The 115,343-nt window shown below is 43.9% G+C and carries 99 protein-coding genes and 1 pseudogene (1 of these 100 running past the window's edge); 65 read left to right on the top strand and 35 right to left on the bottom strand.

All coding sequences use genetic code 11. From position 1 onward, the window contains the following. Together pnuC and nadR are read right to left on the bottom strand one after the other, a co-directional pair. A protein-coding gene (gene pnuC, locus AAEY80_RS03485; RefSeq protein WP_201565483.1) for a nicotinamide riboside transporter PnuC crosses the window boundary here: on the bottom strand, nt 1-579 show its 5' portion. It extends 174 nt beyond the left edge of the window; 579 of the gene's 753 nt are visible here — the first part of the coding sequence; its start codon is at nt 577-579; the stop codon falls past the left edge of the window. Between the two features lie 81 nt (nt 580-660). After that, nucleotides 661-1,701 carry a multifunctional transcriptional regulator/nicotinamide-nucleotide adenylyltransferase/ribosylnicotinamide kinase NadR gene (gene nadR, locus AAEY80_RS03480; protein WP_201615971.1) on the bottom strand — a complete coding sequence of 347 codons (1,041 nt, stop codon included), beginning with the start codon at nt 1,699-1,701 and terminating at the stop codon, nt 661-663. A 569-nt stretch (nt 1,702-2,270) separates the two neighbouring features. Here nadR and AAEY80_RS03475 point away from each other — a divergent pair. From AAEY80_RS03475 to AAEY80_RS03460, 4 genes are all read left to right on the top strand, one after another. Beyond that, on the top strand, nt 2,271-2,483 hold the full coding sequence (locus AAEY80_RS03475) for a PspC domain-containing protein (RefSeq protein WP_101212324.1): 213 nt from the start codon (nt 2,271-2,273) through the stop codon (nt 2,481-2,483). A 539-nt stretch (nt 2,484-3,022) separates the two neighbouring features. Further along, nucleotides 3,023-4,009 (top strand): glycine--tRNA ligase subunit alpha, encoded by a 987-nt coding sequence (glyQ, locus tag AAEY80_RS03470; RefSeq protein ID WP_201565653.1) that lies wholly within the window; start codon nt 3,023-3,025, stop codon nt 4,007-4,009. A 9-nt stretch (nt 4,010-4,018) separates the two neighbouring features. Then, nucleotides 4,019-6,112, top strand: a complete 2,094-nt coding sequence (glyS, locus tag AAEY80_RS03465; protein WP_350587896.1) for a glycine--tRNA ligase subunit beta — start codon at nt 4,019-4,021, stop codon at nt 6,110-6,112. Nucleotides 6,113-6,220: 108 nt separating this feature from the next. Further along, nucleotides 6,221-6,583 (top strand): hypothetical protein, encoded by a 363-nt coding sequence (locus AAEY80_RS03460; protein WP_350587895.1) that lies wholly within the window; start codon nt 6,221-6,223, stop codon nt 6,581-6,583. A 96-nt stretch (nt 6,584-6,679) separates the two neighbouring features. Here AAEY80_RS03460 and AAEY80_RS03455 read toward each other — a convergent pair whose 3' ends face one another. Then, nucleotides 6,680-7,156, bottom strand: coding sequence for a cell division protein ZapA (locus AAEY80_RS03455; RefSeq protein ID WP_101212328.1), 477 nt, complete (start codon nt 7,154-7,156; stop codon nt 6,680-6,682). Nucleotides 7,157-7,411: 255 nt separating this feature from the next. Next, a complete protein-coding gene (locus AAEY80_RS03450; RefSeq protein WP_350587894.1) occupies nt 7,412-7,852 on the bottom strand; it encodes a hypothetical protein in 441 nt (146 codons plus the stop codon). 207 nt (nt 7,853-8,059) lie between these two features. On the opposite strand from AAEY80_RS03450, the gene AAEY80_RS03445 reads away from it, so the two are divergent. From AAEY80_RS03445 to AAEY80_RS03430, 4 genes are all read left to right on the top strand, one after another. Beyond that, nucleotides 8,060-8,725: a UPF0149 family protein gene (locus AAEY80_RS03445; RefSeq protein WP_025652388.1), complete on the top strand. Its 666-nt coding sequence runs from the start codon at nt 8,060-8,062 to the stop codon at nt 8,723-8,725. A 59-nt stretch (nt 8,726-8,784) separates the two neighbouring features. Beyond that, a complete protein-coding gene (locus AAEY80_RS03440) occupies nt 8,785-9,267 on the top strand; it encodes a nucleoside deaminase (RefSeq protein ID WP_025652389.1) in 483 nt (160 codons plus the stop codon). Between the two features lie 33 nt (nt 9,268-9,300). Further along, on the top strand, nt 9,301-10,551 hold the full coding sequence (gene argE, locus AAEY80_RS03435; RefSeq protein WP_025652390.1) for an acetylornithine deacetylase: 1,251 nt from the start codon (nt 9,301-9,303) through the stop codon (nt 10,549-10,551). 141 nt (nt 10,552-10,692) lie between these two features. Further along, the gene (locus AAEY80_RS03430; protein WP_201565474.1) at nt 10,693-11,430 is read left to right on the top strand and encodes a LysE family translocator; all 738 of its coding nucleotides are present in this window, start codon (nt 10,693-10,695) and stop codon (nt 11,428-11,430) included. A gap of 103 nt (nt 11,431-11,533) precedes the next feature. Here the strand turns inward: AAEY80_RS03430 and miaB are convergent, their stop codons facing one another. Continuing rightward, on the bottom strand, nt 11,534-13,027 hold the full coding sequence (miaB, locus tag AAEY80_RS03425; RefSeq protein WP_201606427.1) for a tRNA (N6-isopentenyl adenosine(37)-C2)-methylthiotransferase MiaB: 1,494 nt from the start codon (nt 13,025-13,027) through the stop codon (nt 11,534-11,536). Between the two features lie 667 nt (nt 13,028-13,694). Between miaB and AAEY80_RS03420 the strand changes: the two genes are divergently transcribed. The 4 genes from AAEY80_RS03420 to AAEY80_RS03405 all read left to right on the top strand — a co-directional run bounded on the left by AAEY80_RS03420 (nt 13,695) and on the right by AAEY80_RS03405 (nt 18,842). Further along, nucleotides 13,695-15,719: a lytic transglycosylase domain-containing protein gene (locus AAEY80_RS03420; RefSeq protein WP_264673013.1), complete on the top strand. Its 2,025-nt coding sequence runs from the start codon at nt 13,695-13,697 to the stop codon at nt 15,717-15,719. A 514-nt stretch (nt 15,720-16,233) separates the two neighbouring features. Beyond that, entirely contained in the window at nt 16,234-17,025 is a 792-nt protein-coding gene (locus AAEY80_RS03415) for a T2 family ribonuclease (RefSeq protein WP_227688920.1), read from the top strand. Between the two features lie 373 nt (nt 17,026-17,398). Next, the gene (locus tag AAEY80_RS03410; RefSeq protein WP_173238815.1) at nt 17,399-18,388 is read left to right on the top strand and encodes a malate dehydrogenase; all 990 of its coding nucleotides are present in this window, start codon (nt 17,399-17,401) and stop codon (nt 18,386-18,388) included. Nucleotides 18,389-18,602: 214 nt separating this feature from the next. Further along, the gene (locus AAEY80_RS03405; RefSeq protein ID WP_101212337.1) at nt 18,603-18,842 is read left to right on the top strand and encodes a DUF2789 family protein; all 240 of its coding nucleotides are present in this window, start codon (nt 18,603-18,605) and stop codon (nt 18,840-18,842) included. 149 nt (nt 18,843-18,991) lie between these two features. Here AAEY80_RS03405 and ribF read toward each other — a convergent pair whose 3' ends face one another. Next, the gene (ribF, locus tag AAEY80_RS03400) at nt 18,992-20,032 is read right to left on the bottom strand and encodes a riboflavin biosynthesis protein RibF (protein WP_201565471.1); all 1,041 of its coding nucleotides are present in this window, start codon (nt 20,030-20,032) and stop codon (nt 18,992-18,994) included. A gap of 278 nt (nt 20,033-20,310) precedes the next feature. Between ribF and AAEY80_RS03395 the strand changes: the two genes are divergently transcribed. Next, the gene (locus AAEY80_RS03395) at nt 20,311-20,919 is read left to right on the top strand and encodes a GNAT family N-acetyltransferase (RefSeq protein ID WP_201565470.1); all 609 of its coding nucleotides are present in this window, start codon (nt 20,311-20,313) and stop codon (nt 20,917-20,919) included. 84 nt (nt 20,920-21,003) lie between these two features. On the opposite strand, the gene AAEY80_RS03390 is transcribed toward AAEY80_RS03395, so the two are convergent. The 3 genes from AAEY80_RS03390 to ampD all read right to left on the bottom strand — a co-directional run bounded on the left by AAEY80_RS03390 (nt 21,004) and on the right by ampD (nt 24,208). Continuing rightward, nucleotides 21,004-21,636, bottom strand: a complete 633-nt coding sequence (locus tag AAEY80_RS03390) for a hypothetical protein (RefSeq protein WP_201565469.1) — start codon at nt 21,634-21,636, stop codon at nt 21,004-21,006. Nucleotides 21,637-21,763: 127 nt separating this feature from the next. Further along, nucleotides 21,764-23,314, bottom strand: a complete 1,551-nt coding sequence (gene murJ / locus AAEY80_RS03385) for a murein biosynthesis integral membrane protein MurJ (RefSeq protein WP_201583025.1) — start codon at nt 23,312-23,314, stop codon at nt 21,764-21,766. A 309-nt stretch (nt 23,315-23,623) separates the two neighbouring features. Next, a complete protein-coding gene (gene ampD, locus AAEY80_RS03380; RefSeq protein ID WP_374189998.1) occupies nt 23,624-24,208 on the bottom strand; it encodes a 1,6-anhydro-N-acetylmuramyl-L-alanine amidase AmpD in 585 nt (194 codons plus the stop codon). A gap of 183 nt (nt 24,209-24,391) precedes the next feature. Here ampD and AAEY80_RS03375 point away from each other — a divergent pair, with 183 nt between their 5' ends. From AAEY80_RS03375 to lpxC, 13 genes are all read left to right on the top strand, one after another. Next, a complete protein-coding gene (locus AAEY80_RS03375; RefSeq protein ID WP_201583027.1) occupies nt 24,392-26,587 on the top strand; it encodes an Lnb N-terminal periplasmic domain-containing protein in 2,196 nt (731 codons plus the stop codon). Between the two features lie 108 nt (nt 26,588-26,695). Beyond that, nucleotides 26,696-27,535 carry an SDR family oxidoreductase gene (locus AAEY80_RS03370; RefSeq protein WP_201583028.1) on the top strand — a complete coding sequence of 280 codons (840 nt, stop codon included), beginning with the start codon at nt 26,696-26,698 and terminating at the stop codon, nt 27,533-27,535. A 57-nt stretch (nt 27,536-27,592) separates the two neighbouring features. Beyond that, a complete protein-coding gene (locus AAEY80_RS03365) occupies nt 27,593-28,606 on the top strand; it encodes a hypothetical protein (RefSeq protein WP_025652405.1) in 1,014 nt (337 codons plus the stop codon). A 61-nt stretch (nt 28,607-28,667) separates the two neighbouring features. Continuing rightward, nucleotides 28,668-29,387, top strand: coding sequence for an orotate phosphoribosyltransferase (gene pyrE / locus AAEY80_RS03360; protein ID WP_201565463.1), 720 nt, complete (start codon nt 28,668-28,670; stop codon nt 29,385-29,387). 57 nt (nt 29,388-29,444) lie between these two features. Beyond that, on the top strand, nt 29,445-30,416 hold the full coding sequence (gene gshB, locus AAEY80_RS03355) for a glutathione synthase (protein ID WP_173238823.1): 972 nt from the start codon (nt 29,445-29,447) through the stop codon (nt 30,414-30,416). A gap of 256 nt (nt 30,417-30,672) precedes the next feature. Continuing rightward, a complete protein-coding gene (locus AAEY80_RS03350; RefSeq protein ID WP_201565461.1) occupies nt 30,673-31,116 on the top strand; it encodes a DUF2147 domain-containing protein in 444 nt (147 codons plus the stop codon). A gap of 221 nt (nt 31,117-31,337) precedes the next feature. Further along, entirely contained in the window at nt 31,338-32,423 is a 1,086-nt protein-coding gene (gene murG / locus AAEY80_RS03345) for an undecaprenyldiphospho-muramoylpentapeptide beta-N-acetylglucosaminyltransferase (protein ID WP_173238824.1), read from the top strand. A 79-nt stretch (nt 32,424-32,502) separates the two neighbouring features. Then, on the top strand, nt 32,503-33,939 hold the full coding sequence (gene murC, locus AAEY80_RS03340) for a UDP-N-acetylmuramate--L-alanine ligase (RefSeq protein WP_201565459.1): 1,437 nt from the start codon (nt 32,503-32,505) through the stop codon (nt 33,937-33,939). Between the two features lie 31 nt (nt 33,940-33,970). After that, nucleotides 33,971-35,071, top strand: coding sequence for a D-alanine--D-alanine ligase (locus tag AAEY80_RS03335; protein ID WP_227523271.1), 1,101 nt, complete (start codon nt 33,971-33,973; stop codon nt 35,069-35,071). 523 nt (nt 35,072-35,594) lie between these two features. Further along, on the top strand, nt 35,595-36,389 hold the full coding sequence (locus AAEY80_RS03330) for a cell division protein FtsQ/DivIB (protein ID WP_025652412.1): 795 nt from the start codon (nt 35,595-35,597) through the stop codon (nt 36,387-36,389). A gap of 162 nt (nt 36,390-36,551) precedes the next feature. Further along, nucleotides 36,552-37,844 (top strand): cell division protein FtsA, encoded by a 1,293-nt coding sequence (ftsA, locus tag AAEY80_RS03325; RefSeq protein ID WP_198015442.1) that lies wholly within the window; start codon nt 36,552-36,554, stop codon nt 37,842-37,844. Between the two features lie 218 nt (nt 37,845-38,062). Continuing rightward, nucleotides 38,063-39,262 (top strand): cell division protein FtsZ, encoded by a 1,200-nt coding sequence (gene ftsZ, locus AAEY80_RS03320; RefSeq protein WP_025652414.1) that lies wholly within the window; start codon nt 38,063-38,065, stop codon nt 39,260-39,262. 446 nt (nt 39,263-39,708) lie between these two features. Continuing rightward, nucleotides 39,709-40,626, top strand: coding sequence for a UDP-3-O-acyl-N-acetylglucosamine deacetylase (gene lpxC / locus AAEY80_RS03315; protein ID WP_025652415.1), 918 nt, complete (start codon nt 39,709-39,711; stop codon nt 40,624-40,626). A gap of 298 nt (nt 40,627-40,924) precedes the next feature. Here lpxC and AAEY80_RS03310 read toward each other — a convergent pair whose 3' ends face one another. Continuing rightward, a complete protein-coding gene (locus AAEY80_RS03310) occupies nt 40,925-41,440 on the bottom strand; it encodes a hypothetical protein (protein ID WP_101212361.1) in 516 nt (171 codons plus the stop codon). Nucleotides 41,441-41,693: 253 nt separating this feature from the next. Between AAEY80_RS03310 and AAEY80_RS03305 the strand changes: the two genes are divergently transcribed. After that, nucleotides 41,694-42,419 (top strand): CHAP domain-containing protein, encoded by a 726-nt coding sequence (locus AAEY80_RS03305; RefSeq protein WP_025652418.1) that lies wholly within the window; start codon nt 41,694-41,696, stop codon nt 42,417-42,419. Between the two features lie 385 nt (nt 42,420-42,804). On the opposite strand, the gene AAEY80_RS03300 is transcribed toward AAEY80_RS03305, so the two are convergent. Further along, nucleotides 42,805-43,578: a DOMON domain-containing protein gene (locus tag AAEY80_RS03300; RefSeq protein WP_101212363.1), complete on the bottom strand. Its 774-nt coding sequence runs from the start codon at nt 43,576-43,578 to the stop codon at nt 42,805-42,807. Between the two features lie 246 nt (nt 43,579-43,824). Beyond that, the gene (locus AAEY80_RS03295; protein ID WP_025652420.1) at nt 43,825-44,136 is read right to left on the bottom strand and encodes a YhbY family RNA-binding protein; all 312 of its coding nucleotides are present in this window, start codon (nt 44,134-44,136) and stop codon (nt 43,825-43,827) included. 349 nt (nt 44,137-44,485) lie between these two features. Between AAEY80_RS03295 and AAEY80_RS03290 the strand changes: the two genes are divergently transcribed. The 7 genes from AAEY80_RS03290 (at nt 44,486) to AAEY80_RS03260 (ending at nt 52,165) form a co-directional block, all read left to right on the top strand. Then, entirely contained in the window at nt 44,486-45,118 is a 633-nt protein-coding gene (locus AAEY80_RS03290; protein ID WP_201575618.1) for an RlmE family RNA methyltransferase, read from the top strand. 346 nt (nt 45,119-45,464) lie between these two features. Continuing rightward, nucleotides 45,465-47,360 carry an ATP-dependent zinc metalloprotease FtsH gene (ftsH, locus tag AAEY80_RS03285; protein ID WP_350587893.1) on the top strand — a complete coding sequence of 632 codons (1,896 nt, stop codon included), beginning with the start codon at nt 45,465-45,467 and terminating at the stop codon, nt 47,358-47,360. 166 nt (nt 47,361-47,526) lie between these two features. After that, nucleotides 47,527-48,423: a dihydropteroate synthase gene (gene folP / locus AAEY80_RS03280; protein WP_350587892.1), complete on the top strand. Its 897-nt coding sequence runs from the start codon at nt 47,527-47,529 to the stop codon at nt 48,421-48,423. 136 nt (nt 48,424-48,559) lie between these two features. Further along, nucleotides 48,560-48,841 (top strand): FAD assembly factor SdhE, encoded by a 282-nt coding sequence (locus AAEY80_RS03275; RefSeq protein WP_025652426.1) that lies wholly within the window; start codon nt 48,560-48,562, stop codon nt 48,839-48,841. Nucleotides 48,842-48,982: 141 nt separating this feature from the next. Continuing rightward, the gene (locus AAEY80_RS03270) at nt 48,983-49,441 is read left to right on the top strand and encodes a hypothetical protein (RefSeq protein ID WP_350587891.1); all 459 of its coding nucleotides are present in this window, start codon (nt 48,983-48,985) and stop codon (nt 49,439-49,441) included. A 205-nt stretch (nt 49,442-49,646) separates the two neighbouring features. Beyond that, on the top strand, nt 49,647-50,360 hold the full coding sequence (locus tag AAEY80_RS03265; protein ID WP_350587890.1) for a YidB family protein: 714 nt from the start codon (nt 49,647-49,649) through the stop codon (nt 50,358-50,360). 347 nt (nt 50,361-50,707) lie between these two features. Next, a complete protein-coding gene (locus AAEY80_RS03260) occupies nt 50,708-52,165 on the top strand; it encodes an anion permease (RefSeq protein ID WP_101212374.1) in 1,458 nt (485 codons plus the stop codon). A 22-nt stretch (nt 52,166-52,187) separates the two neighbouring features. On the opposite strand, the gene AAEY80_RS03255 is transcribed toward AAEY80_RS03260, so the two are convergent. The 3 genes from AAEY80_RS03255 to trmB all read right to left on the bottom strand — a co-directional run bounded on the left by AAEY80_RS03255 (nt 52,188) and on the right by trmB (nt 56,175). After that, nucleotides 52,188-53,297, bottom strand: a complete 1,110-nt coding sequence (locus AAEY80_RS03255) for a regulatory protein RecX (RefSeq protein ID WP_201575617.1) — start codon at nt 53,295-53,297, stop codon at nt 52,188-52,190. Between the two features lie 57 nt (nt 53,298-53,354). Beyond that, nucleotides 53,355-54,413, bottom strand: coding sequence for a recombinase RecA (recA, locus tag AAEY80_RS03250; RefSeq protein WP_025652431.1), 1,059 nt, complete (start codon nt 54,411-54,413; stop codon nt 53,355-53,357). A 1,030-nt stretch (nt 54,414-55,443) separates the two neighbouring features. Continuing rightward, complete coding sequence (gene trmB, locus AAEY80_RS03245; protein ID WP_407074181.1) at nt 55,444-56,175, bottom strand: tRNA (guanosine(46)-N7)-methyltransferase TrmB; 732 nt, start codon at nt 56,173-56,175, stop codon at nt 55,444-55,446. Between the two features lie 385 nt (nt 56,176-56,560). Here trmB and AAEY80_RS03240 point away from each other — a divergent pair, with 385 nt between their 5' ends. Then, complete coding sequence (locus AAEY80_RS03240) at nt 56,561-57,490, top strand: DUF2628 domain-containing protein (RefSeq protein ID WP_350587889.1); 930 nt, start codon at nt 56,561-56,563, stop codon at nt 57,488-57,490. Nucleotides 57,491-57,524: 34 nt separating this feature from the next. Here AAEY80_RS03240 and AAEY80_RS03235 read toward each other — a convergent pair whose 3' ends face one another. After that, the gene (locus AAEY80_RS03235) at nt 57,525-59,384 is read right to left on the bottom strand and encodes a monovalent cation:proton antiporter-2 (CPA2) family protein (protein ID WP_350587887.1); all 1,860 of its coding nucleotides are present in this window, start codon (nt 59,382-59,384) and stop codon (nt 57,525-57,527) included. An 89-nt stretch (nt 59,385-59,473) separates the two neighbouring features. Further along, nucleotides 59,474-60,178, bottom strand: coding sequence for a hypothetical protein (locus AAEY80_RS03230; RefSeq protein WP_101212386.1), 705 nt, complete (start codon nt 60,176-60,178; stop codon nt 59,474-59,476). Between the two features lie 201 nt (nt 60,179-60,379). On the opposite strand from AAEY80_RS03230, the gene AAEY80_RS03225 reads away from it, so the two are divergent. Continuing rightward, a complete protein-coding gene (locus tag AAEY80_RS03225; RefSeq protein WP_350587886.1) occupies nt 60,380-60,694 on the top strand; it encodes a hypothetical protein in 315 nt (104 codons plus the stop codon). A 64-nt stretch (nt 60,695-60,758) separates the two neighbouring features. Here the strand turns inward: AAEY80_RS03225 and AAEY80_RS03220 are convergent, their stop codons facing one another. The 6 genes from AAEY80_RS03220 to gmk form a co-directional block, all read right to left on the bottom strand. Further along, nucleotides 60,759-61,952 (bottom strand): cation diffusion facilitator family transporter, encoded by a 1,194-nt coding sequence (locus AAEY80_RS03220; RefSeq protein WP_350587885.1) that lies wholly within the window; start codon nt 61,950-61,952, stop codon nt 60,759-60,761. Nucleotides 61,953-62,320: 368 nt separating this feature from the next. Beyond that, nucleotides 62,321-64,618: a primosomal protein N' gene (locus AAEY80_RS03215; protein WP_350587884.1), complete on the bottom strand. Its 2,298-nt coding sequence runs from the start codon at nt 64,616-64,618 to the stop codon at nt 62,321-62,323. A gap of 144 nt (nt 64,619-64,762) precedes the next feature. Beyond that, nucleotides 64,763-65,143 (bottom strand): RidA family protein, encoded by a 381-nt coding sequence (locus AAEY80_RS03210; protein ID WP_025652439.1) that lies wholly within the window; start codon nt 65,141-65,143, stop codon nt 64,763-64,765. Between the two features lie 176 nt (nt 65,144-65,319). Continuing rightward, nucleotides 65,320-67,506, bottom strand: coding sequence for a RelA/SpoT family protein (locus tag AAEY80_RS03205; protein ID WP_173238841.1), 2,187 nt, complete (start codon nt 67,504-67,506; stop codon nt 65,320-65,322). 474 nt (nt 67,507-67,980) lie between these two features. Next, nucleotides 67,981-68,241 (bottom strand): DNA-directed RNA polymerase subunit omega, encoded by a 261-nt coding sequence (rpoZ, locus tag AAEY80_RS03200; RefSeq protein WP_025652441.1) that lies wholly within the window; start codon nt 68,239-68,241, stop codon nt 67,981-67,983. 220 nt (nt 68,242-68,461) lie between these two features. Beyond that, nucleotides 68,462-69,088, bottom strand: coding sequence for a guanylate kinase (gene gmk, locus AAEY80_RS03195; RefSeq protein WP_025652442.1), 627 nt, complete (start codon nt 69,086-69,088; stop codon nt 68,462-68,464). A gap of 349 nt (nt 69,089-69,437) precedes the next feature. On the opposite strand from gmk, the gene ispH reads away from it, so the two are divergent. From ispH to AAEY80_RS03135, 12 genes are all read left to right on the top strand, one after another. Further along, the gene (gene ispH, locus AAEY80_RS03190) at nt 69,438-70,394 is read left to right on the top strand and encodes a 4-hydroxy-3-methylbut-2-enyl diphosphate reductase (protein WP_025652443.1); all 957 of its coding nucleotides are present in this window, start codon (nt 69,438-69,440) and stop codon (nt 70,392-70,394) included. 1 nt (nt 70,395) lies between these two features. Further along, a complete protein-coding gene (locus tag AAEY80_RS03185) occupies nt 70,396-70,641 on the top strand; it encodes a hypothetical protein (RefSeq protein ID WP_025652444.1) in 246 nt (81 codons plus the stop codon). Between the two features lie 149 nt (nt 70,642-70,790). Beyond that, the gene (locus AAEY80_RS03180; protein WP_201575612.1) at nt 70,791-71,606 is read left to right on the top strand and encodes a thioesterase family protein; all 816 of its coding nucleotides are present in this window, start codon (nt 70,791-70,793) and stop codon (nt 71,604-71,606) included. 474 nt (nt 71,607-72,080) lie between these two features. Beyond that, nucleotides 72,081-73,613 carry a catalase gene (locus AAEY80_RS03175; RefSeq protein ID WP_201575609.1) on the top strand — a complete coding sequence of 511 codons (1,533 nt, stop codon included), beginning with the start codon at nt 72,081-72,083 and terminating at the stop codon, nt 73,611-73,613. 276 nt (nt 73,614-73,889) lie between these two features. Next, nucleotides 73,890-75,899 (top strand): molecular chaperone HtpG, encoded by a 2,010-nt coding sequence (gene htpG, locus AAEY80_RS03170; protein ID WP_025652448.1) that lies wholly within the window; start codon nt 73,890-73,892, stop codon nt 75,897-75,899. A gap of 359 nt (nt 75,900-76,258) precedes the next feature. Further along, nucleotides 76,259-77,740 (top strand): C13 family peptidase, encoded by a 1,482-nt coding sequence (locus AAEY80_RS03165; protein ID WP_350587883.1) that lies wholly within the window; start codon nt 76,259-76,261, stop codon nt 77,738-77,740. A 103-nt stretch (nt 77,741-77,843) separates the two neighbouring features. After that, entirely contained in the window at nt 77,844-78,734 is an 891-nt protein-coding gene (gene fghA / locus AAEY80_RS03160; protein ID WP_025652450.1) for an S-formylglutathione hydrolase, read from the top strand. 145 nt (nt 78,735-78,879) lie between these two features. After that, nucleotides 78,880-79,233 carry a TIGR03643 family protein gene (locus tag AAEY80_RS03155; protein WP_198015446.1) on the top strand — a complete coding sequence of 118 codons (354 nt, stop codon included), beginning with the start codon at nt 78,880-78,882 and terminating at the stop codon, nt 79,231-79,233. 267 nt (nt 79,234-79,500) lie between these two features. Beyond that, the gene (gene rpe, locus AAEY80_RS03150) at nt 79,501-80,190 is read left to right on the top strand and encodes a ribulose-phosphate 3-epimerase (RefSeq protein ID WP_025652452.1); all 690 of its coding nucleotides are present in this window, start codon (nt 79,501-79,503) and stop codon (nt 80,188-80,190) included. Between the two features lie 105 nt (nt 80,191-80,295). After that, nucleotides 80,296-80,631, top strand: a complete 336-nt coding sequence (locus AAEY80_RS03145; protein WP_201575603.1) for a hypothetical protein — start codon at nt 80,296-80,298, stop codon at nt 80,629-80,631. 134 nt (nt 80,632-80,765) lie between these two features. Next, a complete protein-coding gene (locus AAEY80_RS03140; protein WP_010201409.1) occupies nt 80,766-81,077 on the top strand; it encodes a hypothetical protein in 312 nt (103 codons plus the stop codon). A gap of 193 nt (nt 81,078-81,270) precedes the next feature. Then, the gene (locus AAEY80_RS03135; protein WP_010201404.1) at nt 81,271-81,582 is read left to right on the top strand and encodes a hypothetical protein; all 312 of its coding nucleotides are present in this window, start codon (nt 81,271-81,273) and stop codon (nt 81,580-81,582) included. Nucleotides 81,583-81,726: 144 nt separating this feature from the next. Here AAEY80_RS03135 and rpmG read toward each other — a convergent pair whose 3' ends face one another. Together rpmG and rpmB are read right to left on the bottom strand one after the other, a co-directional pair. Further along, entirely contained in the window at nt 81,727-81,882 is a 156-nt protein-coding gene (gene rpmG, locus AAEY80_RS03130) for a 50S ribosomal protein L33 (protein ID WP_010201403.1), read from the bottom strand. A gap of 134 nt (nt 81,883-82,016) precedes the next feature. Further along, entirely contained in the window at nt 82,017-82,253 is a 237-nt protein-coding gene (gene rpmB / locus AAEY80_RS03125; protein WP_010201401.1) for a 50S ribosomal protein L28, read from the bottom strand. Between the two features lie 485 nt (nt 82,254-82,738). Here rpmB and AAEY80_RS03120 point away from each other — a divergent pair, with 485 nt between their 5' ends. Both AAEY80_RS03120 and purU read left to right on the top strand, forming a co-directional pair. Then, entirely contained in the window at nt 82,739-90,571 is a 7,833-nt protein-coding gene (locus AAEY80_RS03120; protein WP_350587882.1) for a beta strand repeat-containing protein, read from the top strand. A gap of 199 nt (nt 90,572-90,770) precedes the next feature. After that, the gene (purU, locus tag AAEY80_RS03115) at nt 90,771-91,694 is read left to right on the top strand and encodes a formyltetrahydrofolate deformylase (RefSeq protein ID WP_350587880.1); all 924 of its coding nucleotides are present in this window, start codon (nt 90,771-90,773) and stop codon (nt 91,692-91,694) included. 129 nt (nt 91,695-91,823) lie between these two features. Here purU and AAEY80_RS03110 read toward each other — a convergent pair whose 3' ends face one another. Further along, on the bottom strand, nt 91,824-92,588 hold the full coding sequence (locus AAEY80_RS03110) for a cytochrome C assembly family protein (protein ID WP_037025430.1): 765 nt from the start codon (nt 92,586-92,588) through the stop codon (nt 91,824-91,826). A 462-nt stretch (nt 92,589-93,050) separates the two neighbouring features. Here AAEY80_RS03110 and ffh point away from each other — a divergent pair, with 462 nt between their 5' ends. From ffh to AAEY80_RS03075, 7 genes are all read left to right on the top strand, one after another. Further along, complete coding sequence (ffh, locus tag AAEY80_RS03105) at nt 93,051-94,595, top strand: signal recognition particle protein (RefSeq protein WP_350587878.1); 1,545 nt, start codon at nt 93,051-93,053, stop codon at nt 94,593-94,595. Between the two features lie 195 nt (nt 94,596-94,790). Beyond that, nucleotides 94,791-95,474 carry a tRNA (adenosine(37)-N6)-threonylcarbamoyltransferase complex dimerization subunit type 1 TsaB gene (gene tsaB / locus AAEY80_RS03100; protein WP_025652460.1) on the top strand — a complete coding sequence of 228 codons (684 nt, stop codon included), beginning with the start codon at nt 94,791-94,793 and terminating at the stop codon, nt 95,472-95,474. A 97-nt stretch (nt 95,475-95,571) separates the two neighbouring features. Then, nucleotides 95,572-96,414 (top strand): undecaprenyl-diphosphate phosphatase, encoded by an 843-nt coding sequence (locus AAEY80_RS03095; protein ID WP_201577526.1) that lies wholly within the window; start codon nt 95,572-95,574, stop codon nt 96,412-96,414. A gap of 67 nt (nt 96,415-96,481) precedes the next feature. Then, the gene (locus AAEY80_RS03090) at nt 96,482-97,405 is read left to right on the top strand and encodes a class I SAM-dependent methyltransferase (protein WP_350587875.1); all 924 of its coding nucleotides are present in this window, start codon (nt 96,482-96,484) and stop codon (nt 97,403-97,405) included. 157 nt (nt 97,406-97,562) lie between these two features. Continuing rightward, nucleotides 97,563-97,802, top strand: coding sequence for a hypothetical protein (locus tag AAEY80_RS03085; RefSeq protein WP_350587873.1), 240 nt, complete (start codon nt 97,563-97,565; stop codon nt 97,800-97,802). 88 nt (nt 97,803-97,890) lie between these two features. Further along, complete coding sequence (ubiA, locus tag AAEY80_RS03080; protein WP_025652464.1) at nt 97,891-98,829, top strand: 4-hydroxybenzoate octaprenyltransferase; 939 nt, start codon at nt 97,891-97,893, stop codon at nt 98,827-98,829. Beyond that, complete coding sequence (locus AAEY80_RS03075) at nt 98,822-99,499, top strand: DUF4112 domain-containing protein (protein WP_201577532.1); 678 nt, start codon at nt 98,822-98,824, stop codon at nt 99,497-99,499. Before ubiA ends, AAEY80_RS03075 begins: the two co-directional genes overlap by 8 nt. Nucleotides 99,500-99,605: 106 nt before the next feature. On the opposite strand, the gene AAEY80_RS03070 is transcribed toward AAEY80_RS03075, so the two are convergent. The 3 genes from AAEY80_RS03070 to AAEY80_RS03060 all read right to left on the bottom strand — a co-directional run bounded on the left by AAEY80_RS03070 (nt 99,606) and on the right by AAEY80_RS03060 (nt 101,374). Then, nucleotides 99,606-100,229: a hypothetical protein gene (locus tag AAEY80_RS03070; RefSeq protein ID WP_350587871.1), complete on the bottom strand. Its 624-nt coding sequence runs from the start codon at nt 100,227-100,229 to the stop codon at nt 99,606-99,608. 80 nt (nt 100,230-100,309) lie between these two features. Then, nucleotides 100,310-100,747: a secondary thiamine-phosphate synthase enzyme YjbQ gene (locus tag AAEY80_RS03065; protein WP_201577536.1), complete on the bottom strand. Its 438-nt coding sequence runs from the start codon at nt 100,745-100,747 to the stop codon at nt 100,310-100,312. A 9-nt stretch (nt 100,748-100,756) separates the two neighbouring features. Then, entirely contained in the window at nt 100,757-101,374 is a 618-nt protein-coding gene (locus tag AAEY80_RS03060; RefSeq protein ID WP_025652468.1) for a hypothetical protein, read from the bottom strand. Between the two features lie 185 nt (nt 101,375-101,559). Between AAEY80_RS03060 and yiaA the strand changes: the two genes are divergently transcribed. Beyond that, complete coding sequence (yiaA, locus tag AAEY80_RS03055) at nt 101,560-102,126, top strand: inner membrane protein YiaA (protein WP_025652469.1); 567 nt, start codon at nt 101,560-101,562, stop codon at nt 102,124-102,126. Between the two features lie 50 nt (nt 102,127-102,176). Here the strand turns inward: yiaA and mnmC2 are convergent, their stop codons facing one another. From mnmC2 to ispZ, 4 genes are all read right to left on the bottom strand, one after another. Next, nucleotides 102,177-104,222 (bottom strand): tRNA (5-methylaminomethyl-2-thiouridine)(34)-methyltransferase MnmC2, encoded by a 2,046-nt coding sequence (gene mnmC2 / locus AAEY80_RS03050; RefSeq protein ID WP_025652470.1) that lies wholly within the window; start codon nt 104,220-104,222, stop codon nt 102,177-102,179. A 335-nt stretch (nt 104,223-104,557) separates the two neighbouring features. Then, on the bottom strand, nt 104,558-104,929 hold the full coding sequence (locus AAEY80_RS03045; RefSeq protein WP_227692001.1) for an SH3 domain-containing protein: 372 nt from the start codon (nt 104,927-104,929) through the stop codon (nt 104,558-104,560). 80 nt (nt 104,930-105,009) lie between these two features. Beyond that, nucleotides 105,010-105,339 carry a YciI family protein gene (locus tag AAEY80_RS03040; RefSeq protein WP_025652472.1) on the bottom strand — a complete coding sequence of 110 codons (330 nt, stop codon included), beginning with the start codon at nt 105,337-105,339 and terminating at the stop codon, nt 105,010-105,012. Between the two features lie 176 nt (nt 105,340-105,515). Beyond that, nucleotides 105,516-106,067 (bottom strand): septation protein IspZ, encoded by a 552-nt coding sequence (ispZ, locus tag AAEY80_RS03035; protein WP_025652473.1) that lies wholly within the window; start codon nt 106,065-106,067, stop codon nt 105,516-105,518. A gap of 171 nt (nt 106,068-106,238) precedes the next feature. Between ispZ and AAEY80_RS03030 the strand changes: the two genes are divergently transcribed. Together AAEY80_RS03030 and AAEY80_RS03025 are read left to right on the top strand one after the other, a co-directional pair. After that, a complete protein-coding gene (locus tag AAEY80_RS03030) occupies nt 106,239-107,120 on the top strand; it encodes a PHP domain-containing protein (protein ID WP_101212426.1) in 882 nt (293 codons plus the stop codon). A gap of 241 nt (nt 107,121-107,361) precedes the next feature. Then, nucleotides 107,362-108,810, top strand: coding sequence for a GGDEF domain-containing protein (locus AAEY80_RS03025; RefSeq protein ID WP_350587869.1), 1,449 nt, complete (start codon nt 107,362-107,364; stop codon nt 108,808-108,810). Nucleotides 108,811-108,828: 18 nt separating this feature from the next. Here the strand turns inward: AAEY80_RS03025 and truD are convergent, their stop codons facing one another. Beyond that, complete coding sequence (gene truD / locus AAEY80_RS03020; protein WP_350587868.1) at nt 108,829-110,055, bottom strand: tRNA pseudouridine(13) synthase TruD; 1,227 nt, start codon at nt 110,053-110,055, stop codon at nt 108,829-108,831. Between the two features lie 452 nt (nt 110,056-110,507). Between truD and AAEY80_RS03015 the strand changes: the two genes are divergently transcribed. Together AAEY80_RS03015 and AAEY80_RS03010 are read left to right on the top strand one after the other, a co-directional pair. After that, complete coding sequence (locus AAEY80_RS03015) at nt 110,508-112,145, top strand: FAD-dependent oxidoreductase (RefSeq protein ID WP_350587867.1); 1,638 nt, start codon at nt 110,508-110,510, stop codon at nt 112,143-112,145. 93 nt (nt 112,146-112,238) lie between these two features. Then, nucleotides 112,239-112,910: a GNAT family N-acetyltransferase gene (locus AAEY80_RS03010; protein ID WP_350587866.1), complete on the top strand. Its 672-nt coding sequence runs from the start codon at nt 112,239-112,241 to the stop codon at nt 112,908-112,910. Nucleotides 112,911-112,939: 29 nt separating this feature from the next. Here the strand turns inward: AAEY80_RS03010 and AAEY80_RS03005 are convergent, their stop codons facing one another. Then, a complete protein-coding gene (locus AAEY80_RS03005; RefSeq protein WP_227502363.1) occupies nt 112,940-113,101 on the bottom strand; it encodes a hypothetical protein in 162 nt (53 codons plus the stop codon). A gap of 427 nt (nt 113,102-113,528) precedes the next feature. On the opposite strand from AAEY80_RS03005, the gene AAEY80_RS03000 reads away from it, so the two are divergent. From AAEY80_RS03000 to AAEY80_RS14975, 3 genes and pseudogenes are all read left to right on the top strand, one after another. Continuing rightward, the gene (locus tag AAEY80_RS03000) at nt 113,529-113,897 is read left to right on the top strand and encodes a hypothetical protein (RefSeq protein ID WP_025652480.1); all 369 of its coding nucleotides are present in this window, start codon (nt 113,529-113,531) and stop codon (nt 113,895-113,897) included. A 143-nt stretch (nt 113,898-114,040) separates the two neighbouring features. Further along, nucleotides 114,041-115,123 (top strand): XAC2610-related protein, encoded by a 1,083-nt coding sequence (locus tag AAEY80_RS02995; RefSeq protein WP_025652481.1) that lies wholly within the window; start codon nt 114,041-114,043, stop codon nt 115,121-115,123. 92 nt (nt 115,124-115,215) lie between these two features. After that, a pseudogene (locus AAEY80_RS14975) lies at nt 115,216-115,343 on the top strand (IS256 family transposase); the annotation flags it as partial.

Genomic DNA, 115,343 nt, shown 5'->3' with positions numbered 1-115,343 from the left:
ATAACGCAAAATCATTGCGGCTTGTGCGGTAATAGACAATACAAATGCAATGACGTTGATCCAAAAGAAAGAGATAAAGCCTAAAAATAGACTGTTATCATCCTCTACGACCGCATAGCCATAATTGGCCAGTAAGTCATTGACGGTGGGGAAGAGTACCAAGCCGATAACAATAACTGCTGCGGTAATCACCCAAACTACTTTACTAGCAGATTTTGGTATCATATCGCCGTCAGGATCAGTGTGCTTTGACCAATAAAAGATACCGTAAACGTGGGTGAAAAAGTTAAAGAGGGGTGCGAGCATCAAGCCGACTGCGCCCGAAGTGGCTTGTACCACGACCTCGCCAGCAGTTGCGCCCATCCCAAAGCCATTGCCCATGACGTTTTTTCGGAATGACAGTGATACCACACAGATCAAACCAATAAATGAGACCGCTAAATAAAACCAATCAAGAGTGCTATGTTCGGTAGTGAGCCAAAACCCTGCTGATAACGCAATAACGCCGCAAATAAACCAGGTTATGATCCATTGCAGCGCCCACTTTCCAGTAATATTGTCTAATAGCTGAATGCGCATAATGCCTTTTTCCTCAAAGTATAAAAACGATAATGATTTTTTTATTGTTTACTATGCCACTTTTACTGCTTTTTGAGACAGCTATTTACCATAAATATGCTGATCGATAAAGCATAGTGCTTGCTGGTAGCGCGCATCGTAATCAGGCTGATCAACTATGTGCGGTTTAATATCATGACGGGCAAAAATATCGACGAGGCGCTGCTCAAAGCGTCCGCGTGCCTCAGGCGTGCCTAATGAGCGCATGCCATCGTCTACCCACGGCGTATTATTATCCAGCATAATCGTATAATCTAAGCGAAACTCATCGACACAGGCGGCGACGAATGGATGGCGGCGACCTTCGTACTCTTCACAAAATGCTTGAGTGGTCACAAAGTCAGTATCGACGATGGTGACAGGGGCGGTGGCCCTAGCAGCCGCTTCTCGTATCGCCTGCGCATGATTGAGGGCAATGGGACCATAATCACTATACTGTAGCCCAATCTCGCTGCCGCCCAAATCTGTACCGACATACAGCCTTCCCATCTCAAGCGCAAAGCTGGCACCATAATAGTTAGCCAATTTGTGCACCAGTGTGGTCTTACCTGAGCTTTCGCCACCAACGATAGCAACGGTCTTGGTATAGTCGCCGCGTGCTTGTGGATGAAGCGCTGACCAGTGCGCCACGGGATTGCGAGCGATAGCATAAGAGTCAAACTCAGGCTGTAGCGAGGTAGTAACGACTGGCATCTGCAGTTGCTCTTGGATGCCGCTTTGCGCCAATGGATGGTTATCCGCCACGAATAATACCGTCTTTTCCGGTAGTGCTAATGCCTCTGCCAAACGTTGCAACTTGGCATTACTAACAGCGACATCAATATGAACATCAGCGACATGCTCGTGCAGTGGTAGCTCAATTTGATCAGTGGTATGAATATGAATAAATGCTAAGTCAGCGCAGGCCATCTGTAGCCAACGCGCTTTGTCCTGTAAGGTAATGGTAAAGTCTGGATGCGGTGATGGATGCGCCATGATGACGATATGCAAGGTCTTCGCTTGTCCTGCTGCTTCCAATATACTGCGCATCTGCCCCAAGTGTAGAGGCTCAAAATGCCCAATCATTAAACCCGTCTCGTACATAGCTGTCCTTATATATGTCTTATTTTGATTTTGTTATATTTTACTGCTTATCTAATATGGGTCTGATGCGGCTTTATTAATTTATCAGCATGGTATAAAGGTTTGAACATAGTTACAGGTAGGTTATTGTAAACAGCCGTTTTATGCTTAGAAAAATACCACAAATCTACCAAATTTATCCTGCATGATTTAATGTTTTTCTGCTTTTATGGTTATGTTTACAATATGTCATAATTGATTGGAATATCAAAAGGTTAGAGTCGCTGTAGTAAAGCCGTAAGGTTATAGAAATAAACCTCACTCTGAAACATTTTGAAATATCTATTTAAAATCAGGGGTTTACGAGGCCTAATGACAGATTAGGGCAAGTTTAAGTAGCATAAACTCACAAAGTACGTCTACATACTCAACAGATAATATTTTAAACATTGCTATAATTATTCATAAGTTGAGAACGCTAAGCATTTTTGAGAATAAGTGTTTTTAAGAAAATAAGTTTTTTTAACAATAAGTTCTCATATGAAACTAAAAATAAGTAAAAGATAAACTATATCAGAGAGGTATTTGATTTGGCTAAGTTAGCAAAATTACATCGCTCACAGAATAATCGCATGATAGCCGGTGTGATGGGCGGCATTGCAGAATATGTCGGCTGGTCACCTACTTGGGTCAGGTTGTTATTCGTCATTGTTTCTTCATTGAGTGCAGCTGTACCCGGTATTTTGATATACATTATCCTATGGATAATTATGCCAAAAGCCTCTAGCGAGTCGTACCAGTAATAGGTCTTTAACAAAGCAATCGTAAAATCATCAATGTAAATGTAATCAGTAATAGCGTTAAGAACAAAAAGGTTAATATCAAAGCTAGAGCCCATTAAAAACAAAAAGCCTGACCAATCAGGATACCAAAGACATACTTTTCCTCCTGCCCAAATGTTCACGCATTTGGGTATTTTTTTGACATTTGAGGTTGGCTTCATCACCTCGTTAGTGATGTTTTTATTGCTCGATGAGCAAATATAGTGAGTGAAAAGTAATATCGATATATCAGCAATACTGTCGCGTTTTTAGTATATTTTGACTAGATGCAATATTTCTAGGTTGTTTCTTCAGTTGCCTGATAAATTTAGTTAATGTAAATATGGATAAAATAGTTATTTTTTAGTAAGGTGAGCAGGCGAATAGAGTCGTTGCCGAATAGGCTATACGAGTACTATCAATATTTTATTTCATAATACAAACTCCACAGTGGCTTTATGACGATGCCCCAAACTATGACAACTCAAACTATGACAACTGAAGCGAAAAACTCTCAACCGATGACTTTTCAAGATTTAATCCTAACCCTACAGAATTATTGGGCCGACAAGGGCTGTGTAATATTACAGCCTTATGATATGGAAGTCGGTGCGGGTACTTTTCACACTGCGACGTTTTTGCGCTCCTTAGGTCCTGAGCGTTGGAATGCTGCCTATGTACAGCCATCTCGCCGTCCTACGGATGGGCGCTATGGTGACAATCCAAATCGCTTGCAGCATTATTATCAATTTCAAGTAGTGCTCAAGCCGAATCCACCTAATATTCAAGAGCTATATTTGGACTCACTAAGAGCCATTGGTATCGATCCGTTGGTACATGATGTGCGTTTTGTCGAGGACAACTGGGAGTCGCCTACGCTAGGTGCGTGGGGACTTGGTTGGGAGATTTGGCTTAACGGTATGGAAGTGACCCAGTTTACCTACTTTCAGCAAGTGGGCGGCATTGAGTGTTTCCCAGTGACTGGCGAAATCACTTATGGTCTTGAACGCTTGGCGATGTATGTGCAAGGCGTTGATAGCGTTTACGATTTGGTTTGGGCAGATGGTGAATTTGGTCGTGTGACTTATGGCGATGTTTTTCATCAAAATGAAGTGGAACAGTCTACCTATAACTTTGAGCACGCTGATGTGCCAATGATGGGTCAGATGTTTGACTTTTATGAGCAGCAAGCAGATAAATTGGTTGCTGAAGGGTTGCCATTACCTGCCTATGAAATGGTATTAAAAGCATCACATGCTTTTAATTTACTGGATGCACGCGGTGCAATTTCGGTGACCGAACGTCAGCGCTTTATTCTGCGTGTACGTACATTGGCGCGTAAAGTTGCCATTGGTTATGTGGAAGCGCGTGCCAAGCTGGGCTTCCCATTAGCCGATGAGGCGCATCGTCAAGCGGCGCTCGATAAGTATTTGCCCAAAGAAGACGCTGCAACTGAAAGTACAGAAAATAATCAAGCTACTGACAACAACCAAACTACTAATAAATAGGAGCATCCCATGAGTACTATTCTATTTGAACTGGGGTGTGAAGAGCTACCTCCAAAAAGCCTAAAACCTTTACGTGATGCGCTACAAGCCAGTGTCACCGAGCAGTTAAATGAAGCTGAAATTGGCTTCGATAATATTAAAGCCTTTGCCGCGCCGCGTCGTTTGGCGCTTCAAATTGAGGGTATCAGCGACAAGCAACCGGATCGTAGCGAGCAAAAACGTGGTCCAGCGATTAAAGCCGCATTTGATGCTGATGGCAATCCAACGCGTGCGGCGATGGGTTTTGCTAAAGGCTTGGGTATTGAGGCCAGTGAGCTGATAACAATCAACACCGATAAAGGTGATTATGTCGGTTATGAGCAAACCATTCAGGGTCAAGCAACGACTGAATTGCTGCCATCCATTTTTCAGACGGCGCTGGATAATCTACCCATTGCTAAGCGTATGCGTTCAGGTGCAAGCCGCAATGAATTCGTGCGTCCCGTACAATGGGCGGTATTGATGCAGGATAGCACTGTCATTGATGCGACCATCCAAGGGCATCAGACCGGCACACAAACCCGTGGTCATCGCTTCCACAGTCCTGATTATCACGATATTGGTCATGCCAATGACTATGAAGAATTACTAAGTGGTTTAAAAGTAGTTGCTGATTTTGATAAGCGTCAAATGCTCATCAAAAACCAAGTCAAAGCCTTGGCTGATGAAGTCAATTCTGATGCTATTGTGCCGCAAGACTTGTTAGATGAAGTGACTGCCTTGGTTGATTTTCCGATTGCCTTACGAGCAAGCTTTGAAGCACGCTTTTTACAAGTACCGCAAGAAGCGCTTATCTCGACCATGCAAGCGGATCAAAAGTATTTTTGCTTAACGGATAAAACAGGCAAACTACAACCGTACTTTATTTTTATTACTAATATCGAGTCAAAAGACCCCAATCAAATTATTGAAGGTAATGAGAAAGTCGTGCGTCCACGCTTGGCCGATGCAGAATTTTTCTTCTTACAAGATCAAAAGCAGCCACTATTTGCGCTGACAGAAAGTCTAAAAACTCGTGTATTCCAAGACAAGCTAGGTACGATTTGGGAGAAGTCTGAGCGTATTGCTAAGCTTGCCGCCTTTATTGCCGCCTTGATGCAACAGCAGGGTCAGCAGATTGATATCGATGAAACGGTACGTGCGGGCATTTTGTCCAAAGCCGATTTGGCAAGCTCATTGGTTGGGGAATATCCCGAATTGCAAGGTATCGCCGGTACCTATTATGCGCGTTTGAATGATGAGCATGAAGCGGTCGCCGCAAGTTTAGAAGAGCAATATCTGCCCAAGTTCAGTGGTGATGTATTACCACAGACGCCAATTGGTATTTGCTTAGCACTAGCCGACCGTTTAGATACGCTCGTTGGTATTTTTGCGATTGACCAAGCACCGACGGGCTCAAAAGATCCGTTTAGCTTACGTCGCTCAGCGATTGGTATCTTGCGTATTTTGATTGAAAAGCAGTTACCGATTAATTTGGTAGCGCTCGTTGAGCAGGCGATTAAAGGTTATAGCACGAGCGATGGCAGCAAGATTGCCAAGATGGGCGATACCTTTACCCAAGTCATGGCGTTTCTAAATTCGCGTTATCGGGCGATGTATACCGAGCAAGGCGTTAGTGTCGATACCATTCAGTCAGTGCAAGCGATTAATCCGCATATGCCGCTTGATTTTGATCAGCGTATTCGGGCGGTACAAGCGTTTAGCGCATTACCACAAGCGTCGATGTTGGCTGATTCAAACAAACGTGTCGCCAATATTTTAGCCAAATCAGAAGTAAGTGTCGCCGACAATGTTGATGAAGCGTTATTGTCCGAGCCTGCCGAGCAAGCTTTGTACACGAGTGTGCTGCAAGCACAAACGGCAGTCACGCCAATGCTGGAGCAGGCTGACTATACGCAAGTATTGCAAACGCTCGTTAGTCTAGATGAGCCGTTGACGCAGTTCTTTGCTGATGTCATGGTCAATAGTGAAGATGCGGCGCTAAAGAACAATCGCTTGGCATTGCTTAAGCAAGTTCGTGCATTGTTCCTAACCGTCGCTGATATTAGTGAGCTGCAGCTATAGTTTGAAGACAATCTGAGTATCTATTCGTTCAGTATCTTCCGTATCTATGCGCTCAGCCTGCAGCGTTAAGTTTATAAAGTCTTAATCCATACTCTAAGGAGCAATGCTGTGTTCGCTGCTATTATGATGATAATTATTATCTGGATTGTGATGTGGGGCTTTTATAAGTTTATGTACCCGCGTGCGCCTAGAAGCATGATGCCAAAAGATGGTGATGTGACCACACCGCGTCACTGCGATTTTTGTGGTAACAGCTTGGCTGAATATCGCGGCGTCTTAGAAACTAAGCCGAACTTGGTGGCAAGTAGCGACAGTGCCAGTCATTTAAGTGACAGTAATTCAAGTGACAGTAATTCAAGTGACAGTAATTCAAGTGACAGCAATCCGCAAGTTAATAAAGAACTGTTCTTTTGCAACTACGAGCATCAAGCGGACTTTCATGCTGGCAAGGTTTATAGCTCTGCAGATTAACGCAGTGTTTACTGGTTATCGTCAAAAAATAAGCGCTTAGCTGTCATCAGCTAAGCGCTTGTCTTTTTAGAATGCTAATTTAATATCAGTACAAACTTACAAGATAGAGTGTGCATCTTTCATGATTTTATTGAGCAATGCTTCAGACTGTTTATCTCCTTGAATACGATCTTCATCGCTTCTTTGATAAGTATGAATTTTCTCGTATAAATTTAAGCAGCACAGTACTAGCAAGCTCTCTTGGCTTAGGCTTGGCGCATCGCGTTTTAGGTCGAGCGCATAATTATTGATATAAGAGACGGCTGAGTGTAGCTCTTCTTGCTCGTGCACTGGGCAATAGATGGGATAGGTCACCCCAGCAATCGCAATATCTACTTTTTTGATTTGTGGCTCAGGAGTGCTGTTTGTTTTAGGCGCAGGTTTAGCAGCGCCGCTCTGTGGAGCTGAAGTATTTGCAGCTGAAGTATTTGGCGCGATTCTTTGGGATTTAAGCCCATTGGTTGGTAGTTGGTTATTTTGTGATGGATTGTTTGGCGCTTGCTTGTTTAAAGGGTTGGTCTGGTCATCAGTCATGATAAATCCTACAATATATGTCATTAAAGTGAGTAATATAAGAGATTATAAGTGTGAGTCTAGTGGCTTAATCAACGCTGTATTTTTAATAATGAAGGTACTTGATAACTAAAGCACTTAATAGCTAAAGCACTTGATAGCTAAGACAGTTGATAATAAAGGCACTTAGTCAACGTGGCTTTTATCGATAATAAAGTTATTTAAGCAAAAAGACTTAAGCCAAACTCACCACTGACTATCTCGTGCCGCTATGTATCAACCTTCTGCTTGATCGATACGGGTTAAGCGTTTTAACACCACTTGCGTCCGTTCAGCGACCAACTGATTCTTCTTTTGTAAGTCGCTGTTTTGCTGTTTGATATCGCTGTACTGCTGCTTTAATTCATTATTATGCTGTAGCAGCTCGCTGTTTTCTTGTTGTAATTGGCTGATTTGCTTTTGCAGTTTATCTTGCTCTTCACCGATCATATGATGGGCCTCTGCCAGATTTTGATAGCGCTTATCGAGATCGTTCAGCTGTTTTTTGGCACCGTCACGTTCTGTATAACTGCTATCCAGCTTGCTCTGCAGTGCGGTAAGTTCTTTGGGATCGGTAACAGGGTGTTGTTTGAGGCTGCTAAGTTCAGCACTGACAAGCTGATACTGTTTTTTGATGTCGAGTATCATTTTTTCTAATATTCTAAGTTGATCATACATAGTCAGTTTTTATCCTTAACAAGTAAGCGTGAATGAATTTTGTTCTCTGCGTTTAATAATGCCATAGGTGACCGCATAATATCTATATCAACAAAGTAATTGTATGCCGCTTTGTTTCGTAACTTCTATCAGCCGCCGCTTTATTAATGATAGTGCGCGGCATCTGTTTCTATTTAACACTACTAATCAATTACTAGGACATCTATTATGAATGATAATATCTCTGGCTGGAATACATGGCTGGCCGCGTTTGACGATTGGACTGACGTGTCTATCAGTGAGGTACACGGCTTAATGACGGGACTGATGACCGCTTGCGATGCACCTGATGAAAAGGTATGGGCCAAGGTGTTTGAGGAGCTGAGTTTTGCGCCATTGCCTGATGAAGCACTAACCTTGTTGACTGAAGAAGCAGAGGACACCGTGTTTCAGTTAAAAGACAAAGACGACGCTTATTCGTATACGCCGCTGGTACCAGATGATGAACATGACTTGTACGAGCGCGTGATGGCACTGAAACAGTGGGCGAATGGCTTTATGACGGGTTTTGGTATTACTGACTGCCGTCTGAGTGGCGAAGAAAACGAGATGCTATCGGATTTGGCTAAAATCGGCGGGATTCGTTTAGAAGATGACGAAGACTTTGAAGGTGGTGAAGAGTCTTATCTGCATATCTATGAGTTTGCGCGTATGGTACCAGTGAGCTTTGCCACCCGCCAGCGTAAGCCTGTCAAAGATATTGCGCTGATTTCGGGACTGGCTATCGATGCCAAAACCACCAAAGAGCTACAAGCTGAAGGTAAGGCTTCTAATACTAAGCCAAAACCAATGCCGCCAGTCGTTGATATTATGAATCAAAATCATCCATCATAAGTGATGTGATTGGCAATACAAATGATGTGTTGCGGTAAAAGAATAAAGAGGAGTCTGAGATGATAACTGACCATGATATGCAGCATTTGCGTCGCTGTGTGGCGCTTGCAGCCGAAGCGCTAGAAGCGGGTGATAAACCTTTTGGTAGCGTATTGGTCGATAGTGATGGTCAGGTATTACGCGAAGATCGTAACCGTGCTAATTCGGTCGACGCGACTTATCATCCTGAAATTGCTGTTGCACAATGGGCCGCGCAAAACATGACAGCGGATGCGCGTGCCAAAGCCGTGGTTTATACCTCAGGTGAGCATTGTGCCATGTGCTCGGCGGCTCATGCATGGGCAGGTCTTGGTCGTATCGTCTACGTTAGCTCCTCAAAGCAGTTAGGAAAATGGATGGAGGAGATGGGCGTGACCTCAACATCGCCCATCAACTCATTGAGTATTCAAGAAATTACGCCAAACGTACCAGTAGAAGGTCCGATTGCAGGCTTGGATGAAGAAGTCAAAGCGTTACAGCGTCGCTCATTGCAAAGAGGGTAGCTCTTTTATTTTATACCGTAATAAGGATGTTTTATGACTATAAAGAACAGCATCGATAATAATAGCACTGATAATAACAGACAAACCTTGGCAACTACTGCTTATCCCACCCAAAGTATTGATTGGCTAACGCGCTTAATTGGCTTTGATACCGTCAGTCGGTATTCAAACTTAGCATTAATTGAAGATGTGCAAGCTTACTATGAGCAATTGGGCTTAACAGTAGACTTGACCTTTAATGAAGCCAAAAATAAAGCCAATCTGTTCGTTACTGTGCCAGCAGGGGCAAACGCTGACGAAGTCAATCACGGTCTCGTGCTATCTGGTCATACTGATGTCGTGCCAGTCGATGGGCAAGAATGGACGTCCGAGCCGTTCACCGCGACGATACGTGGCGACAAGCTATACGGACGCGGCGCTTGTGATATGAAAGGCTTCATCGCCTGTGCATTAACTTTATTGCCACAAGCGGTAAAACTATCTAAAAATGGTCAGCTACGTCGTCCATTACATTTGGCTTTATCATTTGATGAAGAAGTAGGCTGTTTGGGTGCACCATTAATATTGGCAGATTTAAAAGCACGGGGTATCACCCCTGATTATTGTATCGTTGGCGAGCCGACCAAGATGACGATGGTGGTGGCACATAAAGGCATCGCGGTTTATCGTTGCCGTGTGCATGGCAAGTCTGCGCATTCGTCATTGACTGCACAGGGCGTCAACGCTATCAGCTATGCCAGTCGTTTGATCGGTTATGTTGATACCTTAGCGGAAGAGATCAGTCATCGTAGTGATAATGATGCACTGTTTGATGTGCCTTATTCGACACTGTCTGTAGGCACAATAAAAGGTGGCACGGCGACCAATATTGTCCCCAATCTATGCGAGTTTACCTTTGACTATCGCAATCTGCCGCACATGACCCAAGACGATATCCTTGCGCCGATTCAGGCGAAGGTTACAGAGCTCAGCGCACAAATGCAAGCACGCGCGCCGGAGACGGGTATTGAGCTGATGCAAGAAGAAAGCGTACCAGCAATGACCGATAGCGACAGCGCTGAGCTACAAGCGTTAATAGCAGCACTGACAGGAGACGACCAACGTCATAAAGTGGCTTATGCGACTGAGGGTGGTCAGTTTACCAATAGTGGTATCCCAACGATCATCTGTGGTCCTGGTAGTATTGAGCAGGCGCACAAAGCTGATGAATACGTTGAACTGAGTGAAATTGCGCGTTGTGATGGGTTTTTACAGAAGTTATTAGACAGCTGCACAGTCAACTGATGGATTAAATCAGAAACAGCTTTTTTCTATTATCAGTAAGTCGCGAGCTAGCATAAAATACACCGTCTTTATGGCGGTGTTTATTTTTTTAATTTTTTCGCGTATTTAATTTATTCTAAATAAAAGAGTAGGGGTTGGTCGATGTCTTGGCATCTGTTTGCGGTATTTTTTGCAAGTACGTTTTTTATCTCGGCGACCCCTGGTCCCAACATGCTCTTAGCGTTTCAATATGGTATGAACTACGGCGTGAAGCGGACGCTATGGACGCTGGCAGGGTTAAGCCTCGGTTTGTTCATTCTGCTACTTTCTACGTTGCTTGGATTGGATGTGATCAGTCGCCAATCACCTTGGTTGCTGACAGTGATTAAAGCCGTCGGCGCTGTATATTTAATCTACTTGGGTATTAGCTCTTGGCGTGATGCAGGCGAGGGCAGCTTGATGAATGATGCTCGCGAAATGGGCGAAGAAGTGGCGGCTGACTATCCTGATACGATTGAGTCTGTTAATGATAAAAATACGCCGCAGCCACGCTCCCTTTCTAGTGCAGCAGTTAGAGTATCGCCAAGTAATACTACCTTGTTTCGTACGGGTATTTGGGTATCGCTGTCTAACCCTAAAGCTATTTTGTTCTTTGCCGCTTTCTTTCCTAAATTCATTAATTTCAGCGCGCCGCTATGGCCACAATATATTCTATTGACGGTAGGGTTGTTTTTGAGTGAGACAATTTGGCAGATTATTTATACCTTAGGTGGTAAAAAGCTGGCAAGTTGGCTCAATGTGAGTAATCGCTTGGCGTGGTTAAATCGTGCGTGTGGGGTAATCTTTCTCTTAATTGCCGTGGCTTTGTTGGCTGAAGTGTTGAATAGTTTTATGGCTTAAAGGTCTTTGTCAGTAATTTAACAGGCCTTGGGCTTACTCATAAAAAAGCCGTTCACTATTAAATAGAGAACGGCTTTTTCATTCATTCAATTTTTCTAAAAATTTAAGCCAATACCTCGACTAGCTCACCTTTCACCATATGCGGACTCACAAAGTCAGTAATACGTACGCTCACGATTTTACCCAACATTTCATCCATTGTATCAACGTCATAAGGGAACATGACCGTACGTGTATTATCCGCCGTACCGATTAAGCAATCAGGATGACGATTGGCGACTTGCTCAACCAATACGCGAGTAGTAGTGCCAACCATTTCATGGGTTTTGGCGAGCGTTGAGTCGATGATGACTTTTTGGAATTCAGCCAAGCGCTCTTTTTTAGTCTTGAAGCTCACATCATCGGGTAATTCTGCTGCTGGCGTACCCGGACGTTTCGAATAGATAAAGCTGTAAGAGTGATCGAAATTTAACTCTTTTGCTAAGTTCAACGTATCTTGGAAGTCTTGCTCAGTCTCACCGGGGAAACCAATAATAAAGTCACTCGACAAATGGATATCAGGACGAATGGCTTTAAGCTTATTGATCTGATTGATATAAACGTCAATAGTATGGTTACGTTTCATTGCCGCCAAGATAGCGTTTGAGCCACTTTGAACCGGTAGATGCAAGTGCGATACCAGCTCTGGTAATTTGGCATAAGCGTCAATGATGTCATCAGTGAACTCTAGCGGATGACTGGTGGTATAGCGAATGCGCTCGACACCATCGACATGTGAGACATAGTGTAATAATTCAGCGAAACGGCAAATACTGCCATCGTCTTTTTGACCGCGATAGCCGTTGACGTTTTGACCCAATAGATTGATTTCACGCACGCCTTGCTCAGCTAAGCTGTCAATCTCTGCTAATACATCATCCAGTGGACGCGATAACTCTTCACCGCGCGTATAAGGAACAACGCAGAATGAACAATACTTTGAGCAGCCTTCCATAATGGATACAAAGGCCTTATAGCCTTCAACGCGCGGCTCAGGTAAAAAGTCAAACTTCTCGATACTAGGGAAGGATACATCTACCGTACCGATACGATTCTTAGGCGCAATTTCACGTTGCTCGTTTGATTGATCATAGAGTTCAGGCAAACGATGCAAGGTTTGTGGGCCAAAAACCATATCGACATAAGGTGCGCGCTTTTGAATGTTATCGCCTTCTTGCGAGGCCACACAGCCGCCGACACCGATCACGAGGTCAGGACGTTTTTCTTTTAACTTGCGCCAGCGACCTAATTCTGAAAAGACTTTTTCTTGCGCTTTTTCACGAATGGAGCAGGTGTTCATTAGCAGCACATCGGCTTCGTCGATATCGTGCGTCACTTCCATACCGTGTGAATCACCCAGCACGTCGAGCATTTTGCCAGAGTCATAGACATTCATCTGACAGCCCTGCGTGGTGACAAACACCTTTTTAGTCGGCGCTTTATTGACAGGCGTTTGGGCTGAACTTGGCTCGTTGAGTGCAGTGACAGCAGGCGCGGTGACAGTCGTCTCAGCAACGGCAGCGTCATTAATGCGGGGATTAAATACAGTAACACTCATAAGGATAAGTCCATGATTGACTAAAATGTAGCGGGGTAAGCGATTAACAGGTGGCGTATTTTATCACAACCCTGTGCCAATGTGAAAAGTAAGCGTGTGCTTTCGATTATAATCAGGATAAATTATTCATAATAGTATCAATTGCTTATCAATAATAGAGCAGAGATTGAAAATCGCTAACCTTTCATAAAGTATTTAGCTTGTACTGTTGTTGATGCTAAAGGTAGGCATGCATAAATTAGTGCTAAGGCGGATCAATATTACTACCGTAAGTAGTGGATATTGGTAAGGCGCAGCTAATTTGTCTTATTATGGAAAATTTTATTGTTTATCTCTACGAGTTAGCCATACTATTATCATTTTTATGCTTCTATCACTTTTATGTTTCGTGCTGCTGTCCTAATTATTAACAAATGGTAAGGATGCTGGTTGAAAGTTAAACAACTATAGTATGATGAGCCTATTCTAAGAGTGTCCTCGACAAAACATTATTCTTGATAAAACATTTCCTCAACAAAGATAAGCACCGACAAGCCAACGATTAAATACCACTACGATGATAAAGAGAGTAAGTATGACAAAGCGCCGCGCTGCCAAACGTAACCATAGCGACAGTTATGACGTCAATGCCATACCCACAGCCAAGACTAGCGAGCAAGCCAGTCCTATGAATACCAGATCGCTGCGCATTGGAGCGCTGAGTGTCGCCACGGCAATGGGCGCCTTAGGTTTGTCTCAGGTGGCGTGTGCTGAGCCAGTATCTTACGGCACTTATCAGCAAGACAGCAGTATTGACTCATTCACGGCAGCAGCCATCGCCGCCGATCGTGGTGATGTCAGTGCGCTCTATAATTATGAGCAAATGATGAGTGGCGGTTTGTTTGCGATGTATCCGACTTACTGGCGGATGAATTTAGATCTAAATTCCCAAAGCTCGGCAGCAGTGTCGCAGTTTGTGCGTCAATATCCAGATACGGTCATGGCCGAAAAGCTCGTGGCTGATTTTGCGGAAACCAAAGCAGGCTCTAATGATTATGCCTCAGTACGCCAAGTGGCAAATTTGATCACCAATGCCGATGCCAGTGAGAAGTGCGCCGTTGCGCTTGGGTTTAATAATGGTGGCGATACCATGCGCGCCATGGCAGCCAAGCCGGATGTTTGGCTGACGACCAAAAAGCAACCCGCCTTGTGTGATCAGCTGGCGATGGAGATGAACAACAACCCTATGATTAGCAATCAAGATCGAGCGGCACGCCTGAAGCGCATGCTACGTAAGGGTAAAACGGGCGATATCATGGCGTTGTCGTCACGTCTGGGCACGCCTATTCCTTATTCTGCACTCAGTGAGATTCAGCTGAGCCCGTCTTCATTTTTTACCCGTTTTACCCGTGAGCCAAACAGTCAAACCAATCAATACTTGTACTTATATGCGATGGGTCGCCTAGCAGATAAATCTTATCGTGAAGCCGCGTTGCAGCTAGATTTTGATATCAAGCAAGACAATCAGCGTTCAGCGAGATTGTTAAATGATGAGACGCGTCGCTATGCGTATCGTACCCTTGGGGTGCAACGTATGAACCATAATACCGATGATGGCTTTAATGCTGAGGCGGTTGATTGGTTCCGTAGTAGCTTAGACGATGACTTTAACTTTGAAGAAGCCGAAGACTACGCCATGGCGGCCATTCGCTTTGGGCGTTGGGATGATGTGGTCGAGGCCATCGCTCACATGGACAGTGAAACGCAAAAAGGCAATCAATGGCAATATTGGTTGGCACGTGCTTATGAGCAATCAAGCGATGCTAACAAGCGCAATACCGCTAAGAAGATGTATCAGAATTTGGCAAAAAGTAATGAGTATTACGGCTTAATGGCAAAAGACAAAGCCGGTCAACGTTTTGATGCCAGTCGTTTGGGTGGTAGCAACTTGCCAAATGTCAGTACTGCCGATCGTGCACGCGTCATGCAAAACGCTAACTTCGCTCGGGCGTTTGCTTTATACAATGCTGATGCCAGTCGTGCCTATGCCAATCGTGAATGGAATTGGGCTGTCAAGCAAGCACGTGACAATCGTGATGATAATTTGATTATCGCTGCGGCGAGCTTGGCACATGACATGGGCTGGCTCGATCGAGCAATTTATGCTGTGGACAATACTGACAGAGTCGACAGCTTGGCTTTATCGCATCCGATGCCGCACCAAGATGCCGTCGTTCGCTACAGCCAATCAGCGGGGATTGATCCGGCATGGGCTTATGGCATCATGCGTCAAGAGAGTCGATTTGTAGCCTCAGCGCGCTCAGGTGTTGGTGCCAGTGGGTTGATGCAAGTCATGCCTGATACAGCAAAATATATCGCCCGTAATTTAGGTGAGACTTATAGTGCCAGTCGCGCTAACAGTGGCGATACCAATATCCGTTATGGGACTTGGTATATGGGTGATATCTTGGGCAAATTAAACTATCAGCCAGTACTGGCAACAGCCGGCTATAATGCAGGTCCTAATAATGCCAAGCGCTGGCAGCCAGTTTATGGTTCACTCGATGCTGACCAATACGTTGAGTCAATTGCTTTTCCGGAAACGCGCAATTATGTGAAGCATGTCATGGAAAACGCCACTATTTATAGTAGCTTATTGGGTCGTAGTCAGCCTATTAGTCAACGCATGGGAACGATTCCTGCTGCATTCTAAAGTGCTCACTTAGCAAAAAAGAAACCATTAACGATAAACTGTTAATGGTTTCTTTTTTTTACCGATTTATTTTTAAATACAAATTGTATTTGCACCAATCAGTTGTTCTTCTGCAAGGCATAGTCAAAACATCCTAAAAACGCGACGCTATTGCTGATATCAATTTTTTGTCGCCTCCGTCTGCGCAGGCACAGCAAGCAAGAAAAATTGATATCAGCAGTGCGTGATGGTTCGATATTACTTTTCATTCCCCATAGTTGTTTGTCTTCTAAGCAGTTTTCATGCTACTTCTTCTGTTTAAGCGACACTTAAGTGATGTTTACGTTTCTGCTATAGATTAAAAAAAGCATTTTGCTACCATTGCTTTAGTTAGTGTCCGTATTTTTTGTTGGTTTATTTTTAGCTTGGTTTGATGAATATTGCTACTTTAATTACTTTTATCCAAGCTTACCCACTCTTTTATCATTGCTAGATGCCTTAATCCCTTATGATCAAAAAATATTTCAATCTGACTATGTCAGTGCACGCTAGATTATCGCAAACTAATCGTCAGTTACCGGATCAGACGCGGGTGGATGTGCTGTCGACATCAACGCCGATTAAGTCATCTGCATTGTTGAACGACGATGCAGTAAGCAAAAAGCCTGCGATAAGTAGAAAGTGTAAGGATAAAGGGTATACGGCGATGAGCGGTACTGCCTTGCTAGTGCTACAAAGCGCGATGCTGATGCCAGCTCATGCGGCCAGCGCTGTTAAAAGCGGGCAGCGGGTACTGATGATTGAGATGACACCGGCACTGTGTAGCTTGCAGCCAACACGAGCGCGTATGCGTCAATGTTTAGAGGGTTATTCGTTAACCGTATCAGGTCTGGATATGGGTTATGGCGAGCGCTGCGGGCGTGGTGCCGAGCCACGTCTGACCCCATTGCAGCTAAAAGTTGTCAATCGCATCATGCCAGACACCACGGTACGTAGCCAAGTATGGCAACATTATGGTGCCTGTAGTCCATTGAGTGCCAGCAATTATTTTCGCCAAATCACCAACTATGCCAGCGCTCTAAAACTGCCTAACGAGCTGAATACGGGCAACAGTTATACCGTCTCAAAATCACGTTTTATTGGGCAGATGACCCGCCTTAATAGTGGTATGCCAGCTTCTAGCATCGACTTAATTTGCCAAGCGGGCAGTCGACGTCAGACAATATTGACCGATGTCCACGTTTGCTATGAAGGTAGCGAATTTGGTAGCTGTAATGAGGTAGTAGACAATTGCGGCAAAAAGTTCATTATTTCAGGTGGTAAGTAACGTCCTTTGCGACGGCTAATTGATTGATATGTGTTAATTTACAAACAGGATTGCTCTTAAATTATTGTTGCTAACACTGTTTTTTTTATCCCCTTCTCTTTATTCTTAAACCTTTATACCAAAGGCTTTGTTATCAGCTTTGTCTTGCTACCCGTATAAAATGTAACAATATAGTCGTGCATAGCCTTCTTGCTTTCTCTAGACGATTAATAGGCTGAGGTGCTACACTAGCTATCGGTTTATGACTGCTATATACAGTGAGCAGATCGCTATCTCAAACGATATTCATCAATCAGAACCATCCATTAGAATCATTAATCAGAACTATTCATTAGAATCGTGAATTATCTAATCTATAATTAGGGAGTATTCAATGTCAATGAAACAGCCTTTACGTGTTGCCGTCACTGGTGCCGCTGGTAATATCAGCTATGCTATGTTATTTCGTATTGCCTCTGGTGAGATGCTAGGTAAAGATCAGCCAGTTATTTTGCAATTGCTTGAAATCGCCCCAGCACTTGACGCCCTAAAGGGTGTGGTCATGGAATTAGAAGACTGTGCATTTCCATTATTGGCCGGTATCGTTCAAACTGATGATGCGACCGTTGCATTCAAAGATGTTGACTATGCTCTGCTAGTCGGTTCACGTCCGCGTGGCCCAGGTATGGAACGTAAAGATTTGCTAGAAGCCAATGCTGCGATTTTCTCAGCGCAAGGTAAAGCACTGAACGACGTTGCTAGCCGTGATGTAAAAGTATTGGTCGTCGGCAACCCTGCGAACACCAATGCGCTTATCGCTCAGCGTAATGCACCAGATTTAGATCCACGTAATTTTACGGCTATGACTCGCCTAGATCATAACCGTGCGATGGCACAGTTGGCTGGCAAAACGGACAGCACCGTTAATGACGTGAAAAAAATGATCATTTGGGGTAACCATTCATCAACTCAGTATCCAGATCTAACGGCTGCAACTGTAAACGGCAAGCCAGCACTAGATTTAGTCGATCGTGAGTGGTACGAAGGTACTTATATCCCAGAAGTACAACAACGCGGCGCTGCAATCATTAAAGCTCGCGGTGCATCATCTGCTGCTTCTGCGGCCAACGCAGCCATTGCCCATGTACGTACATGGGCGCTAGGTAGCGATGAGAATGATTGGGTCTCTATGGGCGTTTACTCAAACGGCGAATACGGTATTGCTGAAGGCTTGATCTACTCATTCCCAGTGACCTGTGCTAACGGCGACTGGTCTATCGTAGACGGCGTTGACGTGTCATCGGATTTCTCAAAAGAGAAGATGGCAGCCACTGAACAAGAGCTTAGCGAAGAGCGTGATGCAGTATCACATTTGCTACCATAAGCAGATAATCTATTGATACAGTAATATTAAAAGTAGTATAGAGAGAAGCCTTCTGTCATTAGAGGGCTTTTTTATGTCTTGAGTAACCATCAATACAATTGCTAACGTTAGCTAAACGTTGATTAACAGCTATTAGTCTCAAGCTTGCTACAATGAAGTGGTGTATTCTAAATAATAAAGACAATTAAACTGGTAGTATTTAAGGAGAAAAAGTATGCTAGGTGAACCTGAATATAGTATGAATGAGTTATTCGCCCAATTAGGACTAGATAGCTCTGACGAAGCGATTAGTAGTTTTATTGAGAAGCATCAACTGACTAAAAACGAAGAGTTGATAAAATCTGATGTCTGGAATGACAGTCAACGGATGTTTTTACAAGAAGAGTGGACGCAAGATGCTGCATGGGTTGAGACTATTGATGAGCTAAATGTGCGGATGCATCCAGACGCATAAAATCAGCAATACCGTCGCGTTTTTAGGATATTTTGACTATAAGTTTAAAAACAAATAATAAGTCGATTAAAAAACCCACAATTCTATAAATTTAAAATTGTGGGTTTTTGCTGTTCTATATCTCAATTATAATAATTTTAGTTAAGATGCTAACTAGGCTGCTTGGCTCGCCATTCGAGTAACGCTTTTACATCGTTATGGATACCGACTTTTAGCGCCTCTAAGCCATCATAATGACGTTCACCATGTAGGTAATGTAAAAAGCGTACCTGTAGAGTTAGGTCATACAAATCCGCTTGCAACTCTGGAAAGTGCACTTCCAAACGCCAGTTATGCTCTTTATCAATAGAAGGTCTGATACCAATGCTGGCGGTGCCAAATAAGCTATGCGGACGCAAGCCTGCCACGCCTATTTTTCCATCAGTTGCTTGTGCAGTCAAACCATTGGTGATGACTTCGCCATCATCATCTAGACTCACCACATCGACGGCAAATATACCATGTAAGGCTGGCTTTAAGCGTTTTAAGTCAATATTCGCCGTAGGGAAGTCCATAGTGCGACCGATTTTATCACCGCCGACTACCAATCCTGTCATGGCATAATCGCGACCAAGTAGCGCATTAGCAGCGTCAAGGTCGCCAGCCAATAATAAGTCGCGAACGCGAGTGGAGCTAATACGTGCCGCTTTTTCACTACGATCAGTAACCGTATGTAGGTTGGTCACATCTAAGCCATAATCCCGCAAAAACTGACTGTCGCCAGTACGGTCATGACCAAATTTAAAGTCATCACCCAACACCAAGGATTTGACGTTTAAGCGCAGTGCCAAAATATCCGCAAAGGCCTTGGCCGATAGCGATCGAAAATCAGAATCAAAGCCTGCTACAATCAAAGTTTCAACACCATATTCGGCGAGCAATGCTTGTTTTTCTGCCAAATTGGTCAGGCGCGCAGGGGCAGTGTCAGGGGCAAAAAACTCACGAGGTTGTGGCTCAAATATCATGACGGCAGAGCCAAGGTTTTGTGCTTGGGCAATCTCCCGAACTTGGGACAGCATCGCTTGATGACCCAGATGGACGCCATCGAAATTACCGATAGTCAACACGCAAGGTGCTAGGTCTATCGGGCTAGTGTTGGTAGGCAAAGCGCTCGGCGACGCAATCAGTTGCTCAAGAAAGTAGGTATTCATAAGTTTTCAGCTATGATAAGACCAGATAAAAAACGAAAAAACACACCTATACTAAAAATCGATGTGTCTAAAAGCAGCCATTATAAAGTAAAATAGCCCTACTAACATCCTATAGTCCTTCCATAATCGAAGTAAGAGGCGATAAGTATCATTATTTATCACTGCTGTATCAATTAAATAGATAGTTCATTTACCAACATTATTGCAGATGGACAGCACTTAATGGTTGTCACTTACCAGCAGCTATTACCAACCACGCCATTAACGATGGAGATATTATGACTGACGTTGCCCTGACTACTATACCGCCTATTTCATCAAAATATAATCTAAACGATTCGTTCGTTGTCGAGCGTGCAAGTCAGAACGATTTATCAGAGATTTTGGCTATTTATAATCAAAGCATCGCGGGCAAACAAGCAACGGCCAATCTGACACACGTGACTTGTGAAGAGCGCGAGGCTTGGTTTGATGAGCATTTAAATAGTGCTACTCGACCTATTTATGTCGTGAGAGCAGTGGCGACGGCTGGCGAAAGCGCAGAGCAAACAGCGTCAGCGCCGATAGTGGCGTGGGGCAGCTATAGTGATCTGTACGCACGTATGGCCTATCATATCAGCAGCGAAATTAGTATTTATCTGCATCAGGACTATCATGGGCAGGGCTTGGGTAGCTCGCTGATGCGCTGGATGGTGACACAAGCGCCAAGCCTCGGTATTAACAATATCGTCGCCCTTGTGTTCGCCCATAATCAGCCAAGCTTAGGACTGTTCCGTAAGTTTGGTTTTGAGCAGTGGGGCTACATGCCAAAAGTTTGCGATATGGAAGGGTTTATCGCTGATGTCGTGATGCTAGGTAAAGCAGTGACAGCAGATGAATTGTTGTGAGATTGAGATAAAGTATTGCCAAAAAAGCCACTTTAAAAAAGTGGTTTTTTCTAAATTGCTCATGGAAGAATACAGGGTGGCGTCTTAACCCAAAATTTTCCATTGCCCCGCTATTTTTTGCAATTCATAAGTCAAGGGTGCGGGCTCACTCTGACCCTTTAGCATCAGCTCACCAGTGATGGTTGCACGAGTTTTATTAGCATTATATGTCGTATCAAGGATAGTAACGCCATCGACGGTTTGCTGAAAAGCAGATTGCGTCTTAGCAAGCTCTGCTTCAAAGTTTGCCATGTCTACTTTATAGTATCCGGCTGATTTTTTCACGTCACCTTGATATAAGCTATCTAATGCTTGCTTAACCGTGTCTTCTGGCGTACCAGATTGAGTCGGGTTAGTGACTAAGCTTGGCTGCTTGGCGTTTTCTTTATCTGCGCTTATCACAGGGTTAATATTGTCACTGTCAATAGCTGTTTCGTCTTCAGCGCTATCAGTCATTTGCTCGCCTGCAACCGTGCTCTTCGTATCAACGCCTGCCGTTTGATTGGCTGCATCGATTTCAGGGTTGTCAGCGATGGCGGCTGTATCGCTTGCTGTGTTTGCGCCATCTGTTTCTACATTATCGTTGTTGCTACAACCACTGATGAGCAATCCAGTGCTCAATACACTAGCGGTTATTAGCATTGGTAAGCGTTGCAGCATCGAATGCTTGATTGTCATAGTAACCCTCAGATTTTATTTATTTATCAATAAACAATTATGGCAACTATCAGCGGCATTCACTGTCAATTCTCATATTAAGCTTGTTTTGGTTTAGTAAGTCATTTATTCAACATTCACAGATAAATTAGCCATGCTTTAGCTGACGTGGACGGAAGCCTGTTGCTAGTAATACCACCCCATAAACCAAAGCACCTACTGCACACATAATGAGCAGAGCCGCGATACGTCGCCACTGAGCCTCGTCGGCTGGGAAGTAGGGCAACATGATATAAAGGATGGCAACCATAGAGGCGGTAGAGATTGCAAACTGGGCAAACAGCTTTTTCCAATGGTTGCCAAAACGGAAAATATCGCGCTTATGTAAGAAATAATATAATAAGCCCGCGTTTACGAAGGCCGCTCCTGTGGTCGCAAGGGCAAGACCACCATGCAGAGGTATCTCTAAAAAGTAGAATATCCCGATAAAGATCACACTAAAAACCATATTGGCAAAGACCGATATGATACCGATTTTTACTGGCGTTCTAGTGTCTTGACGGGCAAAAAATGCGGGCGCAAATATTTTAATGAGCATAAAGCCTAAAATCCCACCGGCCATACTGCGTAACGCCAGCGAACTCATTTGCGCATCACGCAAGGTAAATTCACCACGCAAGAACAGCGCTTGCATCAGCACATCAGCCAAGATAAATAGGGCGGCTGATGCGGGCACACCCACCAATATGATTAAACGTGCCGCCCAATCAATGGTCTTTTTAAAGCTAACATCATCCTTTTGCGCTTCACTCTTTGATAAGCTTGGCAAAATGACTGTACCAATCGCTACGCCAATCAGTCCTAACGGCAGCTCGCTCATACGTTCTGCCGCATAAAGCCAAGAGACTGATCCGCCAATCATTAATGAGGCAAAAATAGTATTGAGGAGCAGATTGATCTGAGTGACAGAGACACCAAAGATAGCAGGCAGCATCAGCTTCAAGATACGTTTAACGCCTTCGTGCTGAAAATCAATCTTAGGCGCGACCAGCAGCTTTTGTTGCCATAACTGCGGCAGCTGTATGAGAAACTGTAGCAAACCGGCGATTGCAACGGCATAACCAAGCGCCATAATCGGTGTATCGAACATAGGGGCAAAAATTAATGCGCCGCCAATCATACATAAATTCAACAGTACCGGTGCAAAAGCGGGCGCAGCAAAACGCCCGTAGCTTTGCAGAATACCGCTAGCAAAAGCGGTCATAGAAATAAATAATAAATAGGGAAAGGTAAGACGCAGCAGCTCGGCGGTGATGGCAAATTTACCAGGTTGATCAGCAAATCCAGGAGCAAATAAAGTCACTACCCACGGCGCCATCAAAATGACGACCACAGTGAGCATGGATAGAATCAACAACAGGGCGCCTGAGGTACGACTGACTAATATCTGTACCTGTTGTAAGCTATATTTTTCTTTGTATTCGGACAGTACTGGCACGAAAGCTTGGCTAAAGGCGCCTTCAGCAAACAGACGGCGCAAAAAGTTAGGTATCTTAAAGGCGACCAAAAAGGCATCCATCAGACCACCTGCACCAAACACCCCTAATAATACGACATCGCGTACCAGACCTAAGATACGGGACAGCATGGTCATGCTGCTGACGACCATGGTTGAGCGAAATAACCGACTTTTTGCCATGAGACCCTATTTTGCTAAGTTGTTTACTGCTGGTTGTTTACTGATGATTGTTTGCTGAGTTGCTGTTATCAAAAAACTGACGGATTATAGCATTTTCATAATCGAGATAAATGGATTGAATGTGGAATTAGTTCAGGATTCTTATATAAGCTAGGGCGTGTCCTCATTTTAAAAATGGTGATAAAAGTGAGGTAAACTGTAGTTAAACAAGGATAATATCGAAATATTGCCTAGCTATTTAACGATGATTGGCAAGATTTAACCATTTTTAGCCCATTTAGATCGCTATCAGTTGAATTGAGGACACGCCTAGTCCGTAAGGTTTTTTCCTACCAGCGCACGTAACTTTGGCCAGTCAAAGTAATCGCCAGGGTCTGTCTTTCGACCCGGCGCGATATCACTATGACCCGTTAGGTGGCGGCGGGTTTTGGGGTAGGCGTCATATAGTGCAGCGATAACGGCTGCAAGTGTGTCATATTGCACAGAGGTAAAGGACACAAAATCTGACCCTTCCAGCTCGATGCCAATGCTATAATCATTACATTCAGGACGGCCAAGATAGCTAGATCTGCCTGCATGCCATGCGCGCTCGGCAAAGTTTACAAACTGTGTGATAGCACCATCACGTTCTATAAATAGATGTGCTGAGACCTCTGCGCCCTGAATGGTTTGAAAATAAGGATGCGCATCCCAGTCTAATTGATTGGTAAATAATGCTTTTACATAATGAACACCATCACTGCCGCAGACGCCAAACTCATTCGGTGGTAGGCTAATATTGTGAATGATAATGGTGTCAATAGTCAGGTTGTCGGGTCGTTTATTATAGTTCGGCGACATAAGCCAAGTGGCTGAGGATAAGCGCCCGTCTTTGATAGTCATTGGCGGTGTCATGGACATAAGTGCTCTCTTTTATTATGGGGTTAATAAGTGCGTAGCAAATACTCGTGATTACCAATTTTTTATTAATTAATAGCGAAATTTTTTAAAAAACAGCTAATCATAACCTTCTTTTGACGATTAGATAGACCCAATAACGCGATAAGCGTATGGCTCTTACAGTGCGAGATATTACTCATGTCTATATATTCAAACCTTGTGGTGCACTCCAACCTGTTGACGACAGATTATACGCCAACGAAGATGAGCAGGCGCGCGCGTTTACCATTAATGGTTGCAGGTCTGTTGCTGACGGCACAAGCGCAGGCATTTTTGCCAACGCCAGCAGAGCTTGTGACCACAGGCGCGTTAGCGTTGGATAACAACGCTGATGCTGAGCTAGATAATAACATCAAGCCAAATAGCACCTCAAATAAAGATGTCACTGATCAGCCACGCACCAATAAAACTACTAGCGGTGTCGATAATAACGTCAGTAGTATTACCAACATTACTGCCGAGCAGCTGCTAGCATCGTGGCGCGAGAAGGCAAAAACAGAAAACCTAGCTCAGCATACGACATGGCGACGTTTATTGTACTTCTTTGATGATCAAAAAAACTTAATTGGTAAGAAAAAAGACACAAGTCTCGTTGAGGATGCTAGCTTCTTTTTGAGTGAAAAAGGTCAACAAGACTCAGGTGCAGAGCTTGATGCGTTGCTGGTCGCCCTTGCTGAAGAATTAGCGCCGACGCCTAACACGACCGTTAAAAAAAACACAGCGATTAAAAACAATACCGCTAATAACTCGGTGCTCTGTCGTTTCCCAGCGCGCGTTCAATGGCTGACTGATACGCTAAATATTGATAAGACAAACTGGCAAGCTGAGTGTCCAGAGCTGAATGAGTGGATGCAAACACTAGCGCCCGAGCAGCTGTCTATTATGTTTGCCGAAGAGTATTTGGACAATCCTATATCAGCCTTTGCCCATACTTTATTGCGTATTGACTCAAAGGCCAGTGTGGCTGATCCCAGTCAGATTCATCATGCCTACGCGCTGAATTATACGGTCGATGGTGATCCAGACGACAGCTTTTTGATTTATGCTTTCAAATCTATGACAGGTGGCTATGATAACGCCATCGAAATCGATCCTTATCCAGAAAAGCTGGCGAAGTATCTCAAAGACGATGAGCGTGATGCGTGGACGTATCAGTTGAATTTGACCCCAAGCGAGGTGCAGCAAATCATGTTGCATGTTTGGGAGACCAAAGGGTTAGAGTTACCGTATTACTTCACCACCGATAATTGCGCCTCTGAGGTTTTACGTCTTATCGACGTCGTACGCCCACAGCAGCATTTATTAAGCCGACTGCCTTATGCCGTCGTACCTTCTGACGTCATTCAGCTGCTTAATGAAGAAGACTTACTGGCAAACCCTAGTTATACGCCAGCTGATGATACTGTGCGTCAAGCCGCGCTCAATCAAGCCAAGGTCGCCGCTAAGCTAGGTTATCAGCCATTGCCTAAAGAGGCAGCCCAAGAGATCAAATCTGCAGAGCGCAATCCAGCATCCAGTATGTCAGCAGATGGTCAAACCATACGCAACCTGCCTATCGTCGCTTCGAACAATAACCCAATAGATAGACATCCATTGCAAATGGCGCAGATTGGTGTCGGACAACGCGGTGACAATAACTATATCGATGTGGGTGTGCGTGCAGGTTTTCATGACACCCTTGATCGTACCACTGGGTTTTCACAGTTTTTTAATTTAGAAGGGCTGGCAGCGACGCTACGCTTTTATGATAATGATGACAACAGTAACAATAAACAGCTGGACAGCGTGGTCTTGCAGAACATTACACTGCTGCGTGGCCGCTCATTTAACCCGGTAAATAGCGCTAAGCAAGGCAAAACTTGGGGTGTCAGTGTCGAGGCAACCCGAGTAAACGATGGCTCACAGCAAGCTGGCAGCGATCATTTGGTCGGGAGCGTGGGCTATGAGACGGGCTGGTCGTGGGCGTTTGGTACGCCAAGCGCTGGTACTGGCGAGATGCCGCCGCAGCTATGTTACGCATTGCTATCAGGCACGGGGCAAGCAGGGCGCGGTATCAATAAAGGCTTTCGAGTAGGTGCAGGCGTGAATGCTGGTTGCCGTTATCAGATTAACAATCAGTTACGCGCGCAGGCTGAATTGCAATTGCCATATTGGTATCATGGCAGCAGTGATGACTCTAACGCTCGCGGTCACTACTGGCAGCCGGTCTCAACGTTAGGTCTGCAATACGATATCGATAAAAAACAAGCATTACGTATTAATGCTAATTATGAATGGCAAGATCGCATCGATGCTAATGACGACGTGCAGCTGTCATACAGACGCTATTTCTAACCACTATTTCTAGCCGCTGTCTTCATAAGTAGTATTTTTAGATGGTGCGTGAAAGACTGGTAATGAAAAACTTGTGCCAAAAGGCTTTTGTTAAAGAAAGGACGCATTATGAGTACGCAAAATTTACTGATTATTGGACAAGGTGATATCGGTTTGCCCGTTACCAATAAACTTGCTGAGGAAGGCTCATCGGTCACAGGCCTTGCCCGCAATGAACGCGAGCATTATGATTTGAATAGTAATGCAAAGTTTATGCAAGCTGATGCGTTGACGCTTAGCGCTGCCCAACTGCAAGAATTTACTCATATTGCAATTATCGTCACTCCTGATGAGTATTCAACCAGCGGTTATCACGACAGTTATTTGGCGATTAATCAACACTTAGCAGAGTTTGCGGATAAGCTAACCAACCTTGCGCGCGTTGTTTTTATTTCCTCAACGGGTGTTTATGGTCAGGATAGTGGCGAATGGATTGATGCAGATACTGTGCCTGTCAGCCCTGAGCGCGAAGCATCAAAGGTAATCTTGCAAGCAGAACAAGTGCTGCAACAAGGCTTTGGCGATAAAGCCGTTATCATTCGTCCGAGCGGTATTTATGGTCGCGCGCGTCTCATGCGCTTATGCAAGGCCAAAGAGAAACAAAAAGAGCCAGTAGCCGCACAGCACTGGAGTAATCGTATTATGGATCGTGATTTGGTCAATATTATCACCAACGTCCTGACCATTGAGGCACCAAAGCCACTTTATATCGCCACTGACTATGCGCCCGTCACCACTCATGAGCTAGGCGTTTGGTTAAGCGAGCAAATAGGTGAGACACCGCCTACTATTGATCATTCAAAAACAGCAGTTACGGGGAAGCGCTTGCATAGCAACATTCCGTTAGCTTGGCTGGATTATCCTGACTGGCAAGCAGGTTATCGTGATATTTTGAGTTATCAAGAGTAAGATGATAGTTTGATTTAATTAGAATTGTTTTTATGTTTTATAGTTTATGGAGATTTCATGACCCAGCCTTCTACTTCTGATGACCGTTTGTCTCATGCTAATCTGGCAGCAGAAGGCGGTAAGCTGGCAGAAAACCATGTGCAAAAAAAGGCTGAGCAATCATCTATGCTAGCTGATTCACAGCAGCCTGCAATCGTCCATCCCAATTTTGATCCCAGTCAATCGCCCCTTGATCCTGCACGTCCGTTAAGTGATATTCCAGAACCTGCTCGACGCTTAAATGGTCAATTACGACGGCTTTATGGGAATTCTGCGCGCTTTTATCAGCCTAATGAGGCGACACTATCGAAGTGGGCGCTTATTGCCTCAGAGGCGCTGACTGAGCATTTGTCCTTACTCAATGCCGCCCAACTTGTTGAGTTTCCCGACAGCTTTTATCACAATCATAGCGAGCAGCCATTATTATCGCCATTAACCGATATGACTTTGTTGGACATGTCAGATATTCAGCAAGTACTTCGTGCTTATCCAAAACTGCATCGTTACGGTTTTACGCTTGCGGATAGTCCGCTACAGAGCGATCCGAACAAGATTAATAAGAGCACCAAAAGTACTTCAGCGTCGCTGCGTGCATTGACCAAACACTATAATCCTGATGAATTACTCAGCAGCCTCTATGCCGATGATTGGCAAGTGGTTTTGCAGCCGCAGCAGTTTGAGACAGGCGAGGGCAGTTTGGCGACGGATATTATGGCGTGTAGTGTCGCCGTTCATGCCCTAAAGCAATGTAGTACGCGCAAAAGCATCAATCATAGCTATAGCGCTGCGCAAATCTGTCAGCATGTACGCAGCTATCTGCTTAGCCAAATTGTTTGTGAGCCCGCCCAGCGCCATGCTTATCGTCAGATGCGCATATTTGCTGGGCATATCATTGTTGCCGCTTATCATTTAGGCTGGGACATACAAGTGAGCCATGATGGCCAGTGTTATTTTAATTGTTCATCACGTAGTGGGCTACTGACTCGTTACCCCAATATGCAGGATTACGACATCAATGGTTGGTCAAGCTGACCAATAATGCGTACAATAATGCCAGTTTTTTGACCTTCTTTTCGACGATAGGAACGCCATAATGTCTCATGCTCAAAACCCTTCTTTCTCATCCCACCAATTTATTCAACTCGCTTTAGATAATCAAGTTTTAAAGTTTGGTGAGTTTGTGCTTAAATCTGGTCGTATCAGCCCGTATTTTTTTAATGCAGGCTTGCTTGCGACTGGTGAGATGTTATCGTTACTAGCGCGCGGTTATGCAGATGCCTTGGCTGAGCAAATGGCCGAACAGATGGCAGCTAGCAACAACGGTGCAGAGCAGCAAGAGCTGGTTATTTTTGGCGCGGCTTATAAAGGTATTCCATTTGTGGCGGCAACCGCGCAAGCGTTATGGCTGCATCATGGCATTAATGCCGAATGGGGTTATAACCGTAAAGAAGCCAAAACCCACGGTGAAGGGGGTAATTTGGTAGGTGCTGATGTCAGTGGCAAAGCCGTTTGGGTACTTGACGATGTGATTACGGCGGGCACAGCGATGCGCGAAGTGGTCGATATTTTAGAGCAAGCAGGTGCTAGTGTGGCCGGTATTATAGTGGCCCTTGATCGTAAAGAAAAAGGCCAAAGCGATCATTCTGCTATTCAAGAGCTTGCTGCGACCCTAAAAGTACCAGTACGTGCACTCGTCGATATCGACGATTTAATCAGCTATTTAGCGGATGACCATGACGTACAAAGCGGTCAGTATAAAGATGCGACGCAACTGGCAAAAATGCAGCATTACCGCGCGCAGTACGGTGTATAGTTGGGTACTGAAGTTTGAATCTATTCTAATAATAATATAACGTAAGTGAGCCTTATCATGAGCCAAGAAAAGCAAAAAAAATCTTTAAAAATACTCGTCATTATGGATCCTATCGAGCGGGTTAATTATAAAAAAGACACCAGCCTTGCGATGATGTGGGCAGCACAAGATCGAGGACACACACTGGGCTATTGCCAAATACATGATCTATGGTTGGATCGTGGGCAGCTGATGATAGATGCGCAGCCAGTAACCGTTGCACGCAATCCTGAAGATTTTTATACGCTAGGCGACAAGGCGACAGTGTCAGTCAGCGACTATGACGTGATTTTGATGCGTAAAGATCCCCCGTTTGACATGCGCTTTATCTATGCGACTTATATGCTCGATCATGCCAAATCGGCAGGTGTGTTGGTGGTCAATGACCCACAAGCAATTCGCGACTGTAATGAGAAATTGTTTGCGACTTGGTTTAGCGACTATATGAGCCCAACGATTGTGACCAGTAAACAAGCGCATATTCGCAAGTTTATCGCTGAACAGCAAGACGTTATCGTCAAGCCGTTAGATGGTATGGGCGGTACTGGTATTTTTCGTTTGACTGCTGATAGCCCAAACATTGGAGTGACGCTGGAGATATTAACTGAGCTTGAGACCTTGCCAATTATGGCACAGCGTTATTTACCAGAGATCAAACAAGGCGATAAGCGCGTGCTAATCGTCGATGGCGTGGTAATCGATTATAGCTTGGCGCGTATTCCTACCAAAGGCGAGACCCGTGGTAATCTGGCTGCCGGCGGTAGCGGTGTGGCTATGCCGCTGACTGACGTTGAGCGTCAAGTCGCAGAAGTGGTCGCGCCAATCGTCAAAGAAAAAGGACTAATGTTCGTCGGCTTAGACTTAATCGGTGGCCGTATTACGGAGATTAACGTCACTAGTCCAACTTGCGTACGTGAGATTGATGACCAATGTGGCACCGATATTGGTACAGACTTTATCGTAGCGATTGAAAATAAATTGGCTGTCTAAGTTCAATAGCTATTTCAAATAAACAGTTATTTGAGCTAAATAGTCATTAACCTTTATAATTATTAAACTGTAAAGCTATCAAGCTTTAGTAGTAAGAAAAGAGTGATTGAAAAGAAACTTATGTTCATAAAAAACCTAATAATTATGCTAAGATATCTTGATTATTTATCATAATTTTATATGATAGGACAGTATTATCGAGCTATAAGATGATACCAAGCACTGTATCAACTCTTTCATAACACAAGGACGTACTATGAATACATTTGCAAAATCACTCTTACTTACCGCAGGCCTAGCATTGGGTTTTAGTGCCAGTGCAGCAGACCAACTCAACAATACCAAATGGACCACTTACAACGATAGTGGTAAGCCCGATGCGGTGTTAAGGTTTTCTGAAAGCAACGGTAAGCTTTCGGCCAAAATTGTTGAGATTTTGGACCCTCGTGCCAAAAATAAAAAAGTCTGTGATGAATGTAAAGGTAAATTTAAAAACAAGCCTTTGACGGGAGCGACGGTGCTGTGGGATTTAGAGCCAGATGCTAACGATCCTAATAAATATGTCAATGGTAGCGGTATTGAGCCAGAGACTGGCAGAACCTTTTCTGGAAAAGCAGAATTACAAGGCGATACGCTGAAGCTACGTGGCTATAAAGGCATCTCATTACTGGGTAAAACTCGTATTTTAAAACACCGTTAAGCATTGACGTTTTACCCTTCAATCTAAGTCATCAACAAAGCCAAGTCGCGATTGCTCACGGCTTGGATTTTTGTTATTGGTAAACCAGAAATTACTGTATATAAGACATTGATTTCCTCTATACTATGCGGGCTTTTACAGTGTCAGTATTCTCTAACGATCGATATGACTGCAGGCTGACAAACCCTTCATATAAATAAAGAAAAGATAGGCAGACGTTCATGAAAACACCGCATATATTGATGATGGCTGCTGGCACAGGTGGGCACGTATTTCCAGCGCTTGCCGTGGCCGAAGCACTAACCGAGCGCGGTGCTATTATCCATTGGTTAGGGACGCCAAACGGTATGGAGAATGGCTTGGTTGCGCCGACTGGGTATCAGTTTCATGCTATCGATATGCAGGGCCTGCGCGGTAAAGGGCTAGGGCGCTTACTAAAATTGCCGGTTACCTTACTCTCAGCTACCATGGCCGCCATCAAAGTCATTCGCAACAATCAGATTGATATTGTCGTTGGCTTTGGCGGTTATGTGACTGCACCCGGCGGGATTGCGGCGCGTCTGACCAAAACACCGCTGATTATTCACGAGCAAAATGCCATTGCTGGTATGAGTAATCGTTATTTGGCTAAGATGGCCACTAAAGTATTACAAGCATTTGAGAATACCTTTGCGAATAGTCAGCTTGATGCTAAGCTTGAAACGGTTGGCAATCCAGTGCGTAACGCCATTACGGGGGTTGCCGAACCGGCTGAGCGTTATGATGTCACTGATAGCTCACCACTTAAGTTGTTGGTCGTAGGCGGCTCACTTGGTGCGCAAGTTTTAAACGAAATCGTACCAAAAGCGCTGGCATTAATAGACCGTCCTTTTGAAGTGCGTCATCAGTGTGGCCGTAATAACGACGCAGCCACGCAAACGGCTTATGATAGCGAGAATTTAAGTGCGCATCACTTTACCGTACAGCCCTTTATCGATGACATGGCAGCGGCTTATAATTGGGCGGATATGATTGTTTGCCGCGCAGGCGCATTGACCGTTACCGAAATCCAAAACGTCGGTATCGCTGCGATTTTTGTGCCGCTACCGCATGCCGTTGATGACCATCAAACAGCGAATGCGCGTACCTTGACATCACACGAGGCAGCGATTTTATTACCGCAGTCTGAGCTGACAGCGAAGCGTTTAAGTGATGAGCTTGCTGTACTGGATCGACAAACCTGCTTGACGATGGCCAAAAAAGGCCATGCGCTCGCCAATCGCCGCGCCAGCCAGCAAGTCGCTGATATTATCTGGCAAGCATTATAAGCGTCGGTCTTAGCATTAATTTTGTCAGCGATTTTTTACTTTAGCAAATTTCATTAGTCTTATATAAAGAGAAAACCCTATGTCTATTCCTGCGAAAGCCTTACCTAAGCGTTTGATTGAAATACCAGAGATGCGCCGTATTCAGCACTTGCATTTTGTCGGTATTGGCGGCTCGGGGATGTGCGGTATCGCGGAAGTGATGAAGAATCAGGGCTATCAAGTCAGCGGTTCTGATATTGCTGATAGCCTGGTGACTCGCCGTCTACAGCAGATTGGTATTGAGATATCGATAGGTCACGATTCCAAAAATATTGCCAATGCGGATGTCATCGTTGTATCGTCAGCGATTGATCGCAGCAATCCTGAAGTAAAAGCAGCGCTTGAAGCGCGTCTGCCAGTGGTACGCCGCGCCGATATGTTGGGTGAATTAATGCGTTATCGTCATGGCATTGCCGTGGCCGGCGCGCATGGCAAGACCACAACGACCAGTTTGCTCACTACGATGATGGCAGAAGGGCAGCTCGATCCTACCTACGTGATTGGTGGTAAGCTGAACGCTTCTGGCAAAAATGCCGCACTGGGTAGCAGCCGTTTCTTAGTAGCAGAAGCCGATGAGTCTGATGCCTCGTTTTTGTCTTTGCATCCGATGGCTGCAATTGTGACCAACATCGATCAAGACCATATGGAAACGTATGAAAATAGTTTTGACAAATTAAAAGCCGCTTATATTCAGTTTTTACAAAATATGCCGTTTTATGGTTTGGCCGTCGTGTGCGGTGATGACCCAGAATTATATGCGATGATTGATGATATTGGTCGTCCCGTATTGACCTTTGGGCTTGAGCCTTTTAACGATGTACAGGCCGTTGACTTGGTGACAGAGGGCACAAAAACTCACTTTACCGTATTGCGCCGTGACCGCGAGCCTTTACGTTTGACCCTTAATATTCCTGGTACTCATAACGTCTACAATGTGCTTGCCGCTATTACCATGGCGACAGATGAAGGTGTCGATGACGAGGCCATCAAACGCGCCTTGCAAAAATTCGAAGGCGTGGGTCGTCGTTTTGAGCAGCATGCCTCTGTCAGTATCGATGATGGTGACGTGTTGTTGATTGACGATTATGGTCATCATCCAAAAGAAGTCGACGCGACGATTAAAGCGGCGCGTCAAAGCTTCCCTGAGCGTCGTTTGGTAATGATGTTTCAGCCGCACCGTTATAGCCGTACCCGCGATTGTTTTGATGATTTTGTCGAAGTACTCTCCAGCGTAGATGAGCTATTATTATTAGACGTATATTCAGCAGGTGAAAGCCCGATTACTGGTGCTGATACCAAGTCATTGGCACGTAGCATTCGGCTGCGCGGTGAAGTTGAACCGACGATTATTGACAAGGACAATTTAGCACCGGTCATGCAGCGTTTATTAAAAGCCAATGACATGCTGATTACCCAAGGTGCGGGTAATGTGGGCCAGATAGCAGTCGATTTGGCCGCCAATAACCTTTATATCTAATAAGCTAAAAAGAATTCTAGGAACTATCCTTATGACAAGCAATAATCACCAAAAAAATGCAAACGACCTTCATAAAGCCAGCGATAATGTTGAAGGTAAAGCAACGATTACCAACCCAGAGACAGCACTAGCGGCGGCGGCTCAAGCGGAGCAAGACAAGCTTGCAAGTGATAAAGTCGCTAATGATAGGGCAGAACTAAGCAATAACAACAGCGAAGTAAAAGATGCTGGCCAGTTTGGTAAAGTAGCCGTTATTTATGGTGGCAGTAGCAATGAGCGCAGCGTGTCGTTAGACAGTGGCGCCGCTGTCTTGCAAGCGCTACAAAACCAAGGCGTTGATGCCACTCATTTTGATCCTAAGCATCAGGACATTACTGAGCTGCGTGATTATGATCGCGTGTTTAATGTGTTGCATGGTCGCGGCGGTGAAGATGGTTTGCTACAAGGCGTGTTGCAATGGTTTGATATTCCGCAGACAGGTTCAGGCATTTTGGCATCAGCGCTGGGCATGGACAAGGTTCGTACCAAGCAATTGTGGCAAGGCTGCGGCTTAGCGACGGCACCATTTTCACTATTGACGGCCGATACCGACTGGCAGCAAGTGGTCAATATGCTAGGTCTGCCACTCATTATCAAGCCCGTTCATGAAGGTTCGAGTATTGGCATGACCAAGGTTAATAACCTTGACGAGTTGCCGGCGGCTTATGCAACAGCGGTACAGTGCGGTGATGCTGTCATGGCTGAGCGCTGGATTACTGGTCGCGAGTTTACGATTGTTATTATCGATGACGAAGCCTATCCGGTCATTCGTCTTGAGCCTGCTGATATCACCAACTTCTATGATTTTGAAGCCAAATACAATCGTAACGATACCAGCTACTATATTCCGTGCGGCTTAAGTGACGCTGATGAAAAGCATTTACAAGATTTGAGCCTTGCTGCATTCCGTGCTGTTGATGCCAAAGGGTGGGGGCGTATCGATGCTATGCAGGACGAAGCAGGTAACTTTTGGTTGCTTGAGATTAATACCGTCCCGGGCATGACCAGTCATAGTTTGGTACCGATGGCAGCTAAGGCGCGTGGTATGGATTTCAATACGCTGTGCTGGCACATCCTTACGCAAACATTATAAACAGTTGGTAGATTCAGCTTAAATGTTCTTGTCTGGCTTAATATTCATAACGCAGTTTGTGATAATCGCTATTGATACTATAGAAGTTTGAAAAGTGATTATTAATGGGTAAAAATAATCGTCAAATAGATACTGACATTATTGAATATTTATGAATATAAGCAGAAATGAATGTATCGCTAGCCCTGCTATACCACAGCTTCGTGTAAACTTGTGTAAATTCGTTGTTAGTAGTAAGGGTTAGGCTATTGTTTGACCGCAAAATACGTTAATATTGTAATTATTGAATCGTTTTAGTGATATTTATGTTGTTTTATGAGTATATGTTATAAGTTCTTCATAAAATGAGAAAAATGTTACGTTTGAAATCAGATAACAGGGTTATATCACTCATTTTCGCCAAATATTTTGCTAACATATTCAATCCGTCATTCTCTGCGTCCGTGATGCAGATTAACTTTTAATAGAACGCACTATTGGCTTTATGCAAATAGTTTTATGCAAAATAGGGACAAAGGTCATTATGGCTCAAACTGTCAACGACGTAACTGACTTGATGAGTGATAAAACCCGTCGCCCAAAATCTAACTTCCAAGTACCGACTTCGGTCAGATATTTTTTTATGGTATTGGTGTTGGGTTTATTAGTGCTTATATTGATTATGGGTGGCAAAGCCCTACGCGATGCACCTCCAGCAGCTATTCATGTCAGCAATCAAGGTTTGACAGTCGCTCAGTATCGAGCACTACAGCAAGTGATGAACCAACAGAAAGTCAGCAGTTTTTTTACGTCTGATTTACAAGCACTAAGGGACATCACTACTGGCCTTGCTTGGGTTGACCAAGTGAGTGTGTCTCGGGATTGGCAACGTGGTATCGTCGTCACAGCACTCCCCAAGCAAGCAGTTGCTAATTTTGGTACCGAGCGTTTGGTTGATGCAAAAGGGGCTGTTTTTGTTCCCGCTGACAGTAGAGATTTGACACAAGCGCAATTTGCTACGTTACAAGGTGAGATAACGCAAGCACCGGTTATCATGCAACAAATGCAGCAAATCAATGATTGGTATGCGCCACTTGATATGCAAGTCGCTGATATTATTCTGTCACCAAGAATGACGTGGCTCATTCGTTTTGATAATGGTCAGCGCGTCATTGTTGACAATGAAAACACCGCACAAAAACTGCTGAATCTAAGTCAATTATTAGGTAATCAGTTAAGTAACCGCCGAAAAGAGATACAGTCGGTCGATTTACGTTACAAAAACGGTTTTACCATTGCTTGGAATATGGCACAACCCGAAGCCGAAGCAGCAAAATAATTGACAGTCAGAAAACACAGTCAATAATAAGTAAGCAGAAGTATTGTATAAGCATCAAAATTGAACGTACAGTAGGATATAACAGCGTAGTAATAGCGCTTTTTTAATGATTTAATGGGGACGTCATTTGGTCTCCTGTTTAGCGATAATTTGTCTGGTACCATGAAAAATACTGAAAATCTGGTTGTTGTCCATCTAAGTGCCACGGCAGTTTATGTCGTTATTGGCAGCGTTGTCTCTGCAAAAGACATTCGTATCATGGGTGTGGGGCAAGTTAAAAATAGTGACTTTTATCAAGGTCAAATAAAACATCGTGAACGCTTGCAAGGCGCTATCAAACAAGCCATTCAAGAAGCAGAAGATACTGCTAATTGCCGGGTGCATAGTGTGTGGTTGACCCTAGCGACGCCTGAGCTACTTAGCAAAAACAGTGCTGGCGAAGTGAGAGTAGAGGACGAAGTCGTCCGTGCCAAAGACATGGTACAGGCTTTATCCAATGCCAAATCACGCGACTTATCTTCAGACTATTATTTGATGCATTGTTGTCAGCAAGGTATCTATGTCGATGAACAAGACTTTATGGTCGACGATGCGATCGAAACGGTGGCGCATAATATCAGCGTGATGTATCACATGATGATGATGCCAGTCGCCAGCCGTCAAAATATCCAAAAATTATTACAGAGCTGTGATGTTGGTATCGATCATATTGTCTTCGATGCGGTGACCAGTGCAGAATATAGCCTGATGAGCGACGAGCGTCAGCAGGGTGTGTGCTTGGTCGATATTGGCGCGAGTACGACCAGTATTTGTGTCTACAAAGAAAACAAGCTGATCTTTACACATTGTATCGCCACAGGCAGCCATGAAGTGACGATGGATATTTCAGCAGATGTTGGCATATCAATGATAGAAGCTGAAAAACTTAAAAAATCGCATGGTACGGTTGATGTCAATAGTGTCGATCCTAGCTCGTTCTTTATTTTTAAACCGCAAGGGACCAGCGACGAGATTAATATCGGTATTTATAATTTAGCCCGTATTATCGAAGCGCGTTATGTGCAGATTTTTACTGAAGTGGCGCGTCAACTGCATGAAGCGGATTTGATTAGCTATATCGACAAAGGTATCGTGCTGACAGGCGGCGGTAGTGCTATCAAAGGTATGATACCCTTTGCTAAGAAGTTGCTAAAAATGCCAGTGGTGATGACCAATACTCATCCGGCGATCAGTGCTTATAATCATTTTGATAATGACGAGTCCTTTAAGCAGCTGAATATTCAGGTCAATGATCGCGCTTATCAAACAGCATTTGGTACATTACTATATAGTCAAAGCGAGCAGTTTCGTCACAGTGAAAAAAGCGAGCCGGAAGCGCTTCAAAAAAATAGAGTGACTGGCGTCTTTCAAAGCGCAGGGCAACGTTTTGCTAGTGTGCTCAAAAAGATACTATAGTAAAGATATACCGACACTAAATGCATAAAGTAATATTAAAAGTAACATTGACAGTAATACCCTGAGCAATGACGACATATTTTTGTCCCAGCTTAACGATTTAAGCCATAGCCCTGTTTTATTTAAATACATTTATATATAGTAAGTCGATAGCGCGTCATATGAGTGCGTTAGCATGTATCGACCATCACGCTATCTGCAACTGGAGAATCTTTTTTATGTCAAAATACACCATGCCAGATGATAACCAGCTTCAAAATAACGGCCAAGCAAGCTTCACAGTATTCGGTGTGGGTGGTGGTGGCGGTAATGCTGTTGAACATATGGTACAACAAGGGATTAGAGGTGTGACGTTCGTCTGTGCGAATACGGATAAACAAGCACTTGATCGTTTGACAGCACCGCATAAGTTACAACTGGGCGCAAAAACGAACCGTGGTCTAGGCGCTGGTGCCAATCCAGAAGTCGGACGTGAAGCAGCAGAGAGCGAAGAAGAAGCGATCCGCGCGTTACTCGAACATTCTGACATGGTCTTTATTACCGCTGGAATGGGCGGTGGTACGGGTACGGGCGCAGCACCAGTCGTGGCTCGTATTGCTAAAGAGATGGAAGTATTGACGGTCGCTGTTGTGACCACACCTTTCAAATTCGAAGGCGGTAAACGTATCAAGGCGGCCAAAGCAGGTATTGAGCAGTTGACCAACTTCGTTGACTCTATCATTACCATTCCTAATGATAAGTTGATGAGCGTTTATGGCAATATCTCTATGCAAGATGCGTTCAAAAAAGCGGACGATGTGTTATTACACGCCGTGCAAGGTATCGCTGAAACCATCGCCAGCGAAGGTATGATCAATATTGACTTTAACGATATTCGCACCGCAATGACTGCCAAAGGTCATGCGATGATGGGTATTGGCCGTGCCAGCGGTGACGATCGTGCGCGTCAAGCGACTGAAAAAGCCATCAGATCACCGTTACTTGATGATTTACGTTTAGAGAATGCCAAAGGTCTACTGGTTAACGTGATTTCATCTGAGTCTTTGTCATTGGATGAAATGAGCAAAATCAGTGCAATCGTCGAAGAAATTACTGATATCGATGATGCTCATATTTTCTACGGCTCTGTTATCGATGAAAAAATGGGTGATGATTTGCATGTCACTGTCATCGCAACGGGCTTGACCTTAGATGAACACGCGGGTGAAGAGCCTGAAGTTGTTGAGCAGCCTGTACCTTCGGTGAATAGCACGCAGCCTGTTGATCCTAACTTGCATACCAGCGCGTTAAACAGTCAAAAGCAATCGCAAGCCCAACTGCATCAAGATAGTCTGGCTCGCGCAAATCCGACACAAGAGCAGCCTAAAACCAAGACCAACAGTATCCAAGACTATCTAAAGCGTCAACAAAACAAATAGTCGTTGTTTACTTCTAGTGATTATAAAAAGCCAGTGCTATGTCGCTGGCTTTTTTGTGCTTGTTTATAAGGTATAGTCAAAATATCCTAAAAACGCGACGATATCAGCAGTGCGTGATGGTTCGATATTACTTTTGACTGGCTATATGTTTTTTACGAAATCGAGATGTGCATGTGGTAGGGGTTTTATGAACATTAGCTACTAATACTAAAGCCCTTATTGATAATATGTCTCGAACAAGGTGCAGTGAAGCAAAATTTATTCTTAACAGACTGTTTCCTATAGTTATTTATAGGTTTATTAAATATAATTTGCTTGAATAACAAAGTTACGATAAGAGTTATCAATCAGAGACATAAGCAAATTAACGCTTTTTAACTATGGCGAATTGGGTACGGGTAATGGTACACTAGGTCAATTGTAACAAAATATGTGGGAAAACAGCCATGAACCAACGAACTATAAAAGCAGCGATAGCCGTTACAGGTACCGGTCTCCATAGTGGTCAGCCTGTTGATTTAGAGTTTCATCCACAGCCAGTCGATACTGGTATTGTTTTCGAGCGCTCAGATATCGAAGGTAGTCAACCGATTCCAGCCAGTGCTTTCTTAGTGCAGGACACCATGATGTCATCCAATCTAGTATTTGGAGGGGCACGGGTAGGTACGGTAGAGCATTTATTAAGTGCGATTGCCGGACTTGGCATTGATAACCTATTGATTCGTGTTTCCGCCTCAGAGATACCGATTATGGATGGGAGCGCTGCACCGTTTGTCGCATTACTAATGCAAGCGGGTTTCTGTGAGCAAGAAGGCTTAAAGAAATTCCTTAAGATTTTGAGACCAATCAGAGTAAAAGTAGAGGATAAATGGGCAGAGTTACGTCCTTATGAAGGCTTTGAATTAAACTTTGAAATTGATTTTGATCATCCTGCTATCGACAAGAATTTTCAACATGCCCAGCTGCAGTTCTCTACGCAAAACTTCATAGAAGAGCTGAGCTCAGCCCGTACTTTTGGGTTTTTACGCGATATAGAAGCTCTGCGTCAAAACAACTTGGCGTTGGGCGGTAGTATGGAAAATGCGATTGTCATCGATGAAGCCAATATCCTTAACGAAGAAGGTTTACGTTTCAATGACGAGTTCGTGCGCCATAAGATTTTGGATGCGTTAGGCGATTTATATCTGATTGGTTATCCAATTCTGGGTCGTTTTAATGCCTATAAATCTGGTCATGCCTTAAACAATTTGTTGATACGTGAAATATTATCCAATCCTGACAGCTTTGAAATTGTAACTTTTGATGACAATGTAACCTGTCCTATCGAATATTTACCCCTAAAAGGCCTAGCGGTTGAAGGATGAATACAGGAATATACACGAAGTATCGAAACATTTACGCAATATTACATAAAATGATTATAAGGATAGTTAATTTATATTCTTATAAATGAATATATAAGTTAGTATTTTTAAATAATATAACGTTAGCGTAGATAATACCGACGTTGTAGATAATCAAAAAAATCATCTGTTAGTTACCTTCACAATGTGAATGCGACTAACAGATGATTTTTTTTGTTTACGTCATTACAAAAACCTAGCGTAAGGGCGCTGTTTTCCGAAAATAGTTACATAACTTTACAGGTAGAACTCAAGATTTTTAATGATTGGCCAGACGTAAAAGTGCTTTTTTGAGCTTTTCATCAGTGGTGACATGCTCTGCAGCCTGTGATATAGTCCGCTTTGTGTTTTGGCTAAGAGCCTGATTTTCATTGGCTTTGCGAGACTTTGATGAGGTTGCTGATAACGCAGATAGTTTTTTAGAAGAAGGACTATCCGCAGATATTCTCGCTACAATGACGCGAATTTGCTTGAGTTGTTTAAATGTAATTGACTGCTCTGTTAATACTTGCAAATAAGCGTTCTGTAAATAGCGAATATGATTAGCAGCAGTCATTGAGCCCACACTGAGTGTTAATTGCTCAGCAGTTAAGCCAACGACCCAACAGGTATTAAGAATTTCCTCTGGTAGACAATCTACTAGCAGCTCTTTTATCTCAGCGGTCGCCTGAATATATAGACGCATATTGTCAGCAAGGGTTTGAGGTAGTGCGCTACCAGCAAAAGCTTGATGATCAATAAGCTGGGCAAGCCGATTAGGCTGTTTTTTTGACATCGTAATGACTCATCTAGTAGGTGACAAAATCGATATTCATATTAAACACAGTATATATGGGATGGATAGCAAACGATTTATAAAGCAGATGACCGCGCTGCCAAAGAAACCAGCGTTAGTGACTGTAGAAAGAAGAGTGAGCTGTTGTATTAAGGATTTTATCATGTTTATTTGATGATTATGTCCTCTAAACTAATTGATGCTTCGTTACGGATGACAAGCAGTCTTGTATTAACAAATAGGTAGTAAATTTATGAAACAAGCTTTATTAATTTTGTCAGTACTAGGAATGGGCATAGCACAAACGAGTGGTGCTGCCGAAACCACCTTTCAACCAAATAATACCTTGAGTCATACCATCACCAATATCTCTGCTTCTGCGAACTATGGTTCTAGTCGCAACATCTATAGCACCAATAGCGGCGCTTATGTCTCTAGCAATGACGAGATCAGTCAAGCCATTGACAATTTAAGCGCCCATGCCAAGCAAAAAGAATATCAGCTTGCCTCGCTAACCAGTCGCTTGTCTTATGAGCAGCGCCAGCAGCAAGCGAGTAAAATTCCAGATCGCTATTCTGCTCCTGCTATCGCAGCGGCACGTGCTTCAAGCGTGGCACTATCAAGAAGCTCTGGTTACTGTGCTCGTTATGTGCGTAAGGCTTTACAATCAGCCGGTTATGAATTCACCCCGAATCCTTCAGCGTATCAGTATGCTAGCCGTGGCACACTCAGCAGTGCAGGCTTTAGCAAAATCAGCAACAACATGCCACCCCAAGTTGGCGATGTTGTAGTATATGATCGCAGCTCAAAGCATCCGCATGGTCATATTCAAATATTTGATGGTTCTGACTGGGTTTCTGATTTCCGTCAAAGCAGCATCAGCCCATACAGCGGCGTCTATAACTATACGACATGGCGTGATTCGCAATACGTTGATGATGCATCAGACCGTGGTATCTACCTTGCGATGGCTGACTAATATAGTCAATCCTGTATAAATGAGAGACGGTATCAGGCTTGTTTAGGCTACTATTTGTAATATTTTTATGCGCCTTCCTGATACCCGAATTATCTTATCGACTACAAGCGTCAAGTACATCGAGTTTTAAGTAAATCGTTTTCTCCAGATCCAGTAATGCTCTTAATGACATTACTGGGTTTTTTTTGTTCAAAAATGGGATTAGGGCTTGTCCTCAATTTAACTGATAGGGCTCTAAATGAGCTAAAAATGGTTAAGTCTTACCAAAATATCGTCAAATAGCTAGGTAATATCTCGATATTATCTGCACTCTTTTCCTTGCTTGACTGCAATTTACCTCGTTTTTATCACCATCTTTAAAATGAGGACACGCCCTAGATAAGCATTATCGTTCAGTTGCTATCGATGATGCTAGCTGGTTAAGTAAGGCTGCTTTAGAATCAAACCTAGTCCAGTAGCGACGATTGTGAAAGTCAGGCGGAGAAGCATGACTGGGTGCGAAATATAAAGCAGTCTCACCAAACCATAAAATGACGCAGGGATGTATGTGCTCAACGACCATATTGCTAATAGCAAAATTTTGGCTAGACCGTTCTTTTATCGGCACACTAAAGGTTCGCTTGTAATTATATAATGTGTGCGCTGCTGATGAATTATGAGCGCGGTTAACGCCGACTGACGGCATCTGTAAATCTGGGTGATCAATCCAGTCAATCTTTGCGCATGTACGCCCATTTGCTAATAATAAAGGGGGTGGCGGTAGCGTCGCAGGATTTCGATAGCTTTCGAACTGATAAAGCGCATAACGACCATCTGGGCTGGCATTGACCTCAATATAAGCCGCTGTACTGCTACTATCAGCACTATCCTGATCCAAAGCGCTACCAGCAATAAAACACTCAAGGCAGCTCTCCTCCCACAAATAATCAGTAAAGCCAACGCGTGTTTCCTCCCAAGTCGGCCAATGTAATTGATCGGCTAAAGACTGAGTGGGTAGGGTAATTTGATAGGCTAACTGTAGTTGCAACGTTGGCTGCTGTACGATGGTCGCGTGCACGACCACTCGAATATCATGTAGGGTGTCCGTACTTACGCTAAGCTGCTGCGCATCATTGGCTAGGGTTTCAGTGGCAATACAAAGGTTAAAGGTCTGGCTCATAATTTTCTATGACTCAAAAAGTTGGTACGAGATAAAAGGTCTTTGATACTACCATATGATAAAGCACGTTCAAATAAAGGTATTACGAGGCTGATTTCAAGTCAGCTTTTAATTTAGCTTTCAAGAATATCAATAAAAAAAGCCGCGAGCAGATTGCATCGCGGCTTTTAGGCTGTATCATCATAGCTCAGCTGCTATTTTGGTGAAACGGTAGCCAGTTATTTAAACCAAGCTGAGCATGACATACTACTGCGCATGACGGGCAAGGTTTGATAGCTTAGGGTTGGCATTTGGGTTTTTGCGTAGTAATAGTGCCATACGCCCAATAGAATGAACCAAAGAGGCATTGGCTGCTGCTGCCAATTCAGCACCGATGACATCGCGTTCTTCTTTTGTGCCTGCAGGTAATTTTACCTTAATCAGCTCATGATCCGATAAGGCACGATCAATCTCTTCAGTGATGGTCGGTGTAATGCCTTTATTGCCAATCATGACAATAGGCTTGAGCTCATGACCGATGCCCTTTAGACGTTTAATTGTAGCGTTATCGAGTTCCATAGAATTCCTAGGTGTTGGTAAAAATAAAAGAGTGTACTATCAAAAACAGTTAATGATCATTATAGATAATCTGTGCCCATTTTGCATGAGATCAGCAGGATTTTGCACGATTTTACGTGATGAAAATGTTAAACTGAATGTATAAACACATTATAAACGCTACTGTCTGATAAAGCAGTGTTTAAACCAATAGAATTAAGGCAGTTTACGACTAAAAATGTATGAATCGCTCAATCAACAGAGTATTAAACCTGATTGGCTTGATATTAAGTCTGTTTTATAAGCGTAATGGCTGTTGATTGGATGCTTATTGCAGCTTTGCAAAGTAAGAGTAATAGGAGCAGGTATCTTGGCCACGCGTATTGAGAACAAAAAACTGTCGAAAAGCAGCAGTGCTTGGATGAAAGAGCATATTGACGACCATTATGTCCAAAAAGCGCAAAAAGATGGCTATCGTGCTCGTGCTGCTTATAAGTTATTAGAAATAAATGAAAAGACCAACCTTATCAAAAAAGGCATGACGGTCGTTGATTTGGGTAGTGCGCCGGGCAGTTGGTCACAAGTTGCTGGCCAATTGGTAGGGGAACAAGGTATCTTGATTGCCTCTGATATTTTAGCGATGGATACTTTGCCTGATGTTACCTTTATCCAAGGTGATTTCCGTGAAGCTGAGGTGTTCGACAGCATTATGGCAGAAGTCGGTGACAGGCAGGTCGATGTGGTGCTCTCCGATATGGCACCCAATACCGCTGGTAATAGTGCCATTGATCAGCCGCGTATGATGTACTTGTGCGAGCTGGCGGTGGACTTTGCACTTGCAACCTTACCAGAAGGTGGCGCGCTTATTATGAAAGTGTTTCAAGGCGAGGGTACACAAGAATTACGCAAGCAGATGCAGCTTGATTTTAGTAAGATTCGTAGTGTCAAGCCTGGCGCTTCACGACCACGCTCGAAAGAGATGTTTTGGATTGCCATTAAATAGTTTTACTTTCAATGAGTTGCTTTCGTTGTATTTGGAATAAGTCATCACAATATAGCTAGCTTCATGTAAGATTTAACACGCTACAATCGTTAACTGAATAAAAGGAAAACCTGCTTGAATTATGCAGGATAACACCACATATCATGGTATATTAACTTTGTTTCTAGCATATGTTTTAAGCAAAGTCGTCTGAGAATAAGCGCTTTACTGGCTCATTTACGATAGATTTATATGTCATTGATGAGGATAAGTTTCGTATTTGGCAGTTATTGAACTAATGAGCAATGCGTTTATAGACGTCACGTGTCAAGTTGACACACCAATAAGTAAGGGATGGGAATAACTAGTGAGCGACATGGTAAAAAATACCTTATTGTGGCTGGTGGTAATCGGCGTTTTGGTGCTGGTGTTTAGCGGCTTTGACCAATCGTCTGAGCCGGATAGCCTTAACTACTCTGAGTTTGTGACCGCTGTGTCAGAAAGTCAGGTAGCCAGTGTTGAAATTGATGGCGAACAGATCACCGGCGAAAAGAAAAATGGCTCATCATTTGAGACCATTCGACCAGCTGTGGCTGATGAGCAACTAATGCCATTACTGCGCGAGAACCAAGTTGAGGTTCAGGGCACAGCACCGAAACGTCAAAGTGTGTTGATGCAGTTACTGATAGCCAGTTTCCCAATCCTATTGATTATTGGTCTGTTCTTATTCTTTATGCGTAATATGCAGGGCGGTGCAGGCGGTAAAGGTGGCGGCCCAATGAGCTTTGGCAAGTCAAAAGCCAAGATGCTGACTGAAGACCAAATCAAGGTCAACTTCGAAGATGTGGCAGGTTGTGAAGAAGCCAAAGAAGAAGTGGTCGAAGTGGTCGAGTTCTTGCGTGATCCAGATAAATTTACCAAGCTTGGGGCGACGATCCCCCGTGGTATCTTGATGGTAGGTCCTCCAGGTACTGGTAAGACGTTGCTAGCAAGAGCAATTGCTGGTGAAGCCAAAGTACCGTTCTTCTCAATTTCAGGTTCTGATTTTGTTGAGATGTTCGTTGGTGTCGGTGCCTCGCGTGTGCGTGATATGTTTGAGCAAGCGAAGAAAAGCGCGCCTTGTATTATCTTTATCGATGAGATCGATGCAGTTGGTCGTCATCGTGGCTCTGGTATGGGCGGCGGTAACGATGAGCGCGAGCAAACGCTGAACCAACTGTTGGTCGAAATGGATGGTTTTGAGGGCAATGAAGGCGTTATCGTCATTGCTGCTACTAACCGTGCTGACGTACTTGACAAGGCATTATTACGTCCGGGTCGTTTTGACCGTCAGGTACAAGTCGGCTTGCCAGATATCAAAGGCCGTGAACAAATATTAAAAGTACATTTAAGAAAACTGCCGAATACCGTTAGTGTTGATGCCAACTCTTTGGCACGTGGTACGCCCGGTTTTAGTGGCGCGCAATTGGCCAACCTTGTGAACGAAGCCGCTCTGTTTGCTGCGCGTCGTAACAAGCGTAGCGTTGACATGAATGACTTTGAAGATGCGAAAGATAAGCTTTACATGGGTCCTGAGCGCAAATCAATGGTCATCCGTGAAGAAGAGCGCCGTGCCACTGCTTATCATGAAGCAGGTCATGCGCTAGTGGCTGAGCTACTACCGGGTACCGATCCGGTGCATAAAGTGACGATTATGCCGCGTGGTTTTGCTTTGGGTGTCACTTGGCAGCTGCCTGAGCATGATCAAACCAGCATGTATAAATCAAAAATGCTCAGTGATATTGCGATTTTATTTGGTGGTCGTATCGCTGAAGAAGTCTTTATCAATCAAATGTCGACGGGTGCCTCAAACGACTTTGAACGGGCAACCAAAATGGCACGGGCGATGGTAACCAAATACGGCATGTCTGATGCCTTAGGTATCATGGTCTATGAAGATGATGACAACTCACAAGGTTACTTTGGTGGCGGTGGTCGTACGATTTCTGAAGCAACGCAGCAAAAAGTTGACGACGAAGTTCGCCGCATGTTAGAAGAGCAATACGATATCGCGCGCGAATTGATTGAAGGTAATCAAGAAAAAATGCATGCGATGGTTGATGCCTTGATGAAATGGGAGACCATTGACCGTGATCAACTGCAAGATATCTTAGCCGGTGAAGATCCACGTCCGCCTAGAGTATATCAGCACAATGAAGTTAATTTGGCTAAAGATAATATGAAAACGACGGGTTCAACACCGCCACCATTACCAGCGATGTAGTTTATCGCGCATTAGTAGCCAATATAAGAAGCCCTTTTTAATAGAGGGCTTTTTTATTGTCATCATTTTACGAAGCATTTAGAACAGCAGCAGATTTACTGATATCATGAGATAAAAATAAAGTGCTGACCCAGTGTTTATCAACTTAATTTGCAACGGATTGGTTATGTCATTATTTCAGCCTTTACCTATTTATACGGTCTCTAGTCGCGAAAAAATGTTGGATCTATCGCGACCTCAGATCATGGGTATTCTTAACGTTACACCTGATTCATTTTCGGACGGTGGACAATTTAACGCTATTGATAGCGCGCTTGCTCATGCTAAAGAGATGATAGCGGCGGGTGCGACCATTATTGATATTGGCGGCGAATCTACGCGGCCAAATGCTGCTATTGTCGCGACTAGTGAGGAATTGCAGCGTGTTGTACCGGTCGTCAAAGCGATTAGACAGCAACTTGGCGATGTAGTTTGGTTGTCTATCGATACCAGTAATCCTACCGTTATGCGGGCAGCTGTTGAGGCGGGTGCTGATATTTGGAATGATGTACGAGCGCTCAAATGCGAGGGTGCTGCAGCGCTAGCGGCTGAGCTTGATATACCAGTTATGTTGATGCACATGCGCGGTGAGCCAACGACGATGAATAATCTGGCGCTCTATGACGACGTGATCGCTGACGTTAGCGCAGAGTTAATAGCCCGTATCGATGAGGTAGTCAGCATTGGTGTCAAGTGTGAGAAAATCATTATCGACCCAGGCTTTGGTTTTGCCAAAAACTACGAGCATCATTGCGCGTTATTGTCGCAGCTAGGAGAATTACAAAGTCTTGGTTTCCCTATGATGTTTGGTATTTCTCGCAAGCGTTTTTTAGCAGAAGTATTAACTAAAAGCGGTATCGAAGCAGTGGCTACAACTGAGGCAATAGAACGTGATACAGTCGGAGTTGCTGCGGGTATATTTGCCTTGCAACAAGGCGCTAGTATTATCCGTACTCATAATGTCGCGATGATGCAGCAAGCTGTGGCGTTATGGCAGCAGTTATCTGCCTACAATCAACACTAAAAAATTAACACTAAAAAATCAATGCTAGAATAGCTCTAATCACTGCTATTGCACTATATGCATATTTGATAGTTAGCGCCAATGATTAACACTTAATATTAATCTGAACACCTATTAAAATAATGAGAGCATTTCTATGACCACTACGACCCAGCCTGAGCCAACCAATGAACAGCGCCGTATCATTTATCAAGCGCGTCGTGGCTTAAAAGAGTTAGACTTCTACATTGACCTTTATGTCAAAGAGATTTACTTAACCGCAGAACCTACTGAACAAGAGACCTTTGCCCAAATGCTGACTCACGAAGATCCTGATTTACTCGATTATTTTACCAATCAAAACCGTCCAGAAGATGACCGCATATGGGCACTAGTAAATAAAATTAAGACATGGCGTCATGCTAAAGACGTGTCATAGCATTGACATTAATAATTTGATAATTTGACAATTTTAAAATCATTCATATTTTTAGGTTTCTTTTGCGTCGTTAAGTCTATATTGATAGCTGATAAAGTCTGATAGTTATAACGGCTTTCCCCATATGGCGGATTTGCATATATGACGATGATTACCTCCCTAAGGATTGATACTGCTATCAAGCCCGCCAGCTATTTGCGTACTTTACTATATCTTGGTTTGGCGTTAGTCATGCTTGGTTTGGCATGGCTGGCTGCGTTGGCGTTGTGGCAGTATGTACTTATATTGATAGTAACGGCAGCCGTCGTCAGCTATCTGGCACTGTCACGGCCAGTTTTGTTGCATCTCACACAGCCGCCAATTGATAAGCGTATCGATCAACATTGGCAACTTAGGATACGGACGAGCCAAGGCGATGGGCTATGGCAAGCACAACTGCTTGCTGTCCATCATTATCATTGGGCAATGAGCTTTGATTTTATGATTAAAGAGCCTTATCAGCGTTCCATGTCATTGACCGTATTTCGCGATCAAGTGAGCCTTGAGCAATGGCGCGAATTAAATGTTTTAGCAAATGTGAGCGCTGTAACGACTAATTGATACAGCGTGGTGTGGTTTATATAGAGTTATATTAGGTTTAGATGAGCCTTCATAAGCCAATATGGTCAATAACAAAACACCTATCTCGATGGTAAGATAGATTTGCTATATTAAAATATATTCAGCGTTTACGTTATCTGCTGGTTATAGTCAAATAACATAGCGGCTGAAGATAATAAACAAAACGACAAAAAAGGATGAGGTTATGAGCTTATTAGGGAATTTAGTGAGTCAAGTAGCGCGTAGTGCCATGGCGCCAGATGATGCACAGCGTAATCCTGTGAACCAAGGGTCGACATCACGTCGTACGGGTGGTCTGGGTGATATTTTAGGTAGCGTATTGGGCGGTGGTCAATCTGGTGGTTATAATCCACAGCAGTATAATCGTCAGGCGGATAATGGATTTGGTCTGGACGATATTATGGGCAGTCTCACCGGTGGCAATCAGCGCGGTGGTATGAGCTCTGGTGCTGGCGGCTTGGGTGATATCCTGGGCAGCGTATTGGGTGGTAAGAGTAATAGAAGCGGCTTTGGCGGTGGTAAAGGCATGCTGGTTGCTGCCCTCATGCCCATGGTATTGAGCTGGATTCAACGTAATGGTGGCTTAAGCGCTGCTCTATCGAAAATCACAGGTATGGGTCACGACAATCAAGTGCGCTCTTGGATGAGTAATAATGAAGATAACGACAATTTAGACCCCAACGAGATCAACCAATTATTTGATGAAGACGAGATTCAGCAAGTGGCCGCGAAGACAGGGGCTAATGAGACTGAAGTGCGTCAAGGGCTTGCCGAATTGCTCCCAGAAGTGATGAATCAATTGACTCCGAATGGTAATCTAGACAACGAAGCTGAGGCCAATCAAGAGATTGATCAGATCATCGGTCAGTTATCGAGTCGACTGAGCACGTTAAAATAAATACGTTAAAATAACCACGTTAAAACAACCACTTTAAAAAAACAGCATTGATAAAAATTTAATTAAGAAAGAGTATGTCTGATGGCATGCTCTTTTTTTTGTTGCCAATTTTTATCACCACTATGATAAATCCAGTTTTAGCGACATTTATCTGTTTTGCAATCTAAACAGATATATTAAAAATGGTAAACAATAGCGTAAGGGTAATATAAATATTATAATAGTTTTAAACGAGCTATCCAGTCTTGTTTTATGGCAGCTATTATAGTGCGAATATTCTATAAGATATGACTATGTGATGGTGTAAGAACTTTATAAGATTAATGACTCAATAAGGATGCTTACTCATGCCATTTAAGCCTGTCCAAGCGGCGATTGCTATTTTAGTGGGTTTGATTATTTGGTTTGTCATTCCCGTTCCAACTGGCGTCACGCCTGAAGCGTGGCACATGTTGGCATTATTTATTGCCACTATCGTTGCCATTATAGGCAAGGTATTGCCCATCGGAGCGATTGCTATTATTGCGGTCACTCTAGTGGCACTGACGGGTGTGACAAGTGATAGTCCAAAACAGGCCATTAGCGATGCCTTATCAAGCTACTCAAGCCCGCTAATTTGGCTGATTGGTATCGCGGTAATGATATCTCGTGGCTTAATAAAAACAGGTCTAGGTCGACGTATCGCCTATTATTTCATCTCTATTTTTGGTAAAAAAACGATCGGCGTGGCTTATTCTTTGACTGCGGCTGAATTGATGATAGCGCCCATTACGCCCTCTAATACGGCGCGTGGCGGCGGTATTATCCACCCTATTATGAAGTCCATTGCTCAGAGCTTTCATTCCACTCCAGAAGAGGGTACGCAAAATAAAATTGGTCGCTACTTGGCAATGGTTAACTATCATGCCAACCCTATCACTTCTGGTATGTTTATTACAGCTACTGCGCCCAATCCTTTAGTCGTAGACCTAGTTAATAAGGCGACTGGCGGTGACATTCAGCTGTCATGGACGACGTGGGCAGTAGCGATGTTTGTACCGGGGATACTGTGCTTGGTAATCATGCCCTTAGTTATTTATATGGTTTATCCACCTGATGTCAAAGTCACGCCCGATGCAAAAGGTTTTGCCAAGGACAATTTGGCAGAAATGGGCAAAATAAGTCGCCAAGAAAAAATCATGCTCGGGGTGTTTGCTCTGATGCTGCTGTTGTGGGCAAATATACCGGCACTGATTTTAGGTGAAGAATATAGTGTTGATGCTACCACCACGGCCTTTATTGGTCTAACGACTTTAATATTAACGGGTGTGCTGACTTGGGATGATATCCTAAAAGAGAAATCTGCTTGGGATACCATTATTTGGTTCGGTGCGCTCATTATGATGGCAGCATATCTCAATGAGCTTGGTTTGATAGGCTGGTTTTCAAGCAATATTGAGTCTCTGATTGGTACAACTGGGGTAGGCTGGATCGGTGCCGTGACTATTTTGACTTTGGTTTATTTATATATCCATTACTTCTTTGCTAGTACCACCGCGCATATTACCGCACTATTTGCGGCTTTTTATGCAGTAGGATTGACGTTAGGTGCGCCGCCAATGTTGTATGCGTTAATCTTGGCCGCAGCAGGGAACATCATGATGACGCTTACCCACTATGCGACTGGTACCGCACCTGTTATCTTTAACTCAGGTTATGTCACGTTAAGAGAATGGTGGAGTATTGGCGCGATAATGAGTGTGGTCAATTTGGTGATTTGGATAGGTGCTGGTCTGATTTGGTGGAAGGTGCTCGGCTATTATTAATCAATCGTTATAAGTCACTATCCTAAAAGCGCTCATCTAACGTGTCTAGCGTGTAGTTGAGCGCCGCAAAGCAGATATCGGTGTTAAAGCCACGATATTGCAAAAACCGTAGTTGGCGCGCTTTATCTTTTTGCTCAGTAGGAATGTCGTCGCCGTACTTTTTGGTGCGAGCAGCAACAGCGAGCTTGAGCCAATCGACACCATCGACCAAATTGTCAGCGCTGTCATCTACGAATTCGCTAAACTCCTCTGACTCTGCATTCGCCATATCGATTAGCTCATCAATATTACCCGGCATGGCAATTTTTTTACGATAAAACTCCTGCTTGATACGTCCTCGTCCACGACCTTTGCGGATATTTTCGCGAATCAGCATGAGGGTAGTGCGATAGTCACTTTGATAGCCTTTTTCTGCAAACTCTTCAAGCAGCGCATCAACTTTTTCTGGGTCTTGCTCTTTATCGAGCAGCTTTTGCTTAAGCTCAGCCTTGCCATACTCACGTCGCGATAAATAATAAAATGCCAACCAACGTAAGCGGCTTTCGGCTTTAATGGCATCAATATCCGCTTGACGTTGTTCAGGGGTGCGCAAATACGCTTTAAGCGCCGCGGGTAGGTTGTCGGCTGTGCTATCGGCTTCAGCATCACCATCATGGTTATGGCTTGCCGTTAGCGTAGAGGAATAACTCGAGCTTTCTAGATTTTGCCCCGTGTTAGTCTCAAGGTCCTCATCGTTTTTATGACCGTGAATATCTTGCTTAACCTCAGCGAGCATCTCTTTGATACTTTGCGCTTCTGGTGGCTGATAAGCAGGCACATCACTAGGCTCAGGGCTAAAGTTAGCCGCTGGGTGAAAACGCTTTTTACGTTTCTTGGATCTAGTAGGGTTTTTTCTAGTAGAAGGGGGTGCGTCAACTGATTCTATCTCAAAGCTGGAGTCATCAGATAACGAAGTAGCTTTACGAGAGTAGGTCGAGCGCTTATGTGTTTTAGCCGACTGTTTAGGCTTGTCTTTAGATGAATGCCGAGAAGTCTTAGAAGATTGGGCAGAATTTTTTGAGTTAGTATTAGCACTACTCGCTGAATCGGTGTCCGATTCAGCAAGTATTTCAGCTAGAGTTTTAATTTTCATAACAATTTAATTTTCATAACAAGTCATGATCATTGATAACGGTGAATAATGGAGCCGTTATTGAACAGGTTCAGAAGCGGGTTCTACATCGGCTTCATTAGTATCCGCTGCTTTGGCTTCTTTTTTCGATCCAAGTTTTTCATCACGAATTTTATCTTCAATCTCTTTCGCAATCGCAGGATTTTCTTTTAAGAACAGTACAGAGTTGGCTTTACCTTGACCAATTTTTTCATCGCCATAGCTATACCAAGAGCCTGCTTTACCAACCGCCCCAATCTCAACGCCTAAGTCAATCACTTCGGCTAAATGATTGGTACCTTCACCATAAGTGATTTCAAACTCTGCTTGGCGGAAGGGCGGTGCCATTTTGTTTTTGATGACCTTGACACGGGTTTGGTTCCCGATGATTTCATCACCATTTTTGACCGCACCGATACGGCGAATATCCATACGTACAGAAGCGTAAAATTTCAGCGCGTTACCACCAGTCGTCGTTTCAGGGCTACCGAACATCACACCAATTTTCATACGGATTTGGTTAATAAACACCACCATACAGTTAGAGCGTTTGGCGTTACCAGTGATTTTACGTAGGGCTTGGCTCATCAGACGCGCTTGCAGACCCATATGTGAGTCACCCATTTCGCCTTCAATCTCAGCACGCGGCGTCAAGGCAGCTACTGAGTCAATCACGATCATATCGATTGCGCCTGAGCGTACCAACATATCGGTGATTTCAAGTGCTTGCTCGCCATTGTCAGGCTGCGAGAGCAATAAGTCATCAGTGTTTACCCCAAGCTTGCGTGCATAGACAGGGTCAAGCGCATGCTCAGCATCGATAAAGGCACAGGTCCCGCCTTGCTTTTGACATTCTGCAATCGCCTGCAGCGTCATAGTCGTTTTACCAGAGCTTTCTGGGCCATAAATTTCAACGATACGACCTTTTGGCAGACCGCCGATACCGAGCGCAATGTCTAGACCTAGTGAGCCTGTTGATACCACATCAACATCCATAATGGCTGAGTCGTCACCTAGATGCATGATGGTGTTTTTGCCAAACTGCTTTTCGATTTGACCGAGGGCTGCTTTGAGTGCTTTGGCTTTATTGTCGTCCATACTGGATTCCTTTTATTCAATAATTATTTTGAAATGGTAAATAAGATGTCTTTGCTACTATATAACGCTAGGGTAGTGAGGCTAATAATAGGAATGACCTAAATCATAAGAAAGATTCAGCCTTTAAATAGGCTAGCGACGTTGTAATAGGTGGTAATTAGTAAGTAATAGCTAATATATCACTCTACTATACAGTAAAATTAAATAATGAGATAAGTAAAAAAAAGTTCATAATCATCTATGATTATAGGAGACTTTGGCGTATCAATAGTGAATTAATTAAAGCATATGCTTTGTACTACTATTGATTAGATAAGGCAATTATAACAAAATCCAAGGACTGGCTTTAGGGTTAGGAAACGCTAAACGACACTAATTGTCGCGTGATAAACAACGATGACTTTATACAAACCATGCTAGCATTTATCTGTTATTTCAGACCGGATAACAGGGTGGTTTGTCAATAGATTTATAAGTTGTCCACAACGAATAATCAAAGTTTATTCGTCGTGTGTGAAACATCTTTGATAATTGAATAATATTTAAAAATATTAAAAATAAATTATTATGATTTCAAATGATGTCTAAGATATTGAATATTAAGGGTTTTTAAATTGTATAAAAAATGAACGATTTTACCTAACCCTTTAAGCTACCTAGGAAAATTCTTGTCAAGTGGTGACTTATACACAGGGTTATCCACAGCTTATGGGGAGAACTCATGCAGCCCTTATAGTATCAATGTTTGTATGAATAAGTAGGAGCAGAAAATCACTCAGTTATACATTTTTGCTATTATGCAACTATTTCTTCTTCTGTAAATTTCGTCGAAATGGCTATGTTTCACATATTGCTGCTTTGTTAATTTGGATAAATAAAATTCTTCAAAGCACCTCAGACAGAGGGTTCAGCCAATTAAACGCTACATATATTTAGATAGAATGAGGAAAAGCGATACCGATAGTACAAAAAAGCGGCTAGATATCTTAGCCGCTTTGTCGAAAAACCATTAAGGGTAACGTGGTAACGTTTACTCTTTAATATAGATCAAGTCCCAGACACCATGTCCGCGCTCTAAACCACGGCGCTCAAACTTGGTCATTGGACGAAAGTCAGGGCGGTCTGTGAAGTTGCCTGCGCCTGCTTGGTTGGTTAGCCCTGAAAAACCATCTAAAACCTCAACCATCCAAAAGGCATAATGCTCCCAGTCGGTTGCCGTATGGAACCAGCCACCTTGCTTTAAACTGCGCGTGACAATCGCCATACGCTCAGGACTGACAAAACGGCGCTTATAATGGCGCTTCTTTTGCCATGGGTCAGGAAAGTAAAGCTGGATGCGGTCGATATGGTTTTCTGGTAATTGCTTGAGTAATTGAATGGCATCACCGTTAATGATTTTGACATTGTTTAGCTCTTGCGTACCTGCCATATAAGCGCATTTACCGATACCTGGCTCATGGACTTCGACGCCAACGAAATTGCGCGTCGGCTCGGCGGCGGCCATCTCGATGAATGAATCACCCAGCCCAAACCCAATCTCTAAAGTAAGCGGAGCGGCACTGCCATTAGGGCTATCCGCGAATAACACCCGCAAGTCCTCGATGCCGTCGAGATTGCCATCACCGAAGCTGTTATTGACCAAATAATGCGCAAATTCTGGATCAGTAAGAGCCATTTCGGCATTTTTATTCATGTGCGTACGCCGTTTCATAAAGGTATTAACAATACGAATATGCTTGTCCGTTGGCATGTCTGTGTTCATGGTGTCAGCAGTATTGGGATTTTGCGCATCAGTAGTATCATGACTACTATTGATGTCATTGTGTTCAGGATGTTGACTCATAGGATTAACAAGGCTTAATTAGGTGGGTAAAGTTGCCTCATTATAAGTGAAATCGTCACCGCTGTGAACGCACAATCCAATTTTAGCGTGCCTGCCATAATTTTTATATATTTATACACTGTTTGTGTCTACAGGTTTCATATATATGGGTTTTCTACGCAGGGCTTTTGGCGTTATCATATAGCAAGTGTGGTTTTAAAATAATGGTTTAAAAATAACCACTTAATGAGAATCGTTGAATAAAAAAAGATATAAAAATCCGCGCGTTAACATTTATGCTTAATAATAAGTAAGGCTTGTCACCATGTTATTTATTGAGACGGACTCGCCACCACCGTTTTACCAAGAACAGCTGACAGCTGCCAAGCGTGAGCAGTTGGATAAATGGTTTATCGGTCATCGTACCCAGCGCTATTATCTCAAGCGCTTCTCAGAGTTTGATGAGCAAGGTTATCTGTCGCCAAAATGGCACTGGGCCGCATTTTTTATTACTTTTCCTTGGCTGTTATATCGCAAGCGCTATATGGATGCAATTGTTTACAGCGTAGCAGGCTGGTCTTTTATTCAGCTTAATGTTGCTATTGTGCTGGTCACTTTTGAATTTGTAGCGATGTCTTATATTCCAGATGCATATCAAATGGCAACGCGGCTGGGTATTGCAGCGATTATTTGGCTGTTTTGGGCGTCTATGGTGGCACGTTGGACAGACGCTTATTACTACCGGATGGCACGGCGCGAAATCGCTGATGCGATTGAGGATCATCCGCGAGACGAGGCGGCGCAGCAAGCACATCTGCGCCGAGAGGGCGGGGTCAGTTTGTTTGGTTTGGGCTTGGGATTTGGGCTCTTTGCTTTTGCTTTATTGGTGATTAAGGTGCAGTTTTTACCTATTATTGCGAAGCCAAAAGCCAATGAGGTATTGTTTAATGCTTATGACATCACCAAGACGACGCAGAATCGTGTGGCGGTCATTTACCAACAGACCGGGCAGTGTCCCATTAATTTGCCGTTTAACATAGATGATCCGCAGGTGCTGATGCGTATTGATACTCAAGTGCCGGGCGTTCCTAAAACAGATTGTGCCGTCATAGGAACGATTCATAACGTTAAATTCCCACTGCGTTATCTCAATGAGCAAACAGTCGCTTTTTATCATGTGAAAGATAGCAACAGTTGGCAATGTACCAGCTCGCTAAATGAAAAACTTGCGCCGCCAAACTGCTCACCGGATTAAACGGCAATTATCCCTTGGGGTTAGTAGCAATATCCTAGTTTTCATCAACGGGCGCTGCTTGGTTTTTTAGGGCGTCAGAGAACTCACTCAAGTCCATTTTACGTGCCTTACCAATATCCTCATCGAATAAGCTCTCAAGCTCTGTCATTGAGGACTGTACTGACTCTATCAGGCTGGCCTCATCATCATAGATGGCTTGCTGACGCTCAATCAAATCATCATCATAGTCACGGAAAGTTTGCACGGTTTCGCGCGCTTTTTCAGGAGAGATGCCAAGCAGCTGCAAGGACTCACGCGACATATCTAAAGACGATAAATAAGTCTCACGCCAGATATGACGAACCCCAACTTCACGGAGACGGTAATAGTGCTGTCGGTCACGAGCGCGTGTCAAGATAATTAAGTCAGGGTAGTTTTTGCGCAGGTATTGAGCGGTGGTAATAGAGCGCTCTAGGTCGTCAATCGCCAGAATAAAGACGCGGGCTTTTTTGATACCAGCGGCGCGCAATATCTCAGGGTTTTTTGGATCGCCGTAATAGACTTGGTTACCAAAGCGCCGGACGAAATCCACCCGATTGGCGGAGCGTTCGATGGCTGTAAATTCGATATTGTGCATGCGTAATACGCGACCGATAATCTGACCGACACGGCCAAAACCAGCGATAATAACCTGATGCTCATGATCAGGAATGGTATCGTACTCACGGCTGGGTTTGCTTTTGGCGAATAACGGCTCTCCTATTTTTTCTAATAATAAGAATGCCAGCGGCGTCAGCGCCATAGAGATGGTCACAATGAGGTTTAGGGTGTTTGCCAGCTCAGGTTGCAAGACATTTTGAGCGGTGGCCACACTGAACAAAACAAATGCAAATTCACCGCCTTGAGCAAGAGTAACCCCTAACCTGATACTGGTTGGCCAGCGATTGCCAGATATTTTTGCGATAGCGGTGACCACACTGAACTTGATAAACATCAATGCCATCGCACAGCCGATAATAAAGATGGGCTTGGCCAAAATGAGTTTGACATCAGTCAGCATTCCGACCGACATAAAAAATAGCCCAAGTAATAACCCTTTAAAAGGTTCAATACTGGCTTCTAACTCGTGACGGTACTCCGAATCCGCCAGCAAAACCCCAGTCAAAAATGCACCAAGCGCCATCGATAGACCAATCTGCCCCATCAAAATAGACACGCCCATGACGATAAATAGAGCAACTGCGGTTAATAATTCTGATGCGCCACTAGATGCCACAAATTTAAAGAAAGGTCGGATGATATAGCGGCTAGCAAAAATAAGTCCGGCGAAAACCGCAAATACTTTGCCGAAATAGATTAAGTCGTAGCTCTGCTCGCGCACCCCTGACAAAAATGGAATAACCGCCAATAAGGGAATCACGGCAATATCTTGGAATAACAAGATGGTAAACGCTTCGCGACCATGGGTACTAGATAGCTGCTGTTTTTCGGTCAGTATTTGTAGCACAAAAGCAGTGGAGGAGAGCGCTAAGCCGAAGCCGACGATAAAAGCCGTATCGAGTGGTAAGGAGAAAAATTGATAGAGGATACTCATCAATAAGGTGCCAGACAGACCGACTTGTAAGCCACCAAGGACGAATATTGAGCGGCGTAGCGCCCAAAGCCGTGAAGGCTGGAGCTCAAGACCAATGATGAATAGCAGCATCACCACGCCAAATTCAGAAAAATGTAATAAGCTCTCAGCGTCGCCCGCCACATCTAGCGCACTTGGCCCTAATATCAGTCCGGTGATTAAATAACCAAGGACGGTCGCAATACCAAAGCGTTTGCCAAGGGGTACAAAGAGCAGGGCAGCTCCTAAGAAAATTGTAGCTTGTAACATTAAATTTGGTGAGCCGGCGGCGGCAGCGAACATCTGGAATCCTCAAAATTGGCAAAAAAATAAGCAATGTAAAACAGTCAATATAAAACAAGAAGGACAATAATAAATAACGCTAGCATACTTTATTTTTTGCGATAAATCTTCCACACGCCGTTATCAGCAAGCGGATTGTTATAAGCATCATTACGACGCTTACGCGGTGTCTGCCGACTGTCTATCATCTTAAAATTGGGTAGTGCATGAACGATAAGTCCAGTGCGATAAAAGCGCACACGTTCGGGCTCTAGCATCTCACCCATACTATCGCGGCAAAAGACGTACGCACGCAAGTCAATAAATTCACGATGTGCGACTAAACGCGCCTCATCATCCTTCTCCAATACGGCAGCCATACGCGCAATCTCATCAGCGCTATAATCCCCGCATTTATCAGTAAGTGCACCTACTGAGCCAAAGCTCTTAGATTCTTTAGCATGAGTTTTGGTTAGATGCAGGCGCTGAACATGATAGATAAATTGAGGTATCTCGAGGCTGGCAGGTAATGGCAGATAATCGGGCGGTAGATTGGCCGCCGGATAAAAGGCCATCGCGCGTTCGAGCAGCGTCTGCCAACGCTGTTGATAGGCTTGGACTTCGGCTAGATTGCCTTCATAAATAGGCATATCACGGATTTGACACAAAATATCAGGCGGGAACTGCGCATCTCGAAAGCTAGCAATGTCTTCTTGCAGCGTTGATAGCAATGTTTTGGCATGCTTTTTACCCTCGCTTGAGATAGGGTCATCAATGTAGCTAGGAGCAACGAAAGGAGCTGAGCGTCTCGACATGGCAGAAGGTCATCAATTGGTTATGAATAAGGGTTTTAAGCCTTAAGTATACAGAATTTATAGGAAAAATATGGCGGCGCGGCCAAATTTTCCATTATTTTTAACATGCTCTTACAATGATAAAAATCTGCCTGATATAAGCTGATTTGCAATAAAGGTCTTTTATTTATCTTTTTTAAGCCACTTTTTAGGCGCTTTTTTATGAATCATCATTCACCTCCTTCGTCCATATATGATAACTGGCGTGGCTTATTAGAAACTGTTGGTAAAATAATTTTAAGGATTATCGGTGCAGGACTGGCGCTGCTATTTGGGTTTTGGTTAATAATGGCATCCAATATGGGACCGGCTTATCTGCCGCACCTCATGAACGGTGCGCTAGATTTTTGGATTCGCATGACGTTGTTGGGGCTCGGGCTAAGTACTTGGCTAATAACAGCGCTGTGGATAATTTGGCTGATGCTGCGTTATTGCCAGCACTTTATAAAAAAATATCAATTAAAACGTCGCTCATAACTGACAGCTAGATAGGCGACGTCTTAATTAATACTTATATGATTTAATATTTAATGTCTTATGCTTAATGGTTGTGACCAATATGATTATTGGTATCAGTCGCCTGCTGTGAGATATCGCAAACTAAAGCATCGCTATGCGTCTTGGTTTGCGGATGCGCTAAGCTTTCAACCTGAATGGTCGCATGGTGAATATCAAGCTCAAGGAGGCTTTGCTCTAAACTGGTAATCAGGATACTGGATTCATAAATACTCATTTCGCCATCGACGACCACGTGACACGATAGGGCGTTGAGACCGCTGGTGATACTCCAAACATGCAGGTCATGGACTTGTCGCACTTGCGGGTGAGCAAGTAATTTGTCTTCGACCTCCACCAGCGATATTCCCTCTGGCGTCCCTTCCATCAGGATATGGACCGAATCACGGACGACGCGGTAACCACTAAACAAAATCAATATGGCGACAATCACCGAGGCCGCCGCATCCGCCCAAATCCAGCCAAAGCTCATCATCAAAAGCGCGGCAACGATAGCGGCAACCGAACCCATCAAATCGCTCAAGACATGCAAATAAGCACTTTGCATATTCAGATTGACCAGTGCTTTACCCTCATTTTTTCCTTGACTGTCCTTGTTACTACCTGCATGACTGTGACCATGTGCATCTGTGCCGCGACTGCCACGGTGCATCAGCCAAGCGACCAAAATGTTGACCAACATACCAATGGTAGCAACGATAAGCATGCCTTGGGTCGCAATCTCAGGCGGCGAATTAAAGCGTTTAATCGCCTCATAAAAAATCATAATGGCAATAATAACCAACGTCGCACCATTGACTGTTGCCACTAAAATCTCAAAGCGTTTATAGCCAAACGTCTTTTGATGAGTGGCTGCTTTTTCACCAATTTTGAACGCCATTAACGTCGCGCCAAGGGCTACGGCGTCACTGAGCATATGACCAGCATCAGACAATAGCGCCAAACTGCCCGTGAGCCAGCCACCGATGGCTTCGATAAACATATAGCCAGTAATAATGACAAAGCTAAAGAGTAACGTACGCTGATAGCCCTTGGTATCGCGCGGTGCGACTGTCTGTTCTAGGTGTTCATCGTGGTCGTGATTGTCTTGATTATTATCAGTATAACTGTCTTTAATATAATGACCTTCTGCATCCTTTTGACCGTGCTTATGATTATCAGCCGCAGTATTCTCATGAGAATGGTCATTCTTTTCAGATTTTGGGTGATTTTGATTCATAACAACACTCAGGATGATAGAAGGTGAAATTTGATTGCTTATAAAGCTGTGCTTGCTGTATAAAAACCAGACAGATATAAATAATTTAGCACATTTAATAAATGCTTGCTGTATCTAGGCGGTAAACGATGAAATGCCTATTTTGAAAAGCGTTGGTTAGTGACTGTAAGCTATATCTATATAGTCAGCTCCACATAAAGAAGATACAGTGAAACTGGAATGAATTTTTTGTAGCCTCTGTCGGCGTAGGCACAGCAAGCTAGAAAAATTCGTACCAGTTTCACGTTGTCAGATAACGTATCCATTTTATTTAGTACCGACTATAGCGTGATGATTCGAGTTAAAGGACCATGCTAAGAAATTGGATATTACCAACCAACAGGGTCAATATCCAAGGTCAGCTTCAGATATTTGGCGCTTGGCAAGGTAAGTACAGGTTGCCACCAGTGATGTAATACCCGATGCAATTGCTGTCTGTCTTTGCCTAACAGCAGTAAATGCACGTGGTAGCGACTGTTCTTTTTACTCATTGGCGCATCGATAGGACCGAGGACAGCAAGATTATGCCCATTTGGCAAAATAGCAATCGCATCTTTAAGCGCTTGCGTCGTGGCGGCAAGGGTTTTGCCTTCACAGCGTATTAGGGCAGCATAACTATGCGGCGGCAAGCCCATCATTTTACGTTCTTGCAATAGCTCGCGAGCAAATGAAAGATAACCATCTTTTACCAATTTTAATAACAGCTCATTATCGGGCTGCAGCGTTTGAATCAATACGCGCCCCGATTTATCACCGCGACCGGCACGCCCTGCGACTTGAATCATGAGTTGTGCAGTATGTTCCGGTGAGCGAAAATCGGCTGATAAAAAGCCACGATCAGCATTGGGCAAACAAACAAGCGTAACATTAGGAAAATGATGACCTTTGGCGACCATTTGCGTACCAACTAAGATGGCAGGCTTGCCTTCATTGATACGTTGATAGATATTCTCCCAGCTGTCTTTACGTCTGGTGGTATCGCGATCGATTTGGATAATAGGGTAAAGCCCTTTACTGGTTTGCGGATTGGCAAAAATCGCATGCAAGTTTTCGCTGAGCCTTGTAGTGCCCATTCCTTTGGCATCCAAATTTTGACTGCCACAATCAGGGCAAACCGTTGGAATATAGGCTTGCCAATCGCAATGGTGGCACTTTAAATATGAGCTGCTTGAATAGGAATTGGATTGCGAATGGCTATTATAATGAACGGTTAAATGCGCGTCACAGCGTGGACAATCTGCTTGCCAACCGCAAGCTTCGCATAGCAAAATTGGTGCATAGCCGCGACGATTTAAAAAAATTAATACCTGATCGCCAGCCTCTAGCGTTTGCCGTATTGCGCCGATAAGCGCATCGGTCAGCCCGGTATCATAGCGAGCGCCTTCGTCCGTTGTTTGTTGATGGGTACTTTGCAGGCGCGCATCAATCAGCTGCATGCTGGCAAGCTTGGCATTACCGGGGCGAGTTTGCAATTGGCACTCTACCAGCTTGCCGTCATCGACCAGTTTTAGATGCTCAAGAGAAGGCGTCGCCGTACCAAGGACGACGGGGATATTGGTTTGTAATCCACGATAAAGCGCGACGTCAGCGGCATGATAGCGCAACGTATCTTGCTGCTTATAAGAGCCATCGTGCGCTTCATCGACGACAATTAAGCCCAGATCTGCAAAGGGATAGAGCACCGCTGAGCGCGTTCCAATGATAATTTGCGCATGACCGGTACGGCAATCTTGCCAACCTTGCAGGCGATGGGTATTGTTCATACCCGAATGCAATAAGACAATATGAGCGGCAAAGCGACTGGCAAAACGCGCGCGCGTCTGCGGCGTGAGTCCAATCTCTGGCACTAAAATCAAAACTTGCTTGCCGGCTTCTAAGACCGCTTGCATCGCTTGCAAATAAACTTCGGTTTTGCCACTACCGGTAATACCGTTTAATAAAAATCCCGTGTAGCGCTTAGCTTCGTGGGCAGCAATGATAGCGTCGACAGCAAGCTGTTGCTCATCGTTCAGATCAAGTGGCATTTTCGCGAGTTTGACAGGGGCAGGTGCTTGTTTTGGCTCAATATAGCGTTCGATAAGGCCTTTTTCTTCCAGCGTCTTTAAGAAGGCTCTTTGCATGCCTTCCAACAACAAAGTATCTTCACTCGCACCGCGTTCGCCATGCAGTTTAAGCATATCGAATTGCTGCTTTTGTTTTTTGGCATTGGCACGAAAGTCATCATCATTCGCATGCGGCAAAATTCGCCAATGGGTAATCAATAAGTCTAGCGGATTGCCTTGACGAACGAGGGTGGGCAAGATGACTGCTAATACATCACCGAGTGGATAGTGGTAATAACTCGCCAGCCAATAAGCCAGCTTTAGCATGCTGGCGTCCAAAATCGGCTCGGCATCTAAGCACTTATTGATAGGTTTGAGTTTTTTTATTGGTACGCTGCTATCTGCTGCAGCGATATGAGCAATGACGATACCAATTAAGGTTTGACGACCAAATGATACCTCGACGCGGCTACCAATTGGCGGTAGTTGTGATGCAGCCTCATTTAGTGAAATGTTCATATCTGCCGGTAGGCTATAATCAAATACCCGATAAAGGGGCACAGGCAGCGCAACTTGTACCAACATAAAATGCATTCCTAACTTTTGGGTATCTAAATAATAAACTCGATGAGGATAATAACAGTAAGCCCAAATAATGATATTTGGGCTTACGCTAACAACCGTTATTTTGACGCATTCACTTAAGCATTCAGTGTAATAACTTCCGTATTATTCAATGTATAGTATAGACTCAATTTCAACCACACCGCCTTTAGGTAGTGCGGCTACTTGTACCGCTGCACGGGCAGGGTATGGCTCGCTTAAGTTGGCAATGAATACCTCGTTTAAGGTGGCAAAGTCATTCAAATCAGTCAAAGATACATTGAATTTAACCACGTCATTTAGACTGCCACCCGCGGCTTCACAAATGGCTTTAATGTTTTCAAACACTTGCTCAGCCTGTGCTTTAAAACCCTCGCGCAGTTCCATGGTTTCAGGATCAAAACCAAGCTGACCTGAGATATAGACGGTGTTACCGACCTTTACTGCTTGTGAGTAAGTACCAACAGCGGCAGGAGCTTTATCTGTTTGAATGGTTTGACGACTCATATTATATCCTTAACGTATTTTTTTCGTTTGATTGATTGGATTTACTGACTAAAAACGAAGTAGCAAAGTTTATCATTGTTTTGGTTTTTTCTAAAAATTAAGGCTAACTCTATAAGGGTTTAGTGCTTCTTCAATCAGCAAAAAAGTTAGGTATTAAGCATTAATAGCGCTTATAGCTATAGCTGATAAAGTCGCATAATATTAGGAAATCCCAATAGTGAGCGCAGCTCGCGAATGCCTTGTGCTAAGTGATTGCGACTACGCACCACAATATGAATGATGGTGTCAGTATGGCGCACATCGACCGTTTCGACCCCCATATTTAACTGGCGCAGATGGTAGATAACCTCGCTAATTTGTTCGTCGCTGAGGGCAAGAGACAGCTTTAAATAAGCCGAAAAACGGACTTTGCTAGCGTGCTCACCGGACTCATTTTGTTTGATAGCCTTATCATTGCGCCAGCGCAGCTGTATCACTTGGTAAGGGTTGTCCTTACGAATATCATCGAGCGAAAAGCATTTATGGCGATGTACCACCAAGCCATGACGCGATAAATGGCCAACGATAGGGTCGCCATAGATCGGATGACAGCAATTGGCAAAATCAAGCTCAACCCCTGAGGCGTTGACGATCAATTGCTGCGGTTGCGCCGTATCATCGCTGTGTTCTTTGGCCTGCAAGTCACTGACTTCATCGCTAAATAGCCGCGTGACTACCAGCTGAGGCAATAGCGTACCCGAGCTGATCTGCTCAAATAGCGCACTTTTTTCTGCCAGACCGCGCCATTCTGTCAAGTTTTTCCAGTCGCTATCGGTTAAATCATCGAGACTTTTTTGATAGGTTTTTAGCGCGCGATCCAAGGCTTGTTGACCGTGGTGCTGCTTATCAGCTGCAGATAAATCTTTAAACCAACGTAAAATCTCTTCACGAGCTTTATTGGTTACCACAAATCCTAACCATTCGGCTTTTGGTTCCGAGTGGCTATTCACTTCTATCTCGACCAATTGACCGTTTTTGACCACCGTACCCAGCTTGGCTTTTTTACCATCGATATTGGCACCAACGGCGACATTGCCGACCATAGGTCCAACAGCGTAGGCAAAGTCAAGCGCTGTGGCTCCTTGCGGTAGCTCATAAGCACGACCTTTTGGGCTATAACAGATGATTTTGCTTGAATGCAAATAATCCATCAGCTCATTAATCGTCGAGACCGCAGCGGTAAAGTCAGGGCTGTGTTGATTAAGGCTGTCCTCATCCACCAAGTCCTTCATATTGCGCAGCGATGCTTGAATGACTGATTGGCTGACATCGGAGGCGTGTTCTGCGCCAATGACGCCCAGCCTTGCCGCATTTTGCATCTGTTTGGTCAAGATAGTGACTTTTACAAAGTCGTTATCGCGCTCATAAATAAGGGTCAGTGATTGGTTGCCACCTGGTAATGGACGCCGAATATTGTCAGCGATATGGCCGTCATCGATCTGATATTTTTTGATTAGGTAATAAGCAAGCTTGTCACATTCTTCGATACTATCGAGCACAATCTCAAAAGCGTAGTGACGGAGCAGGGCATTAATCTCACCGCGATTGCGGAAAAACTGCCGATATATCACCACACGATTGTCTAATACTTTCACGAGGCCATTGAGCCCTAGATTATTTAAGACAATAGTCAGATAGCTATGAATGGCTTCTCTTTGGAAGTTTCGTCCCAGCCCATGTTGCAGTAGCTTATCCGAAATCTTGTTATACATCCCAGAATCAAGATTTCGATAACATAGCACCTCGATATAATCGGCAATGTCATTGAGACCCATCAGACGGGCAAATGGCACATAAAAATCTAATGTCTCTTGCGCCGTGGTGCGCTGTTTTTCGGGACGTACCGCATCCAGCGTCGACATATTGTGTAAGCGGTCGGCCAACTTAATAATGAGCACTCGTGGATCAGCAAGGGTAGCCGTCAGGATTTTATGAAAGGTAGCAGCTTTATTCTGTTGCTTATTATGAGACGAGGATTTTAGTTTGGTGACCCCATCGACCAGCCTCGCCACGACTTTGCCATAACGCTGCTCAATTTGCTCATCACTGACCTCGGTATCTTCGACCGTATCATGTAAAATCGCCGCAATAATTGTATCTCGATCTAAGCGAAAGCCCGCCAATATCTCAGCGACCGCCATCGGATGAGTAATATATGGCTCCCCTGATTTACGCTTGTCTTTAATGTGCGCAATATCGCCGAACTCACAAGCATCAATAATGTCACGGCGTTCAGCAGCAGTCAGATAGCCAACTGAACGGAGCAAATTATATTGAGCATCATCGACTAGGTGATGACTGAGTTTGGGGAGGGTTTGACTCATAAAGTGACGATCCTATTTTCCATTATCTATCATTGATTGAGCGCTGTTAAGGTAAATGGTGACTGAATGAATACTAATCTATCGTTAAAAAAATAATATCGGTGCATGGATATATGGATATAAAAGCAACCGCATGCAAGCTGTACTAGCGTATCGTTCACAAGGTTGATACTGTCACGCTTTTAAATTGCAGCGACCATATCATAAAAGAAAACGATCATTGTAAAAGAGCGCGATAATTATAATAGAGAGCAGTAGAAAGGCTAGACCACCCTCTAATTAATCGTAAATCGCCTTCAATGTCAACTGCTAAGCACAGGTGCTAGGAAAAAATTCATAAATTCCAACCCAATGGTACGATTTCGGGTATAAATGGCATTGGTAATCGGCAAAAGAACACTTGTATAAACGAAAAACCACAGCATAAGCTGTGGTTTTATCATCGATATGCAGATGCGTTTCGAGCCGTTCTTATTAAAAGCTATGATCGCCTGACAATGCTAAGTCTAGTGAGCTCGTGGCAAAGTTATGCTCTGGCTGATTTAGAATGTCGCGGGTGATTTTGCCAGCAGCAATTTCACGTAGAGCCAGTACCGTAGGCTTGTCGTTATCGACTTCAACCAACGGCTCAGCGATACCTTTGGCCAACTGACGGGCGCGCTTACTTGCGACCAAAACCAGCTCAAAGCGATTATCAACATTATCCAAACAATCTTCAATCGTCACTCGTGCCATAAATAGCTACCTCGGTTGTTTTTATCAGTCACGGGCATGGCCCGCCACTCAATAAAAATAATATCAAAAATATAAAGGGGAATAGCTAGACATTGTAGCATTTTTTGCCTAGGTAGGTGGTTGCTTTTTATGTCTGCTGCTACTTATATCGAAGGCGGCGCGCACAATGCTCAGATAAGAGGGCAGATAGTGCGATTTTAGCCTTCACCTATTTTTCCGGTTACTCTTCTACTTTGGGATTGAGTAAGTTGGTAATGGTGCGATGATAACGCTGCTGTTGACGTTTTAAGGTCTGTCTATCGGCGACGATAATGGCCTTTAGCTCAGTCAAGGCGACTTCGAAATTGTCATTAATAATGACAAAATCAAAATTCACGTATTGCGCCATCTCTGTTACCGCGCCCGCTAGGCGTTGCTCTATGACTTCCAGGGTATCTTGCGCGCGAGTCGATAAGCGCTGGCGTAAAGTAGCAATACTTGGCGGCAGAATAAAAACCATCGTCGCATCGGTAAATATTTTTTTGACTTGTAGCGCCCCTTGCCAATCAATCTCCAAAATCACATCGACACCGGCGTCTAACTGCGCACGCACGCTTTGTTCTGAGGTGCCATAATAATTACCAAACACTTCGGCGTGTTCCAAAAATTTATTGTCACCGATAGCAGCCACAAATGTATCAACATCAGTAAAATGATAATGATGACCATCAATCTCACCGGGACGCGGGGCGCGAGTCGTGTGCGACACACTGACGGTCAAGTCATTGGTGGTGGCAAGTAGCTGCTTTACCAATGACGTTTTGCCCGTACCGGAGGCGGCAGTAATAATAAATAATGAACCTGTCATACAATGTTTCCTAATGGAGTGCGTCCTGATGGAGTACGTCTTAGTAAAGTGTGTGTTAGTAAACCGCCAAAGCGTCAAAGGCTGGTAAAAATATAAAATGCCATCATGTAAGGTTAGAGAAACCGTAACCGCTGTATAATTATAAACTGCTTTTGGTACTTTTATTTTTTAAAGACCAACCGTTATTTTTTAAAGATCAACTGTGTCTATTACGACTGCGACGGTGGTATTTTAAAAGGCAATAAAAGCAAATTATGCTAAAGTAGGGTATTGAATGCATCCCAACTTTTGAACGTTAAACTTTTGACGTTAAGCTATAAATACAAATTATCTAATGATAGGCCATCTTATGCAAATTTATCTTGCCAATCCACGTGGATTTTGTGCTGGTGTTGATCGTGCGATTGCGATTGTCAACGAAGCGTTGATACGCTTTGAGCCCCCTATTTATGTCCGTCATGAAGTCGTCCATAATAAATTTGTGGTCTCGGATTTGGCCAATCGCGGTGCCGTATTTGTCGAAGAGCTACATGAAGTGCCGGATGGAGCCATTGTCATTTTCTCGGCGCATGGGGTCTCAAAAGCGGTCGAAGATGAGGCGACGCGTCGTGACCTGACCGTCTTTGATGCCACTTGCCCGCTCGTTACCAAAGTACATATCGAAGTCGCTAAATTTGCCCAAGATGGCATGGATGCGGTATTGATCGGCCATGCAGGTCATCCTGAAGTAGAAGGCACGATGGGACGCTTTAATCGTCGCCATGGTGGGGAGATTCATCTGGTCGAAAATGAAGCCGATGTCGCAAAGCTAACTGTGCAGGATGGCGAGCGTTTGGCATTCGTGACCCAAACGACCTTATCGATGGATGATACAGCTCGCGTCATCGATGCCTTGCGTGACAAGTTCCCTAGTATCGAAGGGCCGCGTAAAGACGATATCTGTTACGCCACCCAAAACCGCCAAGATGCGGTCAAAGACTTGGCCAGTCGCTGCGAGATAGTATTGGTGGTCGGTTCACCAAACTCATCGAACTCCAATCGCTTGCGTGAATTGGCAGAGCGGATGAACTGCCGTGCTTACTTGATAGACAATGCTAGCGAAATGGATAACAGCTGGTTCGACGGTATCGACAGTGTGGGTGTCACCGCAGGGGCTTCAGCGCCAGAAGTATTGATTCAAGAAGTGTTGCAGCAGCTACAGGATTGGGGTGGTGATTTACCGAGTGAGCTATCAGGGATCGAAGAAAACGTTACTTTCAGCTTGCCCAAAGCGTTACGTATTCCGGTCACACAAGTGGGTAAATAACATGAAAAAACAGAAAAATAAATTCGTACTGGCAGAAGCCTCTGTTGAAGACATTAATAAGCAATTGAAAATCAACATGCTGGTCATTGTCGTACTGATATCGATGTTGGTTCTCAACACCGCGCAATTTATGAAGGATTATAGTCTGTTATATGCTGTTCTCATTGCCATCATGGCTTTTTTCCTCTTTATAATGGCTAAGAGTCGCACGCTGCTTACTATGAGAAAGCAAGCGCTTACTAAATAAACAGTAAAGGTAAGCGCAGTCTAAAAATTACCAGCGGCTGTTTAACACGCTCTGGTAAAGCGTATTTTTTATATAACCATCACCACTTCTCACGGCAGTCAAAAGCGCTGGATGAATGAGAGGGATTCGATTGAAAATCAAGGATATCCATGTCAGCTTATTACAACTTTATTAAACGCGAGCAGCAAGACGATGGTGTGGTAGTCGCCTATTACCAACCAACGAAGAACGTCCAAGGTGCTTGGAATGAGCATGAGCAACATATGGCACCAGCCACAGGAATACTGACCGCTGAGCTCAGTAAATATGCCCCGCAAGCAAATACGCGTATTGCTCGTATTAGCCTTGACATCTTGGGACTGATACCCTTTGATGACTTTACCATTACCACTCGTTGTATTCGTCCGGGTAAAACTATTGAGCTGGTTGAGGCGGTCATGAGTAGTGGCGGTCGTGATGCAATTATTGCACGTGCATGGCGATTAATGACGCAAGATACCAGCGAGATTGCAGGGCTAGAGGACAAAAAAGCGCAGTATCAACCTGAAGCGTTAGCGGACTGGGATGGGATGAAAGGTTGGCCGGGTGGTTTTATTGAAACAGTGCGCTTAGTCACTGATGCCGATCGCCGTGCTGGTCGTGGTATGGTCTGGATCACCAATGATGTTGAAATGGTAGCAGGTGAGCCAACAGATGATTTGGTGCATTTATTGGGTATGGTCGACACTGCGAATGGTGTAGTACCACGGCTTGGCCTTGGCCTCACAACGTTGGAATGGATGTTTCCCAATACAGATTTGCAGATTCATATGCATCGCTCACCGCAGGGTCGTTGGCTTGGCATTGAAGCTGTACAACAGTATGGCGCTGACGGAATAGGGCTTACCAGTGCCGTATTACACGATATACATGGGCCTTTTGGTCGTAGCGAGCAGATTTTGACAATTCGTCCCATGCCGCGTTAATTGCTAAGCAGTATGTAAATAACTAGGGCGTGTCCTCAATTCAAGCGATTGTATCTAAGTGGGCTAAATCTTGCCGAACATCGTCAAATAGCTGATTAATATCTCGATATTATTTGCGCTATTTTCCTCATTTGACTGCAATTTATCTCATTTTTATGACCATTTGTAAAATGAGGACACGCCCTAGCTTTTAATCAAAGTTACCCAAAGAAGTAAAGCAATTTAAATCGGTCAAAACAAGCCAGATTGTTCTGAAAAACAAAACCAAAGCATGTAATTAATTAATTATACAAATAAATGGTAATCGGTTGTAATAGCATTCAATAACAGAATCTGACCACCAATTAGACATTACCTATGAAAAAAACAATCCGTTTTTCGAACACGCTGACAACTATTCTGGAACTGTTGCTTGAGGCTTATTCAGAATAGATTTTGTACTTTAATGCATTTAACTTTCAAAGGAGTATCACTATGAGCAATGACATGAGCGCTAAAAAATGTCCTTACGCACCGACCCAATTGACCATGGGCAATGGCGCACCAGTTGCTGACAACCAAAACAGTCTTACCGCCGGCAAGCGTGGACCACTATTGGCACAAGATATTTGGCTAAATGAAAAATTGGGTAACTTTGTCCGTGAAGTGATTCCAGAGCGCCGTATGCATGCCAAAGGCTCCGGCGCATTTGGGACCTTTACCGTCACTAATGACATTACCAAATATACCCGCGCTGATATTTTTAGCGAAGTCGGTAAGCAAACGGAGATGTTTGCGCGCTTTAGTACGGTGGCAGGCGAGCGCGGTGCGGCTGATGCCGAGCGTGATATTCGCGGATTTGCGTTGAAGTTCTATACCGAAGAGGGCAACTGGGACATGGTCGGCAACAATACGCCAGTGTTCTTTTTACGTGATCCACGTAAATTCCCAGACTTAAATAAAGCCGTTAAACGCGACCCACGTACCAATATGCGTTCGGCGACCAATAACTGGGATTTTTGGACTTTACTGCCAGAGGCATTTCATCAGGTTACTATCGTGATGAGTGATCGCGGTCTGCCCGCATCGTATCGACACATGCATGGTTTTGGCTCGCATACCTACAGCTTTTGGAATACAGCCAATGAGCGTTTTTGGGTAAAATTCCATTTCCGCACGCAACAAGGCATTAAAAACTTGACCGATGCAGAAGCGGCGGATGTCGTTGGTATGAATCGTGAAAGTCATCAAAAAGATCTGTACGATGCCATCGAAAATGGCGACTTCCCGAAGTGGAAAATGTATGTGCAAATCATGCCAGAAGCTGAGGCTGACACTGTCCCTTATCACCCGTTTGATTTGACCAAGGTCTGGCCAAAAGGCGACTATCCGCTGATCGAAGTGGGCGAGTTTGAATTAAACAAAAACTCTGACAACTACTTTGTCGATGTGGAGCAAGCCGCATTTGCGCCAAGTAACCTAGTACCAGGTATTAGCGTCTCACCAGATAAAATGCTACAAAATCGTTTGATTAACTACGCTGATGCACAGCGTTATCGTGTTGGGGTCAATCATCAGCAGATTCCGGTGAATAAGCCACGTTGCCCTGTGATGAGTAATCATCGTGATGGTCAAGGACGCGTCGATGATAACTACGGCAGTCGTCCGCACTATGAGCCAAACAGCTTTAGCCAGTGGCAAGAGCAGCCTGACTATGCTGAGCCACCATTAAAGATTGATGGCGATGCCGCGCATTATGATTTCCGCGAAGACGACAGCGATTATTTCAGCCAACCTAGAGCGCTGTTTAATTTGATGAGCGCTGAGCAGCAACAAGTACTGTTTGAAAATACTGCTGGCAACCTATCAGGTGTGCCTGACTTTATTCAGTATCGCCATATTCGCAACTGTAATTGGTGTGACCCCGCTTATGGTGAAGGCGTGGCCAAGGCATTAGGCCTAACGGTTGAAGACGCAATGGCAGCGCGCGCGACTGATCCCGCCCGTGATTTACCTAGTTGCTTATAATTATTCAGACGGTTATTAATGATTTAGGCAGTTATCAACCTTGATATTCTAAGTATTATGCCAATAGATTGCTGATACAAAAACACCGCTTTAGGAAACTAGGGCGGTGTTTTTGTTGAATTGAACTTTTTAGCTTGAAATTTTCCGCTGCGCCCCTATTAGTATAAACAGCTTAGCGGTATCCAAATCGTGCTTTTCTCATATCCATTTGAGCAAAAATGGTTTGACTGCTGCTGTTTTACAATAAGTTTTTGACATAAATTAAAGGAGTTTTTTATGAGTGAACAGACCCAAGCGGCTAATAAAAATGCTGATGACATCAACGTTAATAAAAGCAGCCCTGAACTAAAAAAACATACTTTTGAAGCAGAAGTGGCGCAGTTGCTACATTTAGTGACGCATTCTCTGTATTCTAATGCCGATATTTTTGTCCGTGAGTTGGTCTCAAACGCTTCCGATGCTTGCGATAAGCTGCGCTTTGAAGCCACCAATGATGACAGTTTGTACGAAGACGATGGCGAGCTACGTATTCGCATTGCTGTTGATGAAGACGCCAAAACCATTACCTTTACTGATAATGGTATCGGTATGAATGAAGCGGATGCCATCGAAAACTTAGGAACGATTGCCAAATCAGGTACCAAAGCATTCTTAGACAAGCTGTCTGAATCGCAAAAGCAAGAAGGTCAATTGATTGGTCAATTTGGCGTTGGTTTCTATTCAGGCTTTATCGTGGCAGATACGATTAGCGTAGAATCACGTAAAGCAGGCGAGCCTACTGATCAAGGCGTACGCTGGGTATCAGATGGTACGGGCAGCTTTACCGTTGAGCCGATCAATAAAGCGACGCGCGGCACTGCCATTACTTTGCATTTAAAAGAGCAATATAGTGAGGGCGAAGACAATTATCTAGATCGCGGTAAAATCAAGCGTTTGGTGAATAAATACTCAGACCACATCAGCTTGCCGATTCAAATGCGTAAAGAAGTTTGGCAAGAAGATGTAAAAGAAGAAGGCGACGCTGATGAACAAGCCTCTGCTGGCGGCGAGATGGTGTTGACTGACGAATGGGAAACCATTAATAAGGCCAGCGCGCTGTGGACACGCTCAAGCTCTGAGATTGAAGATGATGAGTACGTCGATTTTTATAAAAACATCTCTTATGATATGGATGCGCCACTAGCATGGACGCATAATCGTGTCGAAGGCCGCGTGCAGTATACGCAGCTATTATATATCCCAAAAAAAGCGCCGGTAGATTTATACACGCGCGAGCAGCAACATGGGCTTAAGCTGTACGTCAAACGCGTCTTTATCATGGACGAGGCAGAGCAGCTGTTACCGATGTATCTGCGCTTTGTCAAAGGGGTGATTGATTCAGCTGACTTGCCATTGAACGTCAGCCGCGAGCTATTGCAAGAATCGCGTGATGTGAAGTCTATCCGTGATGGTAATGCGCGTCGTATTTTGACCTTGCTAGCTAGCCTCGCTAATAGCGAAGACAGTGATAAGCAAGAGAAGTTCGCGCAGTTCTACGCTGAGTTTGGTGATGTCATCAAAGAAGGACTGGGCGAAGATATGGGCAATCAGGAACGCATTGCCAAATTGCTACGTTATGCGACCAGCACCCAAGATAGTGTGACCACCAGCTTTGAAGACTATAAAGCGCGTATGAAAGATGGGCAAAAGGCCATCTATTATATAACGGCTGACAACTTGGCGGCGGCAAAGAACAGCCCACAACTTGAGCTATTTAAGAAAAAAGGCATCGAAGTTATCTTGATGACCAGCCGTGTCGATGAATGGGCGATGAACTTCTTGACCTCATTTGATGAGACCCCGCTACAAAACATCGCCAAAGGTGCGGTTGATTTGGGCGACTTGCAGGACGAAGCTGAAAAGGCTGAAGCTGAGAAAGCGCAAGAGACCATGAAGCCTGTGGTTGATAAGCTAAAAGCAGCATTAGGCGAGCGTGCTAAAGACGTGAAAGTGTCTACACGCTTGGTCGATAGCCCAGCCTGCCTAGTCGTTGGTGAAGGTGAGTTGTCACCGCAAATGATTCAAATGCTCCAGCAAATGGGTCAAGATGTCCCAGCGAGTAAGCCGACGCTCGAGGTCAACCCTGATCATCCATTGATTAAAAAGTTAGAGAGTAGCGAGCAGTCTGACATCGATTTTGACAAGCTGGCGCAAGTGATTTTTGACCAAGCATTGTTAGCAGATGGCGGTCAATTAGACGACCCCGCTGCTTATCTAAAACGCGTCAATGAGCTATTGATGAGATAATGTTTATGGTTTGGTAGAATGCTTTGATATAAAAGGAGATCTTGTATTCAAGGTCTCCTTTTTTTATGCTATTTCTGCCTTGATTTAAGCGATTTTTTACAAATCAGCCTTATCCTCTTAACCGACAATCCGTTACAATCGCGATAGATTAGCAAGCTAGACTATTGAGTATAGAACATTGATTCTAGACCATTGGTTTACGCTATTCGCTTCTTATAATTATTCTATAGTGAGTCAAATATAAAATAGATTTGTGTCAGCCGCGTAAAAATGCAATTGAATACTATGAAACGGCTGCTGCATCAAAAATTTATTATTGGCTCGCTTTATTTCTTTCGACTGGCTAGAGGTCTAAGTCTTTGTCACTTGCGTCGCTAAAAACCGTATCGCTTCAGCGCTTTTCACTTAATTTCGCTGCCAATATTATTGCAACCTTATGGATGCTGGTGGGGTCAACACGGGCGTTTTCTTGGGTTAAGCCCACCTTTATTCAGTTTGCGGTATTCGCGCTATTGGCACTTGGTAGTAACGTGCTTTTTTCGTGGCTGGCTGCCGAAAGTGGCAGTATTTTTAATGAGCAAGGGTTGGTCAGTTATTTAATCTGGCCGATGATTATCTTATTGAGTGGTATCATTTTGGCTAGGCGCGCGGGCAATCAAGCGCTGGTTTTTGTGCCGGTGGTGCTATGGTTGGTTGCTGACACCTTGTCGGCATTGTTACAAAGTCTGGTGCAGTTTTTTGGCAGTTATGGTTGGCTGCCGGACTGGAGTTATTCATTTTTACCCATTCTGTTTTTAGTGCTGTTCTTATGGCAGACGCTTGCCTTATTGTGGATTTTTTCTCGTCGCCTGCGCACACCATGGTGGGAGCGTATTATTGTGCTGGTAGGCGCAGTGGCACTGTTGACGATTTGGCAGCGCAATGTCGCTGATCAGCCCATATTTAAGCAAATTCCCGTAGAGCCTGTGTTAGCAGAAGCCGCATTGTACGAGCAACCAAGGCTGTTACAACAAGCGCTGGACGGTATTGATCCAAGTGTCGATGGCAAAACCGACTGGTATTTTATGGGTGTGGCGGGCTTTTCTGATCAGAACGTTTTTCGCTCGGAGATTAATAAAGTACGTGAGCTGTTCGATGTGCGCTTTGGTACCAGCGGTCATTCGCTTGCCCTTATTAACAATATGTATAGTTGGCTCGATGAACCGATTGCGACCAAGACCAGTATCCTACGCGGCTTAAAAAGAATTGGTCAGCAGATGAATGCCGATGAAGACGTGTTATTTCTCACGCTATCCTCACATGGTAACGAGGATATCGTTCAGTTAGCGAATCCGCCAATCGCGATGGATAATCTAGATGCTGCATGGCTTCGTGAAGCACTGGACGCCTCAGGTATTCGCTGGCGTGTGATTGTGGTATCTTCTTGTTATTCGGGATCATTCATCGATGAACTAGCGTCTCCGACCACAGTGGTGATAACGGCATCAGCCGCTGATAAGGCATCGTTTGGTTGTACCAATACGGCTGAGATGACGTATTTTGGTCAAGCCTTCTTTGCTGAAAGCTTGAGAGGAAACACCAGTTTTGAGTCGGCTTTTAAGGAGGCTCGTATACGTGTCAATGAGCGTGAGAGCGCAATGGGTTTTGAGCCATCAGAGCCGCAGATGGTGATTGGTAGCTTAATGGAAACCGCCTTGCCAGCATTTGAGCAAGTATTGTTTGATAAAACCCGTCTACCAATTGCCGGCATTACCAATAGTGCTGGCTCTACTGCCGTAAATATCGTACCTGATGCTGCTGCTTCAAATACAAGAGGAGAGGCTACCAATGATATTAATTAACTATTTAAGTGTTATATGACTGATTATCAATGCGCTTTTTGCCTTATAAAGCATTTTTCACAAGCCATTGTTTATTTTACCTTGGATAAAAAGGACGTTAATGATGAATAATACTTATAATAAAAGCTTGTCTGCTAATAGCCAGCTCACGCAACAGAGTGTGAACCGCTGCTTTGATGGCGAGCAACATTACTATAGTCATGAGTCGACAGCGACTAAGACACCGATGACGTTCAGTATTTATCTACCAGATGAGGCGCTGGCAGGGCGGTTATGTCCTGCGGTTTTATATCTATCGGGTTTGACCTGTAATGCCGATAACGTCACCCATAAAGCGCATTTTCAACAAAAATGTAGCGAGCTTGGCATGATATTTATCGCGCCAGATACCTCTCCTAGAACTAGTGAGGGCAGTGAAGTGCCGAACGATGAGCGCTATTTTGTTGGTCAGGGCGCGAGCTACTATGTGGATGCCACCCAGCAGCCTTGGTCAGACAACTTTAATATGCAAAGCTACATCGTCGATGAGCTATACGATTTGCTACGCTCAGAATTTCCTATTCATAGCGTTGGCATTACTGGACACTCGATGGGTGGTCATGGGGCATTACTTTTAGGTTTTAAATTCCCGAGCAAGTTTGTCAGCGTCTCCGCCTTATCGCCTGTCTGTGCTGCCAGTGAGTCAGCATGGGGGCAAGCCGCCTATACTGAGTATTTCGGTGAGGACCACTCACTATGGTCGCAAGCAGATGCATCGCAGATGATCGAAAAGGTCGGCCAGCAGTATGCCAGCATCTTGGTTGACCAAGGCGCTGCGGATAATTTCTTGGCAGAAGGTCAGTTGCAAACAGCCAAACTTCAAGACGCTTGTATAAAAGCCAAGCAGCCTTTAACATTGCGTTATCAGGCAGGTCATGACCATAGTTATTATTTTATTCAGAGTGTTATCAACGACCATATCGAACATCATTGGCGCATGGCACAACTTAGCTAAGCGTTTATATTGAACTCTTTTCAATAAGCCGCTCAACACGCGCTAATGTTTAAAAGGTAAAATTATGGCAAGTTATCAAGATTTAACAGCACAAAGCTTAGATTCTTCCTCAGCTGAATCAGCGCTGGCGACTATGCAAGCCGAAATGGATGCGGCGCTAAAAAAGAAGCAGCATAGCAACAGTGACCCAGTCTCTAAAGCTAACTTAAATGAGTTCATCGCGAAAAATATCAATGACGCTGGTGACAGAGTGCTTGATGAGACCCAAGTCTCACGAGTTATAGAGATGGCGTGGGAGGATAGAACCCCATTTGGGGCGATCGAGCACAGCTACGGCCTTAATGAAGCGGGGGTTATTAAGCTCATGCGCCAAACGCTAAAGCCGTCGTCTTTTCGGTTATGGCGTCAGCGTGTGAGTAATCGCGCTACCAAGCATCAAGCGAAACGTGAGTTTGCAGTTGGTCGCGCCTATTGTAAAACCCAATATAAACAGCGCTAGGGGTTTGAATCCTTAAGATTATTGCTTTAAAGGCTTAAGTTTTTTAAGTTAGTTCCTAGGGCGTGTCTTCATTTCAAAAATGATGGTAAAAATGAGATAAATTGCCGTCAAACAAGAAAAATAGCGCAGATAATATCGGGATATTAACCAGCTATTTGACGATGTTTGGCAAGATTTAGCCATTTTTAACTCATTTAGATGACTATCGAGTGAGTTGAAGACACGCCCTAGTATTTCTTTATTTCAACAAAATTAGGTAGCTCAATTATGATCAGTCCTTCTAAGCCATATCTTATCGCTCCTTCCATTTTATCTGCCGACTTTGCCAGACTGGGCGAAGAAGTTGAAAGAGTATTGGAGTCAGGTGCTGACGTCATTCATTTTGATGTGATGGACAATCATTATGTCCCCAATCTGACCTTTGGCAGTATGATCTGTAAAGCGCTGCGTGATTATGGTATCGATGCACCTATCGATGTTCATCTGATGGTATCGCCGGTGGATAGCATGATTGAGCAATTCTTAGAGGCAGGTGCCAGTGTTATCACTTTTCATCCAGAAGCCAGCGCGCACATTGATCGCTCTTTGCAGCTCATCAAAGATGGCGGCGCTGAATGTGGCTTGGTATTGAATCCAGCTACACCGCTGCATTATCTAGACTATGTCATGGATAAAGTGGATCAAATCTTACTGATGAGTGTCAACCCTGGTTATGGTGGTCAGTCGTTTATTGAAGGTACTCTGGACAAGGTACGCCAAGTCCGTCAACGTATCATCACCAGTGGTCGCCCAATTAGACTAGAAGTTGATGGTGGTATCAAAGCCAGTAATATCCGAGCCATCGCTGAAGCGGGCGCTGATATGTTCGTCGCTGGTTCTGCGATATTTAACCAAGAAGACTATAAAGCGGCTATCGATGCGATGCGTGCAGAGCTTGCCTTGGCAAATGGGGAGTAACGCCCCATATAGTAAGGTATATACTATTGAATATTAGAGTTACATACTACTGATAGCCGCTGTATGACTGACTATATCAAGCGACGCGTCAGCTAAAGGTGCCATATGAATATACAAAATGCAGAACATAAAAACCAAGATTTGCAACCACGCAGCTTAGTACCCAAAGGTATTACCATTGGCTTGGCTATATTTGCGCTTGTCTTAAGCTTGGCAGGCTATGGCTTTCGTCTCATGGTAGGTGATGATACTGGCGAAGTATTACGTCATGCTGCGGTCATCGTGCCTGCATTTATGCTGGGTATTCCGCTTTTGTTCTGGATAGGGTCACGCATATTTAACAAGGTTAAAGGCACACATATAGAAGGCTGGAATGCGATTAGCTTGGGCTATTTAACCTCTTGTATATCGATACTATGGTTGATGGGTACTTATAGTTAATTTTTTAGTCGCCAAGATGAGGTTGCTGAATAAATATAACCTTATGAATATAATGGGGCAATATTTTTTATAAGCGGTTTTTACACACTTTTTCATCATTAAGTCAGGCTTTTTAAGCATGACTGGAATTTTACATGCGAATCATACCGACCAAGATTGCCAACATTATCTATCCAAAAGACTTACCAAATGGCTTATTTACCAGCTTAATTATCGCCTGTTTACTGTTAGGGCTGGCATCACTGCGTCATGGTACAGATTTTCAAGGCTGGCTGAATGTCATCGAAAACTGGCTGCTTATGCTGTTGATATTTCCGACGGCTACCGCTACCGTTGCATTGCCGTTTAAATATCGAGATCCGACGCTCGAGTTAAAGCTCATGTATTACCTTGGCATGTTTGTGGCCTTCTTATTTACCATTGCAAAACTACGCTATTGGCGTTAACTGGTTTGCAGTGTCAGCAGACGAAAGTCGCATTTATATGTAAGACTTGCGTGACAGCCCTTGAATTCTAAGGTCAAAGCGTCCATTGTATGAGTAAGATAGTTTTACCCGCGTTACTGTAAAATGCTAGCTTTATTAAATGAATTATTAGGGTTTCTTTGCAGCGATAAACGGGTTAATAAGGATAACGTGAATGCCATACGACATTGATAATGAAATAGAAGTAGACAACGAAAGCACCGATCAATTTGCAGGATTTGCCAAAGAGACCACACTCGAGCTAGTAGAGGCGGATGATGGTCGATTGCTATTGCGTGACGCTGAACAAGATGAAGCGCCGCTGATGACCATTGATTTCTCTGAAAAACTCAAAGAGCTGCTTGGTAGTGATACGCAAGCAATCGGTCAGCACATGATTCATGCGGCGATTCAAGTTATCATGCAAAAGCAGATGAGCCAATGGCATGCGCATGTCTATGATAAAGAGCCAACGCACTACAGTTAATTCAATCTGCACAGCTGTTTCTGTATAGCTATTAATAATAGCGAGTAACTTAGTAATGAAAGTTAAGCATAGATAGCCAAAACATCAGCAATAAAAAAGGGTATATCAATTGATATACCCTTTTTTTTGTTCAAATAATAGCAATTATTTGATTTTAGCTTCTTTAAAGATCACATGCTGACGTACTTTTGGATCAAACTTTTTGATTTCCATTTTGCCAGGCATAGTGCGCTTGTTTTTGGTAGTGGTGTAGTAATACCCAGTACCAGCGGTTGATACTAACTTAATTTTATCTCTCATGATAGCTTTCCTGTAAATGAGGGGTCTTCAAACGATAGGTACGGATCTAAAAAATTAAGTGGCTACAATAAATGTAGCAGAATGGCAGCTTAAGTAACAAAGATAATCGATGTCCTTAAGCTACCAGTCGTCACTTATACTTTTTGACCTTGTGCGCGCATATCTGCTAACACTTTATCGATACCAAGTTTGTCAATGGTGCGCATACCTTTGGTAGACACACGTAGACGTACAAAACGATTTTCAGACTCTACCCAAAAACGATGGTTATGAAGGTTTGGTAGAAAGCGACGACGGGTTTTGTTGTTTGCGTGCGAAACATTATTACCCACCATAGGGCGCTTTCCAGTCACTTGGCAAACTCTAGACATGGCGAACTCCTAATCTATGAGGTATGAGGGATTCTCATACCAGTCTGGGCAAGTTGCACGTATTTGCGGCATGGACACAGCAAGCGGCAGCTTTGCACCAAACAAAACTATATGAAGGTTGAGCTGATATGACTGTCATCTAAAGGCAAATAACAGGCTTACCAATTCAGAAAATTTTAAAGCCGACATTTATACCATAAAAGTAATGAATACTCAAATATTTTTATGATAAATGTCTGCTTCAACGTGAGCTATTATACCTGAAATGAGCGGGCTATGTGATTGATTATTTAACGGTAAAGAGTAATTTTTAGTTGTAAGTTATAACAAAAGTCAGTAAAGTTGCTGTTATAAAATTAATACAATCTGTTAATACAACTGACCTTAATGTAAATCTATGTATCATTACCAATCTATTGTGATTCGGTGTAATGATAATTTACTTATTTGCTCGAATAAATTACTGCCGATGCGGAGTTCAAAACATGTCATATAGTTCACTACCTTTTACTTCTAAATTATTTCAGCTTACTTCTTTGACTTGCGCTCTGGCACTAGCAGGTTGCGGTGGCGGCGGTGATGGTGACACGGTCGACTCTATCGCACCTGAACCCGATTTGGGTGTTCAGCAGCCTGGTAATGGTGGCGGCAATGGCAATAACGGCGGTGGTGAACAGGTACCAGAGGTTGAGCCTGAGTTCTTTTTGCAAAGACTTAGTACAGCGCCTACTATTATCGAGCTGTCAAATGAGCAAACGAACTTCAGTGTTACTGTCAAAGCTGCTGAAGTAAGCTCTGGTGGCGCAATGGTTGGTAAAGCCGTGACCTTAAAAGTAGTCAATTCTGAAAATAATGGTATTACTATTGAAGGGCAGAGCACCCAGACTACTGATAGCGATGGTAATGCTGTGTATACGCTCAAGCTCAATCCGCAAGCTGTTGCTGATAAAGATGCGCTAGTAGCAGAAGGCTTCACCTTAGTAGCCACTGCCAAAAAAGCAGATGGTACTGCTATTGCACCGCAAGAGCTGAAAGTTTCAGTGAGCAAAAAAGGCAGTGGTGGTGGCACACAAGTTACCGAAAGTAAACTTGATATCACATCTGTGTTGAGCACTAGTTCAGTTTCTAACAATGCCCTAAACCCTTATGGTGATAATGCCCAATTGACCGTCATTGCTAAAAATAGCAATGGTGCCCGTGTTCAAGATGTAAAAGTTGGACTGGGTATTGATAGTATTAAAGGCATCTCTATCGTAGGTGGCAGTAGTAAAGTTACAAATGCGGATGGTATCGCAACGTTCAGCATTAAAATAGACGAAAATCTTTCGAAAGCTGAGCGCGATGCACTTCTTCAAGGTGAAGGTATTGCGTATGCTATTAGCATCCAAGAGCCAGATGGTGCTACCAAGCAAGAAACAGGCAATCTATCAATAGAGTTGCCAGTCTCAGATTATGTGCTAGATGTAAAAGGTAGCGATGTAGTGCTCAATGCCTATGGAGATGAGCAACCTCTGACCATCACAGCAACTACCAAAAACGCTAAAGTACCAACCTCTATCAATGGAGCAAAAGGTACAATCAAGCTTAATAACCCAATTACTGGGGTCAAGCTGAGTACAGAGGCCTTTGTCTTTGATGCGACTGGAAAGGTAGTTGTAAATCTCATCGTAGCACCTACGCTTACTGCAGATCAGCGTAAAGAGATTGTAGAGAAAGGCGTGAGTTATACTGTGGTTTTATCAGAGCCTAACCGCGCAGTAACGTCGGATACATATGGCAGTGAAGCATATATTCCTGAGTCTCAGTATCAAATAAAGTTTGCGACGAAAAACAAAGATAGAATCTCTAGTTTTGGTAGTGAGGCCATTATCAGCTTCCGTGTCAATGATAAAGATGGTGGCGCAATTGCCAATCAAAAAGTAACCGCCAGCTTACCTCAAGATCTAATCAAAACAGGGTTATTGAATTTAGACAGTGCCGCTACTCAAGTAACCGATAGTAAAGGCATGGTTAGTTATAATGTGAGTGTGCCAGCAAGTTTGACTGCTGCACAAAGAGCAAAACTAGAAGGTATCGGTGGCTTTATCTTAGCGGCTAAGGTTACTGAGACCTCAGGAGCCAGTAGCACTATCAACAGTGAGCGTATCCAAGTCACTGCTGCAAGTGAAACAATCCTAAATGTAAAAAACATCCCTAGTGCTGTTAATATATTAAAAAATCAATTCCAAATTCAAGTGGCAGGCAAACGTCCAGATGGTAGTGCGGCAGCTGGTAAAGAAGTGAAGTTGGCTATTAGCAATGTCACAGGCGTAAGTATTCAAGGTAGCCAGCAAACGACAGACGCCTCAGGTAATGTCACATTTACTGTTAATTTAAGCCAAGATCTGACAGAAACACAGCGCCAAGCTTTGGTGAAGTCTGGCATTCCTTATACGGTAACTCTGACTGATGATGATGGTGTGGCTACTAATAAGTATAAAGCGCCAGTTATCATTCCAGTGGCTGAATACAAGCTAAACTTTGGCAGTAGCAGTGTTAGTAAGCTGCTAAGTACAGGTGGTGTCACGACCCTAAGCTTCCGCGTTAATGATAAAAATGGTGGCGTAATAGCCAATCAGACCGTAACAGCAAGCTTACCGACCAGCTTGACTCAAAAGGGTTTGATAACACTTGAAAATGCCGCAAGCCAAGCAACTGATGCTCAAGGCAATGTAAGTTACACGGTTCGCATTCCTGCAGGGCTGTCTGTTACACAGAGAGCAGAGTTAGAAAAAGCTGGTGGGTTCGTGCTAAATACTCGTCTGGTTGAATCATCAGGTGCAAGTATCAATGTAAGTAGTAACCGTATCCCAGTGACTGCTGACCCTAGTAGAAGTAAAACTATCCTCACGGCAAAAACCACTCCTAGCGTCGTGAACGTTTTAAAAGACAAGTTTACGATTCAAGTATCTGCCAAGCGTCCAAATGGTAGTGCTGCTGCAGGTAAATCTGTAAAGCTTGCGATTAATAACGTCAAGGGCGTTAGTATCGAAGGTGGTGAACAAACCACTAACAGTGCTGGTAATGCGGTGTTCACCGTAAATATAGACCAAGCATTGACCTTAGAGCAACGTAAAGCGCTTGAAAAAACAGGCATTGCTTATACAGCCACATTGACTGATGACGATGGTGTTGCCACTGAAAACTACAGTGTGAAAGCATCTGTCCCTAACGCCGAGTACAAAATCAATTTTGGTAGCAGCAGCAATGCGCAATTATCAAGCTCAGGTGGCAGTACTGTCGTTAGCTTCCGAGTGAATGATAAAGACGGTGGCGTTATAGGCAATCAAAAAGTCACAGTGAGTCTCCCGAAGTCTTTAGTTGATGCTGGGCTATTGACCCTAGATAGCGCTACTACTCAGACAACGAATGACAAAGGTATCGTGAGCTATACCGTTCGTATCCCTACTGGATTATCGACTGCACAAAAATCAGCATTAGAAAAAGCCAGCGGATTTTCCTTGACGGCCAACCTGATTGAGGCATCTGGAGCCAGTACTAGTACCAATAGTGCGCCTATCAGCATAAGCGATAAAATCCAGAAAAGTTTGACGGTCTTAACCTCAGAGACCAATCCTAAGGTAGTGAACGTTTTAAAAGATCAATTTACGATTCGAGTATCGGGTAAGCGCAAAGATGGTAGCGCTGCAGCTGATAAAGTTGTCAAGCTAGAGCTTAATAAAGTAGCAGGCATTACAGTTAAAGATAACGAACAGAAGACTGATGCCTCAGGTAACGCGACATTCATCGTAAATGTAAGCCAAGACTTGACCCAAGCTCAACGTGAAGCATTGGTGAAGTCAGGTATTACTTATACAGCCAGTTTAACTGATAACGATGGTGTGGTTACCAGTGATTATAACGCCTCTGTCATTATTCCGGCGGCACAATATCAAATTAATTTTGGTGCCAGTGATAAAGTTCAGTTGTCAAGTTCAGGTGGTAGCGCCATCATTAGCTTCCGTGTAAATGACAAAAATGGTGGTGCTATTGAAGGTCAGAAGGTCACAGCAAGCCTACCTAGTAATTTAACTCAACAGGGGTTGTTGAGTATTGAAGGTAGCTCTGAGCAAGTAACTGATAGTAAAGGGATGGTGAGCTACACGGTTCGCGTTCCAGCAGGTTTGACTAAGTCACAGAGAGATGCGCTGGAAGCAAAACCAGACTTTAGGCTAACTGCTAAAGCAGTTGAAGCCTCAGGTGCGAGTAGTAGCATCAGCAGTTCAGCTATAAAAATCAGTTCAGAAGTAGCAAAAAGCGATATCAAACTAACCTCGACTAGCTCACCTAAAGTAGTGACTGTGACAGATAAGCAGTTTACTATTCAAATATCTGCTAAACGTCCTAATGGTAATGTCGCAGTCGGGAAAAAAGTAAAGCTTGAAATCAGTGATGTGGCAGGAGTCAGCATTCAAGGGAATGAATTAACAACAAACGAAGCTGGTAATGCGGTATTTACCGTCAACCTTAGTCAAGACCTAACAGCAACACAACGTACAGCTCTAATCGAATCAGGTATTAAATATAATGCCACTTTAACAGATGATGATGGAACAGTAGCAAAAATTGAAAATGCAGTTATTAAGGTAGCACAACCAGCAACGAGCTTAGAGTTTGCCTCTATTCTCACGCCTTCTGTTAGTGAACTTGGCGGTAAGGGTACTATCAGTATCAAGCTATTGACCAAAGGAAACCAAACACCAGTTAAAGGGCAAGCAGTTGCTATCCAATTGGGTAAAGCAGCGCTCGATTACGGCGTTACTGTCAATGCAGAGTCAGCGACTACTGACTTTAGTGGTGAGACGACATTTATAGTGACTATCCCAGAAGGGTTGACAGCAAAAGAGCGTTCTGAGCTTAAGCGTACAGGTATTAATTATCAGCTGTCGTATGTCGAAAAAGGCGAAACTTATACCTCTGCTATAACAAAAGTAGATATTCTAACTCCAACTGTTGATTTGACAGTACTAAATCCGCCGAACCTTATTAATAACCGTCCTTTTTATACATTGAACGGCGAAGGTGATACGGTGACTGTTAATGCGGCATTAAGTACTCGAAACACTAACCTTAGTATCAGCGATCAGCCTATTAAATTAGATTTTGCTAACAAAGAACTAGCAGCATTATTAATTGTAAATGGTAAGTCAGGATCATTTGCCAATATTGTTCCTACGGACCCTAACGGGGCGGCAAGCTTTACAGTTACTGTGCCAAGCTTAACAGCAGAGCAACAAGCGGCACTCTTAGATCAAAAGCTAACAGCTATCTTGACTGAGACGTTGACAGGTAAAAAACAAGAGATTCAGTTTAATATACAGTCAACCAAAGCGGCTATTGATTTGATAGCTATCACACCAAAAGCACTAAATCTAAACGGTGGTGAGACTCAAGTTGAAGTAATAACCAAAGACAGCAAAGACAATGTCATTGCAAATAAACAAGTTTACTTGGCGCTCCCTGCTTCGGTTGCGGCTCAAGGGGTTAGCTTGGTAACTAGTGGTACACAAACCACAAATGACTCAGGTAAAGCAAGCTTTACGCTTGCTGTGCCAGCTGGTCTTACTGATGCGCAAAAAACGGCCATCGGTGGTAGCTTTGCAGTTGTATTCTCAGCAACTGATGAGAATAACAATATTGCCACGAAAACCAGTACTGTTAAGACAGTTACTCCCGATCTAAGAGGTACACAAGAAAGTTTAACGATAGGCGCAAACAAAGTCGTCAATACCAAAGGTGATACCTTCAAGGTATTCGTTAGTTTAGGAAACAAAGATGGCGCTATTGCTAATCGTGAAGTGCGTTTAAATGTGGAAGATTCTATACAAACAGGCGTGACTATTAGTAATAATATTGCTACAACTAATGGTGACGGTGTAGCAACCTTTGATCTCACGCTTATAGACGGCGCTAACGTTAACCAAGCAACTCTAGAAGCGGGTATCAAGCTAACGGCCACCACCACCACGGCTGAAAACATTGATTTGATACAGAACTATATCGTAGCAGTAGATACTGCTACGATTGATAGTTATCAGCTCATAGCGTCCTCTGATAAGTCTACTTTAAACACTGGGGGTGATCAGACCAATGCTACCTTCCGTGTGACCGACAGCAAAGGCGGTATCTTGGCAGGAGTACCTGTACAGTTAAGTATTGAAGACTTAGAGGCCAGTGGTGCGGCGTTAACCACACCAAGTATGGTAACCACTGATGCTAATGGTCAGATCGATGTCGGCGTCATCCTAGCAGCCAACTCTATCAACTCGCGTCTCAATCATAGTGTTGTTATTAACGCCAAAATCGTCACGCCACAATACGATGCAGATGGCAAGGTCAGTATGCAAGTGCGTGAAGAAAACTCACTAAGCTTGTCAGCTAACGGTACGGAAATTACTATTGCAGCTACAGAAGCCAATCTGAAAGATGATGCTTCTACTACTATCACGACCACATTGGTGGATGGTGCAGGACGTGCTATTACCAATGCTAGTATGGAACTAGTAGGCGAAGACGGTGATATTATTGCCACCAGTGCTACTGCGACTACCGATGCAGATGGTAATGCCAGTTTTAATGTCCGTGAAAGCGATTTATTCTTTGATAATAATGGTAACTTACGTGTATTTGCCCGCGCCTTGGGTGAAAATAGCATTAATACTCAGCGTAGTCTAAATAGTATTGAGCTAATCAAAGTCTCACAGGCAGGTATTAGCTTTATAGACATCCAAGACGTTTATGATGTCAATATAGCGCAGACAATCAATGTTCAGATACGTCGTGATACAGCTGCTCAAGCAGCAGAACTAATCGGTAAGCAAGTTGAAGTACAAACGACTATTGGTACGTTTTCTGATAGCAATGATGTTATCGTCACAAAACCCATTACCGCTGCTAATATAAATGGCAATATCATTACGATACCGGTTACCTTAACATCAGAACTTGCTGGTATTACCGCACTACAGGCGACTGTATTAGGTGAAACACTACCAAACGGTGAGCCGCGCTATCGTGCGACAGTGGACGCACGTTTCCGTGCTACCACCCCTACTAAGATGCTATTCCAAGCGGTTAAATCAGTTATCACTCCAGGTACGAGTACCGAAGTTGTTGCTACAGTCAAAGATAAAAACGATGTACCAGTCGAAGGTCAAACGGTTGTATTTAGCCGTGCGTCAGACTCGTCAGCAGGACGCTTGTCTGCGGCAACGGCTATTACTGATAGTAAAGGTGAGGCGCGAGTTGTCTATCAAGCCAATGCTAGCTCACCTATAGGCGGTGTAGAAATTAATGCGCGCTTATTACAAGATAATGCGAATATTGGTACTAAGACTACTAATATTACGGTATCAAAAGAGGCAGTTTATACTACTCTAGCGTTTAGTAATAAGCTTTCTTCTGATAATATTTATTACACCGTACAAGGCTCTATCTCAGTCATGGATGGCTCAGGACGTGCGGTCGCAAATAAAGAAGTATCAATTAAATCTTATGCCACTCAATATGCACAAGGCAAAGTTTGCCTACTAGATAGTACTGTGACCTTCCAAGGAAGAGAGACGACTGATAACAACGGTGTTATAACTACACCGGATCCTTTAGTTAAGGAAGATAAAGAATTAATTCAATTTGAGTCAGACTGGATTAATAGCGAAGATGATCCAAATTATAACTTTACGTTTGATAAAGATCCAAACTACAATTACACCTTAGATAACAACCAAGATATTAATGGCAACGGTATACTTGATACTATCAATCCTGTAGCTATTATTGGTGGTACGGTATCAGATGATGGTTATACCTTTATTACTAACGAAGAAGGTCGCGCTGACTTTAGTATTCGCTATCCAATGCGCTACTCGAACTGGGTCAAAGTACGTTTTGATGCCACGACGTTCTTAAATGGTAGTGAAAATAAGCAAAGTATTCATTACAGACTTCCATTTGCAGAGAGTGATAAATCTATTAATGGCTCAAATGTCGAGTCGCCATGGATTGGCGCTACTAGTCCATTTGGTGATGGTGGTGTAGAGTGTGTAAGTAGTATGAATATTGAAGTAGATGAAATTAGAAGTTATACAGCAGTTAATTTGTTATCTAGTTCGAAAAAGAGTCAAAACTATACGATTTCTATTGGTAGAGAAAGCTTGCCAGATAATGGTAGAAACCACCCATTCTATTCAGTTGACTTTAATCAAGCCTTTGGTTTAGGTTCTATTGTTAATGTCAGTAACGATGGTATTAAATTTCACAAAACCATTTCAGTTGACTAATTTCAAGCATAATCTTAAATAATAAAAAAGCCCTCAATCAATTTGAGGGCTTTTTGCATTCATAATCTCAATAACCAAAAACAACCAACTCAGTCAGCAAAATATCGTAAAAGCGATTAAAATAGCTGTCTTCTTATATTGATAATAGACTCTACAATCAGTAGCAAATTTTGATTTAATTTTTTAGATTGGGCGCACTATGTTAAGTAATACCACATCAGACACTACAAAAACGGCTTCATCTTCTAAAACCCCTGCCGCTAATCTTGCTATTGATACCGCGACACTATTGATTAAATGCCGTGATCAAGCGGGCATTGTGCAAGCCGTATCCGAGTTTATCCATCGTTATGGCGGCAATATTATTACGCTCGATCAGTATTCAACGGCTCATGAAGGTGGGCAGTACTTTATGCGTTTGGAGTTTGCGTTAGCAGGCTTGAGCGAGATTATGGATAACTTTGAAGCCAGCTTCGGTCATACGGTGGCCAAGCGTCACAATATGGCGTGGCGCTTGCATAACAATGCGATTAAAACCAAGGTTGGTATTTTAGTATCAAAGTTTGATCATGCGTTGTTGGATTTATTGTGGCGGCATCAGCGTGGATTGCTTGATTGTGAGATTACTTCGGTCATCAGTAATCATGAAGACTTACGCCAAGCGGTAGAAAACTTTGGCATTGATTTTCATTATGTGCCAGTGACCAAGGACAATAAGGCAGAGGCGGAAGAGCAGATTCACGAATTGATGGCAGGCAATGACTTGCTAGTATTAGCGCGCTATATGCAGATACTGTCCTCTGATTTTGTCAAGCGTTGGCCGATGCAAGTTATCAATATTCATCATTCGTTCTTGCCAGCCTTCGTCGGGGCTGATCCGTATCGTCAAGCTTATGACAAAGGCGTCAAGCTTATCGGCGCGACCGCGCATTATGTCACTGCTGAATTAGATCAAGGGCCTATCATTGAGCAAGACGTACACCGTGTGACCCATCGTCAAGGTGTGACAGAGTTGCGGGCTATTGGTCGTGATATCGAACGCAATGTGTTGGCACGTGCCGTTAACTGGCATGTGCAAAACCGCGTGATTGTGACTGGCAATAAAACAGTGGTTTTTAATTAGCTTTTGATTAGAGCATTTTTAAAGTGAAAGGTATGCATTGAATACAGAGCTAATAAAAAGCCGCCAATAGTATTAGATAATACTATTGGCGGCTCCGTTTTTAATCACATTACTACGGTAAATCTAAATTTATAACAGCATCTCTAACACAAACTTGCTACCGACGAAGCCAATGGCCAATAAGATAAAGGCATAAATAGTAATGTTGGCAGCACGTTTGCCACGCCATCCAGCGCGCCAATTACCGAACAGTAGCGCACCGAACAATAACCATGATAGCAAGCTAAACACCGTCTTATGCACGATATGCTGCGCCATCAGATCTTCTACGTAAATAAAGCCGATACCCAGCGCGATGCTAAGCAGGACAAAGCCGACCAACAGCATGTCGAATAACAGACTCTCCATACTTTGTAGTGAGGGCAGTTTATTGACCCAAAAGCGGTGGATGCTTTGATGCTTAAGCTCACGAATTTGCAGCCGCAAAAATAGCGCTTGCACCGCTGCCATCAGCAGCACACAATAGGCGGCCAGCGATAGCAATATATGTGCTTCAAGGCCAACGCTGATATCCGTAAGTGGTTGATAAGGCGCGCGGCCGACATAGCCGACTGTCAATCCTATCAGGGCAGTCGGTGCGGCCAAAATACCGAGGCTCAGAATAGGGCGATAGAGACAGAACAGTACATAAAAGAATAAGAAAAACAAACTGGTGAGGCTCAGCACATTAAACAGATTAAAATTTAGCCCGTATAAGGTCACGACGTAAGGGTAGAGTAGCGTCGCATGCGCGAGCATACCGACCAATAATAAGCCTAAGCTCACGCCTTTATGGATAGGTTTGTCCTGAATCAGCGCCCAACCGATGTGGAAGCTGACGATGATATAAGCCATACTAGCAAGTAAGAATGCAAAGTGCACAGGTAAAAAGCCTCATCTCATCATGAGCGTAAAATAGCCGCTCAATATAATGCTAAAGTGGTTGTGACAGAAGGATTAGAATAATCGTCCAATTTATCATAAAATGGCAGTCAATTGAGTATCATCTTATTTATTCCTCATAAATGCGTAACGATGGCAGGATAAATAAGACTTTGTATCGGTCACTGATAAGCTAACCAAGCAAGCATTTTGCAAAACGTCTATAAATTTTTAACCGTCTTAATGCTATAGTATTGATAATAGGCAGTTTTATTTGCCAGCATTGCACCCAAACTTAAGCATGCATCCTAATATTATTTATAAGCCATTTTCATGGTTTACCTAAGAACTGGTTTACCTAACAATTATTTTAACCAACAACTATCTTAACTGCGAATTACTTTAACTGCGAATCACTTTAACTGAGAGTTATTTATGTTTGATACTTTAACAGAACGCTTATCGTCGAGTCTGCGCAATATTGTCGGGACTGGGCAACTGACCGAAGACAATATCAAAGACACCTTGCGTGAAGTGCGCATGGCATTGTTAGAGGCGGATGTGGCGTTACCGGTCACCCGTGATTTTGTGAAGCGCGTCAAAGAGCAAGCGCTTGGTGCAGAAGTGCTCAAAGAGTTGGCACCGGGTCAAGCATTTGTCAAAATTGTCCATGACGAGCTGACCGAAATGATGGGCAGTGCCAATCAGCAGCTTGAGATGACGGGTAAACCGCCAGTTGTTTATCTACTAGCTGGCTTGCAAGGGGCGGGTAAAACCACCACAGCCGGTAAATTGGCGAAGTTTTTACAAGAGCGTCATAAGAAAAAGGTGATGCTAGTCTCTGCTGACGTTTACCGTCCGGCAGCGATTGCCCAGCTTGAGCAAGTGGCAGGTCAGGTGAATGCCAAATTCGTCAATTCAAGTAGCGACGAAAACCCGATTGATATCGCTCGACGCGCTATTGAAGAAGCGAAAATCCAGTATCAAGATATTTTGATTATTGATACTGCCGGTCGTCTGGCTATCGACGAAGCGATGATGGAGGAGATCAAAGCATTAACTGCTGCGGTCAATCCTTCTGAAACCTTATTCGTCGTCGATGCGATGACCGGTCAAGATGCGGCCAATACTGCCAAAGCCTTTAACGATGCGCTGCCATTAACGGGTGTTATCCTGACTAAAACGGATGGTGATGCTCGCGGCGGTGCAGCACTGTCTGTACGCGCGATCACTGGTAAGCCGATTAAGTTCTTAGGTCGCGGTGAAAAACTAGACGCGCTAGAGCTGTTCCATCCGGAGCGTATCGCCCAGCGTATTCTTGGCATGGGTGACGTCTTAAGCCTAGTCGAAGAAGTTGAACAAAAAATCGATCGTGATAAAGCCGAAAAAATGGCGAAAAAGATGCAAAAGGGCGGCGAGTTCGACCTTGAAGATCTCTTGACTCAGTTCCAACAGATGAAAAGTATGGGCGGTATGGCAGGCTTTTTGGATAAGATGCCAGGTATGGGCGGCTCTGACATGCAAAAAGCGGTTGAAGATGCTAAGCCAGAAGAAAAAGTGCGTGAAATGGAAGCATTGATTAATTCAATGACGCCGTTTGAGCGTAAAAACCCTGATAAGATTAATCCAAGCCGTAAACGCCGTATTGCCGCAGGTTCAGGTCGCGAGATTCAAGACGTCAATCGTTTGCTCAAGCAGCACAAGCAAATGGCAAAAATGATGAAAATGATCTCCAAGCCTGAAGGCATCAGTAAGATGATGAAATCGATGCAAGGATTGATGGGTGGCGGCGGTGGAGCAGGTGGTGGCGGTCCTTTATTCGGCGGCGGTCAACAAGGCGGCGCTAAAGACGTGAACCCACAGCAGATGGCCAAACAGATGGGTCTGGATCCAAACAATATGCCAAGTACCGAAGAGATGCAAAAGCAAATGGCGGAGATGCAAAATCAAGCGCCGAAGGGCTTCAAAAAACGTTTTTAAATGGTTGTTGATTAAATAAGTAGTTGTTAATAAAACCCCCAAGGTGCCAGTCGCTTTGGGGGTTTTCATGTCTGTCATACTTAAATGAATATCGATGGATTAAGTATGAAAATTTTGAAATTAATAAAATTTGCCCATCCTAAATGCTATGATAGGCGCTGTTTTATAATACCAAGCGAATAAGCCGAGGTTATGATGTTTTTAGCAATGGATACCGTGTTCGATCAGTGTTCGATCGCGATTTTAGATGTCAGTGGTCAAGTGCTATCGAGTCATACTGAGACGGGTAAACGCCAGCAAACGCAGCAAATCCTGCCGATGATTGATGCGGCACTGTCCGAAGCTAAGCTCAATCTTGCTGATTTGCAAGCCTTGATATTCAACCGTGGCCCTGGTGCATTTAGCGGTATACGCATTAATACGGCAGTCGTGCAAGCATTGTCTGTTGCTCATGACATTCCTTGTGTGGGTGTCTCAAGCCTACAAGCGATTGCTCAATGTGCGTATCAGAAATACGGTCAGACCGACGTTTATAGCGCCCTTGACGCCCGTATGCAGCAAGTTTATTTTGGGCAATATGCTGCAACAGATGACCTGATGCAGGCGGTTAATCAAGAAAATGGCGAAGATACCGAGCAGTTGCTCGATTATGACAGCCAGACGATGCTTAATATTCCTATCGCTGGTAATGGGGCGTCGCTATTAGCATTACGTGACGGTCAGATAATTCAGGCAGATATTCACCCTGACGCTACTGTGATAGGGCAGCTTGGTATTGCTCAGTTCATGGCGACAGGTGGTACAGAAGCCTCACAAGCTTTACCAAAGTATCTTCGCAATCAAGCGTGGAAAACGCTAAAAGAGCAAGGTAAGGCGTAACCATCATATTAATGCCAGCCATTATCAGCGCTATATAACATATAACAATACTCTAAAAACGCTATTAACCAACCGGTCCGTATCTAGGAAAGCCATCGTGGATATCATTTTATTAATTCAAGCTGTCATCATGGGTATCGTTGAAGGTATCACTGAATTTTTACCCATCTCTAGCACTGGCTACTTGATTTTATCAGCCGATTTGATGGGCTTTTGGACCAAAGAAAAAGTCGATTTGTTTGTGGTAGTCGTGCAGCTTGGCGCTATTTTGGCGGTCATTTATGACTATTGGGGCAGACTGTGGCAAGCACTGATGGGCTTACTGACAGGTAAAGCAGAAGGTATGAGTAATCCAAGACAGCTAGGACTTAGCTTAATTGTGGCGACTATTCCAGTGATGATCGTTGGTTTTACCTTCGCTGACGAAATCAAGGCTTATTTGTTTAATCCTATCGTCGTAGCAATTATGCTTATTATCGGTGGTCTGCTGATATTCTATGTCGAAAATCGCCCTAAGACGATTATTGCGCAAGAAGCAGAAGACGTCAGTTTAAAAACAGCATTGATGATAGGTCTGCTGCAATGTCTGGCATTGATACCCGGAACATCGCGCTCGGGTGCCACTATTATCGGTGCATTATGGCTCGGTGTCTCGCGTAAAGCTTCCGCTGAGTTCTCGTTCTTTTTAGGTATTCCGGTCATCGTCGGTGCAGCATTATTAGATTTGCTTAAGCATCATGACGTCTTAACCAACAGTGAAGATTGGTTAGTACTCGGCATCGGCACAGTGGTGTCATTTATCGTTGCCTTATTATGTATTCGCCTGTTGGTTGCGTGGGTAAGTCGTCGTGATTTCAAAATCTTTGCGTGGCTACGTATTGTCACTGGCGTCATCGTCTTGGTCGCTGCTTGGGGTTTTGGTTATCAAATGGCAGGCTAAGTTTTATGATGAAATAGGCTTTTATGATAATACATGCGGTTTTGAGTGGTAAGAAGGAAGGGCTATTATGAGCAGTTTGCAACCAGTATCTAATAGCTTTACACATTGCCAACTTGTCTACGTTAGCGAGTCTCAGCATAGTCAGGTTGCAGATATACAAGCGTTGATAATTGCTCATCAGCTGCCCATTATTTTACACCTTGAGCTGTTTACCGATAAGCTTAATCAAAAACGTCGCCAGCAATTAAGCCAGACAGCCACCCAACCTATCTTACTATTAGATGACAAAAACAAGCTATCATGGCTGAGCGATGGACTGAGTGTTGCACCCGAATGGGATGAGCTGCAACGCCGTGTGGTGAGTGCGGGGCGTAAGTCTGAATTATTATTACAAGCGGCAAAAATTACATCGGACAGTCAGGTTATTGATGCCACAGCGGGATTTGGTCATGATAGTCTGATATTGGCCAGTACGGGTGCACAGGTCATTATGCTCGAGCAGCAGCCTTTGATGGCGCTGCTTTTGCTAGCAGAACAGCAGCGTATGAGTGCGCTAGCAAATTGGCAAAAGCTTATGAGTCGGCTACAGATTATCAATACTGATGCGCTCAGTTATTTTAAAAATAGTTATTTTGCAAGCCTACAAGCTGATGCGGATAACGCTAAAGAAGTCGATGCGAAAGCAATCGATGTGGTATATCTGGATCCGATGTTTCCAGAGGACAGTTACCAAGATAGTAAAACAGGTAAAGGTGCTAAAGTGGGCAAGCATATGCAAGCATTGCATCAGTTGGCTAGCCCGCCGACCTCAGAGGAAGAACTACAATTGCTACAATCTGCGCAAGCAGTCGTTCGTCAGAATGGGCAACACACACAACTACGGGGTCGCGTAGTCGTCAAGCGTCCACAGTTGGCACCGTTACTCGCTAATCAACAACCCAGTGAAAGCTGGCATAACGAAGCCGTACGCTTTGATGGTTATTTTGTTTGATGGCTGTTATTTTCAAACATGGTTTTTTAATCACTGCTTTTTAATAGCTGTTTTTGATTATCATAAATGTGCTTAGTGAGCAGGTTTCCGATTGTTAACTTTATGATTGCTAACTTTAAATGTATTAAATTTAAGGCTATTAAGTTTAGGAGCAGGGATGACAACGTTAATAATATGGATCATGGGTGCCGGCTTGCTATTGGTAAATATCATCCTGCGCACCCGAATTCTACGGCTGGAAGCACGTCTTAAAGAGTTAGGCAATCCGCAAGAGCAATTGGCGTTTTTGCGTCAACAAGCCGTACAAAAACAGAAAGTTGCCGCCATTAAAGCCTTACGCAAACAATATCCTGAGATATCACTCATCGAAGCAAATCGACTGTGGCAGAACGTTTAGAGACTGTTTGCGAAGAAATGGCAAACTTAGAGACAATGCATTGAAATGCTGATTATTTAAAAAAGGTATATTTAGAGGTAAGGGTTCCATGACCAACCATCACTCAGCTTTAAGTTTTAAAGAAAAGCTACACGCTTACCTGCAGCTGACGCGCTTTGATAAGCCCGTTGGTATTGAGCTGTTACTCTGGCCAACGCTATGGGGCGTGATGCTGGCTGCTATGGGTCAAGCGCAGCAGCAAGGGGCAACAGCAGGCTTGCCAAGCCTCAAGATATTTGTACTTTTTGCGCTAGGCGCGATTTTTATGCGGGCGGCAGGTTGCGCGATTAATGACTTTGCCGATCGCAAGGTCGATGGTTATGTCAGCCGCACCAAAGGGCGACCGCTTGCCGATGGGCGCTTGTCTGGCAAGGAAGCCATTGCGGCCTTTTTAGTACTGGTATCACTCAGTGCTGGTTTGCTATTTTTCCTGCCCGTTGAAGTGTTCTATTGGTCGCTTGGCGCTCTCATACTGGCCTTCATTTATCCATTTATGAAGCGTTTTACCCATTTGCCGCAAGTGTTTTTAGCTGCCGCTTTTGGTTGGGCGATACCGATGTCATATGTGGCGATACAGGGCGCACCTGATATCTGGGGTTGGCTGTTATTTATCGCTTATATGTGCTGGACAGTGGCCTATGATACCCAGTACGCCATGGCTGACCGTGAAGATGATTTAAAAATTGGGGTAAAATCAACGGCGATATTATTCGGTCGCTACGATGTGATTATTATCTCGCTGCTACAAACATTGTTTTTGCTGATCATGGGCATGGTTATGTGGCATTACTTCGCACCGACGACGTTAGGTGTCATACCCGTATTTGGTTTGGCACTAGTCGCAATGATGTTCGCCAAGCAAAACAGCGCTTGTGCCAGTCGTCAAGCTATGGCTTGTTTTCAGGCGTTTTTAGCCAACATATGGGTAGGGCGTTACGTCTTTGCTCTTATCGCCATCGCTTGTTTATGGACGACTTTTAATGGATAACTTCAAAAAGCTCTCAAAGTCAAAAGCGAAAAAGGGCGCTGATATTAATGCGCCAGTTATCGATTATCAGGCAAAGCTAGCCGCGCATGGCCTAACACGCGCACAAGTCATCGCGACCGAGCGTAAGCTGGCAAAATTTGCCAATACGATGGATTCGCTGGTACGTGTGCCTTTTACCAAGCAAGGCATGGGCGCTGATGCAGCGCTCTCGACCATTCCGCTGGCAGGAGATTTGGCTGGATTGGCTTTGACCAGCTATGCTTTTATATTAGGTCGGCAGTTGGGCGTCCCTGCGCATAAGATGACGCCAGCGGTTAGATTGGCACTGATTGATATGGTCGTGGGTATCGTACCGGGCATTGGCACGTTGCTTGATATCTTTATTCGTCCCAGTCGCAAAACCTTGACCATCGTCCATGAGCATCTACACGATGAGTATGGCATCACGGAAACGATGCATATGGATCGACCGTTTTTGCATCAGTCATTAGAAGATAAGCAGCAGCAAAGCCGCTTTGCTTTCTTTTGGCGTAATCCAGTCGTTGCATGGTTGTATCTACATATTCCCGATATGCTCGGCTTACTCGTCATTGTAGTGATTGGCTGGGGACTGTGGGCAATGATTGGCTGGCTGGTAAGTCTGTTTGGCAACACAACTGATTTTGGTTAAAGCTCCACAAGCCTAAAAAAGGCGGCAAATATCTATAATATTTGCCGCCTTTTTTATTGCATGCTTTTTTAGTGTCTATTTATTAATGCTAGTTTTTTTGCCATCGTTATTCTGTAATGACTTCCGCTTCAGCACTGACCGCATCAAAGCTGGTAACTTTATTATTACGAATAAAATCAATACTACCACCACCCGCATGACTGACCAGCTGAATACTACCATCGCTTGAGCGGTAAGTCGGGTTATTGCCTTGACCCTCTGGCGCGCTTAGGGTCATTTTTGGTTTGTTGGGTAGGGTGACGATAGCATTGAGCACACCTGCTGCCGAGGTCTCAAAAACGACAGATAACGATTCACCTGCCGCGCTTTTATAGCGAACATCAGTGATTTGAGCGCCCTTGATGGCTTGCTCTGGATTGGGCGCAACAGCCGCGTTGTTTGCTGCGCTATCCGTTGGCTCAAGATCTTTCTCAAGCTCGTTTAAGCTGACATCTTGCGCTGAGTCTACAGTAGTCTCAGCGGCATTTGCCTCTCTATCCGTCACTTCAGGTACATTGATGTTAGAGGTCACGGGCGTTGTTTGTACTGCTGCATTAGTGGTTGTCTCGTTATCTGTCTCAGACTCCGGTGATTTTTCACAAGCAGTGACTAAAAACATACTCAAAAAAATAACAGGCAGTACACGAAGATAGCGCGTAGGCTTGGTTGGCGTAAATAGATGGGTTTTCATAAGCAGATGACTATTGGTAAAGAGAGGGTTATTTAAGCACAGTAAAGGGTAAGGAACAATCTACCATTGGTGACCATTGATTAAGTATTGACGGTAATGATAATTTTGCGATTGCCACCATACGTTTCAAGATGGTCTCGATGTTCACATAAATAAATGCCTTGCCACGTTCCTAGTCCTAGCGCCCCATTTACCAGCGGCACAGTCAAACTTACGCCAAACAGCATGCTTTTAAAATGCGCTGGTAGGTCATCCGAACCTTCTAAGATGTGGCGATATTCCGGTTGATCGGCTGGCGCGATTTTGTTCAGCCAGTCTTCGGTATCTAGTCTGACATCCGGGTCAGCATCTTCGTTGATGGCTAGGCTTGCGGAGGTATGTTGTAAAAATAGATGCATCAACCCTGCTTTAGCCGAATTCGGTAAGAGCTGACTAATGGCCTCTTCAATCAGCGGCGTTATGATGTGAATGCCGCGCGCGTAGGCAGGAAGGGTTAGGGTGGTTTGTTGATAAGCCATTGGCAGGTCTCACTTTATTTTTAATATATCAGCTGTCGTTCCGCTCTCTTGATATACGTCATCCAAATAGCGACGGCTGGCAAGAAGCTTATCGACGACGCCACTTTGACTTTGGGTATTGAGCTTTTGTGCAAAGTCCAAAATAGAGCGCAATTGTTCCAATACCATGGTGTAGCTGGTCGCTGCTTTATCACTATCAATAATGACGGTTTTTGCATAGTTTGCATCAAGGCTGAGATAGTCATCAATCAATTCAGGAATCCGAGTTTCTATTAATTTATTGAGAGTAAATAATTGTGATTCGGTTATTTGCTGATGATGGGTGCCTTCATACTGTTGACCAATATCGTCCATGATTGCTCGAAAAGCGGACGGTACGCGCTCATCATACAGCCGTTTTATAAAAGGATGCTGCGATGAGAAGTTAATAACGGCAAGTCCATTCGCGACCTCACTTGTAGCCATTTTAGTATTATTCTCTAATGAGGCCTTGGTCGCGGACGCCAGATACTCGCGATGGCGCTGTGTTGAATCAATTTGCAACTGTCGAGACTTTTCTTTCATCACAAAGAATATCGGCACAATAAGGATCAGGCTTAGCAAAATCAGTAAACTAAAAAAAGACATGTTTAGACTCTGTCGTGATAAAAACGATGATGATAAGAGTATCGCTATATTTAAAATATTTCTATATTACAACATAACACATTTGTGCTATTTTACCTGAAGGTACAACACTAGTCGGCAAGTATTACTCTATTTATTAGCGATGCGATTAATAAATAATAATTGATAAGTAGTTAAGGATGATAATGGATAATGACACAATTACGAAAAGTCAGCTAGCGGCTTATAAGCCAACCATTGCTTATGTCGGTACTTCTTGGGCAGTGATGCTGGTAGGCGTATTGGCTTATCTGCTGGGATTATGGAATGCACAAAGTATGCTACTTAATGAGAAAGGCTACTACTTTGCCGTTTTGGCACTTGGGCTATATTCAGCGATTAGTCTACAAAAAACGATTCGTGATCGCGCTGAGGGTATTCCAACCACCAACTTATACTATTTAATAAGTTGGGCGGCGCTAGCGGTATCGATTTTTCTTATTGCCGTTGGGCTCATGAATGCAGGGGGTTTGAGCTTAAGTGAAAAAGGCTTTTATATGATGGCATTTACTATGAGTCTATTTGCAGCGGTGACGATTCAAAAAAACACTCGAGATGAAGCGCAAATTCGTACGCTTATTGCCCCAACGTTAAACGTAGATAGTGATAGTACGGCGCGAATATCTAATCAACACTCTAATACATCAGAGTCCGGCAAATCATTGTTTGGTGCGGTTAAGTCAAGAATGGACAGTAGTGATAAAGACAGCTAAACAAAATAGGTAAAAAGTATAGCTAAATTTGTTCGCTATGCTCAAATTGCTTAAATGAGCGGCGTCTGCAAGCGTGTACGATTTGGCGACAGGCGCGCAAGCATCGCTGTCGATAAGGGTGGAAACGACCCTAACATCATATCTGCCAAGGCCTCAGCGCATATGGGTGCCAGTGCATAACCCTTAGCACCCATCGCACTCATAAGCCACATCCGTTTGCTTTGGGCTAACTGTCCAACGATTGGATGATAATCAGGCGTTTGGGTGCGAATGCCCGCTCGTCCTTGCCAAAGCAAAGTATCTGATGGAATAATGGACGCGAGTTCAGGTATGGCAGTGATTAGTTTTTCACGGCTAATACTGTGTTCTTCATGACGAATATCCGTGGCTGTGTCATCGCGTATAAAGCTAGCCCCCAGTAATAAATGCGGTGCACCTGTTATTACCTTATTTAATTGTTCATCACCCGTTTGCCCGGTAAATGAGGCGCAGTAACCGCTATATTTCAAAGGTATTTTGGGTAGCTTCGCGTACTGCTCAGCGGTTGGGACAAACCACGAGAGCTGACCGCGAATTTTACGGCAATCAAAAATACGCTTGTCCAGCGTATGGCTTTCATAAGCTGCGCAAATGACGACATTATCAGCGGTAATAGAGAGCAAACCTTTATCTTGGTTAATGCCCTCAATACAAACATGCTCCTGCGCTTCGCTAATACTATTAACGTCTAATTGTTGAAAACGGATGAGCGGATGCATGAGTATGATATTTTTTAAAGCCTGCGGATTGACTAAGCCAGACTGGGGCAAATACAAGTTCTCTGATAAATTCTGCACTTTTAAGCCGCTCGCGTTTTGTGCCTGTTCACAGGAAAGTGTGGTTGCCATATCGTCAGGATAATCAGCGATTTGCTCTGTACCGATATTGGCTTTGATTAACAAATCAAGCGCGCCAGTTGGCTCAATTATCGGTGCTATGCCTTCTTTCTCAGCCCTGGTATTAAATAGGCGATAGAGCCGACTGCTGTAGAGATAGCCTATGCTATGCAGATGCTCGTCGACATGATGAAGCGGTGTCATTTTGGGCGCGAGTAGGGCGCGTGGGTTACCTGAAGCACCCGCTAAAGGCGCTGATTTATCTAGCAAGCTGACTTGAATGCCGCGATTGGCCAGTGACCAAGCCGTTAGCAGCCCAGAGACGCCTGCACCAATAACGACGGTATGGCTCTGCTCACGCTCGCTAGGCAGCGCAGCATTACCATTTATACTATGGTTATCATCTGCGAGCTTAGGATCACTCATGACTGCCGTTAGCATTTCGCGTTTACGGCCAAAGCCCTTTACTTTTTTAATCTGAAAGCCGCACTCTTGCAATGCACGTTTGACGATACCGGCACAGCTATAGGTAGCGGCGGTAGTCATTGGTCGTGATAAACGCTGCATTTGTGCAAAGATAGCGTCAGCCCATAAGCTGCTATTGCAAGAAGGGGCAAAGCCGTCTAAAAACCAAGCATCGATGTAGGGCGTAGGCTTAAGGGATGTATCTACTGCTAATTTGCCCAAGCTATCGGCCGCATCGCCAAGCCATATATCAACGGTCAGATTATCCTCAAAAAACTTCAAACGATGACAGCCCGCGATAAGGGGTGGGTATGCCGTTAGTAGAGGCTCAATGAATTCGGTAAGCTCAGGCGCGCGCTGCCCCCACAAGGTGAGTATCTGCGTTAAATCTGCAAGGGGAATAGGATATTTTTCTGTCGTTATAAAATGCAGGCGAGCAGTGGCTAAGTGTGGCTGCTTATCACGCAGCTGTCGCCATAGTTGCCAAGTCGCTAAAAGATTCAGTCCTGTCCCAAAGCCTAACTCAGCGATTGTAAAGCATTGCTTTGGGGCAAGGTTTGCGAGGCGCGCGGGCAGTTGGTTGTGCGCTAAAAACACGTGGCGCGACTCTGCTAGACCATCGGCGTGTGAGAAGTAGACATCACCAAACTCGCCTGATACCGGCACTCTATTGCCCGTATCATCCGTTTGCCAATCGATGTTGGCAGGCGTAATAATATTGGGCTGTTCAGCATTTTTAATTTGAGCGTTAGACATGGCAAAGTTCTTAGGAGCGTTTTTAGCTATAGTGAGTGAGGAATAATATCGACACATCAGGCACTGCTGATATCCATTTTTCTTGCTTGCTGTGCCCGCGTAGACAGAGGCGACAAAAAATTGATATCAGCAATACCATCGCGTTTTAGAATAGTTTGACTATATGTCAACCATAATATCACGACAGCATCCACCTCACTGACCATACTCATGTATAGCTTGCACTCGGTTTCATTGTATTGATATTATTTTGGATTGACGATATATGGGAAGCATCAGAGAAATTTAAGTCCATCAAATGCCGTTAAGTGCCGTTAAGTATAGATATGCAGCTATTACCAGCGTTCACGGCGCACAAATACTAACCAAGACACAAAAATACCTACCAATAAGCTGATCAATACCGTGAACGCGCCATATAAAAACAGCTGACCTTTACTCTCATAAACCAACACATTGGCTTGGGTCTGCAAGTCATTGACCTGTCGTTGTAGTTGGGCATTGCGACTGAGCAGCTCTTGATTGGCAGCGTTTAGCGCCTTGTTGGAAGGTTGCAACTGTGCTGCCAAGGTATTATTAATATCAAGGCTTGAATTAGGATTCATTGCTGGCGTGGTAGCCGCTTGTCCATCTAACGGCGCTGTAGCTAACGGATCTGTCGTAGCGGTATTCACATTTGTGACCGTTGGCGCAGCGTACGCTGTCATTGCTGACATAGCCGTGATTAGCATGACGCTAGCAAGACTGCGTTGATAGTAGCGGTTTTTTGACCAGGATACGCACTGATTCACGATTTGACTACTTTGTCTGAGGCGCTATCATCTGGCTTGGGCAATGTATGGATAAAGGGTCTAATGTCGACGTGACTGTACACACCATCGCGAAGATAGGGCTCAGCGTTTGCCCATGTTTGTGCTGCCTCAAGTGAGTCAAAGTCAGCGATGATTAAGCTGCCTGACATCTCGCTTTTACCATGCTCAATAGGGGTCGGACCTGCGATAATTAACCGTTGTTCGCGGTCTAATGCTTGCAGACGCTCGACGTGCTCAGCACGGGTGATCTGCCGTTGTGCGCTGCTATTAGCAACGTCATGACCAATAATGGCGAATAAAGACATAATAATTCCTTAATAAACAGTAATAATAAACCGTACCATCGTTACTGATTAATCATTATCAATATTAGAATTTAGCAGTAATCAGTTATTATAAGATAATAAACTTGCATACCAAATGGCGAGTGTTGGACTATTCTTATGCTTACTTATCTAGCGACTATTTACCTAACCAGTGCTTATTTAGCCGCTTTATCGGTCAGCGCTGGATTGATATATTTTTTTAATACTGCAAACTGCGCGACCACGAACACCAACATAATGGGAATCCAGCCGTAAGTTTTGAAGTTAATCCAAGCCTCATCTGACATGGTAAATGCCGTGATATAATGTAGTACACCCATCATGGCAAAAAACAGCGCCCAAGCGACGGTTAGCTTCTTCCAACCACTGAGCGTAAGGGTAAAGACCTCTTTCATGGCCAACTGCATCAACGGCTTGTTAATAGCGGCACTGACAAATAACGTCAAGGCAAAGATGCCGTTAATAATCGGTGACTTCCAGCGCAAGTAAATGTCATCGCGTAGCAACAGCGTGCCGCCACAGAATACGATGGTCAATAATAAAACCACCCATTGCTGCTTATCAAATTTACCTTTTTGGCGAATAAAGTGAATAGCATAGACAACAATCGTGGCAATCAGTAAAGCGCCTGCTGCCGCCAAAATACCTTGGGTACGGGCGACAATAAAAAAAGCAATTAAGGGAATAAAGTCTAATAGGGCTTTCATAGCGTGTGGCATGTCCAACAAAACGTATAGGGTAGTTTACACGTCTACTGCACCAAAAAAAAGCAATCAACACGATAATCGTTTTATATGACCTGCCTTTGCCATTTTCTTGCATTTTATTGATACCATACTCATGATCATTACCATATTCAAAACCTTAAGGCTATTTTTATGAAAATCGATTTACATTGTCACAGTACTTGCTCTGATGGCACCTATGCGCCAACGGAAGTGGTGCAGCGTGCCCATGCGGCTGGTGTCGATGTATTGGCATTGACAGACCACGATACCCTAGCCGGCATCGATGAGGCGAGGGCAACTGCCACGGGCTGCGGCATGACGCTTATTAACGGCGTTGAAATCAGCTGTGAGCATACGCTGAGCGGTGGTTATGGCAAAAATAAATCTACCAACAAGATCATTCATGTGCTGGGATTGGATTTTACCGATTTTGATAAAATGCACGCAACATTGCAGCAATTACAAGACAGTCGTGCGACTCGTGGTCAGCGTATCGCCGAAAAGCTCAGTACGCTGCTAGAGATTGATTTTGATACGCTATGGCAAGCGATACTGGATAAAGCTGGCGGCAATCCACAAGCGGTTGGACGCGCGCATATTGGTCAAGTGCTGTTTGAGCGCGGTGACGTAAAGACGGTACAAAAAGCCTTTGATAAGTATTTGGCGGACAATAAACCCGCTTATGTGGCAATCGAGGCATTGACGATGCAGCATGGGATTGAGCTGATCCATGCGTGCGGCGGCAAAGCAGTCCTAGCGCACCCAACGCGCTATCAGCTCTCGGCGACGCGAGTACGTAAGCTTATCGAAGAGTTCGCTCAGTTGGGCGGCGATGCTTGTGAGCTGCCTGCCAATAGTGAGCCGATTAGTACTCGTAGAATGGTGGATCGCAGCATAGCCGAGCACCAGCTCGTTACCTCGATAGGGAGTGACTTCCATGGTAGTAATATGCCGTGGCGACGTATAGGTGATGTACCAGTATTGCACCCTGAACAGCAAGGTATTTGGCAGTCTTTTGCGACTTTGTCTTAATTTAAAAATCGTTATAAATAATCGATAAGTATGATTCAACTACTTGATCAACAAATGATTATTTTTTAAACTGAACCCTCATTTTATGAGGATATACCCTAGTATATTAGCCAGTACAGCAACGCTATAAATAAAGTAAAAATTATCAGACTAAACGCGCTATTCAGAGTAAGCTTAAGGCAAAGAGAACTGTTTTTTAATTTGAGCTTACTAACTTTATACTATCTGCGGTAGCCCAATTATGGCTGTAAAGATATCTCATCTAGGCTATAAAAGACTCTCCCGAGTTATTTTTGAATGGCAGGCGGCCGATAGGGCGTCGCTGCTGGCCTTATTTATGGTGATAGAAATCTCCACCCATTGGCTGTGGTGCTTGATGGTCTGGTGCTTTCGAGATGCGCTCGATGATTATGTCAATATCCCTCTGTTATATCCATTATGGTTGGGAGTGACAGTAATGGGGTTGTTTTTTTGGTGGCTGACCGGCTACTTATCTCGTACTAGAGACAACTGTAAAGACTTGAGTAAATGGCAAATTATGTTAATTGTGCCTTATACCCTTTATATTGCTGTGGTCGTCGTGATGATAGGCTACAGCAGTTTGTTTGCAGGAGTATCGTTGGTTGGCGGCGCCATGTTAGGCATGGTGCTGATCAAGCGGCGTTATGCGTGGCGGGTGTTTTTGCTGCAGGTTTTACTGATTTTGTTGGCTATTGTAGCGCCTTATTTCGGTATCGATTTGCCCAATTTGCGCCAGTTAACAGTGATCTACCCCATTCTTGATAGCCCAAGTTATCTAACTTATAACGAAGTCATGGCGGTCGAGAACATGGTTGCCGCTGCCATCTTTAAAAATACAGCGCTAGGCTGGGACAGTGTTAGTGCCTTACAACAATCGTCAACGCTCTTTTGGCGCTCAACTCATGTGTATTTAGCCCTGCCCAAAGCCGTTTTTATCGTATATATGTTTCGTACCCTGTTATTGATATTGGATGATAGTAAAAGCGAGATCTTGTTACATGCCAATCAAGACGAGTTAACCAAGCTCAAAAACCGCCGTTATGGCCTGACACAAATGCAGCAGGCGCTCATGACAGTGGACGAGGATCAAGATTTTAGTGTCATTTTATTGGATTTAGATTGGTTTAAAGAGGTCAATGACAATTATGGACACGATATCGGTGATCAGGTTTTGTTTGAGGTGGCGCAGACGTTATTACAGTCTTTGACAGAGGAGGCGATCGTCAGTCGCTATGGTGGTGAGGAGTTTTTGATTGTGCTGCCAGATACGGCTCATAAAGAAGCGATGGCTATCGCTGAGACCCTGCGAGATAATATTAGTAGTCATGTGGTACAAACCTGTAATAAGCCAAGTTTTCAAGTCACCGCCAGTCTAGGGTTATATACGTTTAGCGCGGCAGAACGAGATCGTATTAAGCAAGAATTTGCAGAGGCGACAACGCAGGTAACCCCTCAAAATCGTCATACAGTACCGTTATTTAGGTTGAGAAGTACCAAAACAGTGCAGGCGACAGAGGCACAACTTTTACCGGATCGCGTTTGTCAATGCCTCATCAACCTAGCTGATGAAGCTCTCTATGTAGCCAAAGCACGTAATCGCAATCAGGTCGTAAGCGCTAATGAGCTGATTGACGTACAGGCTATGACGCGGCCGAGTTATCAGGTTTAAGCGGTCTTTATAATCGTTTTAAGCGCTCTGTAAGTTCTGTACTAGACTTGCCAATACGCTAGTGGCAAAGCTTCCTGTAGTTAGGGTGAAATCTAACACCAAAGTCTGCTCATCCATCCAGCGCCATGTTAATGCTTCTATCGGCAAACGTAGCGCTCGCCTTTGCGCTTTAATTTCACGTTGCTCCAGACCTGTTGCCAGTTGTAATAATAAAACACTGTGCTGAACGGTATCGTTTTCGATGTCAGCCGCTGCGCTGGTCACCTTGTCGTTGCTTGTACCCCACATCACTGCGGTTGGATGAATATCGCCACTAGCAAGGCGCGCGCGTAATGTATCGTCCAGCTGCTCAGCGGCAAATATAGATCCTGATCCATCAAGATTGAACACTTCACCTGCCAGCCCTGTATTCCAACTGCTATCCCGTACCCGCGCTGCTAAGATTTCATTAAATATCAAGCTACGCGCAGCAGACAATTCCATGCTGTTTTGCTCGCGCGGTGATTTTTTACGTTTGCTCTTTTTTGGCTGTGGTCTATTATCTGGCGCTGGACGCGCAAACAGCGACAATGCTTCTCTAATATTATTACCATTCCATCCAAAACGCTGTGGACCAAAATAATTGGGCACGCCCGTTATGCTTATATGGGCTAAATGCTGTTCTACAGACGACTTATCGTCGTTTTCCAATTCAATATCTCGCAAGGTGATAATAAATTGATTGGCCCTATGTGTACCGCGATTAAGCTTTTTATTGTGCCAATGTTGGGCAAGTATAGTGACAGACTCGTTGTCGCTGATATCTACAGGTGCAAACTCAGACTCTGGCAATTGCTTTTTTGGTATTCGTAGGCTAAACCACTGCGTCGTCAGCGCATGACGGTCTTTGAGTCCTGAGTAACCGACATCACGTAAGGGAATCTCTGCCCACTCTGACAGTAATTTAGCCAGATAGGCCGTATTTATCCCTGACTTCTCTATATGTAGCCATAGATGCTCACCCTCGCCTGTAAACTCTAACGGCAATATTTCATTGACGACGAAATCTGTATTATGTGTCTTGTAAGTCGCTTGTTTGATAGGTGGCAAGTTTGGCTGTGGTAATTGCGCAGTATCCGTCGCGGCTTCGATATCGACACTAGTGATATCAAGCTGTTCATTATTAGATGGCTTACTGTCTGAGTCAGGTTGAGAAGTAGAATTAACGGTCATTTCGTTCTGGTTGTCTTGATTTTGAGAAGTCATAAAGTTATCTTTTATTTTAATGATAGGTTTTAGATTGGGAGAGTAAAGCGACGTATTAAAGACTAGCAAAAGGATTCGGAAGGTTAGTGAAGGTTAAAAAGTTACGTTTTGCAACGCAGTAAACATACAAATAAACAGCGTACGCTAACTGGGCTTGCTACTATCAATGAATCTGCTTTTTTAAATATAGTAATTCTTAGGGCGTGTCCTCATTTTAAAAATGGTGATAAAAATGAGATAAATTGCAGTCAAACAAGGAAAATAGCGCAGATAATATCGGGATATTAACCAGCTATTTAACGATGTTTGGCAAAATTTAGCCATTTTTAGCCCGTTTAGATATGATCAATTGAATTGAGGACACGCCCTAGTAAACCTGTATTTTTTAAAGTGTATCGAATATCTCAAACGCGTTTTATTCAGTAAACAATTATAACTGTTAAGGATGACCTATGAGCCAAGTTAGTGATAACCAAGCCAATAATAAAATCGCTGCCAAAAATCTAGTGACTATTAATAAGTCTGACATCCCAAGTGGCGGCATGAAGTCATATAAGCAAAAAGACGATAGTATCATTTTAATCACCCGTGATGAGGATGAGTTTTTTGCTTTTGATGGCAAATGCCCTCATGTTGGTGCAGATCTCGGTGACGGTATGCGCTGTGGCAATCGCGTGGTCTGTCCTTGGCACCATGGCAGTTTTGACAGTCGCGATGGCTCGCTCTTAGAGCCTGTTGCTATGCGCGGCCTGACTCAATATGAGCTGACAGATGAGGGCGATAGCCTAATTGTCAATCCCTCAGCGAAGATAGATAATAGTGTTGCTAATGATAAAATGACAGATACGCATACCATTATTGTTGGGGGCGGTGGCGCAGGCTTTATGACCGCCAATCAGTTGCGTCATACAGGTTATGGCGGCAAGATTACCTTAATCAGTAAAGATGATACAGCCCCTTACAACCGTCCTCTATTGTCGAAAGCATTTTTAGCTGGAAAAATGGAAGAGAAATATCTGATGCTTGGCGGCAGCGAGTGGGCCAGTAAAAATAATATCGAGCTACGCTTAAACCAAACCGTCAGCGAAGTATTACCCAATGAACGCACTATCGTGATGGAAGACGAGAGTGGCAATAGTGAGCAGCACACAGCAGACTTCTTAGTCGTCGCGACAGGTGCTGAGCCTAAGATACCACCTTTTAAAGGTGCTGAGCTGGATGGTGTCTATACGCTACGCAGTATGGATGATGCCAAAGACATCAAAGCTGCCAGTGATAACAAGCACGTCGTCATTGTAGGTACGGGCTTTATCGGAATGGAAGCAGCGTCTGCTTTAATGGAGGCGGAGAAGGCAGCATCTGTCACCGTTATTGGGCGCAGCCGCCGCGTCATGAGCAATATCGTCTCTAAAACGGTGAGTAATGCGCTCATCAAACTCCACGAAGAAAAAGGGGTGAAGTTCGCATTTGGTGCGGGTGTTGATGAAATCAATGGAGAAGGTAGTAAAGTCAGCGGTGTAAAACTGTCAGATGGCAGTACGATTGCAGCAGATGTTGTCATTTTAGGTACTGGCGTAGCACCACGTACCGAGCTATTAAATGAGGTGAACGCTCCAGATGGCGTCCAAGTGGATGAGCATCTACAACTGCGTGATGGCGTCTATGCGTTGGGTGATATTGCCAAAGCGACCAACCAAATGGGACGTATGCGTATTGAGCATTGGCGGGTGGCTCTGCAACATGGCATCGTGACGGCAGCAGCTATCTTAAATCAAGACAATGTCAACTCGCTAGAGGAACGTATCCCTTTCTTTTGGACGGCACAATATGGCAAAAGCCTACGCTATAGCGGACACGCTGCTTCGCCAGATAGTAAAATCTTGTTTGGCTCGCCAGATACGCTAGATTATATCGAATATTACTTTGATGACGATGGGGAAGATACGCGTGCGAGTGCTGCTAGCACGTTAGGGCGTGATAAAGAGCTGGTCGCCTTTTCTGAGCTACTCCGCCGTGGTCATGCGCCAACGCGCGCGCAAATTAATGCAGGATTTAATCTCATTGAGCAAGCGCAGGCATTATCACGCTAGCATTTAGAAGGTTTTAGGGTTTACTATAAAGGCTGGCCTATTGATTTGGGTCAGCCTTTTATATTATGTTGACGGAAAAGGACGACCAGTTTCATGAATAAAGAACAGATAAATAAAGAACAGACAGGCAAAAACCACTTGAATAGAGAATCAGTATTTTTACGACAAGCAGAAGCGGATGATATTGACGCACTCGAACAGTTACTAAACCGTTGCTATCGGCAGACGGAAGGCTGGACCAATGAAGCGGATTTAGTCGGTGGTATTCGTATCACTCAAGCTGAGCTGGCAAGCACCATTGCCAATCCAAAACACTATCTGTTCGTGTACCCAAAAACCATAACGGGCGAACGCGATGGAGAGGAGACTGGTGAGCTATTGGGTTGTATTGCGGTCGATATAAAAGTTAATGCTGATACAAATAAGAGCGACCTTAATAGCACTGACAGTAAGAATAAAGCGTATATCGGCATGTTTGCGGTACATCCACAGCTGCAAGGGCAGGGCGTGGGTAATATAATTCTACAAGCGGCAGAGACTTTCGCAGGAAGACATTTGTCATCAAGTGATCAGCAAAATAATCAGCAGCCAAGTCGTCTGACCATGTCTATATTGAGCCATCGCCCTGAGCTATTGGCTTATTATCAGCGCCGTGGCTATCAGCTAAACGGTAATAAAATGCCGTTTCCAGACGATGGTAATAATGGCGAGCCCAAACGTCAGGACTTAGAGTTATTAGAACTGGAGAAAATTGTTAACGCATAAAAGTGGGTTTTATCCATCTCAAACTTGAGCTAACCCCAAAAATGCCCAAAGGTCATAAACAAGCCAATACTTAGCAGAATAAATGCCACGATAATTAAACGCTTAAACCAGTTGAAAGCAGGCAAGCGCGTGGCATTGTCATCAGACATTAAGTAAGCAAACAGGCATAATAAGCTTGCTGCTAATGTCATAATCCCTAAGCCTATGGGTAATATATAAAGGTAGATTTGCCACACAGCCATCTCGCAACTATTATTGATACTATCATCATAACAGCATCGATAATGGACTGTCTGTATGCGGCATACTTTAATCTTTCCATCTTATCGAAATGTATAATGAGTGAAAAGTAATATCGATAAATCGTGCACTGCTCATATCAATTTTTCTTGCTTGCTGTGCCTGTACAGACAGAGGCTACAAGAAATCAATATCAGCAATAGCGTCGCATTTTTAGCCCATTTAGATGACTATCGAGTGAATTGAAGACACGCCCTAGGATATTTTGACTATAAAAACCACTCACGAATAAAATTGACTTTATTTTCTAAAATTAAGTTGGGTTTATAGAAAGGAATCTGTATAATTAAGCAACATTATAGATACATTGAGAACGATATGAAAAACCTAAAAAAACTCGCGCTGATACTACTTCTCACGCCATTATTCGCGGCTTGCTCTAGTGGTCCTTCTGAAAGCGATGTAGAGGCACTTATCCAAGCTCAGTATGATAAGGCCAACAGTATGATGGATGATGCTATGGCAAATGCGGGCAATGATGAGATGGCAAAAGCTGTGAGCGGCATGATGGAAGGGATGATGCCAACGCTTGAAAAAGTAGAAAACGTAAGCTGCGATACTACCGAAGGTGACAACACTTATTTGTGCACTGCTGACGTCACGCAAACGATTGGTGGTAAAAGCCGTACAGATAGTGGTACCTTTAAAGTTAATGATGTTAATGGCACTTGGGTATTGACTCAATAGCGGCTTATAAAGCTGTTAAAAGTAATGATATAAACAGGGCGCTTAAGTAGCGCCTTTTTTTGTACTTAACAATAGCTGATGAGTGGTTTATATTGTTCTATAAGACCTATGATAATAAAAAATAAGCGAATAAGGATTATCCGATGACTAGCAATATTCTATCTAAAGGCTTGTTTAAAAGAGGATTCAGAGCAACGACGATAATGACCGGTGCGCTTGTTTTTATGTCAACATTGCCAGCTTTGGCTCAAACCTCAAATCAGCACTATCAGATTCAGGATTTTTCTGACGATTACTATGCGGTTATTCAGACTAGCGCCGATGAGGATAGTGAAGAAAACACTAGTATAAATATTATAGATGCCAAAACCAAGCAAACCCTTATCAGCCAGCCAACTGATATTGATATAGAGTATGAGCTGAGCAATAGTGAAGCGTACCAACTAGGCAACAAGGTTAGCGCTAATATTGCCAATAGGCATTATGGCGAACATAGCGTACTCATATACGATGACTTTAATTTTGATAATAAAAAAGACTTGGCACTGCAAGATGGTCGCTACGGCTGTTACGGCGGGCCTTCTTATCAGGTTTATCTCAAGCAAGGGAGCAGGTTCGTGCTTAGCGAAGGTTTTACTGAACTAGCGCAAGGCTATTGCGGATTTTTTGGCATAGATAAAGACAGTAAAACCTTAAACACGATGACTAAGAGTGGCGCAGCATGGCATCAGTTTAAAGAGTTTAAGGTCATCAATAATAAGCCAGTAGCGGTGCGTATTATTGAGGAAGAATATAACTCAAGAAGCCTGCTATCTATTACTGAAAGCAAAAGGGTCAATGGCAAAATGAAGGTCGAGAATTATGAAATGCTACCGCAATATGATGATCAGAATGCAGCGGGCACACTACCTTATATTTATACCCTTATTATAGATAATGGCAAAAAACTGGTGATTGATAGTCAGTATAAAGATGGCAGCGAGCAATTATATTATGCTTTTGCAAATAAAGAAGACAGAATTGAGCTGCTTTATGAAGGACAGTTTGACTATGATAAAACAACGAAGACACTGAGCTTCACCAACAGACCTGTGCTCTATAAAATCAATAACCAAGGCATCACGGTAAAGCTACCTAACCAGACAGTGCTGTTAAAGTCGCAACCTAATAGTGTGCAAGGCAATTTGGATGAAGTTACTCATTTCAAAAATGTAAGGGTGAGATAAAGAATATCGAAATAATTCGTTAAAGTGAGAGATAGTGGGAGTTTCCTAAAAACTGTGTAACTGCTTATAATCCATTAACCGGAGAATAAGCAATGACTACTCAATCTGACATTAAAAAACTGGCCGAGCAAATGGCTGGTAGCATGAACAGCTTCGATGACATCAAAGACTTCCAAAAGCAGCTCATGCAATCGTTTATTGATACCGCCCTAGAAGCTGA

Origin of the sequence: Psychrobacter sp. 78a-MNA-CIBAN-0178, from assembly GCF_040309625.1 — a bacterium.
Classification (GTDB): domain Bacteria; phylum Pseudomonadota; class Gammaproteobacteria; order Pseudomonadales; family Moraxellaceae; genus Psychrobacter; species Psychrobacter okhotskensis.
The sequence above is the reverse complement of the archived record's forward strand: the minus strand, read 5'-3'. Positions and strand labels throughout refer to the sequence as shown.

Coding starts and splice junctions, on each gene's coding strand:
- nadR (WP_201615971.1), bottom strand. CDS start 1,701: ATGTACGAGACGGGTTTAATGATTGGGCATTTTGAGCCTCTACACTTG.
- glyQ (WP_201565653.1), top strand. CDS start 3,023: ATGACTTTTCAAGATTTAATCCTAACCCTACAGAATTATTGGGCCGAC.
- glyS (WP_350587896.1), top strand. CDS start 4,019: ATGAGTACTATTCTATTTGAACTGGGGTGTGAAGAGCTACCTCCAAAA.
- AAEY80_RS03455 (WP_101212328.1), bottom strand. CDS start 7,156: ATGACTGATGACCAGACCAACCCTTTAAACAAGCAAGCGCCAAACAAT.
- AAEY80_RS03450 (WP_350587894.1), bottom strand. CDS start 7,852: ATGTATGATCAACTTAGAATATTAGAAAAAATGATACTCGACATCAAA.
- AAEY80_RS03445 (WP_025652388.1), top strand. CDS start 8,060: ATGAATGATAATATCTCTGGCTGGAATACATGGCTGGCCGCGTTTGAC.
- AAEY80_RS03440 (WP_025652389.1), top strand. CDS start 8,785: ATGATAACTGACCATGATATGCAGCATTTGCGTCGCTGTGTGGCGCTT.
- argE (WP_025652390.1), top strand. CDS start 9,301: ATGACTATAAAGAACAGCATCGATAATAATAGCACTGATAATAACAGA.
- AAEY80_RS03430 (WP_201565474.1), top strand. CDS start 10,693: ATGTCTTGGCATCTGTTTGCGGTATTTTTTGCAAGTACGTTTTTTATC.
- miaB (WP_201606427.1), bottom strand. CDS start 13,027: ATGAGTGTTACTGTATTTAATCCCCGCATTAATGACGCTGCCGTTGCT.
- AAEY80_RS03420 (WP_264673013.1), top strand. CDS start 13,695: ATGAATACCAGATCGCTGCGCATTGGAGCGCTGAGTGTCGCCACGGCA.
- AAEY80_RS03415 (WP_227688920.1), top strand. CDS start 16,234: ATGTCAGTGCACGCTAGATTATCGCAAACTAATCGTCAGTTACCGGAT.
- AAEY80_RS03410 (WP_173238815.1), top strand. CDS start 17,399: ATGTCAATGAAACAGCCTTTACGTGTTGCCGTCACTGGTGCCGCTGGT.
- AAEY80_RS03405 (WP_101212337.1), top strand. CDS start 18,603: ATGCTAGGTGAACCTGAATATAGTATGAATGAGTTATTCGCCCAATTA.
- ribF (WP_201565471.1), bottom strand. CDS start 20,032: ATGAATACCTACTTTCTTGAGCAACTGATTGCGTCGCCGAGCGCTTTG.
- AAEY80_RS03395 (WP_201565470.1), top strand. CDS start 20,311: ATGACTGACGTTGCCCTGACTACTATACCGCCTATTTCATCAAAATAT.
- AAEY80_RS03390 (WP_201565469.1), bottom strand. CDS start 21,636: ATGACAATCAAGCATTCGATGCTGCAACGCTTACCAATGCTAATAACC.
- murJ (WP_201583025.1), bottom strand. CDS start 23,314: ATGGCAAAAAGTCGGTTATTTCGCTCAACCATGGTCGTCAGCAGCATG.
- ampD (WP_374189998.1), bottom strand. CDS start 24,208: ATGACACCGCCAATGACTATCAAAGACGGGCGCTTATCCTCAGCCACT.
- AAEY80_RS03375 (WP_201583027.1), top strand. CDS start 24,392: ATGTCTATATATTCAAACCTTGTGGTGCACTCCAACCTGTTGACGACA.
- AAEY80_RS03370 (WP_201583028.1), top strand. CDS start 26,696: ATGAGTACGCAAAATTTACTGATTATTGGACAAGGTGATATCGGTTTG.
- AAEY80_RS03365 (WP_025652405.1), top strand. CDS start 27,593: ATGACCCAGCCTTCTACTTCTGATGACCGTTTGTCTCATGCTAATCTG.
- pyrE (WP_201565463.1), top strand. CDS start 28,668: ATGTCTCATGCTCAAAACCCTTCTTTCTCATCCCACCAATTTATTCAA.
- gshB (WP_173238823.1), top strand. CDS start 29,445: ATGAGCCAAGAAAAGCAAAAAAAATCTTTAAAAATACTCGTCATTATG.
- AAEY80_RS03350 (WP_201565461.1), top strand. CDS start 30,673: ATGAATACATTTGCAAAATCACTCTTACTTACCGCAGGCCTAGCATTG.
- murG (WP_173238824.1), top strand. CDS start 31,338: ATGAAAACACCGCATATATTGATGATGGCTGCTGGCACAGGTGGGCAC.
- murC (WP_201565459.1), top strand. CDS start 32,503: ATGTCTATTCCTGCGAAAGCCTTACCTAAGCGTTTGATTGAAATACCA.
- AAEY80_RS03335 (WP_227523271.1), top strand. CDS start 33,971: ATGACAAGCAATAATCACCAAAAAAATGCAAACGACCTTCATAAAGCC.
- AAEY80_RS03330 (WP_025652412.1), top strand. CDS start 35,595: ATGGCTCAAACTGTCAACGACGTAACTGACTTGATGAGTGATAAAACC.
- ftsA (WP_198015442.1), top strand. CDS start 36,552: ATGAAAAATACTGAAAATCTGGTTGTTGTCCATCTAAGTGCCACGGCA.
- ftsZ (WP_025652414.1), top strand. CDS start 38,063: ATGTCAAAATACACCATGCCAGATGATAACCAGCTTCAAAATAACGGC.
- lpxC (WP_025652415.1), top strand. CDS start 39,709: ATGAACCAACGAACTATAAAAGCAGCGATAGCCGTTACAGGTACCGGT.
- AAEY80_RS03310 (WP_101212361.1), bottom strand. CDS start 41,440: ATGTCAAAAAAACAGCCTAATCGGCTTGCCCAGCTTATTGATCATCAA.
- AAEY80_RS03305 (WP_025652418.1), top strand. CDS start 41,694: ATGAAACAAGCTTTATTAATTTTGTCAGTACTAGGAATGGGCATAGCA.
- AAEY80_RS03300 (WP_101212363.1), bottom strand. CDS start 43,578: ATGAGCCAGACCTTTAACCTTTGTATTGCCACTGAAACCCTAGCCAAT.
- AAEY80_RS03295 (WP_025652420.1), bottom strand. CDS start 44,136: ATGGAACTCGATAACGCTACAATTAAACGTCTAAAGGGCATCGGTCAT.
- folP (WP_350587892.1), top strand. CDS start 47,527: ATGTCATTATTTCAGCCTTTACCTATTTATACGGTCTCTAGTCGCGAA.
- AAEY80_RS03275 (WP_025652426.1), top strand. CDS start 48,560: ATGACCACTACGACCCAGCCTGAGCCAACCAATGAACAGCGCCGTATC.
- AAEY80_RS03270 (WP_350587891.1), top strand. CDS start 48,983: ATGACGATGATTACCTCCCTAAGGATTGATACTGCTATCAAGCCCGCC.
- AAEY80_RS03265 (WP_350587890.1), top strand. CDS start 49,647: ATGAGCTTATTAGGGAATTTAGTGAGTCAAGTAGCGCGTAGTGCCATG.
- AAEY80_RS03260 (WP_101212374.1), top strand. CDS start 50,708: ATGCCATTTAAGCCTGTCCAAGCGGCGATTGCTATTTTAGTGGGTTTG.
- AAEY80_RS03255 (WP_201575617.1), bottom strand. CDS start 53,297: ATGAAAATTAAAACTCTAGCTGAAATACTTGCTGAATCGGACACCGAT.
- recA (WP_025652431.1), bottom strand. CDS start 54,413: ATGGACGACAATAAAGCCAAAGCACTCAAAGCAGCCCTCGGTCAAATC.
- trmB (WP_407074181.1), bottom strand. CDS start 56,175: ATGAACACAGACATGCCAACGGACAAGCATATTCGTATTGTTAATACC.
- AAEY80_RS03240 (WP_350587889.1), top strand. CDS start 56,561: ATGTTATTTATTGAGACGGACTCGCCACCACCGTTTTACCAAGAACAG.
- AAEY80_RS03235 (WP_350587887.1), bottom strand. CDS start 59,384: ATGTTCGCTGCCGCCGCCGGCTCACCAAATTTAATGTTACAAGCTACA.
- AAEY80_RS03230 (WP_101212386.1), bottom strand. CDS start 60,178: ATGTCGAGACGCTCAGCTCCTTTCGTTGCTCCTAGCTACATTGATGAC.
- AAEY80_RS03225 (WP_350587886.1), top strand. CDS start 60,380: ATGAATCATCATTCACCTCCTTCGTCCATATATGATAACTGGCGTGGC.
- AAEY80_RS03220 (WP_350587885.1), bottom strand. CDS start 61,952: ATGAATCAAAATCACCCAAAATCTGAAAAGAATGACCATTCTCATGAG.
- AAEY80_RS03215 (WP_350587884.1), bottom strand. CDS start 64,618: ATGTTGGTACAAGTTGCGCTGCCTGTGCCCCTTTATCGGGTATTTGAT.
- AAEY80_RS03210 (WP_025652439.1), bottom strand. CDS start 65,143: ATGAGTCGTCAAACCATTCAAACAGATAAAGCTCCTGCCGCTGTTGGT.
- AAEY80_RS03205 (WP_173238841.1), bottom strand. CDS start 67,506: ATGAGTCAAACCCTCCCCAAACTCAGTCATCACCTAGTCGATGATGCT.
- rpoZ (WP_025652441.1), bottom strand. CDS start 68,241: ATGGCACGAGTGACGATTGAAGATTGTTTGGATAATGTTGATAATCGC.
- gmk (WP_025652442.1), bottom strand. CDS start 69,088: ATGACAGGTTCATTATTTATTATTACTGCCGCCTCCGGTACGGGCAAA.
- ispH (WP_025652443.1), top strand. CDS start 69,438: ATGCAAATTTATCTTGCCAATCCACGTGGATTTTGTGCTGGTGTTGAT.
- AAEY80_RS03185 (WP_025652444.1), top strand. CDS start 70,396: ATGAAAAAACAGAAAAATAAATTCGTACTGGCAGAAGCCTCTGTTGAA.
- AAEY80_RS03180 (WP_201575612.1), top strand. CDS start 70,791: ATGTCAGCTTATTACAACTTTATTAAACGCGAGCAGCAAGACGATGGT.
- AAEY80_RS03175 (WP_201575609.1), top strand. CDS start 72,081: ATGAGCAATGACATGAGCGCTAAAAAATGTCCTTACGCACCGACCCAA.
- htpG (WP_025652448.1), top strand. CDS start 73,890: ATGAGTGAACAGACCCAAGCGGCTAATAAAAATGCTGATGACATCAAC.
- fghA (WP_025652450.1), top strand. CDS start 77,844: ATGAATAATACTTATAATAAAAGCTTGTCTGCTAATAGCCAGCTCACG.
- AAEY80_RS03155 (WP_198015446.1), top strand. CDS start 78,880: ATGGATGCGGCGCTAAAAAAGAAGCAGCATAGCAACAGTGACCCAGTC.
- rpe (WP_025652452.1), top strand. CDS start 79,501: ATGATCAGTCCTTCTAAGCCATATCTTATCGCTCCTTCCATTTTATCT.
- AAEY80_RS03145 (WP_201575603.1), top strand. CDS start 80,296: ATGAATATACAAAATGCAGAACATAAAAACCAAGATTTGCAACCACGC.
- AAEY80_RS03140 (WP_010201409.1), top strand. CDS start 80,766: ATGCGAATCATACCGACCAAGATTGCCAACATTATCTATCCAAAAGAC.
- AAEY80_RS03135 (WP_010201404.1), top strand. CDS start 81,271: ATGCCATACGACATTGATAATGAAATAGAAGTAGACAACGAAAGCACC.
- rpmG (WP_010201403.1), bottom strand. CDS start 81,882: ATGAGAGATAAAATTAAGTTAGTATCAACCGCTGGTACTGGGTATTAC.
- rpmB (WP_010201401.1), bottom strand. CDS start 82,253: ATGTCTAGAGTTTGCCAAGTGACTGGAAAGCGCCCTATGGTGGGTAAT.
- AAEY80_RS03120 (WP_350587882.1), top strand. CDS start 82,739: ATGTCATATAGTTCACTACCTTTTACTTCTAAATTATTTCAGCTTACT.
- purU (WP_350587880.1), top strand. CDS start 90,771: ATGTTAAGTAATACCACATCAGACACTACAAAAACGGCTTCATCTTCT.
- AAEY80_RS03110 (WP_037025430.1), bottom strand. CDS start 92,588: ATGGCTTATATCATCGTCAGCTTCCACATCGGTTGGGCGCTGATTCAG.
- ffh (WP_350587878.1), top strand. CDS start 93,051: ATGTTTGATACTTTAACAGAACGCTTATCGTCGAGTCTGCGCAATATT.
- tsaB (WP_025652460.1), top strand. CDS start 94,791: ATGTTTTTAGCAATGGATACCGTGTTCGATCAGTGTTCGATCGCGATT.
- AAEY80_RS03090 (WP_350587875.1), top strand. CDS start 96,482: ATGAGCAGTTTGCAACCAGTATCTAATAGCTTTACACATTGCCAACTT.
- AAEY80_RS03085 (WP_350587873.1), top strand. CDS start 97,563: ATGACAACGTTAATAATATGGATCATGGGTGCCGGCTTGCTATTGGTA.
- ubiA (WP_025652464.1), top strand. CDS start 97,891: ATGACCAACCATCACTCAGCTTTAAGTTTTAAAGAAAAGCTACACGCT.
- AAEY80_RS03075 (WP_201577532.1), top strand. CDS start 98,822: ATGGATAACTTCAAAAAGCTCTCAAAGTCAAAAGCGAAAAAGGGCGCT.
- AAEY80_RS03070 (WP_350587871.1), bottom strand. CDS start 100,229: ATGAAAACCCATCTATTTACGCCAACCAAGCCTACGCGCTATCTTCGT.
- AAEY80_RS03065 (WP_201577536.1), bottom strand. CDS start 100,747: ATGGCTTATCAACAAACCACCCTAACCCTTCCTGCCTACGCGCGCGGC.
- AAEY80_RS03060 (WP_025652468.1), bottom strand. CDS start 101,374: ATGTCTTTTTTTAGTTTACTGATTTTGCTAAGCCTGATCCTTATTGTG.
- yiaA (WP_025652469.1), top strand. CDS start 101,560: ATGGATAATGACACAATTACGAAAAGTCAGCTAGCGGCTTATAAGCCA.
- mnmC2 (WP_025652470.1), bottom strand. CDS start 104,222: ATGTCTAACGCTCAAATTAAAAATGCTGAACAGCCCAATATTATTACG.
- AAEY80_RS03045 (WP_227692001.1), bottom strand. CDS start 104,929: ATGACAGCGTACGCTGCGCCAACGGTCACAAATGTGAATACCGCTACG.
- AAEY80_RS03040 (WP_025652472.1), bottom strand. CDS start 105,339: ATGTCTTTATTCGCCATTATTGGTCATGACGTTGCTAATAGCAGCGCA.
- ispZ (WP_025652473.1), bottom strand. CDS start 106,067: ATGAAAGCCCTATTAGACTTTATTCCCTTAATTGCTTTTTTTATTGTC.
- AAEY80_RS03030 (WP_101212426.1), top strand. CDS start 106,239: ATGAAAATCGATTTACATTGTCACAGTACTTGCTCTGATGGCACCTAT.
- AAEY80_RS03025 (WP_350587869.1), top strand. CDS start 107,362: ATGGCTGTAAAGATATCTCATCTAGGCTATAAAAGACTCTCCCGAGTT.
- truD (WP_350587868.1), bottom strand. CDS start 110,055: ATGACTTCTCAAAATCAAGACAACCAGAACGAAATGACCGTTAATTCT.
- AAEY80_RS03015 (WP_350587867.1), top strand. CDS start 110,508: ATGAGCCAAGTTAGTGATAACCAAGCCAATAATAAAATCGCTGCCAAA.
- AAEY80_RS03010 (WP_350587866.1), top strand. CDS start 112,239: ATGAATAAAGAACAGATAAATAAAGAACAGACAGGCAAAAACCACTTG.
- AAEY80_RS03005 (WP_227502363.1), bottom strand. CDS start 113,101: ATGACATTAGCAGCAAGCTTATTATGCCTGTTTGCTTACTTAATGTCT.
- AAEY80_RS03000 (WP_025652480.1), top strand. CDS start 113,529: ATGAAAAACCTAAAAAAACTCGCGCTGATACTACTTCTCACGCCATTA.
- AAEY80_RS02995 (WP_025652481.1), top strand. CDS start 114,041: ATGACTAGCAATATTCTATCTAAAGGCTTGTTTAAAAGAGGATTCAGA.